At 72.0% G+C, this 115343-nt stretch carries 91 protein-coding genes, 1 tRNA gene and 4 pseudogenes (1 of these 96 running past the window's edge); 55 read left to right on the top strand and 41 right to left on the bottom strand.

Translation table 11 applies throughout. The features are described from left to right. Positions 1 to 433: the 3' end of a ferrochelatase gene (locus ACGF4F_RS30930; protein WP_357441972.1), read on the top strand. Its footprint begins 599 nt before the window's first position; 433 of the gene's 1032 nt are visible here — the last part of the coding sequence; its start codon lies beyond the left edge, outside the window; the stop codon is at positions 431 to 433. Positions 434 to 467: 34 nt separating this feature from the next. Further along, complete coding sequence (locus tag ACGF4F_RS30925) at positions 468 to 1247, top strand: HAD-IIA family hydrolase (protein WP_357441971.1); 780 nt, start codon at positions 468 to 470, stop codon at positions 1245 to 1247. Positions 1248 to 1280: 33 nt separating this feature from the next. Here the strand turns inward: ACGF4F_RS30925 and ACGF4F_RS30920 are convergent, their stop codons facing one another. Next, the gene (locus tag ACGF4F_RS30920; RefSeq protein ID WP_393082820.1) at positions 1281 to 2075 is read right to left on the bottom strand and encodes a hypothetical protein; all 795 of its coding nucleotides are present in this window, start codon (positions 2073 to 2075) and stop codon (positions 1281 to 1283) included. A gap of 171 nt (positions 2076 to 2246) precedes the next feature. Between ACGF4F_RS30920 and ACGF4F_RS30915 the strand changes: the two genes are divergently transcribed. After that, positions 2247 to 3059 (top strand): DUF3097 domain-containing protein, encoded by an 813-nt coding sequence (locus tag ACGF4F_RS30915; protein WP_393082817.1) that lies wholly within the window; start codon positions 2247 to 2249, stop codon positions 3057 to 3059. A 305-nt stretch (positions 3060 to 3364) separates the two neighbouring features. Here the strand turns inward: ACGF4F_RS30915 and ACGF4F_RS30910 are convergent, their stop codons facing one another. Next, positions 3365 to 4678: a serine hydrolase domain-containing protein gene (locus ACGF4F_RS30910; protein ID WP_393082814.1), complete on the bottom strand. Its 1314-nt coding sequence runs from the start codon at positions 4676 to 4678 to the stop codon at positions 3365 to 3367. A gap of 91 nt (positions 4679 to 4769) precedes the next feature. On the opposite strand from ACGF4F_RS30910, the gene ACGF4F_RS30905 reads away from it, so the two are divergent. From ACGF4F_RS30905 to ACGF4F_RS30890, 4 genes are all read left to right on the top strand, one after another. Further along, positions 4770 to 5243, top strand: a complete 474-nt coding sequence (locus ACGF4F_RS30905) for an NfeD family protein (protein ID WP_073838265.1) — start codon at positions 4770 to 4772, stop codon at positions 5241 to 5243. 5 nt (positions 5244 to 5248) lie between these two features. Continuing rightward, positions 5249 to 6355 (top strand): SPFH domain-containing protein, encoded by a 1107-nt coding sequence (locus ACGF4F_RS30900; protein ID WP_357441965.1) that lies wholly within the window; start codon positions 5249 to 5251, stop codon positions 6353 to 6355. Between the two features lie 151 nt (positions 6356 to 6506). Further along, complete coding sequence (locus tag ACGF4F_RS30895; protein ID WP_357441964.1) at positions 6507 to 7346, top strand: hypothetical protein; 840 nt, start codon at positions 6507 to 6509, stop codon at positions 7344 to 7346. 172 nt (positions 7347 to 7518) lie between these two features. Continuing rightward, complete coding sequence (locus tag ACGF4F_RS30890; protein WP_357441963.1) at positions 7519 to 9717, top strand: transglycosylase domain-containing protein; 2199 nt, start codon at positions 7519 to 7521, stop codon at positions 9715 to 9717. 56 nt (positions 9718 to 9773) lie between these two features. On the opposite strand, the gene ACGF4F_RS30885 is transcribed toward ACGF4F_RS30890, so the two are convergent. Both ACGF4F_RS30885 and ACGF4F_RS30880 read right to left on the bottom strand, forming a co-directional pair. Then, positions 9774 to 10199 (bottom strand): GNAT family N-acetyltransferase, encoded by a 426-nt coding sequence (locus ACGF4F_RS30885; RefSeq protein ID WP_357441962.1) that lies wholly within the window; start codon positions 10197 to 10199, stop codon positions 9774 to 9776. 18 nt (positions 10200 to 10217) lie between these two features. Then, positions 10218 to 10820 carry a dTMP kinase gene (locus ACGF4F_RS30880; RefSeq protein ID WP_393082808.1) on the bottom strand — a complete coding sequence of 201 codons (603 nt, stop codon included), beginning with the start codon at positions 10818 to 10820 and terminating at the stop codon, positions 10218 to 10220. Positions 10821 to 10950: 130 nt separating this feature from the next. On the opposite strand from ACGF4F_RS30880, the gene ACGF4F_RS30875 reads away from it, so the two are divergent. From ACGF4F_RS30875 to ACGF4F_RS30860, 4 genes and pseudogenes are all read left to right on the top strand, one after another. Beyond that, positions 10951 to 11508: a dihydrofolate reductase family protein gene (locus ACGF4F_RS30875; protein WP_393082805.1), complete on the top strand. Its 558-nt coding sequence runs from the start codon at positions 10951 to 10953 to the stop codon at positions 11506 to 11508. A gap of 97 nt (positions 11509 to 11605) precedes the next feature. Next, on the top strand, positions 11606 to 12415 hold the full coding sequence (locus ACGF4F_RS30870; protein WP_357441959.1) for an RNA methyltransferase: 810 nt from the start codon (positions 11606 to 11608) through the stop codon (positions 12413 to 12415). A gap of 130 nt (positions 12416 to 12545) precedes the next feature. Beyond that, positions 12546 to 13364 (top strand): annotated as a pseudogene (locus ACGF4F_RS30865) (PucR family transcriptional regulator ligand-binding domain-containing protein); the annotation flags it as partial. A 129-nt stretch (positions 13365 to 13493) separates the two neighbouring features. Further along, positions 13494 to 14540, top strand: a pseudogene (locus ACGF4F_RS30860) (PucR family transcriptional regulator); the annotation flags it as partial. Positions 14541 to 14665: 125 nt separating this feature from the next. On the opposite strand, the gene ACGF4F_RS30855 reads toward ACGF4F_RS30860, so the two are convergent. Together ACGF4F_RS30855 and ACGF4F_RS30850 are read right to left on the bottom strand one after the other, a co-directional pair. Beyond that, a complete protein-coding gene (locus ACGF4F_RS30855) occupies positions 14666 to 16015 on the bottom strand; it encodes a hypothetical protein (protein ID WP_393082867.1) in 1350 nt (449 codons plus the stop codon). A 36-nt stretch (positions 16016 to 16051) separates the two neighbouring features. Continuing rightward, positions 16052 to 16975, bottom strand: a complete 924-nt coding sequence (locus ACGF4F_RS30850; RefSeq protein WP_393082864.1) for an RNA-guided endonuclease InsQ/TnpB family protein — start codon at positions 16973 to 16975, stop codon at positions 16052 to 16054. Between the two features lie 36 nt (positions 16976 to 17011). Between ACGF4F_RS30850 and murD the strand changes: the two genes are divergently transcribed. Continuing rightward, a complete protein-coding gene (gene murD / locus ACGF4F_RS30845) occupies positions 17012 to 18358 on the top strand; it encodes a UDP-N-acetylmuramoyl-L-alanine--D-glutamate ligase (RefSeq protein ID WP_357441958.1) in 1347 nt (448 codons plus the stop codon). Between the two features lie 7 nt (positions 18359 to 18365). Here murD and ACGF4F_RS30840 read toward each other — a convergent pair whose 3' ends face one another. From ACGF4F_RS30840 to ACGF4F_RS30830, 3 genes are read right to left on the bottom strand one after another with little or no spacing between them, the layout of a single operon-like run. Further along, entirely contained in the window at positions 18366 to 18851 is a 486-nt protein-coding gene (locus ACGF4F_RS30840; protein WP_357441957.1) for a hypothetical protein, read from the bottom strand. Further along, a complete protein-coding gene (locus ACGF4F_RS30835) occupies positions 18848 to 19327 on the bottom strand; it encodes a hypothetical protein (protein WP_357441956.1) in 480 nt (159 codons plus the stop codon). Before ACGF4F_RS30835 ends, ACGF4F_RS30840 begins: the two co-directional genes overlap by 4 nt. A gap of 44 nt (positions 19328 to 19371) precedes the next feature. After that, the gene (locus ACGF4F_RS30830) at positions 19372 to 20352 is read right to left on the bottom strand and encodes a hypothetical protein (RefSeq protein ID WP_357441955.1); all 981 of its coding nucleotides are present in this window, start codon (positions 20350 to 20352) and stop codon (positions 19372 to 19374) included. Positions 20353 to 20563: 211 nt separating this feature from the next. Between ACGF4F_RS30830 and ACGF4F_RS30825 the strand changes: the two genes are divergently transcribed. Continuing rightward, complete coding sequence (locus ACGF4F_RS30825; protein ID WP_357441953.1) at positions 20564 to 21871, top strand: aspartate aminotransferase family protein; 1308 nt, start codon at positions 20564 to 20566, stop codon at positions 21869 to 21871. Further along, positions 21868 to 23364: a CoA-acylating methylmalonate-semialdehyde dehydrogenase gene (locus ACGF4F_RS30820; protein ID WP_393082799.1), complete on the top strand. Its 1497-nt coding sequence runs from the start codon at positions 21868 to 21870 to the stop codon at positions 23362 to 23364. Before ACGF4F_RS30825 ends, ACGF4F_RS30820 begins: the two co-directional genes overlap by 4 nt. Here the strand turns inward: ACGF4F_RS30820 and ACGF4F_RS30815 are convergent. Continuing rightward, the gene (locus tag ACGF4F_RS30815; RefSeq protein ID WP_357441950.1) at positions 23336 to 24712 is read right to left on the bottom strand and encodes an acyltransferase; all 1377 of its coding nucleotides are present in this window, start codon (positions 24710 to 24712) and stop codon (positions 23336 to 23338) included. The two genes, ACGF4F_RS30820 and ACGF4F_RS30815, sit on opposite strands and share 29 nt — an antisense overlap. 208 nt (positions 24713 to 24920) lie before the next feature. On the opposite strand from ACGF4F_RS30815, the gene ngcE (ACGF4F_RS30810) reads away from it, so the two are divergent. The 6 genes from ngcE (ACGF4F_RS30810) to ACGF4F_RS30785 all read left to right on the top strand — a co-directional run bounded on the left by ngcE (ACGF4F_RS30810) (position 24921) and on the right by ACGF4F_RS30785 (position 29382). Next, positions 24921 to 26336 carry an N-acetylglucosamine/diacetylchitobiose ABC transporter substrate-binding protein gene (gene ngcE / locus ACGF4F_RS30810; protein ID WP_393082796.1) on the top strand — a complete coding sequence of 472 codons (1416 nt, stop codon included), beginning with the start codon at positions 24921 to 24923 and terminating at the stop codon, positions 26334 to 26336. A 66-nt stretch (positions 26337 to 26402) separates the two neighbouring features. Continuing rightward, a complete protein-coding gene (locus tag ACGF4F_RS30805; RefSeq protein ID WP_357441946.1) occupies positions 26403 to 27308 on the top strand; it encodes a sugar ABC transporter permease in 906 nt (301 codons plus the stop codon). Next, positions 27305 to 28210, top strand: coding sequence for a carbohydrate ABC transporter permease (locus tag ACGF4F_RS30800; protein WP_357441944.1), 906 nt, complete (start codon positions 27305 to 27307; stop codon positions 28208 to 28210). Before ACGF4F_RS30805 ends, ACGF4F_RS30800 begins: the two co-directional genes overlap by 4 nt. Before the next feature lie 60 nt (positions 28211 to 28270). Continuing rightward, on the top strand, positions 28271 to 28645 hold the full coding sequence (locus ACGF4F_RS30795; protein ID WP_357441943.1) for a glyoxalase superfamily protein: 375 nt from the start codon (positions 28271 to 28273) through the stop codon (positions 28643 to 28645). Next, the gene (locus tag ACGF4F_RS30790; protein ID WP_357441941.1) at positions 28638 to 28958 is read left to right on the top strand and encodes a metalloregulator ArsR/SmtB family transcription factor; all 321 of its coding nucleotides are present in this window, start codon (positions 28638 to 28640) and stop codon (positions 28956 to 28958) included. Before ACGF4F_RS30795 ends, ACGF4F_RS30790 begins: the two co-directional genes overlap by 8 nt. Next, positions 28951 to 29382 carry an SRPBCC domain-containing protein gene (locus ACGF4F_RS30785; protein ID WP_393082791.1) on the top strand — a complete coding sequence of 144 codons (432 nt, stop codon included), beginning with the start codon at positions 28951 to 28953 and terminating at the stop codon, positions 29380 to 29382. Before ACGF4F_RS30790 ends, ACGF4F_RS30785 begins: the two co-directional genes overlap by 8 nt. Positions 29383 to 29796: 414 nt before the next feature. Here the strand turns inward: ACGF4F_RS30785 and ACGF4F_RS30780 are convergent, their stop codons facing one another. Together ACGF4F_RS30780 and ACGF4F_RS30775 are read right to left on the bottom strand one after the other, a co-directional pair. Then, positions 29797 to 30774 carry an N-acetylglucosamine kinase gene (locus ACGF4F_RS30780; protein ID WP_393082788.1) on the bottom strand — a complete coding sequence of 326 codons (978 nt, stop codon included), beginning with the start codon at positions 30772 to 30774 and terminating at the stop codon, positions 29797 to 29799. A gap of 165 nt (positions 30775 to 30939) precedes the next feature. Continuing rightward, entirely contained in the window at positions 30940 to 32196 is a 1257-nt protein-coding gene (locus tag ACGF4F_RS30775) for an RNA-guided endonuclease InsQ/TnpB family protein (RefSeq protein ID WP_393082785.1), read from the bottom strand. Between the two features lie 302 nt (positions 32197 to 32498). On the opposite strand from ACGF4F_RS30775, the gene ACGF4F_RS30770 reads away from it, so the two are divergent. The 12 genes from ACGF4F_RS30770 to ACGF4F_RS30715 all read left to right on the top strand — a co-directional run bounded on the left by ACGF4F_RS30770 (position 32499) and on the right by ACGF4F_RS30715 (position 57851). After that, positions 32499 to 33461: a MurR/RpiR family transcriptional regulator gene (locus ACGF4F_RS30770; RefSeq protein ID WP_357441935.1), complete on the top strand. Its 963-nt coding sequence runs from the start codon at positions 32499 to 32501 to the stop codon at positions 33459 to 33461. After that, positions 33458 to 34207 carry an SIS domain-containing protein gene (locus ACGF4F_RS30765; protein WP_357441933.1) on the top strand — a complete coding sequence of 250 codons (750 nt, stop codon included), beginning with the start codon at positions 33458 to 33460 and terminating at the stop codon, positions 34205 to 34207. Before ACGF4F_RS30770 ends, ACGF4F_RS30765 begins: the two co-directional genes overlap by 4 nt. Positions 34208 to 34232: 25 nt before the next feature. Continuing rightward, positions 34233 to 35645: an N-acetylglucosamine/diacetylchitobiose ABC transporter substrate-binding protein gene (ngcE, locus tag ACGF4F_RS30760; protein WP_357441931.1), complete on the top strand. Its 1413-nt coding sequence runs from the start codon at positions 34233 to 34235 to the stop codon at positions 35643 to 35645. A 22-nt stretch (positions 35646 to 35667) separates the two neighbouring features. Beyond that, positions 35668 to 36609 carry a carbohydrate ABC transporter permease gene (locus tag ACGF4F_RS30755; RefSeq protein WP_393082781.1) on the top strand — a complete coding sequence of 314 codons (942 nt, stop codon included), beginning with the start codon at positions 35668 to 35670 and terminating at the stop codon, positions 36607 to 36609. Positions 36610 to 36622: 13 nt separating this feature from the next. After that, a complete protein-coding gene (locus ACGF4F_RS30750) occupies positions 36623 to 37576 on the top strand; it encodes a carbohydrate ABC transporter permease (RefSeq protein WP_073836722.1) in 954 nt (317 codons plus the stop codon). Positions 37577 to 37613: 37 nt separating this feature from the next. Further along, positions 37614 to 39317, top strand: coding sequence for a bifunctional 3'-5' exonuclease/DNA polymerase (locus tag ACGF4F_RS30745; protein WP_393082777.1), 1704 nt, complete (start codon positions 37614 to 37616; stop codon positions 39315 to 39317). 143 nt (positions 39318 to 39460) lie between these two features. Further along, positions 39461 to 40054 (top strand): NTP transferase domain-containing protein, encoded by a 594-nt coding sequence (locus ACGF4F_RS30740; RefSeq protein WP_073836720.1) that lies wholly within the window; start codon positions 39461 to 39463, stop codon positions 40052 to 40054. A 67-nt stretch (positions 40055 to 40121) separates the two neighbouring features. Next, positions 40122 to 40784, top strand: a complete 663-nt coding sequence (locus ACGF4F_RS30735; RefSeq protein WP_393082774.1) for a C39 family peptidase — start codon at positions 40122 to 40124, stop codon at positions 40782 to 40784. Between the two features lie 144 nt (positions 40785 to 40928). Continuing rightward, a complete protein-coding gene (locus tag ACGF4F_RS30730) occupies positions 40929 to 41906 on the top strand; it encodes a BTAD domain-containing putative transcriptional regulator (protein WP_393082771.1) in 978 nt (325 codons plus the stop codon). A gap of 148 nt (positions 41907 to 42054) precedes the next feature. Further along, on the top strand, positions 42055 to 47805 hold the full coding sequence (locus ACGF4F_RS30725) for an RHS repeat-associated core domain-containing protein (protein ID WP_393082768.1): 5751 nt from the start codon (positions 42055 to 42057) through the stop codon (positions 47803 to 47805). A 146-nt stretch (positions 47806 to 47951) separates the two neighbouring features. Next, positions 47952 to 53543: an RHS repeat-associated core domain-containing protein gene (locus tag ACGF4F_RS30720; RefSeq protein WP_393082765.1), complete on the top strand. Its 5592-nt coding sequence runs from the start codon at positions 47952 to 47954 to the stop codon at positions 53541 to 53543. 192 nt (positions 53544 to 53735) lie between these two features. Next, entirely contained in the window at positions 53736 to 57851 is a 4116-nt protein-coding gene (locus tag ACGF4F_RS30715; protein ID WP_393082762.1) for a LamG-like jellyroll fold domain-containing protein, read from the top strand. A 35-nt stretch (positions 57852 to 57886) separates the two neighbouring features. On the opposite strand, the gene ACGF4F_RS30710 is transcribed toward ACGF4F_RS30715, so the two are convergent. From ACGF4F_RS30710 to ACGF4F_RS30690, 5 genes are all read right to left on the bottom strand, one after another. Next, positions 57887 to 58894 carry a hypothetical protein gene (locus ACGF4F_RS30710; protein WP_393082758.1) on the bottom strand — a complete coding sequence of 336 codons (1008 nt, stop codon included), beginning with the start codon at positions 58892 to 58894 and terminating at the stop codon, positions 57887 to 57889. A 306-nt stretch (positions 58895 to 59200) separates the two neighbouring features. Beyond that, the gene (locus ACGF4F_RS30705) at positions 59201 to 60064 is read right to left on the bottom strand and encodes an amidohydrolase family protein (protein WP_393082861.1); all 864 of its coding nucleotides are present in this window, start codon (positions 60062 to 60064) and stop codon (positions 59201 to 59203) included. 86 nt (positions 60065 to 60150) lie between these two features. Continuing rightward, entirely contained in the window at positions 60151 to 60960 is an 810-nt protein-coding gene (locus ACGF4F_RS30700) for a metal-dependent hydrolase (protein ID WP_073836718.1), read from the bottom strand. Positions 60961 to 61147: 187 nt separating this feature from the next. Then, positions 61148 to 62473, bottom strand: coding sequence for a glycosyltransferase family 4 protein (locus tag ACGF4F_RS30695; protein ID WP_357441913.1), 1326 nt, complete (start codon positions 62471 to 62473; stop codon positions 61148 to 61150). Between the two features lie 146 nt (positions 62474 to 62619). Further along, complete coding sequence (locus tag ACGF4F_RS30690) at positions 62620 to 64557, bottom strand: amylo-alpha-1,6-glucosidase (RefSeq protein WP_393082755.1); 1938 nt, start codon at positions 64555 to 64557, stop codon at positions 62620 to 62622. An 87-nt stretch (positions 64558 to 64644) separates the two neighbouring features. On the opposite strand from ACGF4F_RS30690, the gene ACGF4F_RS30685 reads away from it, so the two are divergent. The 6 genes from ACGF4F_RS30685 to ACGF4F_RS30660 all read left to right on the top strand — a co-directional run bounded on the left by ACGF4F_RS30685 (position 64645) and on the right by ACGF4F_RS30660 (position 71924). After that, positions 64645 to 67332: a glucosidase gene (locus tag ACGF4F_RS30685; RefSeq protein ID WP_393082752.1), complete on the top strand. Its 2688-nt coding sequence runs from the start codon at positions 64645 to 64647 to the stop codon at positions 67330 to 67332. Positions 67333 to 67417: 85 nt separating this feature from the next. Then, positions 67418 to 68116 (top strand): HAD family hydrolase, encoded by a 699-nt coding sequence (locus tag ACGF4F_RS30680; protein WP_393082749.1) that lies wholly within the window; start codon positions 67418 to 67420, stop codon positions 68114 to 68116. A 21-nt stretch (positions 68117 to 68137) separates the two neighbouring features. Continuing rightward, the gene (locus ACGF4F_RS30675) at positions 68138 to 68929 is read left to right on the top strand and encodes a DUF4184 family protein (RefSeq protein ID WP_393082747.1); all 792 of its coding nucleotides are present in this window, start codon (positions 68138 to 68140) and stop codon (positions 68927 to 68929) included. A gap of 420 nt (positions 68930 to 69349) precedes the next feature. Continuing rightward, the gene (locus tag ACGF4F_RS30670) at positions 69350 to 70138 is read left to right on the top strand and encodes a L,D-transpeptidase (protein ID WP_393082744.1); all 789 of its coding nucleotides are present in this window, start codon (positions 69350 to 69352) and stop codon (positions 70136 to 70138) included. 110 nt (positions 70139 to 70248) lie between these two features. Next, positions 70249 to 71181 carry a rhomboid family intramembrane serine protease gene (locus tag ACGF4F_RS30665; RefSeq protein ID WP_393082741.1) on the top strand — a complete coding sequence of 311 codons (933 nt, stop codon included), beginning with the start codon at positions 70249 to 70251 and terminating at the stop codon, positions 71179 to 71181. Positions 71182 to 71249: 68 nt separating this feature from the next. Next, positions 71250 to 71924, top strand: coding sequence for a hypothetical protein (locus tag ACGF4F_RS30660; RefSeq protein ID WP_393082738.1), 675 nt, complete (start codon positions 71250 to 71252; stop codon positions 71922 to 71924). Between the two features lie 60 nt (positions 71925 to 71984). Here ACGF4F_RS30660 and ACGF4F_RS30655 read toward each other — a convergent pair whose 3' ends face one another. The 3 genes from ACGF4F_RS30655 to ACGF4F_RS30645 all read right to left on the bottom strand — a co-directional run bounded on the left by ACGF4F_RS30655 (position 71985) and on the right by ACGF4F_RS30645 (position 73628). After that, positions 71985 to 72257, bottom strand: coding sequence for a hypothetical protein (locus ACGF4F_RS30655; protein WP_393082736.1), 273 nt, complete (start codon positions 72255 to 72257; stop codon positions 71985 to 71987). A gap of 46 nt (positions 72258 to 72303) precedes the next feature. After that, positions 72304 to 72738 carry a hypothetical protein gene (locus tag ACGF4F_RS30650; RefSeq protein WP_357441900.1) on the bottom strand — a complete coding sequence of 145 codons (435 nt, stop codon included), beginning with the start codon at positions 72736 to 72738 and terminating at the stop codon, positions 72304 to 72306. A gap of 185 nt (positions 72739 to 72923) precedes the next feature. Beyond that, the gene (locus ACGF4F_RS30645; RefSeq protein ID WP_357441899.1) at positions 72924 to 73628 is read right to left on the bottom strand and encodes a VOC family protein; all 705 of its coding nucleotides are present in this window, start codon (positions 73626 to 73628) and stop codon (positions 72924 to 72926) included. Between the two features lie 338 nt (positions 73629 to 73966). Between ACGF4F_RS30645 and ACGF4F_RS30640 the strand changes: the two genes are divergently transcribed. From ACGF4F_RS30640 to ACGF4F_RS30625, 4 genes are read left to right on the top strand one after another with little or no spacing between them, the layout of a single operon-like run. Then, positions 73967 to 75256, top strand: a complete 1290-nt coding sequence (locus ACGF4F_RS30640; protein WP_393082732.1) for an ABC transporter substrate-binding protein — start codon at positions 73967 to 73969, stop codon at positions 75254 to 75256. Positions 75257 to 75299: 43 nt separating this feature from the next. Then, entirely contained in the window at positions 75300 to 76295 is a 996-nt protein-coding gene (locus tag ACGF4F_RS30635; RefSeq protein WP_393082729.1) for a carbohydrate ABC transporter permease, read from the top strand. A gap of 1 nt (position 76296) precedes the next feature. Beyond that, the gene (locus ACGF4F_RS30630) at positions 76297 to 77133 is read left to right on the top strand and encodes a carbohydrate ABC transporter permease (RefSeq protein WP_357441894.1); all 837 of its coding nucleotides are present in this window, start codon (positions 76297 to 76299) and stop codon (positions 77131 to 77133) included. Positions 77134 to 77144: 11 nt separating this feature from the next. Next, entirely contained in the window at positions 77145 to 78353 is a 1209-nt protein-coding gene (locus tag ACGF4F_RS30625) for a sn-glycerol-3-phosphate ABC transporter ATP-binding protein UgpC (protein ID WP_357441892.1), read from the top strand. A 40-nt stretch (positions 78354 to 78393) separates the two neighbouring features. Here ACGF4F_RS30625 and ACGF4F_RS30620 read toward each other — a convergent pair whose 3' ends face one another. From ACGF4F_RS30620 to ACGF4F_RS30610, 3 genes are read right to left on the bottom strand one after another with little or no spacing between them, the layout of a single operon-like run. Further along, positions 78394 to 80493: a xanthine dehydrogenase family protein molybdopterin-binding subunit gene (locus ACGF4F_RS30620; RefSeq protein WP_393082725.1), complete on the bottom strand. Its 2100-nt coding sequence runs from the start codon at positions 80491 to 80493 to the stop codon at positions 78394 to 78396. Next, positions 80490 to 81482: an FAD binding domain-containing protein gene (locus ACGF4F_RS30615; protein WP_393082722.1), complete on the bottom strand. Its 993-nt coding sequence runs from the start codon at positions 81480 to 81482 to the stop codon at positions 80490 to 80492. Before ACGF4F_RS30615 ends, ACGF4F_RS30620 begins: the two co-directional genes overlap by 4 nt. Continuing rightward, positions 81479 to 82030 (bottom strand): 2Fe-2S iron-sulfur cluster-binding protein, encoded by a 552-nt coding sequence (locus ACGF4F_RS30610; protein WP_393082719.1) that lies wholly within the window; start codon positions 82028 to 82030, stop codon positions 81479 to 81481. The genes ACGF4F_RS30615 and ACGF4F_RS30610 overlap by 4 nt, the downstream gene beginning before the upstream one ends. A 78-nt stretch (positions 82031 to 82108) precedes the next feature. Here ACGF4F_RS30610 and ACGF4F_RS30605 point away from each other — a divergent pair, with 78 nt between their 5' ends. After that, positions 82109 to 83212, top strand: coding sequence for an XdhC family protein (locus ACGF4F_RS30605; RefSeq protein ID WP_393082716.1), 1104 nt, complete (start codon positions 82109 to 82111; stop codon positions 83210 to 83212). Then, a complete protein-coding gene (locus ACGF4F_RS30600; protein WP_357441884.1) occupies positions 83209 to 83790 on the top strand; it encodes an NTP transferase domain-containing protein in 582 nt (193 codons plus the stop codon). The genes ACGF4F_RS30605 and ACGF4F_RS30600 overlap by 4 nt, the downstream gene beginning before the upstream one ends. Before the next feature lie 57 nt (positions 83791 to 83847). Here ACGF4F_RS30600 and ACGF4F_RS30595 read toward each other — a convergent pair whose 3' ends face one another. Together ACGF4F_RS30595 and ACGF4F_RS30590 are read right to left on the bottom strand one after the other, a co-directional pair. Beyond that, on the bottom strand, positions 83848 to 84945 hold the full coding sequence (locus ACGF4F_RS30595) for a winged helix DNA-binding domain-containing protein (RefSeq protein WP_393082714.1): 1098 nt from the start codon (positions 84943 to 84945) through the stop codon (positions 83848 to 83850). 109 nt (positions 84946 to 85054) lie between these two features. Then, the gene (locus tag ACGF4F_RS30590) at positions 85055 to 85780 is read right to left on the bottom strand and encodes a YsnF/AvaK domain-containing protein (RefSeq protein WP_393082711.1); all 726 of its coding nucleotides are present in this window, start codon (positions 85778 to 85780) and stop codon (positions 85055 to 85057) included. Positions 85781 to 86151: 371 nt separating this feature from the next. Between ACGF4F_RS30590 and wrbA the strand changes: the two genes are divergently transcribed. Beyond that, on the top strand, positions 86152 to 86769 hold the full coding sequence (gene wrbA, locus ACGF4F_RS30585) for an NAD(P)H:quinone oxidoreductase (RefSeq protein ID WP_357441879.1): 618 nt from the start codon (positions 86152 to 86154) through the stop codon (positions 86767 to 86769). 61 nt (positions 86770 to 86830) lie between these two features. On the opposite strand, the gene ACGF4F_RS30580 is transcribed toward wrbA, so the two are convergent. After that, the gene (locus ACGF4F_RS30580) at positions 86831 to 88768 is read right to left on the bottom strand and encodes a chorismate-binding protein (RefSeq protein WP_393082708.1); all 1938 of its coding nucleotides are present in this window, start codon (positions 88766 to 88768) and stop codon (positions 86831 to 86833) included. A gap of 263 nt (positions 88769 to 89031) precedes the next feature. Between ACGF4F_RS30580 and ACGF4F_RS30575 the strand changes: the two genes are divergently transcribed. From ACGF4F_RS30575 to ACGF4F_RS30565, 3 genes are all read left to right on the top strand, one after another. Then, the gene (locus ACGF4F_RS30575; RefSeq protein ID WP_393082705.1) at positions 89032 to 90435 is read left to right on the top strand and encodes an FGGY family carbohydrate kinase; all 1404 of its coding nucleotides are present in this window, start codon (positions 89032 to 89034) and stop codon (positions 90433 to 90435) included. A 105-nt stretch (positions 90436 to 90540) separates the two neighbouring features. Continuing rightward, entirely contained in the window at positions 90541 to 93171 is a 2631-nt protein-coding gene (locus ACGF4F_RS30570; protein WP_393082702.1) for a nitrate- and nitrite sensing domain-containing protein, read from the top strand. Positions 93172 to 93176: 5 nt separating this feature from the next. Next, positions 93177 to 93590: a roadblock/LC7 domain-containing protein gene (locus ACGF4F_RS30565; protein WP_218012428.1), complete on the top strand. Its 414-nt coding sequence runs from the start codon at positions 93177 to 93179 to the stop codon at positions 93588 to 93590. 47 nt (positions 93591 to 93637) lie between these two features. Here ACGF4F_RS30565 and ACGF4F_RS30560 read toward each other — a convergent pair whose 3' ends face one another. Then, positions 93638 to 95131, bottom strand: coding sequence for a GH1 family beta-glucosidase (locus tag ACGF4F_RS30560; protein ID WP_393082700.1), 1494 nt, complete (start codon positions 95129 to 95131; stop codon positions 93638 to 93640). 843 nt (positions 95132 to 95974) lie between these two features. On the opposite strand from ACGF4F_RS30560, the gene ACGF4F_RS30555 reads away from it, so the two are divergent. Beyond that, a complete protein-coding gene (locus ACGF4F_RS30555) occupies positions 95975 to 98872 on the top strand; it encodes a glycoside hydrolase family 48 protein (protein WP_393082857.1) in 2898 nt (965 codons plus the stop codon). Positions 98873 to 99158: 286 nt separating this feature from the next. Here the strand turns inward: ACGF4F_RS30555 and ACGF4F_RS30550 are convergent, their stop codons facing one another. Beyond that, a complete protein-coding gene (locus ACGF4F_RS30550; protein WP_393082697.1) occupies positions 99159 to 99842 on the bottom strand; it encodes a DUF3159 domain-containing protein in 684 nt (227 codons plus the stop codon). 85 nt (positions 99843 to 99927) lie between these two features. On the opposite strand from ACGF4F_RS30550, the gene ACGF4F_RS30545 reads away from it, so the two are divergent. After that, the gene (locus ACGF4F_RS30545; protein WP_393082694.1) at positions 99928 to 100815 is read left to right on the top strand and encodes a phosphatase PAP2 family protein; all 888 of its coding nucleotides are present in this window, start codon (positions 99928 to 99930) and stop codon (positions 100813 to 100815) included. Here the strand turns inward: ACGF4F_RS30545 and ACGF4F_RS30540 are convergent, their stop codons facing one another. Then, positions 100816 to 101268, bottom strand: a complete 453-nt coding sequence (locus ACGF4F_RS30540; RefSeq protein ID WP_393082691.1) for a YbhB/YbcL family Raf kinase inhibitor-like protein — start codon at positions 101266 to 101268, stop codon at positions 100816 to 100818. A gap of 110 nt (positions 101269 to 101378) precedes the next feature. Between ACGF4F_RS30540 and ACGF4F_RS30535 the strand changes: the two genes are divergently transcribed. Further along, positions 101379 to 102050 carry a maleylpyruvate isomerase N-terminal domain-containing protein gene (locus ACGF4F_RS30535; RefSeq protein ID WP_393082688.1) on the top strand — a complete coding sequence of 224 codons (672 nt, stop codon included), beginning with the start codon at positions 101379 to 101381 and terminating at the stop codon, positions 102048 to 102050. 74 nt (positions 102051 to 102124) lie between these two features. Here ACGF4F_RS30535 and ACGF4F_RS30530 read toward each other — a convergent pair whose 3' ends face one another. The 3 genes from ACGF4F_RS30530 to ACGF4F_RS30520 form a co-directional block, all read right to left on the bottom strand. Beyond that, on the bottom strand, positions 102125 to 102970 hold the full coding sequence (locus ACGF4F_RS30530) for a DUF1028 domain-containing protein (RefSeq protein WP_393082685.1): 846 nt from the start codon (positions 102968 to 102970) through the stop codon (positions 102125 to 102127). A 61-nt stretch (positions 102971 to 103031) separates the two neighbouring features. After that, a complete protein-coding gene (locus tag ACGF4F_RS30525) occupies positions 103032 to 104267 on the bottom strand; it encodes a low temperature requirement protein A (protein WP_393082682.1) in 1236 nt (411 codons plus the stop codon). Between the two features lie 169 nt (positions 104268 to 104436). Then, positions 104437 to 105651 (bottom strand): low temperature requirement protein A, encoded by a 1215-nt coding sequence (locus tag ACGF4F_RS30520; RefSeq protein WP_393082679.1) that lies wholly within the window; start codon positions 105649 to 105651, stop codon positions 104437 to 104439. A gap of 159 nt (positions 105652 to 105810) precedes the next feature. On the opposite strand from ACGF4F_RS30520, the gene ACGF4F_RS30515 reads away from it, so the two are divergent. Both ACGF4F_RS30515 and ACGF4F_RS30510 read left to right on the top strand, forming a co-directional pair. Further along, the gene (locus ACGF4F_RS30515; protein WP_073833784.1) at positions 105811 to 106782 is read left to right on the top strand and encodes an LLM class F420-dependent oxidoreductase; all 972 of its coding nucleotides are present in this window, start codon (positions 105811 to 105813) and stop codon (positions 106780 to 106782) included. A gap of 1 nt (position 106783) precedes the next feature. After that, a complete protein-coding gene (locus ACGF4F_RS30510; protein ID WP_393082676.1) occupies positions 106784 to 107575 on the top strand; it encodes an SDR family oxidoreductase in 792 nt (263 codons plus the stop codon). A gap of 119 nt (positions 107576 to 107694) precedes the next feature. Here the strand turns inward: ACGF4F_RS30510 and ACGF4F_RS30505 are convergent, their stop codons facing one another. From ACGF4F_RS30505 to ACGF4F_RS30490, 4 genes and pseudogenes are all read right to left on the bottom strand, one after another. Beyond that, entirely contained in the window at positions 107695 to 107967 is a 273-nt protein-coding gene (locus ACGF4F_RS30505) for a hypothetical protein (RefSeq protein WP_393082673.1), read from the bottom strand. Positions 107968 to 107996: 29 nt separating this feature from the next. Next, a pseudogene (locus ACGF4F_RS30500) lies at positions 107997 to 108513 on the bottom strand (hypothetical protein); the annotation flags it as partial. A 157-nt stretch (positions 108514 to 108670) separates the two neighbouring features. After that, positions 108671 to 108979: a hypothetical protein gene (locus ACGF4F_RS30495; protein ID WP_393082670.1), complete on the bottom strand. Its 309-nt coding sequence runs from the start codon at positions 108977 to 108979 to the stop codon at positions 108671 to 108673. Further along, positions 108976 to 109305 (bottom strand): annotated as a pseudogene (locus tag ACGF4F_RS30490) (hypothetical protein); the annotation flags it as partial. The pseudogene ACGF4F_RS30490 and the gene ACGF4F_RS30495, both read right to left, overlap by 4 nt. 535 nt (positions 109306 to 109840) lie before the next feature. On the opposite strand from ACGF4F_RS30490, the gene ACGF4F_RS30485 reads away from it, so the two are divergent. Next, a complete protein-coding gene (locus ACGF4F_RS30485; protein WP_393082854.1) occupies positions 109841 to 111262 on the top strand; it encodes a helix-turn-helix domain-containing protein in 1422 nt (473 codons plus the stop codon). On the opposite strand, the gene ACGF4F_RS30480 is transcribed toward ACGF4F_RS30485, so the two are convergent. Further along, positions 111263 to 111829, bottom strand: a complete 567-nt coding sequence (locus tag ACGF4F_RS30480) for an NUDIX hydrolase (RefSeq protein ID WP_393082667.1) — start codon at positions 111827 to 111829, stop codon at positions 111263 to 111265. Positions 111830 to 112042: 213 nt separating this feature from the next. Continuing rightward, complete coding sequence (locus ACGF4F_RS30475; protein WP_393082664.1) at positions 112043 to 112174, bottom strand: hypothetical protein; 132 nt, start codon at positions 112172 to 112174, stop codon at positions 112043 to 112045. A gap of 24 nt (positions 112175 to 112198) precedes the next feature. On the opposite strand from ACGF4F_RS30475, the gene ACGF4F_RS30470 reads away from it, so the two are divergent. Then, positions 112199 to 112786, top strand: coding sequence for a hypothetical protein (locus tag ACGF4F_RS30470; RefSeq protein ID WP_393082661.1), 588 nt, complete (start codon positions 112199 to 112201; stop codon positions 112784 to 112786). A gap of 211 nt (positions 112787 to 112997) precedes the next feature. On the opposite strand, the gene ACGF4F_RS30465 is transcribed toward ACGF4F_RS30470, so the two are convergent. The 3 genes from ACGF4F_RS30465 to ACGF4F_RS30455 all read right to left on the bottom strand — a co-directional run bounded on the left by ACGF4F_RS30465 (position 112998) and on the right by ACGF4F_RS30455 (position 115230). Then, positions 112998 to 113879 carry a hypothetical protein gene (locus ACGF4F_RS30465; protein WP_393082658.1) on the bottom strand — a complete coding sequence of 294 codons (882 nt, stop codon included), beginning with the start codon at positions 113877 to 113879 and terminating at the stop codon, positions 112998 to 113000. Positions 113880 to 114061: 182 nt separating this feature from the next. Further along, positions 114062 to 114403 carry a hypothetical protein gene (locus ACGF4F_RS30460; RefSeq protein WP_393082655.1) on the bottom strand — a complete coding sequence of 114 codons (342 nt, stop codon included), beginning with the start codon at positions 114401 to 114403 and terminating at the stop codon, positions 114062 to 114064. A 699-nt stretch (positions 114404 to 115102) separates the two neighbouring features. Beyond that, positions 115103 to 115230 (bottom strand) — tRNA-OTHER (locus ACGF4F_RS30455). Positions 115231 to 115343: the final 113 nt, after the last annotated feature.

Below are 115343 nucleotides of genomic sequence, written 5' to 3'. Positions count from 1 at the left end.
CCAGCTCGCGGAGACCGCCCGGCTGGTGCACGCCGCCGCGGCGCCGGACCTGCCGTACGACCTGGTCTGGCAGAGCCGCTCCGGGCCGCCGCAGGTGCCGTGGCTGGAGCCGGACGTCAACGACCACCTGGCCGCCCTCGCCGAGCAGGGCGTGACCGGCGTGGTGGTCAGCCCGATCGGGTTCGTCTCCGACCACCTGGAGGTGGTCTGGGACCTGGACACCGAGGCGCTGGAGACGGCCAAGCAGCTCGGCCTGGACTTCGTCCGGGCCGGCACCCCGGGCACCGACCCGCGCTTCGTGGCGATGGTCCGCGAGCTGGTGCTGGAACGCACCGCCCCGGCCGGCGAACGGCTCGTCCGCCGCCTCGGCGAGCTGCCCATGTGGGACACCTGCCCGGCGTTGTGCTGCGTGCCCCCGGCCCGCCGCCCCTGAGCCCGACCAACCTCCGACACCCCTGGGACGACACATGCATGACCGCAAGCCGGTGCAGAGCTGGCTCACCGACATGGACGGCGTGCTGGTGCACGAGGGCCAGCCGGTGCCCGGTGCGCCCGAGTTCATCAAGAAGCTGCGTGCCTCCGGCAAGCCGTTCCTGGTGCTGACCAACAACTCGATCTACACGCCGCGGGACCTGCAGGCCCGGCTGGCCCGGATGGGGCTCGACGTGCCGGAGGAGGCGATCTGGTCGTCCGCCCTGGCCACCGCCCAGTTCCTGGCCGACCAGCGCCCGGGCGGCACCGCGTACGTGATCGGCGAGGCCGGGCTGACCACGGCCCTGCACGCGGTGGGGTACGTGCTCAGCGACTTCGCCCCGGACTACGTGGTGCTCGGGGAGACCCGCACCTACAGCTTCGAGGCGATCACCAAGGCGATCCGACTGATCAACGACGGGGCCCGGTTCATCTGCACCAACCCGGACGCGACCGGCCCGTCGGTCGAGGGCGCGCTGCCGGCCGCCGGCTCGGTGGCCGCGATGATCTCCAAGGCGACCGGGGTGGAGCCGTACTTCGTCGGCAAGCCCAACCCGATGATGATGCGCTCGGCGTTGAACACCATCGACGCGCACTCGGAGAGCACCGCGATGATCGGCGACCGGATGGACACCGACGTCCTCTGCGGCCTGGAGGCCGGGCTGGAGACGATCCTGGTGCTCACCGGGATCAGCTCGCGGGCGGAGGCGGAACGCTACCCGTACCGGCCGTCCCGGATCGTCGACTCGATCGCCGACCTGATCGACGAGGTCTAGACGGCGGAGGGCCGCCGGACACACGGCCCGCGGTCAGGGACGCAGCGGGGCGTTGCAGGCGGCCACCAGCGCCTGCCGGCAGGCGGTGGTCAGCGGGCGCAGCGCGGCGTCCCGCTGCTGCGCCTCGTAGGTGTTGACCGCTCCGCCCGGGGCGCTCTCCCCGGCCAGGGCCAGCACCCGGTCCAGCACCGCGGCGCGGGCGAACAGCCGGCGGGCCCGCGGGTCGAACCCGGGGGGCAGGTCGGTCGTACCGTCGGGGCGGCGCAGCGCCGCGAGGGCGCCGGCCAGCTCGGGCCGCCACTGGGCCACATCCAGCCGGGTGAGCGCGGCGGTCGTCTCGGCGAGCGCGACCGCCAGTTCGGCCTCGGCCTCGGCCGCGCCGGGCACCGCGAGGGACGCCTTCGGCGCGTCCGCCGGCAGCGGGTACACCCGCCACAGCACCGTCTCCCAGGTCATCCCGGAACCGGAGGTGTGGCTGCGCACCTCCGGGACCAGCCCGAGCCCGCTGGCCACCACCGCCTCGCCGGCGAGCAGCGCCGCGCCGGCGAAGTCGCCCGGGCCGGGCAGCCCGCGCGGGTCGCCCGGGGCGGGCAGCACCAGGCGGATCTCGTCCGGGGAGAGCTTCGCCAGGCTGGGCAGTGCCTCCCGCAGGGACACGTCGGTCCAGGTGCCGGGGGCGTCGGCGACCAGGTGCTCCTCGTCTCCGGCGATCGCCTCGGCGACCTCGTCGAACGGCACCAGGCCGGCCCGCCAGGCGCGTACCCAGGCAACGAACCGGCTCGACCGGCGCAGAGCCAGGGTGGCCGCGCCCGTTGCGGGGGAGGACATGCCGAAAGGGTACGTGTTCTCCGCCGTCCCTGTCTCGGCTGCCGCTCCGGCGGCGCGACCTGCCCCCAACTGCCCGCTTCGCCCGGTTCTTGGCCGGCGCCGGCCGTCGACCACGGGCCGCGGCGGCGCGTCGGCGGGCGACACGCCGGGCTGCCGATTAGCGTGATCGACATGGCGGGGCGATACGGCGAGGACGTGCTGGCGGGGGACTGGCGGCGGCGGAAGGTCACCCCGGAGGTGGACGCCGAACCGGACCTGGTCGTCGAGGACGCCGACTCGGGGTTCTGCGGCGCGGTCGTCGGCTTCGAGTCCGGCGCGGTGGTGTTGGAGGACCGGCACGGCCGGCGGCGCAACTTCCCACTGCTCCCGGCCGCGTTCCTGCTCGACGGCCAACCCGTCACCCTGCGCCGCCCGGTACGCGCCCCGGTGCCCGCCGCCCGGCGGCTGACCGCCTCCGGCTCGATCGCGGTCGACAACGTGCGGGCCCAGGTCGCCAAGGCCAGCCGGATCTGGGTCGAGGGCGTGCACGACGCGGCGCTGGTCGAGCGGATCTGGGGCGACGACCTGCGGATCGAGGGCGTCGTGGTGGAGCCCCTGGACGGCATCGACGCCCTGGCCGCCGAGGTACGCGCCTTCGACCCCGGTCCGGGCCGCCGGCTCGGCGTGCTCGTCGACCACCTCGTGCCGGGCTCCAAGGAGAGCCGGATCGTGGCGGCGGTGACCTCGCCGCACGTGCTGGTCACCGGCCACCCGTACGTGGACGTGTGGCAGGCGGTGAAGCCGACGGCGCTGGGCATCCCGGCCTGGCCGGTGGTGCCGCCGGGACGGCCCTGGAAGGAGGGGGTCTGCGCGGCCCTCGGGGTGGCCGAGCCGGCGGACATGTGGCGGCACATCCTGTCCCGGGTGGACAGCTTCGCGGACGTGGAGACGCCGTTGATCAACGCGATGGAGCGGTTGATCGATTTCGTCACCGAGCCTGTGTAGTGGTTGCGCTTGAGGGCCGGGGGCGACCGTGCCCGGCTCCGGGCGGTCAGGCTTGATCCCTCCGCCGGGCACGGTCGCCCCCGGCCCCGTCGTGCGTCGGCTGCGTGGCTCGGTGCCGGCGGTCGGGAGATGGTGACCTCAGTGGTGCTGCGAACTTGATGACGTGAACGGATCGGGGGTGAGTCGTTCACGTCATCAAGTTCGTAGCGGCTGGATCCCCTTCTGTCGGATCGGGTCGGCCTGCCCTCGGACCGGTCGGCCTGCGGCGACCGGCGGGCTGGCGGCAACGCGGGGCGGTCCGTGGGTCAGGGGACCTGGTCGGGGGTGCGGGTGAAGACGAAGGTGGCGAGGTCGAGGGCGACCGGGCGGCCGGCCTCGTCGCGGATCACGGTGAGGATCTCGCCGTCCTGGGAGCCGGATCGGCCCCGCCAGCGGTCCGGGCCCTCGGCGGTGAACCGGAGGATCGGCCGGCCGACCGGGCCGGCCAGCAGGTCGCCGGCCGGGTCGGAGCGCAGCTCGTACTCGAGGCCCATCCACCACCAGCGGCCGGTCAGCTCGGCCAGGCCCGCCGCAGGCGCCGTGGCCGGCCGCCACGGGGCGGGCGGGGTCGGCTCGGCGTCCAGCACCAGGGTGAGCACCTCGCGGGCCAGGCCGACGACGTGGTGCCCGCGGCTGAGGCCGTACGCGTTGGCGAAGTCGACGACGGCGGTCCGGCCGGGCCGGTGCACGGCGAGGCCGGCGACGTACCCGGGCATCGAGCCGCCGTGCCCCACGTACACCCGGTCGCCGACGCGGTAGAGCTCCAGGCCGAGACCGTGGCCGCCGGTCCACGAGTCCAGGTCGCTGATCACCACGGGCGCGCACATCTCGGTGAGCGTGGCCGGCGCGAGCACGTCCGGGGCCGGGTCGGCCAGGAACGCCGCCCACCGGCCCAGGTCCGCCACCGTCGACCAGAGCTGGCCGGCCGGCGCCATCGCGCCGGTGTCGGTGCGGGGCTCCTCGCGCAGCGTGTCGTGCCAGGGGTGGACCACGTAGCCCCGGGCGTACGGCTCGGTCGGGTGGTACGCGGTGCGCCGCATCCCCAGCGGTTCGAGGATCCGCTCGCGGAGCAACTCGACCCAGGGGGTCCCGGTGATCCGTTCCAGCACCCCGCCGAGCAGCCCGTACGCCAGGTTGGAGTAGTGGTAGACGCGGTGCGGCGGATGGGCGATCTTCTCCGGGGTCAGCCCGGCGAGCAGGGTGGCCAGGTCGACGCCCGCGGTCCGCTCCCACCACTGCCCGTCCGGCTCGCGCTGCAGGCCACTGGCGTGCCCGAGCAGCTGGCGCAGGGTGAGCGCGCCCACCGGGGTGCCGGGCAGGTGCCGCTCCAGCGGGTCGTCCAGGGCCAGCCGGCCGGCGTCGCGCTGCTGCATGACCAGCACGGCCGTCATGGTCTTGCTGATCGAGCCGATTCGGTACTGCAGGTCCTCGTCCGGTCGGGGGTGCTCGCCGGCGACCGCGAGGTGGGCGAGCGCGCCGTCCCGGATCACCCCGAGGGCGAGCGACGGTCCGCGCCCCTCCGCCTGGGCCCGCGCGACCAGCGCGTCCACCTGTCGGGCGGTCTCGGGCAGCAGAGCCATGGTGGTCCTCCTTGTCGCGGTCGGCGCGGTCCCGAGCTTAGGAGATCATCTCGGTTCGTTATCGCGTGCGTGGGCGTGTCACGATCGTGGGGTGGACGCCGTGTTGTGGATCGTGTTGGGTGTGGTGCTGGCGGTCGCCGAGATTTTCACGACGACGCTGTTCCTGATCATGTTCGCGGCCGGGGCGTTCGCCGCCGCCGGGGCGGCCGCGCTCGGTGCCCCGGTCGCGGTCCAGGCGCTGGTCTTCGCCGTGGTCTCCGCGCTCTGCGTGGCGGTGGTCCGGCCGGTGATCCGGCGGCACGCCCGCCCCTCGCTGGAGAGCGGCGGGCAGTCGTTCGGCATCGAGGCGCTCGAGGGGGCCACGGCGCTGGTGCTGGAGCCGGTGGACGCCGAGCGGGGTCTCGTCAAGATCGACGGTGAGCTGTGGAGCGCCCGGGCGTACGACGCGACGCGTAGCTACGCCGCTGGTGAGCGGGTGCAGGTGATAAAGGTCCGGGGCGCCATCGCCCTGGTCTGGCAGGACGACATTTCCACCCCGGGCGGGCTGCCCGAAGCGAAAAGGTGAGCGGTATGGAGTTTGCAGCGATCGTGTTGATCGCGGTTGCCGTGATCGTCGTGGTCACGTTGGTCAAGGCGGTGCGGATCGTGCCGCAGCAGCGCCAGGACGTGGTGGAACGCCTGGGCCGGTACAAGCGGACCTTGAACCCGGGTTTGAACCTGCTGGTGCCGTACATCGATGCAGTGCGTACCAAGGTCGACATGCGGGAGCAGGTGGTCAGCTTCCCGCCGCAGCCGGTGATCACCTCGGACAACCTCGTCGTCTCGATCGACACCGTGCTCTACTTCAAGGTGGTCGACTCGGTCCGCGCCACCTACGAGATCTCGAACTTCCTCCAGGCCATCGAGCAGCTCACCGTCACCACGCTGCGCAACGTGATCGGTTCGCTGGACCTGGAGCGGGCGCTGACCAGCCGGGAGGAGATCAACCGGCACCTGTCCGGCGTGCTCGACGAGACCACCGGCCGGTGGGGCATCAAGGTCACCCGGGTCGAGATCAAGGCGATCGAGCCGCCGCCGAGCATCCGTGACTCGATGGAGAAGCAGATGCGCGCCGAGCGGGACCGCCGCGCCGCGATCCTCAACGCCGAGGGTCTCAAGCAGTCGCAGATCCTCACCGCCGAGGGTGAGAAGCAGGCCGCGGTGCTGCGCGCCGACGGTGACCGGCAGGCCCGGATCCTCCAGGCGGAGGGGCAGGCCAAGGCGATCCGTACCGTCTTCGACGCGATCCACCAGGCCAACCCGAGCCAGAAGGTGCTCGCCTACCAGTACCTGCAGGCGCTGCCGCAGATCGCCAACGGTTCGGCCAACAAGGTCTGGATCGTTCCGGCCGAGCTGACCAAGGCGCTGGAGGGGATGGGCGGCGCGCTGGGCGGCCTGGCCAACATGGTCGGCGACGTGCCGTCGCCGGAGGCCAGCCGGGGTGCCGGCGAGGTGGAGCGGGAGGCCGCCGAGGCCGCGCAGGCCGCGGCCACCGCCGCGCAGGAGATCCACGACGAGGTACGCGTCGCCGAGGCGCAGGCCACCGGTGGCAAGGGCCCGCAGGGGCTGCCGGCCCCCGAGCCGGTCTCCCCGGAGAGCCTGCTCAACGACCCCGCGGATCAGCGCGAACGGGGCTGAGCCGGACCGCCGTCCGAGCCCGGACGGCAAAAGCGAGAAAGCCTCATACGGCGCCCCGGTGCCTGCCACGATCGGTCTGAGGACGGGTGGTGACCAGGAACCGGGGCGCCGTACGCGTTCCGCGCCGCCCGCGGGCGGAACGAGGTGAGGCATGAAGGATCCGGCGAACAGGCTGTTCTCCAAGGACCTCTTCTCCAAGGAACTGTTCTCCAAGGACCAGTTCCCCGGCGCGCACGATCCCGCCGGACCGCTCGGCAGCCGGCGTACCGGGGGCGGGTTCGGGGTGCTGCCGTTCGTCTCCGAGCCGGGCCCGGCCGCCCCCGCCACCAACGCCAGCTGGGCCTGGTCGGTACGCCGGTTCGCCCGCGCGGCGGTCTGGCTGCTGCCCGCGTACGCGATCCTCTACGGCCTGGTGGCGATGGCCAGCGACGGCGGGGTGGGCAACGACCCGTACCCGGCCGACGGCAATCCGCTCTACCTGGTCGGCTGGGTGGCCGCGGTCTGGCTCGGGCTGCTCGCGCTGCTGGCGCTCACCGGCCTGCTCGCCGCCACCCGGTGCCGGCGGATCGCCGCGGCCGGGCTGCTGGTGAGCATCGCCGGCACGGTGCTGATGCTGCCCTTCGCCGGGATGGCCCAGGAGGCGCCCGTCTTCGGCACCACCGCACGCACCCTTGTCCTGTTCGGCGCCACCTGCTACAGCCTGGGTTGGTTCCTGACCGGATGGTCGGTCGCCCGGTCCGGGATGTTCTCCTACGGCGACGGGATCATGCTGATGATCGCCGCCCCGCTGCTCGGCCTGGCCGGCTCGTTGATCGGCTCGTTGCAGACCTTCGGTGCGATCTTCGTGCTGGTCTCCGGGATCGGTATCGGCTACCGGTCCGGGCGCCTGGTGCCCGCCGCCATCGCCCGTGACGCCATCGCCGCCAGTGTCGTGGCTGCCCCCACCAATCCCACCACCCCCACCACCCCCGAAGGCCCCCTCCCCACCTGACCGCCCCGGCCCAGCCGCCGCCGATCATGAGGTTGGCGGCGGCCGGGAGATCGACATCGCCGGCAACCTCATGATCAACGCGACCGGGGGTGGCTGGGAGGTCGCCGTGAGGTAACTGACAGTTGCCTGGCGGGGTGGTCGGATAGCGGTGTTTGCGGCAATCCTGGTGGCCATGCCGTCTCCCCGGTCGCCGCTGTCGCGCCTGTTCACCGTGCTCCTCGCCGGCGTCCTCGCCGGGCTCGTCCTCGCGGTCGCCGCCCTGCCCGGCAATCTGATCGGCGGGTTGGTCACCAAGTCGGTGCTGGGCGCGTACGCGCAGCTGCCCGACGCGCTGCGTACCCCCGCGCAGCCGCAGCGCTCCTACCTCTATGCCAACGACGGCAAGACGCTGATCACCACGTTCTACGACGTCAACCGGACGGACGTGCCGCTGGCGGAGATCGCTCCGGTGATGCGCCAGGCGATCGTGGCCGCCGAGGACCGCCGCTTCTACTCTCACGGCGGCGCCGACCTGCGCGGCATGGTCCGCGCCCTGGTCGCCAACGTGAAGGGCGGCGGCACCGAGCAGGGCGGCTCCACGCTGACCATGCAGTACGTCCGCAACGTGCTCAAGACCGACCCCACCCGCACAGCCGAGGAGCGGCAGGCGGCCACCGAGCAGACCGTCGGGCGCAAGATCCAGGAGATCCGGTACGCCTCGGCGCTGGAGAAGACCCTCAGCAAGGACGAGATCCTCAACCGCTACCTCAACATCGCCTACTTCGGCTCCGGCGCGTACGGCGTCGCCGCGGCCAGCCAGCGCTACTTCGGCAAGGCGCCCGCCGACCTGACCTTGGGCGAGGCGGCCCTGCTCGCCGGCCTGGTCCAGTCGCCCGACGAGTACAGCCCGATCGACGGGAACAAGGAGAAGGCGCTCCAGCGCCGGGCGTACGTGCTCGACTCGATGGTGGCGACCCACGCGATCACCGCGCAGCAGGCCGCCGCGGCCAAGGCGGAGCCGCTCGCCCTGCACCCGACCGCCCAGCCCAACGGCTGCACCGCGGTCGCCCAGGGCCACGACGACTGGGGCTTCTTCTGCGACTACCTGCGCCAGTGGTGGCTGACCCAGCCGGCCTTCGGCAACACCGTCAAGGAGCGCGAGCAGGCGCTGCGCCGTGGCGGCTACACGGTCATCACCACGCTCGACCCGAAGATCCAGGCGACCGCGCAGCAGCGGGCCACCGCCGTCTACGGGTACGACAACAAGCGCGCCCTGCCGATCGCGGCGGTCGAGCCCGGCACCGGCCGGGTGCTCGCCATGGCGGTCAACCGGCACTACAGCCTGGCCGACAACCCGGCCGGGCAGGCCAACCACCCGAACACCGTCAACCCGCTGATCTCCGGCGGCGCCAGCGTCGACGGCTACCAGGCCGGGTCGACGTTCAAGCTGTTCACCATGCTCGCCGCGCTGGAGGCCGGCAAGCCGCTCGCCACCGGCTTCGACGCGCCGGCCAAGCTGCCCACCCGCTACGCCTCGGACGCGGAGGGCAACTGCGACGGCAAGTGGTGCCCGGCCAACGCCAACCCGCAGTGGATGGACGGCTACCGGATGATGTGGGACGGCTTCGGCCGCTCCGTGAACACCTACTTCGTCTGGCTGGCCGAGCAGGTCGGCGAGGACAAGGTGGTGGAGATGGCGCAGCGGCTCGGCATCACCTTCCGGGCCGCGTCCGACGCCGCCTTCGCCAGGGACAACGCGGCCAACTGGGGTGCGTTCACCCTGGGCGTCGCCGCCACCACCCCGCTCGACCTGGCCAACGCGTACGCCACCGTGGCCGCCGAGGGGACGTACTGCTCCCCGCTGCCGGTCGTCTCGGTGACCGCGGCCAACGGCGAGAAGGCCGACGTCGGCCAGCCGTCCTGCCGGAAGGTCCTGGACACCGACATCGCCCGGGCCGCCACCGACGCGGCCCGCTGCCCGGTCGGCCAGCAGTCCGCGTACGGGCAGTGCAACGGCGGCACCGCCACCTCGGTGGACGGGATCGTCGGCCGGCCGGTCGCCGGCAAGACCGGTAGCTCCGAGCAGAACGCCACCGAGACTTTCGTCGGGTTCACCCCGCAGGTGGCCGTAGCGGGCATCGCGGCCAACCCCGACGACTCGACCGACCTGGTCGGCTCGGCGGTCCAGGCGAAGGTGATCGACGCGGTCGCCCGGGTGATCCGGACCGCGGTGAACGGCAAGCCGGTGCAGGACTTCACCGCGCCGAGCCAGGAACTGGCCGGCGACCCGCAGCGCCCCCGGCCGCAGCCGAGCCCGCAGCAGCGACAGCAGCAGGACCAGGGCATCCCGCAGGACCTCCTACGCTGGCTCCAGGGCCGCGGCCGCGGCTGAGTGGTCAGGACGATGCCCCGGCTCTCCACCAGAGGCGCTGGCCGGGAGCCCCTCCTTTACCGCTCAGCCCGCAAGGCGGGGCCGACGCGGAACATGCCGGTCATCTCGTCGTGGACGGCGTAGCCGAAGCGGCGGTAGAGGCTGACCGACTCCCCGGCGGCGAACAGGCCGACGAAGGTGCGGGACGAGGCCCGGCCGGCGATCCACTCCTCCAACCGGTCGAGGATCGCCGCGCCCACCCCGCGCCGCTGCCGTTCCGGCACCACCGCGAGGTCCTGCAGGTAGTAGTAGATCGCACCGTCGCCGATCAGCCGGCCGATCCCGATCACCCGGTCGCCCTCGACCGCCACCACCCCGTGCAGCGAGGCGGCCAGTGAGGCCGGGATGGCCGCCGGGTCGTAGGCCTCGGTCCAGCCGACGGCGGTGGTGACGGCGACGAACTCCTCGACCGTGGGCAGCCGGTCGACCAGGAGATACTCCACCTTCGGAATCTAGCCCGGTCAGCGCTGGAGCATGGGCGACACCATCCGGTCCAACGCCGCCGCGACCTCGTCCGGGTCGCCGTCGCCGTCGACCACCACGAACGACCCGAACTCGGGCAGTGCCCGGTAGGCGGCGTCCAGCGCGCGCAGGTGAGCCAGCTCCTCGGTGTCGATGCCACGGGCCAGGACCCGCCGCCGGGCGACCTCCGGCGTGGTCGCCAGGAAGCAGACCACCGTCGGTCGCGGAAAGATCCGGTACACCGCCCGGACCGCCCGCCGCCCCCGGTCGCCGCGAGCCGCCATGATCACGTACTGGCACCAGGTCCACCGGTCCAGCACCGCCGTCCGCCCGGTCAGCCGGCTGACCAGCACCGTGCGGGCCATCGCGACCGCGCGGACCGTCGCCTCCAGCGCCGGATAGAGGGTACGGCCGAACAGCGCCACCCCGTCCGGGCGGCCCAGCGCCCGGGCGAGCCGGTTCCACAGCGGCCGCCCGCCCGCGTTCTCGAAGTAGGCCGCCGGCACGCCTCGGGCCGTCAGCCGGCGGGCGAGCGCTCGGGCCTGGGTGCTCTTGCCGGAGCCGTCGACCCCGACCAGGGCGATCATCACGGAACGGGCCACGGGTCGGCACGGTAGCCGCCGGACGCAACTGCGGTCGGAAAAAAATTCCGCGCGGGGTGTCGGATCCCGTCCGGCGGCTCCGACCCACCGGTGACCGCGCCCGCCGGGCGCCACCGAGCAGGAGGACACCATGCGCAAGCTCGTCTACTGGGTGCACCAGTCCATCGACGGCTTCATCGAGGGACCGAACGGCGAGTTCGACTGGCCGGCCATGGGGCCGGAGCTCTCGGCCTACTCAATCGAGCTGTGCGACCAGGCCGACGCCTTCCTCTACGGCCGCAAGGTGTGGGGGTTGATGTCCTGGTACTGGCCGCGCGCGGAGCAGATTTCCCAGGATCCGCACAACCTGCGGTTCGCCCCGATCTGGCGGCGTACCCCGAAGATCGTCATCTCGCGGAGCCTGGAGAGCGCCGAGTACGACGCCCGGGTGATCGGCCGCGACCTCGCCACCGAGATCGCCGAGCTGAAGGCCCAGCCCGGGACAGAGCTGCTGCTCACCGGAGGCTCCGGTGCCGCGGCAGCGCTGACCGGCCTGGGCCTCATCGACGAGTACCAGGTGGTCGTGCACCCGGTGGTGCTCGGCGGCGGCACCCCGGTCTTCCCCGACAAGGACCGGCTCGACCTGCGGCTGATGGAGACCCGGGGCTTCGACGGCCGGTCGGTGCTGCTGCGCTACGTACGGGCGTGAGGTGGGTGGGGCGGCCCGGGCCGCCCACCACCCGAGGACGGCCGGCGGCACCTGCCCGGCACCCGGGGCCCGCGGGCCGGCCAGGCACAATCGTCCGGTGCCCGTCCACGAGATCACCGACCCCGACGACGACCGGATCGCCGACTACCGCGCGCTGACCGACGTGGAGCTGCGGACCCGCTGGGAGCCCCCGCACGGCCTGTTCATCGCCGAGGGGGAACTGGTGCTGCGGCGGGCGCTGCGGGCCGGCTACCCGGCCCGGTCGTACCTGGTCGACGCCAAGCGGGTCGACCAGCTCGCCGACCTCGACACCGGCGACACCCCCGTCTACGCGGCCACCCCGGAAGTGCTGCAGCGCGCCACCGGCTTCCACGTGCACCGGGGGGTGCTCGCCTCGTTCCACCGCAAGCCGCTGCCCGCCGCCGCCGAGGTGCTGGCCGCCGCCCGCCGGGTGGTGATCCTGGAGGACGTCAACAACCACACCAACCTCGGGGCGATCTTCCGGGCCGTGGCCGCGCTCGGCGTGGACGCCGTGCTGCTCTCCCCGACCTGCGCCGACCCGCTCTACCGGCGCAGCGTCCGGGTCAGCATGGGTGAGGTCTTCGCCATCCCGTACGCGAAGCTGGAGCCCTGGCCGGACGGCCTCGCCCAGGTCCGGTCGGCGGGTTTCACGGTGCTGGCGATGACGCCCGCGCCGGACGCGGTGCCGATCCAGCGGCTGGACGCCGGCCAGCGGGCCCGGGCGGCGTTGCTGATGGGCGCCGAGGGCGCCGGGCTGACCCGGGCCGCCATGGCCGCCAGCGACGTGCGGGTGGTGATCCCGATGCGGCGCGGGGTGGACTCGCTCAACGTCGCCGCAGCCACCGCGGTGGCCTGCTGGGAACTGGGCCGTGATGACCCGCTGTGACCCGGGGCCGACGGGTGCCGCCCCCGGGCGACCTGCCCTTTCGGCTGGTCATGGTCGCCCTGGGCCCCGCGACACGGCCGGCGGCCGGGCAGACAACTGGTAGTCGAGATCGGCGGTGACGCAGGGTAGCGTGTCGCCCGTGTTCCCTACCGTCCGTGAAGTCCTCGCGCTGGTGCCGGTACGCCACGGCGCCCCGCGCCTGGTCGCAGGCGACGCGGGCCTGGACCGGCCGGTCCGCTGGGTGCACGTGGCCGAGGTGCCGGACATCGCCACCCTGCTCGGTGGTGGGGAACTCGTGCTCACCACCGGCATCGGGCTGCCCGCGGACGACGCGGGACTGCGCGCGTTCATCGGTGATCTGGCCGACGTCGGGGTCTCCGGGCTGGTGGTCGAGCTCGGTCGCCGCTACATCAGCGGGGTGCCCCGGGTGATGGTGGCCGCCGCCGAGCGGCGCGGGCTGCCCCTGGTCGAGCTGCGCCGGGCCACCCCGTTCGTCCGGATCACCGAGGCGGTGCACGCGCTGATCGTGGACGCCCAGCTCACCGAGCTGCGGGCCACCGAGGAGATCCATCAACGGTTCACCGAACTCTCGGTGGAAGGCGCCGGCCCGGAAGAGGTGGTGCGGCAGGCCGCCGAGCTGTCCGGATGCCCGGTGGTGCTGGAGAACCTCTCCCGGCGGGTGCTCGCGTACGACCCGGCGGGGGAGAGCGCCGAGCTGCTGCTCGACGGCTGGGAGCAGCACTCGCGGCGGATCCGTCCCGCCGGGCGGACCGCGTACGACCCGGACAGCGGGTGGCTGGTCACCACCGTGGGGGCCCGGGGCGAGGACTGGGGGCGGCTGCTGCTGCGCTGGCCGGCCGGCGGCGAGCTGACCACCAGCGGCCCCGACCGGCTGGTGGCGACCGACGACGCGCCGCCGGTCGACGGGACCGACGCCGGGCGGCCGGACGGCCCGCAGCGCGAGGACACACCCGGGACGGACCCGGCGCCCGCCGACGTGATCCCCGGGTCCGGTGCCGCACCGGTGGCGGGGTGGCCCGCACCGCCGGGCCGGGACGTCGCCCCGGTCGGGCCGGGGACCCCGCCCACCCGGCTCACCATCCTCGTCGAGCGGGCCGCCTCCACGCTCGCCCTCGGCCGGCTGATCCGGCGTGACGCCGAGGGGCTGGAACGGCAGATCCACCGGACCCTGCTCACCGCGCTGATCGACCACTCCCGGCCGGTCGACGAGGTCGCGCTGCGGGCCAAGGCGCTCGGCGTGACGCTGGACCGCCGCCACCTGGTCGGCGTCGTGGTGCGGTACCGGGCCGACGACGCGGCGGAGGTCGGGGAGCCGGGCCCGGACGCCGGCCTGGCCCGGCTGCGCGACCTCGCCGAGTCGGTCGGCCAGGCCCTCCGGGAGGCCAAGCTCACCGCCCTGACCAGCGCCGTCGACGACCAGGCGGTGGGTGTGCTGCTCGCCCTCGCCGACCCGGCCGCCGAGGAGAAGGCGCTCGCCGCGTTCGCCGCCGCGCTCCGCCGGGTACGCCTCGACGCCACCCCGGCCCGCCCGCCGGGCCCCCGGCCCGCCCCGCGCCCGGTGGACGCGGCTGCCCGTCCCGTCGCCGTCGGCGCGCCCCGCGGTAGCGACGGCTCGCCCCGTTCGACCCCGGTCCCGCCGCGGGTGGCCGGTCCGGCACCCGTGATCATCGCCGCCGGGTCGGGCGTGGCCAGCCTGCGGGAGGCGGGACGCTCGCTGGTCGAGGGGCGGCAGATCGCCGACGCGGCCCGACGCGACCGGCGGGACCTGCCGATCTTCCGGCTGCCGCACGTCGGCCTGGCCGGCCTGCTGCACCTGCTGCGGGACGAGCCGCGCCTGCAGACCTTCGTGGAACGGGAACTCGGCGCGCTGCTGGCGTACGACGCCCGGCATCCCCGGGAGCAGTTGCTCGGCACCCTGCGGGCGTACCTGGAACAGGGCCGGAACAAGTCGGCGGCGGCCGCCGCGGCGCACCTGTCCCGGCCGGCGTTCTACGAGCGGCTGGCCCGGATCGGCCGGATCCTCGACGTCGACCTCGACTCGGTCGAGGCGTGCCTCTCCCTCCACGTCGCCCTGCTGGCCCTAGACGCCGTCCGCACCCCCTAACCCCTGCCCCCTCGGGGGCGCTGATCATGAGGTTGGCGGCGGCGGATCGGACAAATCGTCCAGCCAACCTCATGGTCAACGCCGACGGGCGGCGCGCGGATGAGGTCGGGGCCAGGCGGGTGGGGTCAGGTGAGGGTGGTCAGGGCCTTGGCGTAGGCGGGGGGGACGAAGGTATGGCCGGCCGGGGTGAAGACGTCCGAGGTGGCCGCGGCCGACCAGGCGGTGTCGGGCACCGCCGCCACCAGGGCCCGCACCACCGGGGCGTCGCGCCACTGGTCCTGCTCGGCGAGCAGGCTGAGCGCCACCACCGACTCCTCGACCTCGCCGACGCACTCGAACGGCTTGTGCCCGTCCACGCCGAGCAGCTCGCGGTAGCCGGGGATCTGCGCCTCGTCTGCGAGCAGGTCGCCGCCGAAGATCTTCGTGAGCCGCTCCCGGGGCATGAACGGAGCCATGGCCAGGAAGACGAACCGGCACTTCGGGCAGTTCCGGCACCAGCGTTCGCTCGCGTCGCGCAGCTTGAACGCGGCGTTGCAACTGGTCACCACGGCGTCGTACCGGTCGATCTCGGCGAAGAGCCGGGCGATGTGCAGCTCCGACAGCGACCGCAGCAGCGAGAAGTACGGCTCGGAGAGCCCGGCGTACTCGGCGAGGGCCGCCCGCAGCAACCCCTCCGCCTCGACGCCCTTGGACCACTGGTGGTTGATCTCGTGCCCCTGCCAGACCAGGTTCGGGTCGGACGCCGAGCGCTCGTTGGACATCACCACCGGGCCGAGGCCGTGCAGCACGGCGGTGGCGACCGCGATCAGCGAGTTGATCGCGGTGACCGGAATATGCCCGTTGCGCGCGCCGGCCGCGTTGAGGTCGAACAGCACCGGGTCGATCCGCCGCCGGGCGGCCAGCGGCACCAGGTCGGACGCCTCGTTGACCGAGACGATGACGTGGTTGGGGTTGACCGAGAAGGGCACCGGGTCGAAGCCGGCCCGGCGCAGCGCCTCCAGGCTGACGATGGAGTCCTTGCCGCCGCCGACCGCGCACAGCGGGCGCCGATCCGAGTCGTCGTACACCCGAGGTGGGGTGACCTCGCCGGCCGGCACCTCCGGGCGCAGCTCCAGCACGTGCGGGAGCTGGTTGCGGTACGCGTACTCGGCGAGGCCCTTGGTGTAGACGGCGGTGACCAGCTCGACGGCGGCCGCACCCAGCGGCGCCGGCAGCACCAGCCGGTGCGGTGCGGCGGCCTTGTAGTAGCTGACCCCGGCGACGATGTGCAGCAGGTCCAGGACCCGGTTGACGGTGGCCGCGGTCTCGTCCGACACCGGCTCGGCCGGCAGCGGGAAGGTGATCACCTCGGTGAACCGCTGCTCGCCCTCCGGGCCGGTGAGAGCGTAGTCGAACAACGCCTCGCCGGTGGCGAAGTCGATCGAGTAGGACGGGAAGGTGAAGGCGTCCATCCGCCGGAGCTGCTCGTTGGGCACACGCAATACTACAGCGTGTCTCAATAGTCCGTTGGGTCATGAGACACCGCCCTTCTCGGGCGTCCCTGCCGTCACGGATGTTCGTGGCGGCGGGGTTCCTCCGTCGTCGGGGCTGGTTTCACCGGCGCGCGGGCGCCGGCCAGAGCCGTCCCCTCGGGAGGCGTTGATGACCGGGCCTCGTGCTTCGGGGTCCCGGGTCTGGGCGTGGTGTTGTTCGGCCCAGACGGCGAGGTTGACCGCCGCGTTGACGTCTCGGTCCGCCGTGTGCCCGCATTCGTCGCAGCGGAAGATGCGTGTGGACAGGGGTAGGGCGGGGCCGATGGTGCGGCAGGCGCTGCACATTCTGGTGGACGGGTACCAGCGGGGTGCCATGGTGGCCTGCCCGCCTCGCCAGCGTTGTTTGTAGCCGATGATGCGGGCCAGGTCAGCCCAACCCGCATCGGAGATGGCGGCGGCCAGACGCCGGTTGTGCAGCAGACCGGCGGTGTACAGGTCTTCCAGAGCCAGCCGGTCGTGGGTCTTGACCAGCCGGTTGGCGACCTTGTGCAGAAAGTGGCGACGCACATTCGCGACATGATGGTGGGCACGAGCCAGCCGGGCGACAGCCTCGGCCCGGTTGCGCGAGCCTCGCTGTTTGCGGGCGACCTGGCGGGCTAGACGCCGTAGCCTCGGCAGGGCGGCCCGCAGCGGGCGCGGCGGATCAGTGACGCGCAGCCACTGTCGGCCGGTGGTGTCGGCAGCCACGACGAGAGCGGCAAGGCCGCGGTCGACGCCCACCCAACCACCGCCGTCAGGGTCGGGGCGGGACGGGTGCTGGCGGGCGGGATGCAGGTCCGTCGCGGCAGGACAGGGCGGAATCCCCTGCCCCCGGCGAACAGCCGGTGCCGGAGGGGCGACAGCGGCCACCAGCCGTTCGAACGCCCGTGGAACTCGGCCTGTATAGGCTGGATTCCCCCTCATTCCGTAAGAGGGGGAGGAAGTCAACGAGGAGAGCCTGTGCGCCTGTCTGATCTGCGCGGACGTCATGTCGCCGTCTGGGGAGCCGGCCGGGAGGGCCGGGCCGCGGTGACCGCTATCGCCGCGCACGGCCCGGCCGAGCTGGTCGTGGTCGACGACAGTGCGAATTTCCTCACGCTGCCCTGGGAGGGGGCGCTGGCGGAGGCCGCGCCGCTGGTCACCGGGGAGGCGGGCTTCGAGCGGCTGGTCGCGGCCGACGTGGTGGTCCGCTCGCCCGGCGTGCCGAACACCCACCCGTGGTTGGTCGAGCTGCGGCATCGGGACGTCCCGATCACCCAGGGCAGCGCGCTCTGGATGGCCGACCACGCCGACCGGACGGTGGGGGTCACCGGGAGCAAGGGCAAGAGCACCACGTCCAGCCTGATCAGCCACCTGCTGACCGCGGCGGGCCGGCCCAACGTCTTCGGCGGCAACATCGGCGTGCCGCTGCTCGACCTGCCCGAGGCCGAGCTGTACGTGCTGGAGCTGTCCAGCTACCAGTGCGCCGACCTGACCGACTCTCCCCGGGTGGCCGTGGTCACCGCGCTGTTCCCCGAGCACCTCGACGCGCACGGCGGCGAGCGGGAGTACTACCGGGACAAGCTGAACCTGCTCGCGCACGGCCCGCACACCGTGGTGGTCAACGGCGCGGACCCGCGGCTCGCGCTGGAGCTGGGGGACCGGGCCGCGGTGCGGGCCGGGCTGCCCGACGCCGCCCACGTCGCCGCCGGTCCGGACGGCGTCCCCTGGTTCCACCTGCGGGACCAGCCGCTCTTCCCGCGCGCGGTGCTGCCGCTGGTCGGCCGGCACAACGAGGGCAACCTCTGCGTCGCCCTCGCCGTGCTGGACGCGCTCGGCGTGGACGTGGTGGCCGCCAAGGACACCCTCGCGGTGGCGGTCGCCGAGTTCCAGGGCCTGGCCCACCGGCTCACCGAGATCCCCGACCCGTCCGGTCTCACCTTCGTCGACGACACCCTGGCCACCAGCCCGTACGCGGCCATGCACGCGATCGACGCGTACGAAGGGCGGCCGCTGACCGTGATCGTCGGCGGGACGGACCGGGGCCTGGACTACACCCCGCTGCGCGACCACCTGGCTGAGCGGGAGATCACCGTCATCGGCATCCCGGACAGCGGGCCGCGGATCGTCGAGGCGCTCGCCGGGCTGCCGGCGGTGCGGACCGAGCTCGCCGAGGACCTGGTCGCCGCGGTGGGGCTGTCCCGCAAGCTCACCCCGGCCGGCGGGGTGGTGCTGCTCTCCCCGGCCGCGCCGAGCTACGGGCAGTTCCGCAACTTCGAGCACCGCTCCGAGGTCTTCGCGCAGGCGGTCGCCGACACCGCCCGCTGACGCCGGATCAGCGACGGGTCCAGCGCACCGACGCCAGCGGGTCCTCGATGGCGTAGAGCCGGTCGACGAAGGCCGCCAAGCTGGTCAGCGCCTCGGGCACGTCCGCGCAGTGGCGTCGTTCCCCGTGCAGCAGGTGCAGGCCTGCCGGCCAGCCGGTGGTCGACTGCTCGCCGGCCCCGAGCAGCAGCTCCACCGAGACCTCGAAGCCGGTCGGGTACGGCCGCACGACGGCCTCGACGTTGACCTCCGAGGTGTCCCCGTCCGGATCGGACACGGTGATCCCGACGTCGCTGCGGAGCAGCGTGTGGCGTTCGACGGGGGCACGGCGGTGGTACCCGTCCGTGGTCCGGTAGTTGGTCAGGTAAACGTGTCCTCCCGGGTCCCATTCGCTTTCCCGAACGGCGAGGTGTGTCCTGGCGTACGCGAGGAGGCGTCGGTGGGCGTGCAGGAACGCCGCGAGCAGTCGGGCCAGGTCCGCGTCGGCGCCGGTCACCGCTGCACCACCAGCCCCAGCCGCTGGAGGAACGTCACGGGGGAGGCCAGGTCGTCCACCAGGGCGGTGAGGGCGTCGATCGCCGCCCCGCCGTCCGCGCAGACCCGCCTGGCCTCGTGCAGCACATGGTGCCCGAGGGGGTACGGGGACAGCGCCGGGTCCCGCATCGTCGCGGTGACCGTTACCGACGCCTCGCAGTGGGCCGACCCGATCAGCACCGCCGCCGACACCGTCATCTCGGACACGTCGTCCCGCGCGTCGAAGTCCCACTGGTCGCCGAGGGAGGCGACGCTGCGGAGGACGTACCGGCTGCCGACGTGTACGCCGGCGTCCGTGTCCTCGATGTCGAAGCAGGGGCTCATCTCGCCGCCTTCCCCAGTGGTTCGCACCTGGTGGACGTCTTCCATCGCGGCGCCGAGCCGGTCGTGGATGCGGTGCAGCGCGGTCAGGAAGCGGGTGATCTCCGCGGCGGACACGGGCGGACTGTAGCCGGGAACGTCGGTCGGGTGCCGCCTCGCTGTCAGGGGCGGGCCGGCAGGGCGGCGTGCAGGGCGCGCATGGACCGGATCGCGGACCGGATCTCCTGCAGGTACCGGCCGGGGGTCAGCGTGGGTTCCGGCAGCCCGGCCACTGCCGCCAGCGTCGGGTCCACCCCGACCGTGTCGATCCCGCACCGGTACGGGACGGTGAGGGTGCGCAGCGCGTCGCAGTGCTGGAACGGCACGTAGATCGGGGCGGTCACCATGAGCACCGGGTCGCCGGCCCGTAGCCGGACGTGTTCCGCCCAGAACCGCTGGGTGTCGGCGGTGTGCGCCCGGCGCCGGTCCGGCTCGCTCGACGGGGCGGCGAGCACCCGCACCGGGGGCAGCCCGGCCGGGCGGTAGGTGCGCGAGGACCAGGCCCGGTGCGGGTGGTCCGCCCCCTCGCCGGTCTCCTCGCTCGGCGTCGTCACTCCAAACGCGGCGCGTACGCCCGCGTCGAGGGCGTCCACCTCGGTGACGCAGCCGGTGATCCCGGCATGGGCGAGCGTTCGCGACTCGGCCGGGGAGAGCGCCCGGCAACTGCCCAGCGCCGCCACCTCGCCGGAGATCCCGGCGACCGTGCGCGCCAGGTGCGCGGCGTACGCGGTGCGTCGCAGGCAGGCGTGCGCCAGCCCGCCGAGCACCAGCAGGTGGGCGTAGCGGGGCAGGGCCGGCGGGACGGGCCGGACCAGGCCCAGCGCCGCCGCGGCGTCGAGCACCAGCCGGGTGGTGGCCGGGTCGAAGGCGGGCTCCCGGGCTTCGGGCCGTTCCCGGCCCTGCCGGAAGTCCCAGTGTCGGGCGGAGAAGTCGTCCAGCCCGGCCAGCACCGCCGGCAGGTCCCCGGCCGGCCAGTCACCGCCGAAGTGCCCTACCAGGGCGCGCAGCGGCGGCGAGTCCACCCAGGCCTGTACCCCTGCCGCGAGTTCCCCGTCGGTCGTTCCCGCCGCGCCGGCCGGCAGCGCCACCTCCGTCGTCCGCACCCGGCGGATGCTACCGCCCGTCCGTACGCGGACACCGGCCGTTGTGGATCGTGACTACCCGGAGAATTGCCCGGGTTCGACTGCGGAAACCGCAGCGGGACGGTTGACGCGGTGTTAGGCGGGCGGGCTCGCTGCGCTACACAGTGACAGTTGTTCCCCTCATCGGGTGGTGAGAGCGTGCGAGGACCAACCGCCGCTGAAGGGTGCGACGATGACCTCCGACGATCTGCTGGCCCGGCACCGGGCCGTGCTCCCGTCCTGGATGCCGCTCTACTACGCCGAACCGATCGAGCTGGTCGGCGGCTCGGGCCGCCGGGTGACCGACGCCCAGGGCCGCAGCTACCTGGACTTCTTCGGCGGCGTGCTGACCAACATGATCGGTTACGACATCCCGGAGATCCGGGACGCGGTGGAGCGGCAGTTGCGCACCGGCATCGTGCACAGCTCGACCCTCTACCTGATCCGGCAGCAGGTGGAGCTGGCCGAGAAGATCGCCCGGGTCTCCGGCATCCCCGACGCGCGGGTCTTCTTCACCAACTCCGGTACGGAGGCGAACGAGGCGGCGCTGCTGGTGGCCACCAACTACCGCCGCTCGCACCAGATTCTCGCGGTGCGCAACAGCTACCACGGCCGGTCGTACGCGGCGATGGGCGTGACCGGCAACCGCAGCTGGTCGGCGAGCGCGCTCAACCCGCTCCAGGTGGCCTGGCTGCACTCCGGCGAGCGGCTGCGCGGTCTGCTGGCCCGGCTCGACGAGGCGGACCGGATCGACGCGGCGGTGGAGGACCTGCGCGAGGTGCTCGTCACCCAGACCGCCGGCGACGTGGCCTGCCTGATCGCCGAGCCGATCCAGGGCGTCGGCGGGTTCGTGCACGGCCCGGACGGGCTCTTCGCGGGCTGGAAGAAGGTGCTCGACGAGCATGGCATTCTGCTGATCAGCGACGAGGTGCAGACCGGCTGGGGGCGGACCGGCGAGCACTTCTGGGGCTACCAGGCGCACGGCGTCACCCCGGACCTGCTCACCTTCGCCAAGGGCATCGGCAACGGCTTCGCCCTGGCCGGCGTGGTCGGCCGGGCCGACGTGCTGGAGGCGGTGCCGGCGATCAGCTTCTCCACCTTCGGCGGCAACCCGATCTCTACGGCGGCCGGCAACGCGGTCCTCGACTACCTGCTCGAGCACGACCTGCAGGCGAACGCCGAGCGGGTGGGCGCGATCCTCGGTGACGGCCTGCGGGCCGCGCTGGCCGACCTCGACTGCGTCGCCGAGGTCCGCGGCAAGGGCCTGATGCTCGGCGTCGAGTTCGTCCGGCCGGGCACCGGCGAGCCCGACCCGGCGCTCACCGCCCGGGTCTTCGAGGCGTGCCGGGCCGGCGGTCTGCTGGTCGGCAAGGGCGGCCTCTACGGCAACGTGGTGCGGATGGGCCCGCCGCTGACGCTGACCGAGGACGAGGCGCGGGAGGGCCTGGCCATCCTGGTCGACGCGATCCGTAGTTGCGCGGCGGCGGAGGTGGCGGCGTGAGCACGACGGTCATCGGGCACTTCGTCGACGGCAAGCGGGTGGTCGGCGACTCGGAGCGGCGCGGGGACGTCTTTGACCCGGCCACCGGCCGGCGTACCGGGCTGGTGGCGCTGGCTTCCGCCGCCGACGTGGCGGGCGCGGTGGAGGCCGCCGAGCGGGCCGGGCGGGCCTGGCGGGACGCGTCGCTGGCCAAGCGGACGGCGGTGCTGTTCGCCTTCCGCGAGCTGGTCCACGCCCGGCGTGACCGGCTCGCCGAGGCGATTACCGCCGAGCACGGCAAGGTGCTCGCGGACGCCGCCGGCGAGGTGCAGCGGGGCCTGGAGGTGATCGAGTACGCCTGCGGCATCCCGTCCGCCCTGCGCGGCGGCTTCAGCGAGAACGTCTCCACCGAGGTCGACTCGTACAGCCTGCGCCAGCCGGTGGGGGTGGTGGCGGTGATCTCGCCGTTCAACTTCCCGGCGATGGTTCCGCTCTGGTTCGTGCCGGTCGCCGTCGCCTGTGGCAACGCGGTGGTGCTCAAGCCCAGCGAGAAGGACCCGAGCGCGGCGCTGCTGCTGGCCGAGTGGTTCAGCGAGGCGGGCCTGCCGGACGGTGTGCTCAACGTGGTCAACGGCGACAAGGAGGCGGTCGACGCCCTGCTCGATCACCCCGGGGTCAAGGCGGTGTCGTTCGTCGGGTCCACCCCGGTGGCCCGGTACGTGCACCAGCGCGCCGCGTTGGCCGGCAAGCGGGTGCAGGCGCTGGGCGGGGCGAAGAACCACATGGTGGTGCTTCCCGACGCCGACCTCGACCTGGCCGCCGATGCGGCGGTCAACGCCGGCTTCGGCTCGGCGGGGGAGCGGTGCATGGCGATCTCCGCGCTGGTCGCGGTGGAGCCCGTCGCCGACGCCCTGGTCGCGAAGATCGCCGAGCGGATGGCCCGGCTGCGTACCGGGGACGGCAGGCGGGGCTGCGACATGGGTCCGCTGGTCACCGCCGCGCACGCCGAGCGGGTCCGCGGCTACGTGGAGTCCGGGATCGCGGCCGGCGCGGTGCCGGTGGTGGACGGGCGGGACGTCACCCCGGAGGGGGACGGCGGGGGGTTCTGGCTCGGCCCGACTCTCTTCGACCACGTCACCCCGGAGATGTCGATCTACACCGACGAGATCTTCGGTCCGGTGCTCAGCGTCGTGCGGGTCGGCTCGTACGACGAGGCGGTCGACCTCGTGAACGCCAACCCGTACGGCAACGGCACGGCGATCTTCACCAACGACGGCGGGGCCGCCCGGCGGTACCAGCACGAGGTGGAGGTCGGCATGGTCGGCATCAACGTGCCGATCCCGGTGCCGATGGCGTACTACTCGTTCGGTGGCTGGAAGGCGTCGCTCTTCGGTGACCTGCACGCGCACGGCGCTGAGGGGGTGGCCTTCTTCACCCGCGGCAAGGTGGTCACCAGTCGCTGGCTCGACCCCCGGCACGGCGGGGTCAACCTCGGTTTCCCCACCCAGACCTGAGCAGTCGCAGCACCGCCGCCCCGGCCAGGTACGCCACCAGCGCCGGGGCGGGCAGCCCCAGTGGCTCCGGCGCGGTCTTGCCGGTGAGGCTGTTCATCAGCAGCCCGGCGACCGGGCCCGCGTAGCCGATCGCGACCAGTGCGGTCCGGATCGGGCCGGCGGTGCTCGCCGGGGCGTGCCGCCGGGTGCGGGCTTCGATCGGACCGAACACGGCGACCAGCGCGGCCAGCACCACGGCGAGGGCGAGCAGCCAGGGCACCCGCCAGGCCCACCAGGCCGCCGTGGCGCCCTGCGGGGTGGGCAGCACCCCCAGGGTGTCCAGCAGGCCGACCAGCAGGACGGCGGCGGTCAGGTGCCAGAGGAAGACGGTCAGCACGACCGCGTTCACCGCGATCACCGCCTGCCAGGGGCCGCGGCGGCGCAGCCACCGTCGCGCCGGATTCTGCAGCAGCAGGATGAGCCCGAGCTGCGCGGTGGCCGCCGCGAGCAGCGCCAGGCTGGGCGGGGCGGTGTTGTCCAGGCGCTCGCCCGGCACGTTCAGCATCGCCACCGGGTACGGCCCGACGCGGGTCAACAGCACCAGCGCGACCAGCCCCACGAGCAGCAGCACCGCCCCGGCGTGCCGCGAGGTGGGCAGCCGTCGCCGGCGCAGTCCGGGCCGGTCGCCGTCACCCCCGCCCGATGCCTGGCTCGCGCGCCGGGCGTCGTACCAGGCGAAGCCGAGCTGGTGGACGGCCAGCCAGCCGAAGAGGTAGTTCCCGGTGGCCAGCCTGTCCGGACCGAGGATCCGGCCCAGGTCGCCGAGCGCGACCAGCCCGACCAGCACCAGCGGTACGACCAGGCCGGCGCGGCGGTGCAGCGCGTACATGACGGGGGTCAGCGGGACCACCACCAGGTAGGCGACGAGGAACCAGAGCGGGATGGTGGCGAACCAGACCACCGTGCGGATCTCGACGGCGTCGGCGCCGCGCAGCCGGGCCACCGCCGCGCCGGCCGCCAGCACCACCAGCAGCGCGGTGGTGGGACGGATCAATCGGCTGCTGCGGTCGATCAGCCAGCCGGTGGCGTCCCCACCTCGGGATCGCCAGGATGTCAGCGCGGCGGCGTTGGCGTAACCCCCGACCAGGAAGAAGACCGGCATCACCTGGACGCCCCAGGTCAGCGGCCAGGCCCAGGGGAGGTCGCCCAGCGCGGAGTGCCCGGTGGGGTGTCCGGCCTGGTCACGCCCGATCACGCTGATGATCCAGTGGCCGAGGACGACCAGGGTGATGGCGAGTGCCCGGAGCAGGTCGGCGTAGCGCTCCCGGCTGGGCGGTGTGCGCTCGGCGAGCTGCCGCAGGCGGCGCATGGCGCCAGGTTATGCCAGCTGAAGTTTGTCCGTGGTGATAACGGTTCGGTCGTCGGGTCTTGTGGTCCGCGCCCTCCTGTCGTAGAAATTCTTCAGTAATACGGAATGAAGTGAAGACAAGCAACGCGTAACCCCACCGTGCCTCGACGTCGCGGCCGCCGTACCCCCACCCTCGGCGGGCCGCCCGTACCCGAACCGAGGAGATGCGATGAACAGGCGTGAGATCCTGCGGCGCACCGTCGCCGCCAGCCTGCTGGCCACCCCCGCCGTCGGCCTGCTCGCCGGCTGCGCCACCTCCGGCGGCGACGACAAGAAGGACACCGACACCTACAAGGGCACCAAGAGCGAGCAGAACCCGCTCGGCGTCAAGGAGGACGCCCCGCTCGATGTGGTGATCTTCAACGGCGGCTTCGGCGAGGAGTACGCCAAGGCCCACGAGGCCATGTACAAGGAGAAGTACCCGAAGGCGGAGATCAAGCACTCGGCGACCCAGGAGATCGGCAAGGCCCTGCAGCCGCGCTTCGTGGACGGCAGCCCGCCGGACGTGGTGAACAACTCCGGCAAGGACCAGATCGACTTCAACGGCCTGGTCAGCCAGAACGCCATCGCCGACCTGGGCGAGCTGCTCGACGCCCCAAGCCTCGACATCCCAGGCAAGAAGGTGCGCGACACGCTGCTGCCCGGCACTGTCGAGGTCGGCTCGTACGACGGGAAGTTCCTTGTCGTCAACTACACGTACACGGCGTACGGCATCTGGTACTCCACCAAGCTCTTCACTGATCGGGGTTGGCAGTACGGCAAGACCTGGGACGACCACATCGCGCTCTGCAAGCAGATCAAGGCCGCCGGCATCGCCCCCTGGACCTACCCCGGCGTGCACCCCCGCTACATGAGCTGGCCGGTGATCTCCACCGCGATCAAGTTCGGCGGTCCGTCGGTCGGCGTGGCGATCGACAACCTGGAGCCGAACGCCTGGAAGTCCGACGCGATGAAGGCGGCCGCCGACGCGTGGTACCAGATCGTCAAGGACAAGTACATCCTGGACGGCTCGGCGGGCCTGGACCATATCCAGTCGCAGACGGCCTGGAGCCAGGGCAAGGCCGCCTTCGTCTCCTGCGGCTCCTGGCTGGAGAACGAGCAGGCGAAGGTCACCCCGGCCGGCTTCAACATGACCGTCGTGCCCACGCCCAGCCTGGGGGCCGGCGACAAGCTGCCGTTCGAGGCGATCCGGGGCACCGCGGGCGAGCCGTTCATCGTCCCGGCCAAGGCCAAGAACCTCGCCGGCGGCCTGGAGTACCTGCGGGTGATGCTCTCCAAGAAGGGCGCCCAGGACTTCACCAAGAAGGTCTCCAGCCTGCCCGTGGTCGCCGGCGCCACCGAGGGCGTCGAGCTGCCGTTCGGCCTGGCCACCGTGTCGAAGGCGCTGGACGCGTCCGGCTCCAACGGCTTCAACTGGGTCTACAACAGCTACTACCGAAAGTTGGAGCGGGAGCTCGTCGACGCCGCGTGCGGCGAGTTCTTCAGCGGGCGGATCAGCCCGGCCGAGTTCCTCGACCAGTGCCAGAAGGGCGCCGACTCGATCGCCCAGGACAGCTCGATCAAGAAGTACAAGCGGGCCGCGTAGCCAGCTGGTGGGGGCGGGCGTCGGCCCGCCCCCACCTTCCTGGCCCGTTGGAGGAGGATCCCCCTCGTGCGACATGGCAAGTACCCGCTGATCATCGCGTTCCTGGTGCCGCCGCTGGCGCTCTACGTCCTGTTCGTGATCTCGCCGTACCTGCAGGCGTTCCAGATCTCGACGACGAGTTGGCTGGGTTACTCGGCCAAGGCCGACCCGGTCGGTCTGGCCAACTTCCGCACCATGCTGCACGACGACCGGGTGTGGAACGCGATCGGCAACAACGCCGTCCTGCTCGCCGTGGTGCCGGTGCTGACCATCGGTCTCGGCCTGTTCTTCGCCACCATGCTCTCGATGGGCGGTCGGAGCGACCGGGCTGGAGTGTCCGGGGTCCGCGGCAGCGCCTTCTACCGGCTGGTCTACTTCTTCCCGCAGGTGCTCTCGGTGGTGATCATCGCGCTGCTCTGGAAGGAGATCTACCACCCGAACAACGGCCTGCTCAACGGCGCGCTGCGCGCTCTCGGCCTGCCCGCGCCGACCTGGCTCGGCGATCCGCGCACCGCCTTCTGGTGCGTGCTGGCGGTGATGGTGTGGAGCAACGTCGGCTTCTACGTGGTGCTCTTCGGCGCGGCGATGTCCGCCATCCCGCGGGACATCTACGAGGCGGTGCTTCTCGACGGCGCGTCCCGTTGGGTCACGCTGCGCCGGATCACGGTGCCGCTGCTCTGGGACACCGTGCAGGTCGCCTGGATCTACCTGGCCATCGCGGCGCTGGACGGCTTCATCCTCGTCCAGCAGATGACGAACGGTGGACCGAACTTCTCCTCGGACGTGGTCGGGCTGCGGATGTACGAGACCGCCTTCAGCGATAACAAGTTCGGGTACGCCACGGCGATCGGCGTGGTGATGTTCTTCCTGACCCTCACGGTGGCGGTGCTGGCGCTGCGGGCCGCACGACGCGAGAGGATCGAGCACTCATGACCACCCTGGACAAGCCCGCCGCGACGGGCGCGGAGCCGGGCCCGGCCCGTCGCGCCCCGGGCCCGGCCCGCCCCGAGTTGGGCGTGGTGAACGTGGCGTCGCACGCCTTCCTGCTGGTCTGGGCCGCGCTGACCGTGCTGCCGCTGCTCTGGATGTTCCTCAGCTCGTTCAAGAGCGACGGCGAGATCCTCGCCGACCCGTGGGGGCTGCCCGGCGCGCTGCGCCTGGAGAACTGGGCCCGGGCCTGGACCGAGGCGCACATCGGTCGGTACTTCCTCAACAGCGCGATCGTGGTGGCCGGCTCGCTCACACTGACGATGCTGCTCGGCGCGACCGCGGCGTACGTCTTCGCGCGCTACGAGTTCCGGGGCCGGCAGATCGTCTACTACCTGTTCGTCGGCGGCATGATGTTCCCGGTCTTCCTCGCCCTCGTGCCGCTCTTCTTCGTCGTCCGCAGCGCCGGCCTGCTCGGCACCTGGCCCGGCCTCATTCTGGTGTACGCGGCGTACTCGCTGCCGTTCACGGTGTTCTTCCTGACCGCGTTCTTCCGCACCCTGCCGACCGCGGTCGCCGAGGCGGCCCTGATCGACGGGTGTGGTCACTTCCGGCTCTTCTTCCGGGTGATGCTGCCGATGGCCCGTCCGGGACTGATCAGTGTAGCGATCTTCAACTTCCTGAGCCACTGGAACCAGTTCCTCCTGCCGGCGGTGCTCCTCGAGGGTGACCCCTCGAAGTACGTCCTGGCCCAGGGACTCTCCGCGCTCGCGGTCAGCCAGGGCTATCAGGGGGACTTCAGCGGCCTGTTCGCCGGCCTGACCATCGCCACGCTGCCGGTGCTGGTGGTCTACGCGGTGTTCCAGCGGCAGATCCAGGCCGGACTCACCGCCGGCCAGCTCAAATGAGGTGGCGGCTACCCGCCCTTTGACTTGACCGGTAGGAAATCTCCTACCTATTGTGGTGGCATGACCGTGACCCACGTGCAGCTCCTCTCCGTGCCTGTCAGCGACCAGGACCGGGCCCGCGACTTCTACCTCGACGTCCTCGGCTTCGACCTCGTCTGGGACAACCCGATGGGGCCCGGCGGTCGCTGGGTCCAGGTCGCCCCGAAGGGCGCCGCGACGGCGCTGACCCTGGTCACCTGGTTCCCCACCATGCCACCCGGCTCGCTCAAGGGCCTGGTGCTGGAGACCGACGACCTCGACGCCGACGTGGCCCGGCTGCGCGAGCGGGGCGTCGTCTTCGCCGACGACGGCATCCAGACCGCCCCCTGGGGTCGGTACGTCACCTTCGACGACCCGGACGGCAACGGCATCGTGCTCCAGGCCACCCGTGTCTGAGGGGGACGTCTTCGCGGCGCTGGCCAACCCCACCCGGCGGGAGGTGCTCCGGCTGCTGCTCGAACGGGGTGAACAGCCGGTGCAGCGGCTCGCCGACCACTTCGAGATGCGCCGGCCCAGCCTCTCCGAGCACCTGCGGGTGCTCAAGGACGCCGGCCTGGTGACCGAACAGCCGGTCGGCCGGCAGCGGTTCTACGCACTGCGGCCCGAGCCGTTGCGCCAGGTGGCCGACTGGCTCGGCCCGTACGAGCAGTTCTGGCGGGCCCGCCTGGCCGACCTGCGCGAGGTGCTGGACGGGCTGCCCGATGACTGAGTCGACGGCGATCGCCCTCGACCAGTTCCTGCCCCACCCGCCGGCCAAGGTCTGGCGAGCGCTGACCGATTCTGATCTGCTGGCCCGCTGGCTCATGCCGAACGACTTCCGGCCCGTGCCAGGACACCGGTTCAGCTTCCGCACCACCCCGCGCCCCGGTCAGGGCTTCGACGGCCTGGTCCACTGCGAGGTGCTGGAGTTGGACGAGCCGCGCCGGTTGCGCTGGGCCTGGCGGGGCGGCCGCCTGGACACCGTGGTCAGCTGGACGCTAGTGCCCGAGGGGCGGGGCACCCGGCTGTTCCTGGAACACTCCGGCTTCGACCCGGACGACCCGGTGCAGCGGCGCACGTTCACGCTCCTTGACGGCGGCTGGCGCAGTCACGTCTGGCGCCGCCTCGAGCAGACCCTCACCGCCCTGCCCTGACCCCGCGCCTTCCCGCCCTCCGAGCCTTCCCGCACTCCAAGGCTTCCCGCCCTCCAGGCCTCCGCGGCGCCGAGGGCGGGTGCCGCTTCGCATGCTACGAACTTGATGACGTGAACGATTCAGGCCCCGGGTCGGCGGTGCCGCGCGGGGCAGACTCCACGCTGAGTCGGCTGCGTCATCAAGTTCGCAGGTGGGGCCACACCATCTCGCCGTTCCTGGCGGTGATGGTTCCTCGAGGCGCTTTGGAGCTGACGGCTCCAACGACTCAGGGGACCGACCGCGGGATGCGGGATCGGCCTCCGTCGTGAGTCGGTGGTGATGTCAGGTCCAAAGGCGGAGTGGGGTTGTGGTCCGCCGTCGCCCGTCGCCCGCAGGGGCAGCGCGGGGCCGAGGGGCACGGGGGTCAGGTGGTCGTCAAACCAGGAGGGCGTGCAGGGCTGCCGGGTCGGTGACCTCGGGCAGGTCGCGGGCGGCGAGCCAGGCGGCCGCTGCGGCCCCGTCGCCGGCCGTGTGCAGCGGCGCGTCCGGCCACCGGCGGGCGAGCTCGGCACGGACCGCGGCGCCGAGCGGAGTGTCCCCGGTGAGCAGCCCGCCGCCGAGCACCACCGGGTCGGCCGCGCCGGGCGGCCGGATCCGGGCCGCGTTCTCCGCGAGCAGCACGGCGGCCTCGCCGATCAGCGCCCGGGCGGTCGGCTCGCCCGCCCCGGCCGCGGTCACCACCAGCGGCGCGAGCCGGGCCAGCTCCACCGGCGGTCGCCGGGTCACCGCCTGCACGACCGCCTCGGCGGTCGCCCGCGGCCGGGCCGCCACCTCGGCCGAGCCGGTCAGCTCGGCGAGCACCAGACGGGCCAGCTCGCCGGGCGGGTCGGCGCGGTCCAGGTCGGACAGCAGCCGGCGGACCGCCTCCCGGCCGACCCAGAAGCCCGAGCCGGCGTCGCCGAGCAGCCAGCCGTGCCCGTCCGCGGTGCGGTCCAGGCGCAGGTCGCGCACCTGGGCGGCGATCGCGCCGGTGCCCGCGATGAGCACGGTGCCGTCCGGGGCCGCGGTGCCCGAGGCGTACGCCACCAGCGCGTCGCCGTGCACCGCGTACGGGCAGCACAGACCCGCGTCGCACCAGGCCTGGTCGAAGGCGGCCCGCCCCTGCGGGTCGGCGAGGAGCCGGCCGGCCCCGGCCAGCCCGATCACGCCGGCGCGTACCCGGGTCGGGTCGACGTCGGCGAGCGCGGCGCGCAGCGCGGCGAGCAGTTCGGCGGCGGCCCGCTCGGCACCGTGGCTGGTCGGGTTGCCGCCGCCGGCCCGGCCCGTGCCGAGCCGTACGCCGTCGAGGCTGACGGCGGCGGCGCGGGTGGACGTACCCCCGACGTCGAGGCCGACCACGACGGTGTCGGACATCGGCTGGCCTCCCTGTGCTCGGGCGTTGTGCCCCTTCATGCTGGTCCGCCCGGGTCGCTTAGGCAAGATCCACCGCCCCCTCGGGCTGTGCGCCAGGTAACAGTGTCAGCTTCTCGGCCTTGAAGGGCTGAGCTTGCGGATCGTGGTCGGTGCTGGCTGCATCGGTCACGCCGCGTTTGGCAGGCTGACGGCTGCCCAGTCCGTGGCACCGCGGGTGGCGATGTTGCGGGCTGCGTTCACGTCGGCGTGCTCAGCGAAGCCGCACGACGTGCATCGGAAGGTGGTCTGGTTGGGCCGGTTGGCCTTGGCGATGTGCCCGCAGGCGGAGCAGCCCTGCGAGGTGTACGCCGGGTCCACGTGGACGAGGGCCAGCCCGGCCCGGGCGGCTTTGTAGGCGATGTACTGGCCGAGTTGGTGGAATGCCCACGTGTGCAGGGTGACCCGCTGGGGCCGTCGGAGCCGTACCCGGTCGCGGATGCCCGTGAGGTTTTCCAGGGCGATGCCGCGGCCGGTGCGTTCGGCCTCGGTCACGATCTGCTTGGCGATGCGATGGTTGGTGTCGGCCGCGAACCGGGCTTCCTTACGGCGGCGGGCCTTCAACAGCCGCTTGGCCGATTTGGTGCCGATACGCTGGAGCTTGGTCCGCAGCCGCTGGTTACGGTGCCGCACCCGGTTCAAACCCTTGCCGCTGTGTCGGGTGCCGTCGTTGGTGGTGGCGATGTTCGCGAGGCCCAGGTCCACACCGAGGAACCCGTCAGGCTCTTTCACCTCGACATCGGGAATGTCGCAGGTGGCGTACAGGTACCACTTGCCGTCACGGCACACCAGGTCAGACTCGCCCTTTCGGTAGGCGGACAGCACCGCGTACTGCCCGTCAGAGCAGCCGAACCGGATACGGGCCTGCCGGCCCGCTGTCGTCCAGATGGACACCGTGCGGGACCGCATCTGCCAGGACAGGCAGCGGTCGTCGAACGGCTGCGCGGCGTCCCGGCGGAATCCGACCGGCTTCCCCTCAGCGTTGCGGCGGCGTTTCGACCCGGGCTTGCCGAGGTTGCCGGCGCGGATGTTGGCGTTCAGGGTGGCGTACGCGCCGGCGACCTTGCGGGCGACGTGGATCGCCGGCTGAGCCGACAACCCCATCGCCTTCAACCGGCCGTAGGTGAGCCGCTGCAACGCCTGCTTGCCGAACACCCGCCCCTGATACGCCTCGACCGAGACGACATTAGCGGCCTCGTTGCACAGGGCCAGCGTGTCCCGCAACGCCGCCTCCTGGCCAGCGTCAGGGAACAACCGCACCTGAACAACGATCCACACCGTCCACAGTATACCGATCGGCCCATCATCATGATGAAACGTCGGACCCGCATGTCCGGCGAGGCCGCGGCGGGTTTCCAACCTGCACGTGCATCTGGTTTTCGTCACCAAAGATCGCCGCGGTGTACTCGATGAGGCGATGCTCGCCCCTCGTCAGCAGGTGATGGCCGACGTGCGCGCGACTTGGGAGCCGAGCTGGCCGAGTTCACTGGCGAGAACGACCGGGTCGCAGGCAAGGAGTACATCGCCAACCAGAGGCACCCGGGCCCCCTGGGCGCTTCCTCCCGGCCTGACGACCGCGATTCTTCACTAGATCTCGTTGAAAAATTTCGCCCACGGTCTTGACAGGGAGGGGTGCTTAGTAAGAACTTTTACCACTAACAGTAAACACTCTTTCCGAAAGGCGTCCCATGGTTGATCACGAGGTGGACACCCCCGCGGGGACCGCGGTGGTCGACGCCGACGCGGTCGACCGGCGGGGTGCGGTGGCGGTCTCCTCCGACGGGGTGCTGGCCAGGGTCCGGGCCGGGGCCGGGGAGCTGACGGGCGCGTTGCGCCGGGTCGCCGAGCACGTGCTCAGCGACCCGGAGGCGGCGGCCCGGGCCACCATCGTGGAACTGGCGGAGCGCAGCGGCACCTCACCGGCAACCATCACCCGGTTCTGCCGGGCGATGGGCTTCGAGGGCTACGCCGACCTGCGGCTCGGCATCGCCGCGGAGACAGGCCGGGCGCGCTCGGCGGGCTGGACCGTCGACATCGGCCGGGAGATCCAGCCCAGTGACCCACTGTCCCGGGTCCTCGACCAGATCATGGCCGCCGACACCCGCGCCATGCACGACACCGCCGCGCTGCTCGACCTCGCCGAGGTGGAGAAGGCGGCGGTGGCCATCGCCGGCGCGAGCCGGGTGAACATCTTCGGCGCCAGCGGCAGCGCGCTGGTGGGCGAGGAGATGCAGTTCAGCCTGCACCGCATCGGGGTGGCCGCCTGGGCCTGGAGCGACGTGCACGAGGGGCTGGCCAGCGCCGCCCTGCTCGGTGTCGGCGACGTGGCGCTGGGCATCTCGCACACCGGGCAGACCCGGGAGACCATCGAGTTGCTCGCGGAGGCGGGCAGCCGGGGCGCCACCACGGTCGCGCTGACCGGCTTCCCCCGCTCGCCGCTGGCCGAGCTTGCCGACATCGTGCTGGTCACCGCCAGCCAGGCCACCACCTTCCGGCCCGACGCGCTCTCCGCCCGGCACCCTCAGCTCGTCGTGCTCGACCTGCTCTACATCGCCGTGGCGCAGCGCACCCACGACCGCGCCCACGCGGCCTTCCGGCGTACCGCCCAGGCCGTCGATGGACACAAGGCCGCGAAGGGGGGCACTTCATGATCAGCGCCCAGCGCTACGCGGACGCCGTCCGGCCGGTGCTCGACCGGCTGGTCGACACGCAGGCGGCGGCGGTGGACCGGGCCGCCGACCTGATCGCCGCCGGGCTGCGCGCCGGCGGGGTGCTCCAGGCCTTCGGCGCCGGCCACTCCGAGGCGTTCGCCGCCGAGCTGGTGGCCCGGGCCGGCGGGCTGGTGCCCACCAACCGACTCTCCCTGCACGACCTCGTGCTGCACGGTGACGCGCCCCGCGACGTGCTCGCCGACCCCAAGCTGGAACGCGACCCGGCCGTGGCGCACCAGCTCTACGCCCTCGCGGCGCCGCAGCCCGAGGACGTGTTCGTGGTCGCCTCCCAGTCCGGCATCAACGGCTCGGTGGTCGAGCTGGCGGCGCTGGTCCGGGCGCACGGCCATCCGTTGATCGCGGTCACCTCGGTCGAGCACACGGCACGGGTCGCCCCGCGGCACCCGTCCGGGCACCGGCTCGCCGACCTCGCCGACGTCGTGCTGGACAACGGCGCGCCGTACGGCGACGCACTGCTGCCGCTCGAGGGCGGCGGCGCGGTCTGTGCGGTCTCGTCGGTCACCGCGGCGCTGCTGGCGCAGCTGCTGACCGCCGAGGTCGTACGACGGTTCCACCAGGCCGGAGAGGTACCCCCTATCTACCTCTCCGCCAACGTCCCCGGTGGGGACGAGCACAACCTCGCCCTCGAGTCGCGGTACGCCGGGCGCCTCCGGCGCACCGCCTGACCCGACACCACAAGGAGAGACGAAGATGTCGGTTACTCCCGAGAACCTCGGCGACCTCAGCCGGCGGACGCTGCTGCGGCGGGCCGCCGCGGCCGGCCTGCTCGCCACCCCGGCGATGGGCCTGCTCAGCGCCTGCGCCGGCAGCGAGCCGAAAAAGTCCGACGACACCGGCGGCGCGAAGAGCAAGGACAACCCGTTCGGCGTCAAGGACGGCAGCGCGGTCAAGGTGGTCATCTTCAACGGTGGCCTCGGTGACCAGTGGGCGAAGGAAGACAAGGTCATCTTCAACGCCAAGCACGCCAACGTCACGGTCAACATGAGCTCGACTCAGAAGATCAAGACCGAAGAGCAGCCGAAGATGGCGACGCAGCCGAGTGACCTGGTGATGAACTCGGGTGCGGACATGATGGACCGCAGCACGCTGATCAACGAGGGTGCCATCGAGCCGCTCGACGACCTGCTCACCGCCCCGGCGTGGGACGGCGAGGGCACCGTCGCCGACACCCTGTTGCCCGGCACGGTGTCCGACGGCACGCAGAACGGCAAGTTCTACGTCGTCAACGTGGCGTTCACGGTCTGGGGCAACTGGTACAACGCCGCCCTGTTCAAGAAGGAGGGTTGGCAGCCGCCCACGACCTGGGACGAGTTCTTCGCGCTCGCTCCGAAGATCAAGGCCAAGGGCATGGCGCCCTACGTCCACGACGCGGTCCACGGTTACTACCCCCGGTGGGCGCTGATGGCGAGCATCTGGAAGTCTGCGGGCAAGCAGGTGGTCGTCGACATCGACAACCTCAAGGACAACGCGTGGAAGGCCGACGGCGTCCTCAAGGCGCTGGAGCCGTGGGAGAAGCTCGTCAAGGACAAGCTGCTGCTGCCGGGCAAGCTCGACCACACCCAGTCGCAGCAGGCCTGGCTCGACGGCAAGGCGGCGTTCATCCAGGTCGGCACCTGGCTGAAGAACGAGATGTCGGCGACCATCCCGCCGGGCTTCGAGCTCACGATCTCCGACTACTGGTCCAACCCGGGCGACAAGGCGCCGAAGGACGTGTTCGCCGCCTCCGGCGAGGGCTTCGTCGTGCCGAGCAAGGCCCCCAACAAGGCCGCCGCCAAGGAGTTCCTGCGGGCGATCCTGTCGAAGGAGGGCTCGGCCAAGTTCGCCGAGCTGACCAAGTCGCTGGCCTCCACCAAGGGCTCCGGCGACAACGTGCAGGACTCGGCGCTGTCCAGCGCGAACGCCCTGATGAAGAACGGCGGCAGCGAGCTCATCTCGGTCAAGTTCCAGGACTTCTACGCCGACCTGGACAAGGAGAGCCAGAACCTCTCCGAGGAGCTGATGGCCGGCCGGCTCACCGCGCAGCAGTTCATCGACAAGATGCAGACGGCCGCCGACAAGGTCGCCAAGGACTCGTCGATCAAGAAGCAGACCCGCACCGCCTGATCCGTTCGAGAGAGGCAGTCCAATGCGGCACGGAGTCGCGCGTTTCGTCACGGGCTTCCTGGCCCTGCCTGTCGCGCTGTACCTGTTCTACGTGGTGTGGCCGTTCGTGCAGGCGGCGGGATACTCGCTGACCGACTGGGGTGGGTTCTCGGGCTCCCAGAACTTCGTCGGGCTGGACAACTATGTCCGGCTGCTCTCCGACGAGCTGATCCGGAAGGCTTTCTGGCACAACGTCTTCTTCCTGGTCACCGTGCCGCTGTTCACCATCGCGCTGGCCCTGTTCCTCGCGTTCCTGCTCAATGTGGGCGGACGCGAGGACAGGGCCGGCATCCGCGGGGTGGTCGGCTCCGGCCTCTACAAAATCATCTTCTTCTTCCCGCAGGTGCTGTCGCTGGTGGTCATCGCCGTCATGTGGCAGCAGATCTACCGGACCGACGGTCAGGGCCTGATCAACGGGATGCTCATCAAGATCGGACTGGTCGACGCGGACAACCCGATCGCGTTCACCGCCGATCCGGAGCCCTTCCTCGGCGTACCGGCGGTGCTGTGGTGGCTGCTGCTCATCGCGGTGTGGAGCGGGGCCGGTTTCTACATGGTGCTCTTCTCCGCGGCGATGCAGTCGATCCCGAAGGACATCTTTGAGGCGGCGATCCTGGACGGCGCGAACCGGTTCCACACCTTCTTCCGGGTCACCCTGCCGCTGCTGCGGGACACCATCTCGGTCGCCTGGGTCTACCTGGGCTTCATCGCGCTGGACATGTACGCCCTGGTCTTCGTCATGACCCCGAGCCAGGGCGGCCCGAACCATGCCAGCGAGATCTTCGCGTCGGTGCTCAACTTCACCGCGTTCCAGAAGGGCCAGTACGGCTACGCCTGCGCGATGGGTGTCGCGCTGGCCATCTTCACGATCCTGCTCGCCGCGCTGCAGTTGAGGATCACCCGTCGTGACCGCATCGAGTACTGAAGGAGGCGTGACGATGAGCACGGCGACGCATGGTCTCGGCCGGGCCGACCAGGCCAGCCCGTCCCGCCCGGCGCCCGTACGGCGGGCCGACGCCCGCCGGGCCGGAGTGGGTGCCCGGATCTTCAACGGCTTCTCCCACCTGTTCCTGGTGGTCTGGGCCCTGATGGTGGTCTACCCGCTGGTGTGGGTGGTGATGTCGGCACTCAAGAACGACTCGGAGGTCATCCGCGAGCCGCTCTCCCTGATCCCGAGCAAGCTGCACTGGGACAACTTCGCCCGGGCCTGGACCGAGGGACACCTCGGGTCGTTCTTCCTCAACACGGTGCTGGTGCTGGCCGGCAGCGTCACGCTGACCATGCTGCTCGGCTCGATGGCCGCGTACGCCCTGGCGCGCTACGAGTTCCGCGGCAACCGGCTGATCTACTACATGTTCCTCTCCGGCCTGACCCTGCCGATCTACCTGGCAGCGGTGCCGCTGTTCAAGGGCGTCTACAACATGGGAATCACCTTCCCGCTGCTCGGCCCGAACAAGCACCTCATGCTGATCGTGGTCTACGTCGCCTGGTCGCTGTCGTTCACGATCTTCTTCATGCACTCGTTCTTCCGGACGCTGCCCGACTCGATCGCCGAGGCGGCCATGGTCGACGGGGCCTCGCACACCCGGACCTTCTTCAGCGTGATGCTGCCGATGGCCAAGCCGGGCCTGATCAGCATCGGCATCTTCAACGTGCTCGGCCAGTGGAACCAGTGGTACCTGCCGACCCTGCTCATGCAGTCGGTGGCCGGCGAACCGAAGCATCAGGTGCTCTCCCAGGGACTGATCGAACTCTCCGTCAACCAGGGCTACAAGTCCGACTGGTCCGGCCTCTTCGCCGGCGTCACCATGGCCATGCTGCCGGTCCTGATCGTGTACATCGTGTTCCAGCGCCAGGTCCAGTCCGGCCTCACCGCCGGCGTCGGCAAGTAAGCCCCCGCCCCTCGCCTGGTCGAACGGGGCGCGGCGAGTGTCGGAGGGGCGAGGCAGAATCGCGTCCGTGCTGGTGGCGGTGGTGTCGGACGAGCGGGGCGGGGGAGTGCTGCAACCCCTCGACCCTGCCGGCCGACCCGCCGGCCCGGCCGAGCCGGTCGCCGACCTCGCCGCCGCGGTGGCCGCCCGGGAGGCCGCCGGCCGTCCCCGCTGGGTCTGGGCCACCGGCGCCCCGCTCTACCCGGCGCTGCTGCGCGCCGGCGTACGGCTGGACCGCTGCCACGACGTCGAGCTCACCGAGGCGCTGCTGCTCGGGTACGCGGGCCGCTGGGGCGAGCCCCGGTCGCTCGCCGCCGCCTGGGCCCGGCTCACCGGCGCGCCGGTGCCGCCCGACCCGGCGCCCCGCCCGGCGGAACCCCCCGGTCACGGCCAGGGCGCGCTCTTCGACCCGCCGTCCGGCCCGCCCGGCCCGGGCATCGAGGCGTTGACCCGGGTGTACGCGGACCAGCTCGACCGGATCGCTGCGACCGCGCAGCCCGGCCGGTTCCGGCTGCTGGTCGCCGCCGAGTCGGCCGGTGCGCTGATCGCCGCCGAGATGGGGGCGGCCGGCCTGCCGTGGCGCGCCGACGTGCACGACGCGATCCTCGCCGACCTGCTCGGCGAGGCGTCGCCGGTCGGCGGGCCGCCCCGCCGGCTGGCCGAGCTGGCCGCCCGGATCGCCGACGCGTTCGGCGTCCGCCAGTTGCACGCCGACTCCCCGGCCGAGCTGCTGAAGGCGTTCGCCCGGGCCGGCGTGGAGCTGCCGAACACCCGGGCCTGGGTGCTGCGCGGGGTGGAGCACCCGGCGGTGCCGCTGGTGCTCGAATACAAGGAGCTCTACCGGATCTGGACGGCGCACGGCTGGGCGTGGCGGGACGCCTGGGTCTCCGGCGGCCGGTTCCATCCCGAGTACGTGCCCGGCGGGGTGGTCTCCGGCCGCTGGGCCACCCGGGGCGGCGGCGCGTTGCAGATCCCGAAGGTGATCCGGCGTGCGGTGGTGGCCGACCCGGGCTGGGCGTTCGTGGTGGCCGACGCGGGGCAGCTCGAACCCCGGGTGCTCGCCGCGGTCTCCGGGGACGACCGGCTTGCCGCCGCCGGTGGCGCCGGGGACCTCTACGCCGCCCTGGCCCGGGACGCCTTCGCCGGTGACCGGGCCCGCGCCAAGGTGGCCCTGCTCGGCGCCATGTACGGGCAGACCGGTGGCGCGGCGGTGCCCGCCCTCGCGGTGCTCAAGCGCAACTACCCGACGGCGTTCGGATACGTCGAGGCGGCCGCCCGCACCGGTGAGGCGGGCGGGCTGGTGCGGTCGTGGTTGGGGCGTACCTGCCCGCCCGGGTCGGTGGGCTTCGGTGACGGGGAGGAGGCGGACCCGGACGCCGGGGCGGACCCGCAGGGCCCCCGGGCCCGGGCGGCCCGGTCCCGGGGCCGGTTCACCCGCAACTTCGTCATCCAGGCCACCGCCGCCGAGTGGGCGGCCACGTTGCTGGCCACCCTGCGCACCGCGCTGGCCGGCACCGGGGCCGAGCTGGTGTTCTTCCAGCACGACGAGGTGATGGTGCACTGCCCGGCCGAGCAGGCCGAGACGGTGGCGGCGGCGGTCACCGCCGCGGGCGCCCGGGCCGCCGGGCTGCTCTTCGGGGACACTCCGGTCCGGTTTCCGCTCGACCTGTCCATCGTCGACTGCTACGCCGACGCGGCATAGTCACCACAAATTTCCGTTTTGCCCCGCTACCCGCTCCCGGTGGCGCTCGTTGGTCCGGTGTGCGTACGACGGGACGGACCGGGCGCGGCTGCCCCCGGTCCGTCCCCCTGGTCGAGGGGGCACCGCTGAACCGGATCGCAGGAATGATCATCGCCGCTGGTGGGGGCCGTCGAATCGGCGGACCCGAGGCGTTGCTGCACCAGGGGGAGAAGCCCCTGCTGAGCCAGCTGGTCGACACGATGCGCGAGGCGGGCTGCGAGCAGGTCGTGGTCGTGCTGGGCGCGGCGGCCGACCAGGTCCGCGAGACGGCGGACTTGACCGCGGCCACCGTGGTGGTCAACCGGGCCTGGGGGACCGGGGTGGGCTCCTCGATCCGGGCCGGGCTGGCCGCGCTGACCGACGAGGGGATCGAGGCGGTCGTGGTGGTGCCGGTGGACATGCCCGGGCTCACCACCGGCGCGGTCCGCCGGGTGGCCGCCCTGCCGTACCCGGACGTGCTGGTCTGCGCCACCTACGACGGACTGCGCGGCTACCCGATGGTGTTCGGTCGCCGGCACTGGTCCGGGATCGCGACCCTGGCCAGCGCCGACGTCGGGGCCCGGCCGTACCTGCTAGCGCACAAGGATCAGATCGTCGACATCTCCTGCGACTCAGTGGCCGACGGCAGCCGGATCGACAGCCCGGAGCTGATGGCGCTCTACGGCCTCTCCATCCCCGAGCAGCGCGTCGGCGTCTGAGTACCTCGGTCGAAATGCGGCGCTCTCCATCCAGGTCTGCGCCCGGCCGTTTATCAACTACGGGTTGATGGCTCTGGATGTCGCGCAGATCCTCATTGGTGAGGACGTCGGCGGCGCGGACGCCGACGCGACCGTCACCTCCGGCGGCAGTGAGTGTCCGGAGCTGCACACCGGCGTGCTGAAGCTGCGCGGCTGGGCGCAGGAGAAGGGCAACTACTGCGGCCCGGGGACCCTGCAGGCCGCCGCGGCGAGCATGGGCATCTCGACGGTGCCCAGCCAGAACGAGCTGGCCAGCCAGTCTCACACCAGCTCCACCGCCACGCTGCCGTCGGACATGGCGGCCACCCTGTCGGGTCACACCCCGATCGGCATGGGCTACGACCTGTACGGGTGGTACTCGTTCGGCGACAGCAACCTGCCGCTGGAGTACGGCATCGACCGGGTCCGCCGCGGCATCAAGCAGGGCCAGCCGTCGATCCTGCTGGTTAAGCCGCAGCTGCTGCCCTGGGGCACGTCCGGCGGCAGCGGCCTGCTCCGCCACTACGTGATGATCTATGGGTATGGATCGGTCGACAGCAGCGCCGGTGCGACGGGTGAGTACACCAGCACCTTCAAGGTCTGGGACCCGTGTGACGCGACCACCCACGACATGACGCTCGATGAGCTGATCACCGCGGCGAACGCCGCCGAGGTGCCCGGCGACATTACGACCATCTCACCGAAGATCTGACGCATCGGGCCGTCGTGCGCCGCGTGGCTTTCGACGCGGCACACGACGGCCCGGTAGTCCGGAGCCCGCCCTGGCTGTTCGGGCTTGTTCGGGCACGTTCGGGACCGTGGACATCCGGCGCCCGACGAATTGACGATCTTTCCCATGGAGCAGTTGGCGGTGAACTTGCTGGGCCCACTGGAGGTGCGGCAGCGAGGTCGCCTGGTACCCATTCCGACCGGGAAAGCGCGCACCCTACTGGCGATGCTGCTGCTTGATCGGGAGCGCACGCTACGTCGGGCGACGGCCTATACCGAATTATGGGGTGACTCCGTGCCTGCCTCGGCCGCTTCGAACTTCCGCAGCTATCTTGCCGAGTTGCGGCTGTGGGTGATGGACCTGGGCGGTCAACTGTTCCAGGGCCGTTACGGCTGGTCGTTGACCATCCCGGGCAGTGTCGATGCTCTGCGGTTCCAGGCCATGATCGACGAAGGTCGTGCTGCGCGGCGCGCCGGGGATGGGGCCTCGGCTATCAGGTTTTTTGCTGATGCGGTTTCACTGTACCGCGACTCCCCGATGCTCGACGTGCCGCAGGGTCCGGCCCTGTTCGGATACGCGCAGGCCCTGCTCGTCCTGTGGCAGTCCGCCATGGAGGAGTACGCCGAACTGCTGATCGAGGCGGGCGAGCCTGATCGTGCACGCCTGCTGTTGCATTCCTTTCTCGGCCGCCAGCCATATCGCGAGCGGGCCTGGGGTCACCTCATGGTGGCCTGTAGCAGCAGCGGCGATGTCGCGGCCGCCGTTGACGCGTACCGGCGCGCCTGTGGCTATCTGGCCAACGATCTCAAAGCGCGGCCGAGCCCGCTGTTGACGTCGCTGTACGGGGCCATCCTGCGCGGAGATCCGCGGGTACGGCTCGGGTCTGGTCCGGCGCCGCACTACCAAGGCGGTTGGCGGCGGGACACCGGCGCGGTGTGCGCTCCGAAATGCGCACAGGCGTGCGGCACCGACCAACCCTACCCGCATGAGAAAACGAGTAACGAGATGGCGTGCGGTTGTGGCGTCGGCGACCGGGGCGGTATTGGCAGCGACGCTGCTGGCCGTGCCGGCGCAGGCCAAACCGGATCGCCCGCTCCGTCCTGACCTGCCCAAGCCGGCGTCGACGCCGGGCACCAGTGCCGCTCAAACCGCCGGACACAGGCCGGGTCGCGAGGAGGCCAGGTTCCTTCGTACCTCGCCGGGCGCGACCTGGCAGGCCACGGTCGCTGCGCCCACAGGGGTACGAGCGGAGGTGCTCGACCGCGCCACCGCCTCCCGTGCCGGCGTCAAGGGCCTGCTCCTGCGAGTCTCCAGCGACAATGCCAAGACCGCGTCTGTCGAGGTCGACTACCGCGGGCTGAGGCACGCTTACGGCGGTGACTGGGCCTCGCGCCTGCAGTTCGTGCGGGTCCACGACGGCAAGGTGTTCCCGGGCCGTAACGATCTGAGAAACGGAAAGCTGCGGGCCGAGCTGCCGCTGCCGGCCAAGTATCGCCTGCCGAGCGGGCAGCGTGCGGATGACGATCCGACTTTCGCCCAAGCGAGTCTGTTCGCGGTGACCGCCGCATCTAGCGGTCCCAACGGCAGCTTCCAGGCCACGACCCTGTCGCCGTCGCTGAGTTGGCAGGTCGGGCTGAACTCCGGTGACTTCGGCTGGTCGTACCCGATGGGGGTGCCCGACCTTCCCGGATTGACCCCCGACCTGGGCCTCAACTACTCCTCCGGCAGTGTCGACGGGCGGATGGCGGCGACGAACAACCAACCGTCGATCATCGGTGAGGGCTTCGACTCGCAGGCCGGTTTCATCGAGCGCTCCTACCAGTCGTGCAAGGAGGACGGGCAGGCCACCTCGCAGGAGTTGTGCTTCGCCTCCCAGAACGCGACGGTCGCGCTGCCCGGCATCAGCGGCGAGCTGGTACGCGACGACGCGACCGGCGTCTGGAAGTCCGAGGAGGACAGCGGATGGCGCGTGGAGCTGCTCACCGGCGCAGCCAACGGCGACAATAACGGTGAGTACTGGCGGCTGACCTCACGGGATGGCACCCAGTACTTCTTTGGCCGGTCGGCGGCGGCAAAGTCGGCATGGACGGTGCCGGTCTTCGGCGACGACGCGGGGGAGCCGTGCCACCAGGCCGTGTTCGCCAGCGCGTGGTGCACCCAGGCGTACCGGTGGAACCTCGACTACGTCGTCGACACCCACGGCGACGCGATGGCGTACTACTACGACACCGAAACCAACTACTACAGCCGGGCCCAGTACGTGCGCGCAGGGCAGTTGAACCGGATCGAGTACGGCTTCCGAGACGGCTCGGCCGCCCCGGCGCCGGGGCGGGTCTCGTTCACCACCGCGCCGCGCTGCATCCCCGGGACTGTCTGCGACCCGGCGACCAACCCGGAGAACTTCCCCGACGTGCCGTTCGACCAGCAGTGCACGAGCACGACATGCGCCGTCACGACCCCGACCTTCTGGACGACGAAGCGGCTGGCGAAGATAACCACCCAGATCTATCACGACTCCGGGTACCGCGATGTCGCGTCGTGGACGCTCAACCACGAGTTTCCCTCGAACGGCGACGGTACCGACCCCGGGCTGTGGCTGGAGTCGATCGTTCACACCGGGCACGTCGGCGGGACGGTGGCGATGCCGCCGCTGCAGTTCGACGGGGAGCTGCGCGACAACCGGGTCGATGGGCTCGACATGGCACGCCCGTTCGCCAAGTGGCGGCTGAAGACCATCACCAATGAGACCGGTGGCCGGATCGAGGTCACGTACGCGGAGCCGGAGTGTCATCGGTCGAGCCTGCCCGTGCCCGACAGCAACGCGATGGCCTGCTATCCCGGGTACTGGCTGATGGGTGGCTCCACAGAGCCGACGCTGGACTGGTTCCACAAGAGCGTGGTCAGCCGGGTCGTCGAGCGGGACATGACCGGCAGCGGCAATGCGGCGGAGGTCACCGAGTACGAATACCTCGGCGGTATCGGGTGGACCCACGACATGGGTGAGCTGACGCCGGCCCGCTTCAAGTCGTGGGGACAGTTCCGTGGCTACCAGCGCACCCGGGTCAAGCACGGCGATCCGCTGGCCGGGACGCAGCGCGTCGAAGAGCACCTGTTCCTGCGGGGCATGGACAACGACCTGCTCGCCAACGGCACGCGCCGTGACGTGTGGGTCAGCGACTCGCAGGGCGGCACCATCGAGGACAAGCCCGTGCGGCGCGGATTCACCCGCGAGATGACCGTCTTCAACGGCAACGACTGGCTCAGCAAGACCATCTCGGAACCGTTGGAGATCCGCAAGACGGCCACCCGCAACCGGCCGGCCGGGCCGCTGGAGGCGTACCTGACCGAGGAGCGGTCCGAGCGCGAGTACACCAAGCACCCGGGCGGGGTGTGGGTCACCGAAACCCTCTACTCGTACGACGACTACGGCCGTGTGATCCAGACCCATGATCGCGGAGACGTATCGACCCCGGATGACGACACGTGCGCCCGGACGTCGTACACGCAGAACCTCACATCGTGGATCATCGACACGTTGGCCAGGATGGAAACGGTCAGCGTGGGCTGCGACGTCACGGCGACAGACGCCGACCTCATCGGCGACCAGCGCCAGTACTACGACGGCGCGACCAGCATCTCCACACCCCCTGTCAAGGGCGATCTGACGAAGTCGGAGGAGGTGTCCGAGCCGGGCGCCTACGTGTTGGTGGGTTCCGCGCGGTACGACGTGCACGGCCGCCCGATCGAGTCGACGGATCCGTCCGGTGACAAGGGCACGGTGACCTACAGCCCGGAGACCGGTGGGCCGGTGACGTCAATCGTGCAAACCAACGCCCTCGGGCACACCAGCACCACCTCCCTCGACCCGTTGCTGGGCACCGTCCTGTCCACGGTCGACGCCAACGGTGTCCGTACCGACATGACCTACGACCCGCTGGGCCGGCTCACCGCGGGCTGGGCTCCCGGGCGTAGCAAGGCGGCCGAGCAGTCACCTTCGGCGACCTTCTCCTACCTGGTGCGGGGCAACGCGCCCTCGGTCGTCACCAGCAGTACGTTGCTGTCCAACGGCTCCTACCTGGTCAGCCGGAACCTCTTCGACGGGTTCCTGCGGCTGCGCCAGACGCAGAGCCCGTCGCCGGCCGGCGGACGGGTCATCACCGACACTCTCTACGACAGCCAGGGTCGGGTCTTCAAGACCAACGACGACTACTGGAACGCCGATGCCGCCCCGGCGACCTCGTTGTTCCTGGTGTCAGACGCCAGGGTGATGGCCCAGACGCGTTACCTCTTCGACGCCGCGGGGCGCGAGACCGACGAGCTCCTGCTGTCGGAGGGGGTCGAGAAGTGGCGTACCAGGACGTCGTACGGCCCGAACTGGACGGCAACCGACCCGCCCGCGGGCGGCACGCCGACCATGGAGGTCTTCGACCTCGAAGGCCGCACCGTCGAGCTGCGGCAGTTCCACGGCGACTCGTCGACCGGCGCCTACGACGCGACGAAATACACGTACAACAAGGCCGGGCAGAAGGCGAGCGTGACCGACGCGGCCGGAAACGTCTGGCGCTCCTCGTACGACCTGCGTGGCCGGATGATCCGCGACGAGGACCCAGACTCCGGGGTCACGGTCAGCACCTACGACGACGAGGACCAGCTGATCTCCAGCACCGATTCCCGCGGCAGCACGGTGACCAGCACCTATGACGCTCTGGGGCGCAAGACCGGCCAGTTCAAGGGGCAGACGAAGCTGGCCGCGTGGACGTACGACACGCTCCCCAACGGCAAGGGGCTGCCGGTGGCCTCAATCCGGTACGTCGACGGAAACGCCTACTCCAGCGAGGTCACGGGCTACCAGCAGGGGACCGGCCGAGCTCTGGGATCGAAGGTCACCATCCCCGAGTCGGAGGAAGGCCTGGGTGGTACGTATACCACCAGCCTGACCTACGACGGGTTCGGGCGGCTCACAAAGACCGAGCTCCCATCCGCGCCGGGGCTGCCCGCCGAGGCCCTCACCCACAGGTACAACGAGTTTGACCTGCCGCAGCAGCTGTCGGGGCTGGACAGCTACGTCAACGACACCTCGTACGACGAGTTCGGCCGCGTCACCAGCACCGCACACGGCACGTCAGGGCACCAGGTCTGGTCCGGGTTCGGTTTCGACCCGGTGACCGGGCGGCTGGAGTTCGCCTCGATGGACCGCGAGGACGAGAACGACCCGAGCGTGTCAGCGGTGACCTACACCTACGACCCGGTCGGCAACGTGCTGTCCAGCGCGGACGCCGTCTCCGGCGACCAGCAGTGCTTCGGCTACGACTACCTGACCCGGCTGACCGAGGCATGGACCCCGTCGTCCGGCGACTGCGGCGACGCCCGATCCGCGACCGCGCTGGGCGGGCCCGCAGCCTACTGGCACTCGTTCACCTACGACAAGACCGGGAACCGGCTGTCGGAGGTCCGCCACGCGGCGGGTGGGGACACCACCCGGGCGTACACCTATCCCACGGCGGGCTCGGCGCAACCCCACACCCTCAAGTCGGTGACCACCACCGGCCCCGGAGGGTCGAAGACCGACACCTACACCTACGACAGCACCGGCAACATGCTGACCCGGCAGGGCCAGAACCTTACCTGGGATGCGGAGGGGCAACTTGAGAAGATCGGAGACACCTCGTTCCTCTACGACGCCGACGGTAACCGGCTGATCCGTCGTGACGCCTCCGGCACCACGCTCTACCTCGGCGAGTTGGAGATCCATCGCGGTACCACTGGGGGCCTTTCCTCGACCCGCTACTACGGCAACGTCGCCGTACGCACCTCGGCCGGGTTGAGCTGGCTGGTCTCCGACCACCAGGGCACCGCCAACGTCACGATCAGCGCGTCGGACCTGTCGGTGACCAGGCGGTACCAGACTCCGTTCGGGCAGACACGCGGCACCGCCGTGAGCTGGCCGTCAGAGCGCGCTTTTGTCGGCGGAACGAAGGACCCGTCGACCGGGCTCGTCCATCTCGGCGCGCGGGAGTACGACCCGGAGATCGGTCGCTTCATCTCGATCGACCCGATCGTCGACGAAGGCGATCCGCAGCAGATGAACGGGTACGCGTACGCGAACAACTCACCGGTCACGTTCTCAGACCCGGACGGGTTGAAGTACAGGTGCTCCAACCCGCGGCAGTGCGATGGCAGCGACGCAAAGCAGAAGGCGGACGCAGCCAAGCGGGCGGCTGCCGCGCGAAAGGCCGCCGCCGAGCGGGCCCGCCAGGAGCAGATCCGGGCCCGCAACCGGGCGGCAATCGGCCGAGCGCAGGCCAAGGCGGCGCGGGACAAGGCGGCGGCGGAACGCAGGAAGGAGCGCATCCGCGCCAAGAACCAGGCGGCGGCGGCCAAGGCGGCGGCGAAGGCGGCCCGGGACCAGGCCAAGAAGGAACGGGCGGCGCAGAAAAAGCGGGACGACGCACTGGCGAAATGCGGCGGAAGCATTCGTGCCTGCCAGAAGAAGGACGAAGAGCGCTACACGAAGAAGGTCTGCTACAACAAGGCCTCTTGCGAGCACTACGAGCGCCGCTTCGTCAAGCCGAAGCAGCCCGCTGCGAAGAAGTGCGGTGGACGTTACGGCTGTACGTCCATGGGACCTGCCAAAGGACCGCTCAAGCAGACGGCAGGATCGTCCTGCCATGGGTTCGCTCTGGACTGCTGGAAGGCGGATAACGACACGGTCATCCGAAACGTCTCCAAGGGTGCGGTGATAGTCGGAGGCGCCGCGGCCGGAGCGGTCGCCTGCGGGACGGTTGTCCTGTGCGCTGCGGGCATCGGCGCGGCCGCCGGCGCCCTCGGTTACGCGGTTACCGCCGATGAGGAGGAGTGGGACAACGGCGACTTCATAACCGAAGTCCTCGGCGGCGCCTTCGCCGGAATAGCCGGTAATCGCTTGGCTCCGAAGCCCCCGGCGAAGCCGCGCATCCGTGGCAGGTGGGAAAACGGCGAGTTGAAGGGGTACCTGGTCGACTAGCCATCCTCACGCGCGGCGTGCTCCACGCCGCTTGGATCAGGTCGATGTGCGGTTCGATATGCGCCTCGCGGTAACGCTGTAGCCGGCTCCGCTTGTCAGCGGGGCCGGCTACTCGTTGCTGGAGGCTGTTTATGCGACGTTTCGGCTTGACACTGCTGTGCGCCCTGTCGCTCACGGCGCTACCCCTTCCCGCGCAGGCCGCACCGGAGGGCACGGCCGGGCGTCCGGCGTTGACCAGCAAACCCGGGCCGGGCGTCTCTGCCCGGGCACCCATGGACGACCCGGCCAGCAGGAACGCGTGGCGCAAGGCGCCCGCGGTCGCCTGGCCGGCGTCCGGCGTGGCGGAGGTCAAGGTGCCGGCGTACGACGTCGAGAAGGTCGACGCGGAGGCGCCGAAGCTGGCTCGCGCCGGGACGCTGCCGATCTGGCTCGGGCGATCGGCGACGGTGCGGCTGATGCGCTCCGGCAAGGATTCCGGCGTCGTCTTCAGCGTCGCCGGCATGCGCGGGCGAGCGCCGATCGAGGTGGACTACACCGGGTTCCGGCACGCCTTCGGCGGCGACTACGCGGCCCGCCTCAAGCTGGTGCGCCTCGACGGCCAGCCCGTCACCAGCCGTAACGACCCGACCCGGGGCCGGGTCGCGACGAGCGGTGCCGACGGCGTCTACGCGCTGGTTTCCACGTCCGACAGCAGCGCGGGCAGCTACCGGGCGACGAGCCTGGCGCCTTCGGCGACCTGGCAGGTGGGCCTGGGCTCGGGTGACTTCACCTGGTCGTACCCGATCACGGTGCCCCAGCTGCCCGGCCCGGTCCCGGACCTGAACCTCTCCTACAATTCGGGCACGGTCGACGGGCGCATCGGGTCGACCAACAACCAGCCATCGGTGGTCGGCGAGGGGTTCGAGCTGCGGACCGGCTACATCGAGCGCTCCTACCACGGCTGCGACCAGGACGGCCAGGCCGGTGTCGCCGACCTGTGCTACCTGTCGCACAACGCCGTCGCGGTGCTGCCCGATCTGACCACTGAGCTGGTGCGCGATGAGACGACCGGCAAGTGGGCGACGCAGCGCGAGAGCGGCTGGCGGATCGAGCAGCTGTTCGGCGCGTCCAACGGGGACGGCGACGGCGAGTACTGGCGGTTGACCTCGCCCGGTGGCGTGCAGTACTTCTTCGGCAGCAGCGCCGCCGCCAGCTCGGCCTGGACGGTGCCGGTCTACGGCGATGACGGCGGCGAACCCTGCCACCAGTCGACGTTCGCCGGTTCCTGGTGCCAGCAGGGCTACCGGTGGATGTTGGACAAGGTCGTCGACCCGCACGGTGACGTGATCACCTACACCTACGAGAAGGAGACCAACAACTACCGCCGGGGCGGAGTGATCACCCCGTACGTGCGCAGCGGCCACCTGGTCGGTGTCGAGTACGGCGGCGGCGCGGCCCGGGTGGTGTTCACCCCGGCCGGTCGATGCCTGCCCGGGTCGACCTGTTCCAGCAGCGAGCCGACCAACTTCCCCGACGTCCCCTACGACCAGGAATGCGGCACCAGCAGTTGTGCCTACACCGCGCCGACGTTCTGGTCCACGAAGCGCCTGGCGAAGATCACCACGCAGGTCAACGACGGCAGCGGCTTCCGCGACGTCGACTCGTGGACCTTGACCCACTCGTTCCCGGACACCGGCGGCGGTGGCGCCGACGCGGCCCCCGCGCTGTGGCTGGAGTCGATCGTGCGTGCGGGGCACGTCGGCGGCAGCACCGTCACGCTCCCGCCGGTCAGGTTCGCCGGGCTCATGCAGCCCAACCGCCTCGAGGCGATCGACGGCACGGTCCCGCTGAACAAGTACCGGGTCCAGGGCATCATCAACGAGACCGGTGGGCAGATCAAAGTCAACTACTCGCTGGCCGACTGCGCGGCGGGGAGCACGCCGAGTCCTGACGCCAACGTGCGCAAGTGTTTCCCCGCCTTCTGGAGCCCGGGCGGCACCGGACCAGAGCTGGACTGGTTCCACAAATACGTCGTCAACGAGGTGGTCGAGGAGGACCTGGTCGCCGGGCGCGCGGCGAAGGTCACCCGGTACGAGTACCTCGACCCCGGCGCGGCGCTGTGGAGCCACGACGACTCCGAGATACTGCCCGCCACGCAGCAGTCCTGGGGGCAGTGGCGCGGGTACCAGCGGGTGCGGGTGCGCACCGGCGGCCAGTCGGCGACCGAGTACCTGTTCCTGCGCGGGCTCTACGACGACAAGAAGGCAGACGGCGGCAAGCGGCTGGTCACCGTCGACGGCGTCGACGACCGGGCGGCGTTCAGCGGGATGGCCCGGCAGACCACCGTGTTCGACGGGGCCAACGTGGTCAGCCGCACCACGTCCCAGCCGCTGCTCATGGCCACCACCGCGACCCGGGCGCGCGCCTCCGGCACGCTCGAGGCGACCCTGGCCGACGAGGTGTCGGTGCGGAAAGCCGTCACGCTCACGGGCGGAGGAACGCGCACCGTGGAAAAGCGCTTCGGCTACGACAGCCGGGGCCGGCTGGTGCACACCAGCGACCTCGGCGACACCTCGACCACGGCCGATGACAGCTGCGTACGCAACACCTACACGGAGAACACGACGACCTGGATCATCAACACCCTCGGCCGGGTGGAGACCGTGGACGCGGGGTGCGACGCGACCGGGACGACGCTGACTGATGTCAAGAACACCTACAGTGACGCCGGTGACCTCACCAAGGTCGAGGAGTGGAACGGCACCGGCTTCGTCACCGTCTCCCGCACCGTGCCCGACCGCTACGGCCGTCCGCTGGAGCAGTACGACGCGCTGGGACACGTCACGCGGACCGCGTACACCCCCGCCAGCGGTGGCCCGGTGACCCGTACCGCGGTGACCAACCCGGCGGGCCACACCGTGACTACCGACTACGAGCCGCTGCGCGGGACCGCCTCGGCCACCGCGGACGCCAACGGCAACGTCACCCACACCGCGTACGACGCGCTCGGCCGGGTCACCGCCGTCTGGCGGCCGGGCCGGGCCACCACCGCGACCCCCAACATGCGCTACGAGTACCTGGTCCGCGCGAACGGACCGTCGGTGGTCACCACCCGCCCGTTGATCGGCCCGGTCAACCACGAGCTGTACGACGGGCTGCTGCGCCCGGCACAGACGCAGACAAGCTCCCCGAGCGGCGGCCGCATCGTCAGCGACACCGTCTACGACAGCGCCGGCCAGGTCTCCCGGGACATCGACGACCATTGGGACGCCGGAGCGCCAGGGACGAGCCTGCTGGCCGTGCCCACCACCCCGGATCGCGAAACGCGGTACACCTACGACGGGGCGGGCCGGGTCACCGTCGAAGCCCTCTACTCGAGTGGGGCGCAGCAGTGGCGCACCACGACCGCCTACGGCGGCGACCGGGTGGACGTCGACCCGCCGCAGGGCGGGACGGCGACGACCTCACTGCTGGACGGACATGGCCGCACCGTCGAGCTGCGGCAGTACGCCGGCGGCGCACCGACCGGCGCGTACGACGCCACCCGGTACACGTACACGAAGCTGGGCCAGCTCGAGACGATCACCGATCCGGCCGGCAACGTACGGCGCAACACCTACGACAGCCGTGGGCGCCAGATCAAGGCCGAAGCGCCGGACACCGGCGCGGTCGTCCTGGGCTACGACGACGCCGACCGGCTCGTCTCCCGCACGGACGCACGCGCCCGGACGGTGACCTACGCCTACGACGACCTGGACCGCCGCACCGCTGTCCGCGAGGGCAGCACCACGCTGGCCGAGTGGGTCTACGACACCGCACCGGGCGGCAAGGGGCTGCTCGCGTCGTCGACGCGGCACTCCGACGGCGCGGCGTACGTCTCGGCGGTCACCGGCTACGACGAGCGGGGGCGGCGCAAGGGCGCGGCGGTGACCATTCCGGCCGTCGAGAACGGGCTGGGCGGCACCTACACCACCACGTTCACCTACCGTGAGGACGACCAGCCCGCCACCACGACGCTACCGGCGGTCGGCGGCCTGGCGCAGGAGACCCTGACCCACGGCTACGACACGCTGGGCAACCCGGAGACGCTGACCGGGCTCGCACCCTACGTCGCCGGCACGGCCTATGACGAACTCGGTGAGCTGTACTCGCGCTCGTCCGGTCCCACCGGGCGGCAGGTCTACCGCTACTACGGCTGGAATCCAGCCACCCGACGACTGGCGTACGCGTCGGCGTACCGCGACGTGGAGGCGCAGCCGACGCTGGCCGACCGGGCTTACACCTACGACGCCACGGGCAACGTCACCTCCATCACGGACAGCCTGGACGACACCACCGACCGCCAGTGCTTCCGATACGACCAGCTCCAACGGCTCGTTCAAGCCTGGACGCCGACCGGTGACTGCACCGCGTCGCCGACGACCGTCGGCCTCGGCGGCCCCGCGCCGTACTGGCACGACTACAGCTACGACCGGATCGGCAACCGGCTCGGCGACGTGCGGCACGCGGCGGCCGGCGACACCACCCGGACCTACACCTACCAGGCAGCCCAGCCACACCTGGTGCGGTCGGTGACCACCGGGTCCGCGACCGCGAGCTACGGCTACGACGCGTCCGGCAACACCACCTCGCGGTCCGGGCAGACCTTCAGCTGGGACGCCGAAGGACGCCTGGCCGCGGCCGGTGCGGAGTCCACCGTGTACGACGCCGACGGCAACCGGCTCGTCCGGCGTGACGCGACCGGCACCACCGTCTATCTCACCGACACGGAGGTGCGCCGGGCAGCCTCCGGGTCGGTCACCGCGACGCGCTACTACCGGCAGGCCGACAGCGTTGTCGCGGTACGCACACCGTCGCGGCTGAGCTGGCTGGTCGACGACCACCAGGGCACGGCCACGGTCGCGGTCGCCGACCAGGCCGGGCAGCCCACCGTCCGCCGTCACCAGCTTCCGTTCGGCGCCACCCGCGGCGCCGCACCCGCCTGGTGGGACGGCGAACGGGGATTCGTTGGCGGCACCGCCGGACCGGCCGGGCTGGTTCACCTGGGCGCGCGCGAGTACGATCCGGAGATCGGCCGGTTCCTCTCCGCCGACCCGGTCGTCGACACCGCCGATCCGCAGCAGATGCACGGCTACTCGTACGCCAACGGCAGCCCGGTGACGATGTCGGACCCGGACGGGCTCAAGGCCAAGAAGTCGACGTCGTTCCCCGGCAAAAAGGTCGTCGACAAGCTGCGCGACGTGGTGATCGACAGGATTCTGAGCCAGCCGTACGACGACTACTTCGTGTGCGAGGGCTGCGGCTGGGAGTACTACGGCGAGACCATCTGGGACTCTGGTGGGTACTACGACGACACCTACGACGACACCTACGACGAGCCGCAGGTCCGGTACACCTATCAGCAGACCGAGTGCGGGGGATGGGGCGGCCAGTGCGTGTCGCCGCGCCCGTACGGGTGGGTGGCCGACTACGGCGACGCCACTGAGTTCCCGCTGTCCTCGGGGACGCGTATCGTGACCGGCTCGCCGTCGTCGGGGACGAGCATCGGGACCTCGGTGATCGGCTACTCGTCCTCGTTCTCGTTCTCGTCGTGGTCCCCGTCCGTGTCCGCGTCCTCCTCGGGAGCGAGCTGGGGCAGATTCCGCCCCGCCAGCTCGCCCCCGTTGGGGTCATCGATGATCTGGGACCCGCCGCGGCGGTCCGGTCCATGGACGGGATGGCTGCCCGGCCTCGGGTCGTCGTTGTTCGGTCACCGGTAGGGGTGCGTCGTGAACCGTGGTGTGGTGGCGGCGCTGTCGGGTCTCGCTGTCGTAGGCATCCTTGCCGTCCCTGGATCCGGCGGCACCGCGCCTGCCGGATCCCCTCCGGCCCGTGAGTCGGTCGCGGGCCAGGAACCGGGCCCGGTCGGGGAGGCCGTCGGTCTGGCGGCCGCCCGCCGCACCGGCCGCCCGGTGGAAGTGACCGCGCTGACCACCCCGGCCAGGCAGGTCTTCGCCCGCCCCGACGGCACCATGTACGCCGAGGTGAAGACGAGCCCCGTGCGGGTCAGGCGGGGCAACGGTTGGGTGCCCATCGACACCACCCTGGCGCGGCAGGCGGGCGGGTTCATCGCCCCGAAGGCGTCCCCTGCGGACGTACGCTTCTCCACCGGCGGTGACGGCCCGTTCGCCCGCCTCACCGACGGCGCCCGGCGGGTCGAGCTGAGCTGGCCTGGCCGCCTCCCTGAGCCGCGCCTGGCCGGGGACTCCGCGACTTACCCGGCCGTGCTGCCCGGTGTCGACCTCGTCGTCACCGCCACGCCCACCGGGTTCACGGAGAAGTTGGTGGTGCACACGCCCGAAGCCGCACGGCACCCGGCCGTGTCGCGGATCCGGTTCGGCCTGCGCACCGAGAACTGGACGCTGACCGGCGACCGGCTGCCCGCCTTCATGTGGGACTCGTCGCAGCGGGCCCGCAAGCACCCGATGAAGGTCGAGGTCGGTCGGGACAGCCTGACGATCGTCCCGGATCCAGCGGTGCTGTCCGACCCGGACCTGATCTACCCGCTGTACCTCGACCCCGAGGTGCAGACGCCGCGCCCGCACTGGGCGATGGTGTGGTCGGCGCTGCCCGGCCAGAGCTACTACGACACGTCATGGCACGCGCAGGTCGGTGCCGACCCGGCCGATCCGGCCGGCGGCCGATGGCGTTCCTACTTCGAGCTCGACACCTCGTTCGCCGCCGGCAAGCACATCATCAGCGCGACTTTCCGGGCCACGCTGCTGTACTCCTATAGCTGCAACGCCGAACCGGTCTACCTGTGGCACACCGGCACGATCAACTCCGGCACCACGTGGAGCAACGCGCCGAGCAAGATCTCACAGGTGGGTGCGCCGGTCACCACCATCAAGGCCGGCCACGAGGCCTGCCCGGGGACGCCGGTGGCCGAGTTCGACGCCACCTCACTGGTCACCACGGCCGCCGCGCAGTCGTGGCAGCACGTCACCCTGGCACTCGCGGCCGACGAGGCCGGCGTGGGCGGCAAGGTCTTCGAAAACGATGCCCGCTACGCCTACAAGGTGCCGGGCATCGGCGTCGTGTACAACTCGGTCCCGGACGCACCCGTCGTACAGCCGACCACGACCATGCCCGGATGCGCCGGCGCACCGACGATGTGGGTCACCACGCTGACCCCCCAGTTGGCGGTCACCCCCGGGGACGCCGACAGCGGCGACCGCCACGGCATCGACTTCGAGATCCGGATGGCCGGCGCGGCGCAGCCGTTCCACACCCCACCCCGCACCGTGCCCGGCACGTCCGTGTACGTGCCCGACGGGGTGCTGGTCGATGGTGGCCGGTACGAGTGGCGGGCGCGGGCCAGCGACAGCGTCGACACCGGCCCGTACAGCCCGTGGTGCCCGTTCACCGTGGATGTCACCGGGCCGGCCAGGGCGCCGACCGTCACGTCCCAGCACTTCATCCAGGTCAAACCCGGACAGGCCCAGTACGGTATCCGGGTCGACCAGGTCGGCCAGTTCACCTTCGGCGCAGGCGGTGATCCGGACGTGGCCGGGTACGACTACGAGATCCGGGTGCCCAAGCAGACCCCGGTACAGGGGCGGGTCATGGCCCCGTCACCGGGTGCCGCCGCTTCGCTGTCCTACCGGCCGCTGGTTGGCGGACTGTCGACGATGTACGAGATATGGGTGTGGTGCGTGGACGCCGCGGGCAACCGGGGCCCGAGAAACCCGCGATACCAGTTTCGGGTCAAGGATCTGCCGGCAGTCGTCGACCTGCACTTCGCCGATGACCCATCAGGAGACACGGCGTCGGACTCCTCCTCGACCGGCGCCGACGGCACGCTGACGCTCACCCCAGGGGTGTCCTGGGCGGACGGGCACGACACGCAGGGCATACACCTGGACGGGCCCGGCGTTGGTGGTGTGGCCGCGCAGAGCGCCGTCGACACGGCGCAGAGCTTCACGGTCATGGCATGGGTACGGCTGCTCTCCGACGACACCGACAACGGTGCGGCCCTCAACCTTGTGGGCCACTCCAGCACCGGCTTCGCCATGCGATACCAGAAGATCGGCAAGCACTGGCAGTTCACCATGCGAACGGGGCCGGCGGCCGATGCGCCGGAGGTGGTCGCGACATCCGACACCATCGCGCAGGTTGGCGTGTGGGCTCACCTGGCCGGCGTGCACGACCCGGCCTCCGGCCAGATCCGCTTGTACGTCAACGGCAGGCTCAGCGGCACTGCGCCATTCACCACCCCCTGGACGGCCAGTGGGCCCTTCCGGATCGGGCCGTTGCAGGACAGCCCGGCGTGGGTCGGCGACCTCGACGAGGTGACTGTCTTCGACACGGCGGTGTCCGAGGCGATGATCCGCAACGACATGGGCTGGCTGGAGCGGCCCGGCAACGAAGGGCACTGGCGACTCGACGAGAACAGCGGCATCGCCGCGGCCGACAGCTCCGGAAACCGCCACACCGCGGTGCTGTACTCCCAGGCCTCGTGGACGAGCGGTCGGCACGGCGGCGGGGCCCGGTTCGGCGGCGGCTGGGCGCACACGGACGGTCCGGTGGTCGAGCCCAACGCCAGCTACACGGTCTCCGCCTGGTTGAAGCTCGACCGGCTGCCAGGACAGGACCAGTACATCGCGGTCAGCCAGGACGGCCGCTGGGACAGCCGGTTCAAGCTCGGCGTCTCCCGCGGCTGGGGCATGCCCAACGGGTGGGTGTTCGCGGTGAACGCCGCCGACACCCCCGACGACAGCGTCGCCGGCAGCCAGGCCACTTGGGTCCAGAGCGACATCGCGGAGCAGGTCGGCGTCTGGACCCACCTGGCCGGCGTGTACGACCAGACCGCGGGACAGATCCGGCTCTACGTCAACGGCCGGCTCAGCGGGACCGCGCCGTTTGCCAACTCCCAACCCGCCGTCAGCTCGCTGGTGTTCGGGCGCTGGCAGAACGAGGGTTTCCGGGTCGGCACCTGGCCCGGAACGATTGACGACGTCCACGTGACGCAACAAGCCCTGTCGGCCTCGGAGATCAAGACGTGGATGGACTGGCCGAAGTGGGGTCCCAACGCGCGGTGGACCTTCGACGAGGCCAGCGGCATGGTGGCGACCGACGTGAGCGACAACGACCACACGCTGGCCCTGGTCGACCGCGCAAGCCGGGTCGACGTCCCGTCCGGCAAGGCACTGCGCCTGGAGGGGCAGACGTGGCCGGACTGGGCATACGACGGTGCGCTGGGCCGAACCGGCGGACCGGTGGTGCCTGCGGGAGGCAGCTTCACCGTCGCGGGCTGGGGGCGCCTGGACAACCTGAACGCCTCCGCCGCACTGCTGAGCCAGGACGGGATCCACGACAGCGGGTTCAGCCTGCGCTATGACAAGAGCGCGAACGCGTGGTCGTTCCGCATGGCCAAACAGGACAGCCTGACGAGCGACGAGTACGCCGCTGCCGGTGGCGGCACCCCCCAGGCGGGCGTGTGGAGCCACCTGGCGGGGGTGTATGACCATTCAGCCGGAACACTGAAGCTCTACGTCAACGGTTCGCTGGTGGCATCGACCGGCTACCGGGCGACCTGGTTCGCGGACCGGGCATTCGTCGTGGGCCGCGAGTTCGGCAGCGGCTACGGAGCGCCGATGTCCTGGTGGAAGGGCGAAGTCGACGAGGTGCACGTCCTGGATCACGCCGCCACCACGACCGAGATCGGGCAGATCAAGGGCAGTCCGCCGGTGCCGCCGCCGGCACCCGTGGTGAGCGCCTCCGGCTTCTGCGAGGCAACCGGCTATCCAGGCGGTTGGGGGGTCCATCTCAGCGGCAGCATCGCGGACACGACGCTGAACATCAGCAGCGCGTACGTGTCGTACTCCGCGAGCGGTGTCGACCCGAGCTATGGATCGCCATCGGGCACCGTTTCGCTGAGCACAAGCGGGCGCTCCTTCACCGGCAACTTCCCTAGCAGGTCCGGCTGGGAGTTCGTCGGTGGTAGCGGGGCCAGTTGGACTGTGACGGTCACGTTGAGCGATGGCACGTCCTACAGCAGATCCGGCTACACCAGCAGGTGCGGTTGATCGCGAGACCGGGCCCGGGCAGTGCCGGCCCGGGCTCAGGCCGGCGGCAACAGGTCGATCAGGAACTCCTGCTCAGGGCCTTCCGTGCAGTCTTCCTGCACCGCTGTCCTGCCCGCTGCGGCGGTGCCGTCGAGCAGACCGATGCACCGCCCGCTGTACGCGGACCGTAGCCGGTAATGGTCGACCGGACCCCGATCGAGCCGCTCGAACCGGAACAGCTGTTGGAGACGGGCCTCGCTGCAGTCGTTCCACGGCTCGAGCATGTCCTCGGCGACGCCGTCGCTGAGCAGCGTGAGGCAGCCGATCCCCTCCGTGGGACTGTGCCACTTGATGAACACCAGTTCGGCACCGACCGGTTCCAGGAAGGTGCGCGGGGGCGCGGCCGGGCAGGGCCGGAGGGCGGCGACCGCGGTCGGGTAGCGGCCCCGCTCGTCGCGCCCCTCGCTGAGGCACAGCTCAGGGGATCGCGCCGCACGGATCTGGACGAAACTGCCAGCATCGCCGATGGGCGGGCCCATCCCAGCCGCCGAGACGCCGGCAGCCGGAGTCCGCGCGGTCGCCGGCCGGTCGTCATCGGTGGCCGACGCGTACCCGCCGATGCCCAGTCCGACCAGGAACAGGGCCCCGACAAGCGTCAAGAGCACCGGCTTACGTGATCGGCGGACGCGCGACGTACCAGATTCGGAAGGCGTCGACGAGAGAGCAGGCCACGGCTCGGTCGGCTTCATCGCCACGGTCTGGGCGTCCGCCTGTGGGGAGCCCTCGTCCAGCATCGCGATGCGCTTGCGTGCGGCGAGCCACCGGTCCACCTCGGCCTTGCCGAGACCGCAGGCCCTGACCAGCATCTCGACAAGCTGTTCGCGGGGCAGGGTGGGGCGGCCCAGGGCGGTGGCGATCGTGCTGCTCGGAAGCACCGCGCCAGCCGCAGCAGCCTTAGCCTCCAGCTGGCGGTACGTCAGCCCGGACCACAACCGCAATCGGCGTAGCGCCGCCACCAGCTCCGCGGCGTCCCGTGCCTCCTCCGGCTGAGGAGGCCCTGCCATGGGATCGACTCGTTCCACAGGGGCGCCTGCATCCACGAAGCCAGCATGCCTCATCCGGGGCGGCTATGGAGTCCCGTCACATTCCGTCGCGCTTCACCCGTTCCCGGCTGGGTGCGTAAGCGAGTACCTCGATGGGGGTGCTCGCGAGATCGACGCTGAAGTCGTGGCCTGCGTGAGGTAGCTCCCCGTCGAAAAGTTGAGCCTGGTGGATGGTGGTGGCGATGGCGGTGTCCGCGGTGACGATCCCGGCCTCGGTGAGGAGCCGTCGGCGCGGGGAGCGTGACCGCCCGCCTCGATCGACGCTTCTCAGGACAGGTTGAAGAGCGCGGCCGCGTTGCCCCAGCAGACCGCGCGCAGCCAGTCGTTGCCGAGGTCGAGCCGGGCCAGCCCGGCGAGCTGCTCGGCGTACGGGTACGGAATGTTTGGGTAGTCGCTGCCCAGCAGCACCTTCCCAGCCAGCCCCAGCTCACGCAGCCGGGGCAGGTCCGCCGCCGGGAACGGCTCGAAGCGGTCGAAGAACGAGGTGAACGCCATGGTGGTGTCCAGGCACACCCGCTCATACTGCTCCGCGAGATCGAGGAAGGCGTCGTAGTCCGGCGCACCCAGGTGCGCCACGATCGCGGCCAGCCGGGGATGCCGGGCGAGCAACGCGGCGAACGGTTCCGGTCCGGTATGGACGGTGCCCACGGGCGCGTGCCCGGCGTGCACCACCACCGGCACCCCGGCCTCGGCCAGCAACCCCCATACGGGATCGAGCGCCGGGTCGGTCGGCCGGAACGCGCCTACCTGGATGTGCACCTTGAACACCCGGGCGCCGGCGTGCAGCGCCTCCGCGACGTAGCGGACCGCGTCGGGTTCCGGGAAGACGGTGGCCGAGGGGAGGCAGCCGGGGGTGCGGGCGGCGAAGTCCAGCGTCCACCGGTTCAGCGACTCCGCCATCCCGGGCCGGTGCGGGTACGCCAGCGCGGTGAACGCCCGGACGCCGAGCCGGCGCAGGTGGGCCACTCGCTCGGCGTCGCTCCACCGGTACCGGATCGGCCACTCGGTGCCGACCAGCGGGCCGGCCGCGTCGAAGTACGCCCACACCTTGCGCAGCAGCCGGGGCGGCAGGAAGTGGGTGTGCACGTCGGCGAGCCCGGGCAGGCCCAGCCGCCGCCAGAACGCCGGCACCGCGGCGTCCTCGGCCGGCGGACGGGTGTGGTCCGCCGGCCCGGCCGTCGCCGGCGGCGCGGCGGCGGCCGGCCCGTCGAATGAGGTCACACCTGGATGTTGAACCGTTGCAGCACCGACGGGGCGACCAGCCCCACCGCGGCGAGCACCGCGAGGATGGTCATCGCCGCCCGCAGCACGATGGTCTCGGCCTTGCTCCCGGTCCGCAGCGCGATGCTGTTGGGCAGGCCGATCATCGTCCACATCCGCCGCTTGATCGGGATCGGCCAGAGGATCGGCACCCCGGCCCGGGTGATCATGTCGCCGAGGATGTGCACGAAGCAGCCCACGCCGACCGCCGTGCCGATGAGCGGATAGCCCCGGTCGCCGGGGAGGTTGGCGAAGGTGAACCAGGCGGCCCCGGCCGACACGAGGGTGACGATCACCCAGCCGGCCCGCTCGGCCCACCCGTCGAAGAGGCCGCGCAGCGCCAGCCCGATCATGAAGAAGAGGATGCTGACCACCGCCCACTTGCCGTAGTGGGCGCAGAGCGCGGTGGTGCCCCAGCCGACCAGCACGGTGAACGGGATGGTGTGGGTCAACGTCCGGTGCCCGTTGTTGCGCTTCGGATCCTTGCTGAGCTTCGTGGCGTAGTAGACGCCCAGCGAGAGTTTCTCCACCACCTCGGCGATGAACAGGCTGACCACGCCGAAGGTGCGGGCCACGGTGGCGCCGCCCTGGTTGCGGGTCACCTTGCCGGAGAGGTCGAGGTCGGGGAAGAGCGCCCCGCCCGCGCAGACCGCCGTGCCCACCGCGAGCGCCAGCGGTGTCTGGTGGTAGTCGGCGAACTGGTCCAGCGCCCAGGAGCCGGTCAGCCACACCGCCGCGCCGGACAGCGCGTGGGACGGTCCCATCATCTCGGTTCGCCCTTCCCTGGAGGTCTTGATCGACAAAACTACGTCACTGTAGTTAAGGCGTCGGGTGGAGGGGCATCAGCCGGACGGTCCACAGAGGAGAGGGGCGGGACCGGTCCCGCGGACCAGCCGGATCACCAGGCAGTATGCCGCCACGGGCGGGGCGGATCTGTCGGCGATGCGACGCGCGTCAGCTCGCGGCCTCGGCCAGCAGATTTCCGTCCGGGATGGTGATGGCGGCTCGGCCGCCGGTCAGCAGGGTGGCCGTCCGGCCGGTCTGGAACGTGTCGTGCTCGCGGCGGGCGGCGGCGTAGCTGCCGGCGGTCCGGGCGGCGACGGTGGCCCAGCCGTACCGCTCGGCGACCATGGTGCGGGCGCGGCGGGCCACCCGGCGGGCGAAGACCTCGTCGCCGAGGAGTCGGTCGACCGCGCCGGCCAGGGCGTCCGGGTCGCTGTGCGGGAAGGTGAGCCCGGTGATGCCGGGCTCGACGATCTCGGCGAGCCCGCCGGTGCGCGCCACCGCGAGCGGCGCTCCAGCGGCGGCCGCCTCCAGGGCGACCATGCCGAACGGCTCGTAGAGGCTCGGGACGACGGTGGCGTCGGTGGCGGCGAGCACCGCGGGCAGTTGGGTGGTGTCCATGAAGCCGGCGAACCGGACGGTCTCCCCGAGGTGCAGCCGCCGCGCCTGGTCCACCAACTCCTCCCGGTACGGTCCGTCGCCGGCGATCACCACGCGCAGCCCCGGGTGTCGGTCCCGCAGGTACGGCACCGCGTGCACCAGGTGCTGCACGCCCTTCTCGTAGACCAGCCGGCCCGCGTACCCGACCAGGGGACCGGTGCCGGCGAAGCGGGCGCGGGCGGAGGCGACGGCCCGGGGGCGGGCCCGCCAGGCCTGGTCGTCGACCCCGTTGGGCACCACGTCGATCGACCCGATCGGCACGTCGAACAGCCGCGTCACCTGCTCGCGCATGTAGCCGGAGCAGGCGATCACCCGGGCCGAGGCGTTGCTCAGCCAGTGCTCGACGCCGTGGATGGTGCGGTTCATCTCCTCGGGCAGCCAGCCCTGGTGCCGGCCGGCCTCGGTGGCGTGGATCGTGGTGACCAGGGGTAGATCGAGGTGCTCGGCCAGGGTGACCGCGGTGTGCGCGACCAGCCAGTCGTGGGCGTGGATGACGTCGTACCGGCCGGTCGTGGCGGCGCGCAGCGCGGCCCGGGTGAGGGTGTGGTTGAACGCCATGGTCCAGGCCAGCAGCGAGTCGGTGGCGAGCGGGAACCGGACCGGGTCCTCGGCCGCCCGCAGGATCCGCACGCCGTCGGCGTACTCCTCCAGGGGTGCGCCCTCGGCGTGGCGGGTGACGACGGTGACCTCGTGGCCGGCGGCGGCCAGCGCGACGGAGAGGGCGTGTACGTGGCGGCCGAGTCCACCGACCAGCACGGGCGGATATTCCCAGGAGAGCATCAGTACCCGCAGGCGCCGGGCGGGCTGGAGGTCGATCACTTCGGCGTCAGCGGACATGCGGCCCCCTTGAGTTGTGTCTCCCGCAGCACGCCACGGCCGCCCACCGCACCGGGGGCCGCCGTCCGTGCCCGGGGTCGCAGCCCATCCTGCCGAGCGGTCGATAACCGGCGGAGACGCGCTGGTTGCCGGGATGTAACGCGTGGTCAGCGCTGGCGGACGCGGAGCAACTCGGCGACCGACCAGGCCTGGAACGGGCAGCCGGTGGCGGTGTGCGGCGGGTCGCCGTCGGCGGTCTCGCTCACCGAGCCCAGGCCGAACTCCGTCAGATGCCCGTCGAGACCCACGAACAGGTCGTCGGTCGGCAGCCCCGCCCGGCGGTACGCGTCGGCGAACGGCCCGATCAGCCACGGCCAGACGGTCCCCTGGTGATAGGCGGCGTCCCGCTCCGCCGGTCCGCCCCGGTGCCGGCCTACGTAGCCGGGGGAGTCGGGGGCGAGGCTGCGCGGGCCGAGCGGGGTGAGCAGCGCCTCGGTGATGCGGCGCAGCGCCGCCGGGTCCGGTTCGAGGGGGGCGTACGGCAGCGACCAGGCGAGCAGTTGGTTGGGGCGGAGCAGGTCGTCGTCGTGGTGCGCCGCCCCACCGAGGGGGTACGCCGGGGCGGGCGCGTCCACCGCGTCGTGCAGCCAGCCCACCGGAGCGGGGAACCGCGCCCGGAACGCGGCCGACGCCCGGGTGTGCAGCCCCCACAGCGCGGTGGCGTCCCGCCCGACCAGCTCGGTCAGCTCGGCGACCCCGGCCAGTCCGTTGACCCAGAGCGCGTTGACCTCCACCGGCTTGCCGGTACGCGGCGTCACCGGCACTCCGTGTACCCGGGCATCCATCCAGGTCAGGGCGGTGCCGGGGGTGCCGCCCTGGGTGATCAGCCCGTCCGTCGGGTCGGCCCGGATGCCGTAGCGGGTGCCGGCCAGGTGCGCCTGCACCACCGCGTGCAGCGCGGGCAGCAGTTCGTCGCCGAGGTCGGTGTCGCCGGTGACGGTGACGTGCCGGGTCACCGCGTGCAGGAACCACAGCGTGGCGTCGACCGTGTTGTACTCCACCCGCCCCGTGTCGGCGGTGTTGGATAGCATCCCCTCCGACAGGGTCGCCGCGTAGGCGCGCAGCAGCGCCCGCCCCTCGTCCGCCCGGTTGGTTGCCAGGAACAGGCCCTCGTAGGAGGTCATGGTGTCCCGTGACCAGGCGCCGAACCACGGGTAGCCGGCCACCACGTCGGGTCCGGTGCCGGTGCTGACCACGAACGCGTCCGCGGCCAGGGCCAGGGTCGCCGCGACCGGGTCGTCCGGTTTCGCCGCGGCCACCACCGCCCGGTTGCGCCGTCGCGCCGCCTCGACCAGCGTGGTCGCCGGCGGCGGCTCCTTGGCCAGGTCATCCGCCCAGGCCAGCACCGGGACCGTGTCGCCGGGGGAGTCCAGGGTGCCGGAGAAGCGGCCCGCGTACCAGAGGTCCTCGTCCGGGTTGAGGCCGCGGGCCGCCTCCTCCCGGTGGCGTACGCCGAGCCACCACTGCCCCTCGGGCGCCCAGTCCGGCCCGGCCAGCCGGAAGGCGCCCTCGACCAGCGCCCCGCCGGCCGTCGGCTCCAGGCTCGGGGCCGGCCCGTCCGCCCGGCGCTCGCCGTGCGCGTCCCGCCAGGTGCAGGCCGCCGCCAGGTCCAGCCGCACCGGGCCGCCGGAGACCAGCCGGTGCACCACCGCCACGCAGGGCCGGCCGTAGGCCATGGCGATCTCCCGCTCGATCACCACGTCGCCGATCCGCCACCGCCAGCGCGGCACCCCGTCGACCAGGTCGAATCGCTCGAGCAGTTCGTAGCCGCGCGGGTCGATCACCCCGGAGGACCACTCGTGGGCGCCCAGCCGGACCCGCTGCCCGGAGGGCAGGGTCACCGTCGGGTCCAGGCTGACCAGGCCCACCTTCCGGGAGGCGGGGGTTTCCCCGGCCACCACCAGCAGGCCGTGGTAGCGGCGGGTGCGCAGGCCGCTGACCGTGCCCATGGCGTAGCCGCCCCGGCCGTCGGTGACCAGCCACTCCCGGGCCGACCCGGCGGCGAGGTCCCCGCAGACCTGCGGGCCGAAGCGAATCTCGATCAACTTTCCTCCACCGGCGGCGAGGTGCTCCACGCCACGACGACAATGGCCGCTGTGGTGAAGTACCCAGGCGGCGTCGAAGATGTGCAAATGCTCACCGACCGCCCGACCTCCGCGACCCCCGACCCCGAGCGGCACCGGCTCGCCCAGGCCGACGCCGGGGCGCAGGACTGGCGCGCATGGGGTCCCTATCTGTCCGAGCGGGCGTGGGGGACGGTTCGGGAGGACTACAGCGAACACGGCACGGCGTGGGACTACTTCCCCCACGATCATGCGCGCTCCCGAGCCTACCGGTGGAACGAGGACGGGATGGCGGGCGTGTGCGACGACCGGCAGACCTTCTGTTTCGCGCTGGCGCTGTGGAACGGCCGGGACCCGATCCTCAAGGAGCGGATGTTCGGCCTGGGTGGCGACGGTGGCAACCACGGGGAGGACGTCAAGGAGTACTGGTGGTACGAGGACTCCACCCCCACCCACTCCTGGATGCGCTGGCGTTACCACTACCCGCAGGCCGCCTTTCCGTACGACGAGCTGGTCGCGGTGAACGCGCTGCGCGGCCGGGACGACACCGAGTACGAGCTGGTCGACACGGGGATCTTCGACGACGACCGGTACTGGGCGGTGACCGTCGACTACGCCAAGGCGTCCCCCACGGACATGTGCATCCTGGTGACGGTCGCCAACCGGGGGGACCGGGATGACACCCTGCACGTGCTGCCCACCCTGTGGTTCCGCAACACCTGGGGGTGGGGACTTCCCGGTGGCGACCGGGTGCCGCGGATGGTCGGCTTCGAAGCCGGTGCGGGGGCGGGCCCGGTGGCCGGGGCGCGGCTGGTCGGTGAGCACTGGGTGCTCGGGCAGATCCTGCTGGAGGGCGACGGCGCGCCCGTCCCGCTGCTGTGCGACAACGACACCAACGCCGAGCGGCTCTGGGGGCTGCCCGGGCGGTCGCCGTACCCGAAGGACGGGATCAACGACCACGTGGTGGCCGGCGCGGCGACCGTCAATCCGGACCGGGAGGGCACCAAGGGCGCCCTGCACTACGTGCTCGACGTGCCGGCCGGTGGGCAGCGGCAGATCCGGTTGCGGCTGACTCGGACCGCCCCGCCGCCGGCGAGCCCGCCGCCGCCCCCGGCGGATCTCGGGGACGACTTCGACAGTGTGGTGTGGGCGCGGCGCGCCGAGGCCAACCGTTTCTTCGCCGGGGTCATCCCCGCCGCGGCGACCGCCGACGAGGCGCTCGTGGCGCGGCAGGCGATCGCCGGGCTGATGTGGGGCAAGCAGTTCTACCATTTCGACGTGAAGCGGTGGCTGGAGGGCGATCCGGGCTCCGCGCCACCTCCGGCCGGGCGTCGGCACGGGCGCAACAGCGCCTGGTGGCACATGAACAGCTTCGACGTGATCTCCATGCCCGATCCGTGGGAGTACCCGTGGTACGCGGCCTGGGATCTGGCCTTCCACTGCGTCACCATCGCCCGGGTCGACCCCGGCTTCGCCAAGGAGCAGGTGCTGCTCCTGCTCCGCGAGTGGTACCTGCACCCCAATGGGCAGATCCCGGCGTACGAGTGGGCGTTCGGGGACGTGAACCCGCCGGTGCACGCCTGGGCGGCGCTGAAGGTCTTCGAGATCGACGGTTCCCGGGACCACGAGTTCCTCGCCCGGGTGATGCACAAGCTGCTGCTCAACTTCACCTGGTGGGTCAACCGCAAGGACACCGGCGGCAACAACGTGTTCGAGGGCGGCTTCCTCGGGCTGGACAACGTCGGCCCGTTCGACCGGTCGGCCGCGCTGCCGGTGGCCGGAGTGCTGGAGCAGTCCGATGGCACCGGCTGGATGGGCATGTACGCGCTCAACCTGCTCGACATGGCCATCGTGCTGGCCGAGCACGACCGGGCGTACGTGGACACCGCGACCAAGTTCTTCGAGCACTTCGCGTACATCGCGGCGGCGGCGTACCAGCAGGGGCTCTGGGACGACGAGGACGCCTTCTTCTACGACGTGCTGCGGCTGGCCGATGGCAGTCAGGTGCCGCTGAAGGTCCGCTCGGTGGTGGGGTTGCTGCCGCTCGCGGCGGTCACCCGGCTCACCGCGCGTACCCTGCGCCGGCTGCCCGAGCTGGGTGCCCGGCTGCGCTGGTTCCTCACCAACCGTCCCGAGTTCGCCGATGTGGTCGGCGCCCGCCGGCTCGGCCCCGACGGGCGGCAGCAGCGGCTGCTGTCCATGGTCGGTCCCGAGCAGATGGTCCGGCTGCTCGCCCGGATGCTGGACACCGACGAGTTCCTCTCCGAGTACGGCTTGCGGACGCTGTCCCGCGCCCACCTGGACAAGCCGTTCACCGTCACCCTCGGCGGGCAGGAGTTCAGCGTCGGTTACGAGCCGGCCGAGTCGACCAGCGGCTTGTTCGGCGGCAACTCCAACTGGCGCGGCCCGATCTGGATGCCGACCAACTTCCTGCTGATCAGCGCGCTGCGCGACTACGCCGCCTTTTTCGGCGACGACCTGCAGGTGGAGTATCCGACCCGGTCCGGGCAGAAGCGGACTCTGGACGAGATCGCCGATGATCTCTCCGCTCGGCTGATCGCGTTGTTCACCCGGGACGGCTGGGGTCGGCGGCCGATCTACGGCGCCTGCCAGCTCTTCCAGACCCACCCCGACTGGCGGGACCTGATCGCCTTCCCGGAGTACTTCCACGGCGACAACGGCGCCGGGCTCGGGGCGTGGCACCAGACCGGGTGGACCGCGCTGGTCGCCGACCTGATCCTCACCCTGCGCCGCTGACGGGCCGGCGCGGTCGGAAACCCGGATGTCGCGGCTGCCCCGGCGCAGTAGCGTGTCCCGGTCCGTTGAGGGGAAGGGGTACGCGATGCGACAGCGCCGGGAAGCCAAGGTGCTCGTCTTCGACGCTGACGACACGCTCTGGGAGAACAACGTCCTCTTCGAGCGGGTGATCGACGACTTCCTCGCCTGGCTGGACCACCCGACGCTGGACCGGGCGGAGATTCGGGCCGTCCTCGACGATATCGAGCGGGCCAACGCCGTCGCGCACGGCTACGGCAGCAAGGTCTTCCTGCGCAGTCTGGGCGAGTGCCTGGAGAAGCTGCGGGAGCGCCCGGCGACGGAGCGGGAGCGCGTCGAGATCGAGAGCCTCGCGGCGGCGCTGGTGGGTCACCAGGTGGAGCTGATGCCCGGTGTGGCGGAGACCCTGGACGACCTGGCCACCCGGTACGAGCTGCTGCTGCTCACCAAGGGGGAGCGGGAGGAGCAGCAGCGCAAGCTCGACGCCTCCGGGCTGCTGCACCACTTCCGGGCCGCGCACATCGTGCGGGAGAAGGACGCGGACACCTATCGCTGGTTGGCCTGCGAGCACGGCTTCGACCCGGCCGGGGCGTGGATGATCGGCAACTCCCCGCGCTCGGACATCCTGCCCGCCCGGGCCGCCGGCATGAACGCGGTCTTCATCCCGAACGAGAACACCTGGGTGCTGGAGCACGACGAGCTCGACCCGGGCGACCATGGGGTGATCCGGTTGGCCGCTTTCCCCGACCTGCGCCAGCACTTCTGATCGGCGGGTAACGTCCCGCCTGTGCCGTTGACCTTTCCCTCGCACCTGGCGCCCGTGCTGCCGCTGAAGCTGTGGCGACCGCGCTGGTTCGACGGGGTCGCCCTGGCCACCGGCGCCGTCGCGCCGGACGTCGGCTACCTGTTCACCGGCACCCGGTTCGAGCTCGGTCAGCGTACGCACACTCTCGGCGGGCTGCTGTGGTGGTGCCTGCCGGTCGCGCTTGCGTACGCCTGGATCGTCCGCCGGGTGATCGCCGGCATCGCGGTGCACCTGCCCGGCGAGCGTCTCTTCGCCTGGCGGGATTACGCCGCGCTGGGCGGGGTCCGGCATCCCTGGCAGGTCACCGTCTGCTCGGCGCTGATCGGTGCGTTCAGTCACGTCGGCTGGGACCGGATGACCCACAGTGACCGCTGGCCGCGGCTGCTGGGCATCGCGGACTTCCACGCGCTGACCGGGCTCTACTGGTGGCAGTTCTCCGATGTGCTCGGCACGGTGGCGGGCGCCGTTGTCGTGGTCGCCCTGGCGGTGCGGGCCGCCCGCCGGCAGGAGATCTTCGACGGCGTACGACCACCCGCGCCGCCGGCTCGGCCCGGCCGGTTCTGGGCGGTCGCGCTGCCGGTGGCCGCGCTCGGGGCGCTGCTGCTGCCCGGCCTGCCCGCAGCCGCCGTACCGGGGCCGGCCGGGGTGCGGCTGCTGCACCTGGGGGCGCTCGCGTTGATCGTCGGAGCCGCCGCGGCCGGCGGCCTACGTCCGGTCCCGCCGCCCGCGACGCGCGACGGGCACCTCGCGGGCAAACAGCGCCAGCCCAGCTGACCCTGTTACACGAACATGCCGTATTTCGACATTGGCATCAATCACATTCTCCCGGCGCTGGGGAAGCTTGTTCGCCCTGCGAGAAGGTGCCTAACCTGAGCCCGCGTTCACGACTCTTCGGGGTGAGTCGGGGACGCACCGAAGTCCGGTAGTTGGGCACCGTGGAGCTGAGTGCAGGCGGGCCGGCTCGCCGTGTTGAGCCCGGCGTGGGCGTCGTGCCACGCCCGCCGCGCTCGCAACGGCGAATTCCGCTACCACGCCGGACGGCTGGGGGTCAGGACCGGGGAGTTGCGGACCCGGTCCTGACCCACCCCGGCCTCTCCCCGCGTCTCCCGGCTCCGGCGCCCCGCTAGCAGATTGTGCGAAAAGTCGCGCTTCGCGGGACTGTGCGGATAAGCACGAAGTGCGATGATCCCCCGAATGAAGCGGAGATCTCTGTTCATCGGTGCGGCGGCCGGCGTGACGGCACCCGTGCTCGCCGCCGGCGCGACCCCCGCGGCCGCCCGCCCCCGGGGTGCCACGGCCACCAGCGGCACCGCCGTGCCCGGTCCGAAGCGCCAGTGGCCGGTCGCCCCGGACAACAAGGCCGCCCGCCTGACCACCCTGCCGTCCACCACGCAGCAGGTCATCATCGTCACGGGGAACAGCTACACCACCACCTATGCCACGTTGGAGACGTTCCAGCGGATCCGCGGCGTCTGGACCCCGATCTCCGCGCCGCTGGCCGCCCGGATCGGCAGCAACGGCTTCAGCGACAACCACCTCGAGGGCGTGCCCAACACGCCGACCGGCGTCTACTCCATCGGCCCGACCATGTACGGCATCGCGGCCAACCCGGGCGTCAGCTACCCCTACCACCGGCTGGTCACCAACGACTGGTGGAACGAGAACCCGGATTCGCCGGCCTACAACACTTTCCAGCACACCGCCACCAACCCCGGCGGCTACAGCGAGGCCCTCTGGCGGGAGACGCCGGCCTACACGCACTTCGCCGTCATCACCTACAACATGGCCCCGAACGTCGCCACGCCCGTGCCCGGCGCCGGCAGCGGGATCTTCCTGCACGAGTTCAGCAAGACACCGTCCGGCCCCACCGCCGGCTGCGTCAGCCTCTCGCACGGCGACCTGGTGAGCGTGCTCACCTGGCTGAAGCCCGAACTCATGCCCCGCATCGTGCTCTGCCCCGCGCAGAACCTCAGCCAATACTGAACCGCCCCGCGGACGGCTACGCTGACCGTCCACCCAGAGCCTCCGGCCGCACCCGGCCGGAGGCTCTGCGGCACGCCGGCCCACGAACCACCCGAGGGACCACCCAGCTCATGGACACGATCAACACCGGCCAGCCCTCCGGCGGCGAGGCGACCACCACCTGCTACCGGCACCCCAAGCGGGAGACGCTGCTGAGCTGCACCCGCTGCGACCGCCCCATCTGCCCCGACTGCCTGCGCGAGGCGCCGGTGGGGCACCGCTGCCCGGAGTGCGTACGCGACGAGAACCGCACCGTCCGCCAGGCCCGCACGGTCTTCGGCGGCCGGGTGGCCGCCCGACCCGTGGTGACGTACGTGCTCATCGGGCTCAACGTGCTGGCCTACCTGGCCGAGCTGGCCCGCCCGGCGATCCTCGACCAGTTTGACAGCCTGGGCACCGGGCTGGTCGACGACGCCGGCCAGCGGTACGTCAACGACGGCGGCGCCTACGACGGATACCAGCTGATCGGTATCGCACACGGCGAGTGGTACCGCCTGATCACCTCCGCCTTCCTGCACCAGCTGCCCACCCAGGGCATCCTCGGCATCCTGCACATCGTGTTCAACATGTACTGGCTCTGGGTGCTCGGCCGGGTCATCGAGGAGCGGCTGGGCGTCATGCGCTTCCTCGCCGTCTACCTGCTCGCCGCGCTCGGCGGATCGGTCCTGGGCTTCCTGGTCTCCCCGCACCAGGCCGCCGTCGGCGCCTCCGGCGCGGTGTACGGGCTGGCCGGCTGCTACGTCGTCCTGACCCGGCGGCTGCACCACCACCCGATCGACCCGAACCGGGTGATCATCCCGTTCCTGATCTGGATGGTGGTCTCCGCCGGCTGGACCTCCTGGGAGGGGCACCTTGGTGGCCTCCTGGCCGGCGGGGTCGCCGCCGTCGGGCTGGCGTACGCGCCGGCGAAGCGGCGAACCGTCGTGCAGGTGTCGGTGACCGTCGGGCTCGCCGTGCTGCTCGTCGCGCTGGTCGTCATGAAGTCGCTCGCCCTCACCACCTGACGGCAGCTCGGGCCGAAGTCAGGGCGATCGGCTCTGGTGGGACAGACCGGCCGGAGTGAAACTGAGCCATGAGACTTCAGCGCGTACCCCTGCTTGCCAGCGTGGTCGTGCTGCTCGCGGCGGCCTGCTCGACGACCGACCACGACGGCGCGGCCCCGCCGACCTCGACGGCCCCCATGACCGCCGTCACCACGCCGGCCACGACGGCCCCCGCCACCGCCGCGCCATCCGCAGCCGGAGGTTGGCGGGTGACGTACGGGTGGGCGGTGCCCTCCGCGCCGGCCCGGGTGGCACACACCGTCAAGGTGCCGGTCACCCCCGCGCCGGGGGAGCCGCTGCCCGTGCTGGTGCAGATCCAGGTTGGTGACCACCCGGCCGAGGGGTTCAGCCGGATCAGCTTCGCCTTCCGCGGCCCCACGCCGTCCTACCAGGTCGGATACGTCGCACAGGTGGAGTCCGACGGCACCGGCACACCGGTGAGCCTGCCCGGCGACACCTTCCTCTCCGTGCGCTTCGACCCGGCCCAGGCACATGACCGCAGTGGCCGGAGCACGGTGCACGCGCCGCCACCGGCCATCGGCTACCCGACGCTGCGCGGCTGGGCGGCCGCCGGAGACTTCGAGGGGCACCTGAGCTTCGGCCTCGGGGTGCGGACCTCGGGCGAGCCGCTGCCGGTGCGACTGGGCGAGTCGACCCGGCCCGACGGCACCCACGTCGTCTCGGTGGACGTGCGGCGCGGTTGACCGCGGTGGGCGGCACCGCCCGCGCGGGCCGGAGGGCGACCCGGTCGGATGACGGGTGCCTCAGGCCGCGCCACGGATGATTGTCACGGCCACCCGGCAGAACTCGTCCATGTCGGGCTGGAAGCCGGCCGCGATGTCCGGGTGCAGGCCGGCGCGGGTCTCGTCGAGCAGCCGGCGGCACACCTCCTCGACGGGTTCGCCCGCGTAGCCGGCGCGGACCCGCTCGGTGGCCGCCTGCAGGGCCGAGGTCAGCTGATCCTCCAGCGGGCCACGCAGCTTTTGCTGCACCGGGTCGAGCCCGCTCGGGTCGAGCGTGACGTGTGGCTCCGACATGCTGCTCCTTTCGTCGGCGTCCGCGGTACCCCGCCGCGGTCGTCGGTCAAACCACCGCCGGTACGGCGGCCACCCGGACCTGGTAGGAGAAGTCCTCGGCCGGCTCCTCCGCGTACGACAGCCGGCGGATCTGCCGGTCGTCGGCGTAGAGGGCGACGTCGACCAGCACCCCGAGGTGGGCCAGGCCGATGTTCGCCACCCGCTTCTTGTCCTGCAGCACCGCGCAGACCCCGCCCAACAGTGTGCTGGCGTCGGAGGTGCGGTGCCCGGGCGGGCAGCGCAGGGTCAGGTCCACCTCGACCGGGCCGGCGAGCGGGGTCCAACCGGTGTGCTGGGCCGCCTCGCAGGCGGCCTGGAGCAGGGCGCGGACTCTCGCCGCCTGCCGGTGCCCGGCGGCGAAGATGGACAGGGCCTCGGTCTTGACCGGGGGCAGGCCGCTCACCTCGAACGTCAGGGCGAGAGCGCGGGTGGTGTCCTGCACGACGGACCTCCTCGGTTGGGACGATCCTGCCCAACCGGTGGTGCCGCAGAGGCGAGTTCGCGCGAGAACCAACCGAAAGGGCGGGCTGGGGTCGGCCGGAGGCGTATCGACGTCGACGGCGAACGCGCTGGCTGCGGAGCTATGAGAACGCTAGTCGACCGGGCGAACGCTGGGTAGCTCGCCGCTCACTGGTTGGGACGCGGGGCGAAGGCACAGAACTCGTTCCCCTCCGGGTCCGCCAGGACCCACCACCGGGTGGTGTCGGTGGGCTCGCGCAGCAGGGTGGCGCCGGCCGCGATCAGCGCGGTGGGGTCCGGGCCGGTCAGGTCGACGTCCCAGTGCACCCGGTTCTTCACCCGCTTGCGCTCGGGCACCGGGTCGAAGACCCAGTGGTCCCAGGGGAAGCCGGCCGCCCCCACCACCGAGGTGGCGCCCTCCTCGGTGGTGGCCACCCGGCCGCCGACCACGCCGGCCCACCAGCCGGCCTGGGCCGCCGGGTCGGCGCTGTCGACCACCAGCTCGAAGACGCCGGGCCGGGCGCCCTCGCGGGGCCGGAAGGCGCAGAACTGGTTGCCTTCCGGGTCGGCCAGCACCCACCAGCTGATCTCGGCGTCCGGCTCACGGACCAGCCGTGCGCCGGCGGCCAGCAGCGCGGTCGGCTCCGGCTCGGCGAGGCGCAGGTCCAGGTGGACCCGGGTCTTGCCGGTACGCGGCTCGGGCACGGTGTTGACCCAGATCGACTCGGCCTTCGAGGCGGCTGCCCGGGGGTCGATCCGGGTGTCGCCGTCGCCGGTGTCGATCAGGTCCGCGTCGAGGACGCCGGCCCAGAAGGCACCGAGCCGGTGGGCGTCCGCGGCGTCCATGCAGAGGTCCTTGAAGCGCGCGATCATGCCCCCCACTATGCCGCCCGGCTCCGACACCCGGCTGCTCGCGCGTGCTCCGGCGGTCCGCCCAGATTGCCGGGAAGTGCGTGTCGGATGGCCCGGGCTGCCGGAATCTGCGTCCACCGAGGGGGCACGGCCCGGTGACGTGACCTGGCCCACAGCCCGGCCATGTGGTGGGCGTCGCGTGACGGTCAGGTTTCGCGCCGTGGCAGGTCGGGCACTGTCAGGCGCACGAAACGCCTGGGGCCGGGGCGGATCCGCCGTCGACCGCGCCCCCGACCGTCTCGCCGTGCGCCGGGGCACGGGCGACTTCCCCGGCCTTCGCCGACGAAAGGGGGAGGGCGATGACGACACACCCCGGCGACGCCGCGGACCGGCGGCGGCCACGCAGGCGTGCGGCGGCGGCAGCCGCCGCGCTGGCGTTGGTGGCGCCGTTGGCCGCCTGCGGTTCCGGTGGTGACGGCGGTACGCCGACGATCAACCTGTACTACCCGCCGGAGCAGAACCTGCAGAAGGTGGTCGACGACTGCAACGCCCAGGCGCAGGGGCGTTACCGGATCGTCTACCGGGTGCTGCCGCGGCAGGCCGACGACCAGCGGGTGCAGATGGTGCGTCGGCTGGCCGCGCAGGACAGCGGGATGGACGTGCTCGGCCTCGACGTCACCTGGACCCAGGAGTTCGCCAGCGCGCACTGGATCCGGGAGTGGACCGGCCAGGACAAGGCAGAGGCGGAGCAGGGCACCCTGGCCGGCCCGCTGGACACCGCCCGCTACGAGGGCAAGCTCTACGCCGCGCCGAAGAACACCAACGTGCAGCTGCTGTGGTATCGCACCGATCTGGTGCCGGAGCCGCCGAAGACGTGGGACGAGATGATCTCCGCCGCGCAGCGGCTGAAGGAGCAGGGCAAGCCGTACCAGGTGCTCACCATGGGCGCCCAGTACGAGGGTCTGGTCGTCCTCTACAACACCCTCGCGGAGAGCGCCGGCGGGAAGATTCTCAGCGACGACGGCAAGCGGGCGGTGATGGACGAGGGCACCGTCAAGGCCCTCGACCAGCTGCGGAAGCTGGCCACGTCGGGGGTGACGTCGCCGTCGTTCACCAACGCCACCGAGGACCCGGTACGGCTGGAGTTCCAGTCCGGCGGCGGGGCCTTCGAGGTCAACTGGCCCTTCGTCTATCCGGCGATGCAGGAGGCGGCGCCGGACATGGCGAAGAAGGTGAAGTGGGCGCGGGTGCCGGGCATCGAGGCGAACACCCCGAGCAAGGTCACCATCGGCGGCGTCAACATGGCGGTCAGCACCTACTCGAAGCACCCGAAGGAGTCCTTCGAGGCCGCCAGGTGCATCCGCAATCCGGAGCACCAGAAGTTCTCCGCGGTCAACGACGGCGTGCCGCCGACCATCGAGAAGGTCTACGAGGACCCGGAGATGGACAAGGCGTACCCGATGAAGGAGACCATCCTGGAGGAGCTGAAGGAGCCGGCGGTCCGGCCGCTGACCCCGGCGTACCAGAGCATCTCCACGGTGATGTCGGCGATGCTGTCGCCGCCGTCGGGGATCCGGCCCGAGCAGACCGCCGACGAGTTGCGCAAGGCCATCGCCGACGCCCTCGAGTCGAAGGGGGTACTGCCGTGAGCGAGATCCACCCGCAGCGGGCCGACCGTCCGGAGGTGACGGCATGAGTGTGAACGCCACTCCCACCGGCGCGGACGTCGCCGCCGAGGCCGAACGCGGCCCCGGGCGGCACGCCGCGGTGCCGGCGCAGCGGACCCGGCGCGGGACGAAGGCCCCGCTGAGCGAGAACAAGCGGGCCGAGCGGCGCCTTGGCTGGCTGCTCTGCGCGCCGGCCGCGCTGGTCATGCTGCTGGTCACCGCCTACCCGATCCTCTACTCGGTCTGGTTGTCCCTGCAGCGCTTCGACCTGCGCTTCCCCGACCAGCGCGAGTTCGTCGGGCTGGACAACTACGTGACCGTGCTGGGCAACCAGTTCTGGTGGACCGCGTTCGGGGTGACCGCCCTGATCACCGTGGTGACCGTCGCGGTGGAACTGGTGCTCGGCATGGGCCTCGCGTTGATCATGCACCGGACGCTGGTCGGCCGGGGCATCGTCCGCACCGCGGCGCTGATCCCGTACGGGATCGTCACGGTGGTCGCGGCGTTCTCCTGGCGGTACGCCTGGACGCCGGGCACCGGCTACCTGGCGAACCTGTTCGACGGCAGCGCGCCGCTGACCGAGCGGGCCAGCTCGCTGGCGATCATCATGCTGGCGGAGATCTGGAAGACCACGCCGTTCATGGCGCTGCTGCTGATGGCCGGCCTGGCGCTGGTGCCGGAGGACCTGCTCAAGGCCGCGTCCACCGACGGTGCGACGGCCTGGCAGCGGTTCACCAAGGTGATGCTGCCGGTGATGAAGCCGGCGATCCTGGTCGCCCTGCTGTTCCGCACCCTGGACGCGTTCCGGGTCTTCGACAACATCTTCATCCTGACCGCGGGCGGTAACGAGACGTCGTCGGTGTCGATGCTCGCCTACAACAACCTGATCCGGGGGTTGAACCTGGGCATCGGCTCGACGATGTCGGTGCTGATCTTCATCACCGTGGCGATCCTCGCGTTCGTCTTCGTGAAGTTGTTCGGCACCGCTGCCCCGGGCAGCGACGACGGGGAGAGGCGCTGACATGGCCACCGAAACCACCATGCGGGCGAGGCTGCGCTGGGGTCTGCTGGACGTCCTCGTCGTCGTCTTCGCGTTGATCCCGGTGCTCTGGATCGCCTCGCTGTCGTTCAAGACCCCGGCGACGCTCACCGACGGGAAGTTCATCCCGCGGGAGTGGACGCTGGACAACTACCGGACGATCTTCGCCACCGACCAGTTCGTCCGGGCTCTGGTCAACTCGATCGGCATCGCGCTGATCGCCACCCTGATCGCGGTGGTGCTGGGGGCGATGGCCGCGTACGCGGTCTCCCGGCTGGACTTCCCCGGCAAGCGGTTGCTGATCGGGGTGTCCCTGCTGATCGCGATGTTCCCGCAGGTGTCGCTGGTCTCGCCGCTGTTCGAGATCGAGCGGCAGCTCGGCCTCTTCGACACCTGGCCGGGGCTGATCCTGCCGTACATCACCTTCGCGCTGCCGTTGGCGATCTACACGCTGTCGGCGTTCTTCAAGCAGATCCCCTGGGATCTGGAGAAGGCGGCGAAGATGGACGGCGCCACCCAGGGCCAGGCGTTCCGGCGGGTGATCGCGCCGCTGGCCGCGCCGGGGCTGTTCACCACGGCCATCCTGGTTTTCATCTTCTGCTGGAACGACTTCCTGTTCGCCATCTCGCTGACCTCCACCGAGCGGTCCCGCACGGTGCCGGCCGCGTTGTCGTTCTTCACCGGCGCGTCGCAGTTCGAGGATCCCACCGGGGCGATCTGCGCCGCCGCCGTGGTGATCACCGTTCCGATCATCCTGTTCGTGCTCTTCTTCCAGCGCCGCATCGTCTCCGGCCTGACCTCCGGCGCAGTCAAGGGATAGGTGGTGTTGTCATGGCTGACATCGTGCTGGACAAGGTGAGCAAGCGGTTCCCGGACGGGACCGTGGCGGTGCGGGACGTCGACCTGGAGATTGCCGACGGCGAGTTCGTGATCCTGGTCGGCCCCTCCGGCTGCGGGAAGTCGACCACGCTCAACATGATCGCCGGGTTGGAGGACATCAGCTCCGGTGAGCTGCGTATCGCGGGGGAGCGGGTCAACGACCGGGCTCCGCGGGACCGGGACATCGCCATGGTGTTCCAGTCGTACGCGCTGTACCCGAACATGACGGTCCGGGAGAACATGGCCTTCCCGCTGCGGCTGGCGAAGCTGGACCGGGAGAGCATCAACACCAAGGTTGAGGAGGCGGCGAAGGTCCTGGAGCTGACCCCGCTGCTGGACCGCAAGCCGGCCAACCTCTCCGGCGGCCAGCGGCAGCGGGTGGCGATGGGCCGGGCGATCGTCCGGCAGCCCAAGGCGTTCCTGATGGACGAGCCGTTGTCCAACCTGGACGCCAAGCTGCGGGTGCAGATGCGCACGGTGGTGTCCCGGCTGCAGAAGCAGCTCGGCACCACCACCGTCTACGTGACCCACGACCAGACCGAGGCGATGACCCTCGGCGACCGCGTGGTGATCATGCGGGGTGGCGCGGTGCAGCAGGTCGGCCCGCCCCAGGAGCTCTACGACCACCCGCGCAACCTCTTCGTCGCCGGGTTCATCGGCTCGCCGTCGATGAACTTCCTGCCCGCCGCCGTCGAGGAGGGCCACCTGCGGACGGCGTTGGGTGATGTGCCGATCGGCAACCGGGTCCGCCATCAGTTGGCGGGCGGTGACGCGCCGCGGGAGCTGATCCTCGGTATCCGGCCCGAGCATTTCGAGGACGCCGAGTTGCTCGACGAGGAGACGCGCCGCCGGGGTCTGGAGTTCGAGGCGCCGGTGGAGATCGTCGAGTCGATGGGCTCCGACAAGTACGTGTACCTGACCGTTGAGGGGGAGCGGGCCAACTCCGCTGAGCTGGAGGAGTTGGCCGCCGACGCGGGCACCGGCGACTTCACCGGCACCGGTTCCAGCCTGGTCACCCGGCTGTCCGCCGAGTCGCCGGCCCGGGAGGGGGAGCACCGGCGGGTCTGGTTCAACCTGGAGAAGATTCACCTGTTCGACCCGTCCACCGGGCGGAACCTGACCCTGCACGAGGGCCGGGCGGCCGGCGCGCTCGCCGACTGAGGGACGCGGACTGAAGGGCCGGTGCCACGCCGCCGGCCCTTCAGTCTGCCGGCAGCCGGTCCAGCAGCTTGTCCAGCCGGAGGGGCAGGTCCCGGACCCGTACGCCGGTGGCGTGGTGCACCGCGTTGGCGACGGCGGCGGCGCTGCCCACGATGCCGATCTCGCCGATCCCCTTCACCCCGGCCGGGTTCAGGTCAGGGTCTTCCTCCGGCAGCCAGTACGCCTCGATCCGCTCGACGTCCGCGCAGCCGCTGATGTGGTAGGTGGCGAGGTCGTGGTTGACCCAGTCGCCGTACCGCTCGTCGAGCAGGCCCTCCTCGTGCAGCGCCATCGACAGGCCCATGGTCATGCCGCCGATGAGCTGGCTGCGGGCGGTGGTCGGGTTCACCACCCGGCCGACGGCGAACATGCCGAGCATCCGGTCCACCCGGACCTCGCCCGTGTCCGCGTCCACCCGCACTTGCACGAAGTGGGCCCCGTAGGCGTACCGGGCCAGCGGACGTTGGGCGCGGACCTCGTCGGCGGTGCTCACCTCGACGGTCAGCCCCTCGGCGGGTACCGCGGTGTCGCGGAGCCGCTGCCGCAGCTGCTCGCAGGTCCGGATCACCGCCCAGCCCCACGAGGCGGTGCCCATCGAACCGCCGGCCACCGGGGCCGGCGGCAGGTCGCTGTCGCCCACCCGGATGGCGACCCGGTCGGCGGGTACCGCCAGGGCGTCGGCGGCCAGCTGCCACAGCGCCGTCCGGGCGCCGGTGCCGATGTCGGTCGCGTTGATCCGTACCTCGAAGGTGCCGTCGGGTGCGGCGGTGGCCGTCGCGGCGGCGGCCCGGGAGCGGGCCGGGTAGCTGGAGCCGGCCACCCCGGTGCCGATCAGCCATCGCCCGAGTCGCCGGACCCCTGGCGTCGGGTCGCGGTCGGCCCAGTCGAACCGGCGGGCCCCCTCGCGGAGGCAGGCGACCAGGTTGCGGCTGCTGAACGGCTGCCCGCTGTCCGGGTCGACGGTCGCGTCGTTGCGGACCCGCAGCTCGACCGGGTCGACGCCGCACGCGGTGGCCAGCTCGTCCAGCGCCGACTCCAGCGCGTACGCGCCCGGGCACTCGCCGGGGGCGCGCATCCAGAACGGGGTCGGCACGTCCAGTCGGACCAGCCGGTGCGTGGTGCGCCGGTGGCGGCCGGCGTACATGCTGCGGGTGTAGACGGCGGTCTGCTCGGCGAATTCGTGCACCTTCGAGGTCTGGCTGATCGCGTCGTGGCAGACCGCGGCGATCCGCCCGTCGGCGTCCGCGCCGAGCCGGATCCGTTGGATGGTGGGGGTGCGGTATCCGATCGGGCCGAAGAGCTGCTGCCGGGTCAGCGCCAGCCGCACGGGCCGGTCCACCTGCCGGGCGGCGAGGGCGGCGAGCACCACCGGCGCCTTCGGGGCCCCCTTGCTGCCGAAGCCGCCGCCGACGTGCTCGGCGATCACCCGGACCGCCTCCGGGGGCAGCCCGAACAGCTGTGCCAGGGTGGCCTGCACCGGGGTCGAGCCCTGGGTGGAGTCGTGCACCAGCAGCCGCCCGTCCCGCCAGCGGGCGGTGGTGGCGTGCGGCTCCATCGGGTTGTTGTGGTAGGCCGGGGTGCGGTAGGTGGCGTCCAGCTGGACCTCCGCGGCCGCGAAGGCGGCGTCGAAGTCCCCCTCCGCGGTGTCCGCGGGGTAGCCCGGGTTGACCTTGTCCGGGCGGTACAGGCCCGGGTGGTGTGCGGAGAGGACGGTGCTGTGCGCCTCGGTGTCGTAGTCGATCCGGACCAGCCGGGCGCCCTCCCGCGCCGCCTCGAGGGTCTCCGCCACCACCACGGCGACGAACTCCCCCCGGTAGTGCACGGTCGGCTCCTGCAGCAGGAACAGCGTGTCGTCCACGCCGGGCGCCAGCCGGGACGCGTTGCCGTGGTGCAGCACGTCCAGCACGCCCGGCACGGCCAGCGCCGGGGCCGCGTCGATCCGGCTGATCCGCCCGCGGGTGGCCGCCGCCGGCACCGCCCAGCCGTACGTGACGTCGTCCACCGGGTACTCCACCGCGTACCGGGCCGTCCCGGTGACCTTGTCCCGGCCTTCGAGGCGGGGGTGTTCCCGGCCCACCGCGCCGACGGGTGGCGCGTTCATCGGGGTGCCGCCCCGGCCAGCGCGGTCAACGCCCGGACGGTGAGGTTGCGGATCAGCGGCACCTTGAACCCGTTGTGCGGCAGGGGACGGGCGGCGGCGAGTTCGGCGTCCGCGGCCCGGGCGGCCAGCTCGGCGGTGAACGGGCGGCCGCGCAGCGCCTCCTCCGCCCGGTAGGCCCGCCACGGGCGGTGCGCGACCGCCCCGTAGGCCAGCCGGACGTCGCGGACCGTGTCCCCGGCCAGGTCCAGCGCCGCGGCCACCGAGCCGACCGCGAACGCGAAGCTGGCCCGGTCGCGCACCTTGAGGTAGGTGCAGTGCCGGGCGAAGGGCAGCGGCGGGATCCTTACCCCGGTGATCAGCGCGCCGCGGGGGAGGCTGGTCTCCCGCTCGGGATGCTCGCCGGGCGTCCGGTGCAGTTCGACCAGGGGGATCTCCCGCGCGCCGCCCGGGTCGTACACCTCCACCACCGCGTCGAGGGCGACCAGGGCGACCGCCAGGTCCGACGGGTGGGTGGCCACGCACAGTTCGGACCAGCCGAGGATGGCCAGGTCCCGGTTCTGCCCGTGGCGCGCCGCGCAGCCGGTGCCGGGCTCCCGCTTGTTGCACGCCTTCCCGGTGTCCTGGAAGTAGACACAGCGGGTGCGTTGCAGCAGGTTCCCGGCGGTGGTGGCCATGTTGCGCAGCTGCCCGGAGGCGCCGGCGAGCAGCGCCCGGGAGAGCAACGGGTGGTCCCGCCGGACCCTCGGGTCCGCGGCGAGGTCGCTGTTGCGCACGGTCGCGCCGATCCGCAGCCCGCCGTCCGGTAGGGCCTCCACCGTGTCCAGCGGCAGGCCGGTGACGTCGACCAGCAGGTCGGGGCGTTGCACCCCGAGTTTCATCAGGTCCACCAGGTTGGTCCCGCCGCCGAGGTACGCCGCCTCCGGCTCGCCGTCGAGCAGCGCGACCGCCTCGGTGACGTCGGCGGGCCGGTGGTAGCGGAAGGGCTTCACAGCGCCGCCGCCACGTCCCGGATCGCGGCCACGATGTGCGGGTACGCGGCGCAGCGGCACAGGTTGCCGCTCATCCGTTCCCGTACCTCCGCGTCGGTCAGCTCCACCGGTGCGGTGAGGTCCTCGGTCACCGCGCTGGGCCAGTCCTGGGCCACCTCGTCGAGCATCCCGCGGGCGGAGCAGAGCTGCCCGGGTGTGCAGTAGCCACACTGGAAGGCGTCGTGCGCGACGAATGCGGCCTGGAGCGGGGACAGGTCCGCCGGGCCGGCGAGTCCCTCCACGGTGACCACCGTCCGGCGGTCCAGGGTGACCGCCAGGATCAGGCAGCTCTTCACCCGCCGGCCGTCGAGCAGGACGGTGCACGAGCCGCACTGCCCGTGGTCGCAGCCCTTCTTGCTGCCGATCAGGGCGAGCCGCTCGCGCAGGGCGTCCAGCAGGGTGGTCCGGTTGTCCAGCGTCAGGTCGTGGTCGACGCCGTTGACGGTGAGCGTGATGCGGGACGACCGGTCGTCGTCCGCCGGTTTCCCGCTCTCCCGCCCGCTGCGCACCGCGCCAGACTACCGTTGACTACGACATCCAATGACAAATACGGGCAGAAGCCCGGAATTGGCGATCGGTGGGGCGGCATGCGCGAGGTCCTGGCCGCGGCCCACGACTGGCGGCGGCGACGGATCCCCTTCGGCCTGGCGACCGTGGTGGCCAGCAGCGCGGGCACCGTCACCGGCCCGGGCGACCTGCTCGCCGTCGACCCCACCGGCGACGTGCGCGGCGGCATCCCGGCCGGCTGCGTCGAGTCGGCGGTGCTCGACGCGACGGCGGAGGCCCTGCGCACCGGCCGGACCCGGCTCGCCCGCTACCGGGTGGGCGGGGACGGCCCATGGCCGGCCCGGCCCGGCTGCGCCGGGACCGTCGAGGTGCTGCTGCGCCGGGTGACCGCGGACTGCCCCACGGCCCGCTCCCTCGCCGCGCTCGCCGGGCCCGACCCGGTCGCCGTGGCAACCGTGGTGGGCGGCCGGGCACCCTTCGCCGCCGAGCTGGTGATCCGGCCGGACCGGACCGAGGGCACGCTCGGCACCGCGGACCTGGACGACTGGGCCGTCGACCGGGCCGCCGGGCTCCCGGCCGGCGCCGTGGTGCTGGGCTACGGCGAGCGCCCCGGCGTGCGGGTGCTGTTCCAGGCGATGCCGGCCGCACCGCGGATGCTGCTGTTCGGCGCCACCGCCGTCGCCGCGGCGCTCGCCCGGATCGGCGCGGACCTCGGCTACCGGGTCGTCGCCTGCGACCCGCGACCCGCGTTCGCCACCGTCGCCCGGGTGCCCGACGCACACGAGGTGCACCGGGCCTGGCCACACCGCCTGCTGGCCGCCACCCCGGTCACCCTGGACACGGTGCTCTGCCTGCTCGGTCACGACCCTCGCTACGAGCTCCCGCTGCTGCGCGCGGCGCTGTCCACCCCGGCCGGCTACCTCGGCGTGCTCGGCAGCCGCGCGGCGCACGAGGCCCGCCTCACCCGCCTGCGCGCCGACGGGGTACCCGAGACCCAGCTGGCCCGGCTGCGCGCACCGGCCGGGCTGGACCTCGGCGGGCGCAGCCCGGCCGAGACGGCGCTGGCGATCGCCGCGGAGGTGGTGGCCTGGCGCCACGGCGGCAGTAGCCGGCCGCTGTCCGGCCTGACCGGCCCGATCCACGCCGCCCACCCGGCCGGCCTGACCGAGGCGGCGGCGCGGTGACCGTGGCCGGGCTGGTGCTCGCCGCCGGGGCCGGACGCCGGCTCGGCCAGCCGAAGGCACTCCTCGACTGGCACGGTGAGCCGCTGCTCCGGCGCGCGGTCCGGCTGCTGCACCTCGGCGGTTGCGACCCGGTGCACGCGGTGGTCGGCGCGGGCGCCGGCCGGCTTCCCGCACTGCCCGGCGCGGTCCCGGTGGCCAACCCGCAGTGGCGCGACGGCCTCGGCGGCTCGCTGCTGCGCGGTCTGGACTCACTGCCGGACGTCGCCGACGCGGTCGTGGTGGTGCTCGTCGACCAGCCCTGGCTGACCCCGGCCGCGGTCCGCCGGGTACGCGCGGCGTACGCGGCCGGCGCTGTCGTCGCCGTGGCCGGCTACGCCGGCCGGCCCGGCCATCCGGTCCTGCTCAGCCGGGCCACCTGGCCGCTGGTCGTGCCGTACGCGACGGGGGACCGGGGTGCCCGTGACTTCCTGCGGGCCCGGGCCGACCTGGTGACCGTGGTGCCGTGCGACGGGTCACCGGCCGACGTGGACACCCCGGCGGACCTGGCCCGAGTGCATCCGCGGCCGTCCCTGCCCTGATCGCCGGGCGATGGTCTCCAGCAACTCCGCAAACCTCTGCCGATCCACGCTCGCTCCTCAGGTACGCAGGGGCAGGCCGAGGTAGCGGGCGTAGTCGGCCAGGCCGGACTCGACGCGGGAGCGCAGCGCGGCGTCGAACGGCGCCAGCGGCTGCACGGTCACCGAGACCGAGGCCTTCCCGACCGTCCGCTTCCACGTGCCGACCACCCGGCCGTCGCGGACCACCGTCGGCAGGAACACCCCGTTGTTGCCGGGGACCACGGCGGCGGCGTGCGCCGGGTCGAGCATCAGCGTGCGGTCCTTGAAGCCGAGTAGGTATTCGTCGAAGCCGAGCAGCGTGTGCACGTCGTCGACCGGCTCGCGGGGCGCGTCGAGGAGGGAGGCGTCGACCATCGCCTCGACACCGTCCACCGCTACCGGGGCCAGGGCGTCGCCGGCCACCGCGAAGCCCCGCCGTGCGTCGGTGACCGTCAGGCCGGTCCACCGGGCCAGCTCGTGCGGGGTGACCGGGCCGTGGCTGCGCACGTACCGCAGGGCGAGGATGCCGAGCGCCTCGTCGCGCTCCGGCCGGTGCGGGTCGGGCACCCACTCGTCGAGCAGGGCGAACGTCTGCTCGGTGCCGACGTGCGGGGCGATGCAGGTGACGCCGCGCTGGGCGGCGTACCAGAGCAGGTGGTAGCCCCGCTGCCCGGTGGTGTCGATGCCGGCGGCGCCGAGGGCGGCCAGGCACTGCGCACGGGTGAGGCGGCGGCCGCCGGCCAGGGCCGTGCCCAGCACGTCCACGGCCCGGTCCGCCTCGGCCTCGGTGAGCCCGAGCTGTGCCCGGCGGGTGGCGGCGCCGGCCAGCGTGCGGACGCCGGTCACCGCCAGCATCCAGTGGGCGTCGCGGGACGGCACCAGGTGGACCGTGCCGCGCATCGGCCAGGTCCGCAGCGCCTCCCGCCGCTCCAGCGCCGCCCGCACGTCGGCCAGCGTGCGCCCGGGCAGGCGTACGCCGAGCGACCACAGGCCGCTCGCGTTGTCCTGGGCCTGCATCGCGCCGAACCACTCGACCACGCCGGCGACCCCGTCGGGGCGCGCCACCGGGTGCGGGCGCAGCAGCAGGCTGGTCATCCGCAGCGCCAGCGCCTCGGCGCCGGTGAGCCGTACGGGCACGCAGGCCTCCCGTCAGTGGTGGACGGCCAGCATAGGCGGCGGGTCCGACGTTTCCGCGGGACGCGACCGGGCGGGTGGGAGACGCCCACCCGCCCGGGTCGCTCTCGTCTCACTCCTGCGGCCGGGCCTCCTCGGGCACGTCCGCCTCGACCACTTCCCGGCGGACCTGGGCGTGGGCGGGCCGCTGCTCGACGACCTGGTGGCTGGCCAGCCGGACGCGTTCGACCGGGACCCGTTCCTTGACCACCACCGGGCGTTCGGCGTGCAGCACCATCTCGCGCTGCTCCGTGTCGGTGCCCGCGGGCACGGTACCCCGGTCCGCCTCCGCGATCGGTTCCCGGACGAGGGTCGCCTCCTCGTGGGCGACCGGCACGGTGGTGTGCACGTTCTCGGTCACCACGCGCTTGCGGAGCCGCGCCGTGCCGGCCGGCACGGTCTCGGTGTCGAACCGGGCTTGTTCCTCGAACCGGGTCAGCTCCGGTGGCCCGGGCCGCTCCGGCCGTCCGGCCGCGCCCTCGGGCGGCAGCTGGTAGTGCCGGTGGAGCAGGGTCAGCTGGTCCGCGCCGAGCGGCTGGTCGGTGCCGGGCTCCACGGCGGGGGCGGTGCGGACGGTGGTCCGGTCGTACGGCACCCGCAGCCGGTCCGCCTGCCACTGGGCCGCCTGCAGCGGAGCCATCGACTCGCGGTGACCCGTGCCGGCGGTGCGTACGCTGACCCAAGTGGGCTCGCCTGCGGGGTTTGCCCAGACCTGGCCCACGGTGCCGATCGTCGCGCCCGAGCGGTCCTGGACGTCCTGCCCGTACAGCGAGCGGATCTGCGGTTCGGTGAGCCGCATGGTTCGTCCTCCCTCTCGTGGGTCACCGAGAGGATCCCCGTCGGCGGGGACGGCATGCCGGGGAATCGGGACGAATAGGAGGAGCAGGAGGAGAACACCTGATCGCGCTGCGCCAGCCGGCATGCCGGCGGAGCGCGATCCCCCGTTCAGGTGCCTTCGGGCGGTGGGACGCGGATCGGCACCGGTGCGAACAGGATCCCCGGAGTCCGGATTCCGGGCAGCCGTTCCGGTCCGAACTTGCGCAAATATTGAGGTTTGCTGACCGATCGACAGGAGTGAATCAAGCCGCGGAGGGTGCCACGGCAGTCGTTTGACGCCGCAACCAACGGGTAGTCCTCCGAGTTCGCCCGGAACCGAGGAGGAAACGTCTGATGGACGGCCACGTCAACGTCGCGGTGATCTATTACAGCGCGACCGGCATCACCTACCAGATGGCGCAGTCAGCGGTCGAGGCCGCGGGCGAGGCCGGTGCCGAGGTCCGCCTGCGCAAGGTGCGGGAGCTGGCGCCCGACGAGGCGATCCGCTCCAACTCGGGGTGGCAGGCGCACCACCTGGAGACGCAGGACGTGATGGAGGCGCAGCTCGACGACCTCTCCTGGGCCGATGTGGTGATCTTCGGCTCGCCCACCCGCTACGGGATGGTGGCCGCCCAGCTCAAGCAGTTCATCGACACCACCGGCCCGCTCTGGGCCCAGGGCATCCTGGCCAACAAGGTCTACTCGGCGTTCTGCTCCACGGCCACCTCGCACGGCGGTCAGGAGTCCACGCTGCTGGCGCTCTTCAACGTGTTCTACCACTGGGGTGGGGTGGTGGTGACCCCCGGCTACACCGACCCCAGCCAGTTCGTCGCGGGCAACCCGTACGGCGCCTCGCACACCAGCAACAACGGCGAGATCGCACCGGACCACCTCGCGCTGGCGGCCACCGCGCTGACCGCCAAGCGGGCGATCCAGATCAGCGCCGCGCTGAAGCGGGGGATGGCCGGCTGAGCACCGGCGACCGGTGGCCGGGCAGGGGTTCGGACCCGTCCGGCCACCGGCCGCCGCAGTCCTACCCCCGGTCAGCCGGCGCATGCCCGGCGAGCGCGCGATGGTCGAGCAGGTGCGCGAGCAACTCGGCGAGGATGACCATGCCGTCGCGGCTGAGCACCGACTCCGGGTGGAACTGCACGCCGGCGAAGCCGGGCCCGCGCAGCGCGTGCACCGCTCCGTCGGCCGGGTCCCGGGACAGCTCCACCGGGCCGTACGGGGTGGCGACCCGGTCCGCGCCGGCCCGGGCGGTGAAGCTGGAGTAGAAGCCGACCCGGCGGGTGGCGCCGAACACCGGCACGTCCCGCGGCACCCCCTGGTACGGCGCGTCCCGCCGATGCAGCGGCAGCCCGAGCAGCCCGGCCAGCAGCTGGTGCCCGAGACAGACGGCGAGGGTCGGCCGGCCGGCCGCCAGCAGCTGTGCCAGCAGCGCCCGCATCGTCGCCATCTTCGGCTCGGCGAGGTCGGTCGGGTCGCCCGGGCCGGGGCCCATCACCACCAGGTCGTACTCCCCGACCAAGCCGGGTTGCTGCCAGCCGCGGCGCGCCACCGCCAGGCCGAGGGCGCCGAGCTGGTGGACGAGCATGCCGGTGAAGGTGTCCTCGCCGTCCACGATCAGCGCCCGCCGGCCGGCCAGCCCGGGCAGGACCGTTGCCCCCGGGGTCCGCTGGTCCAGCCAGAACCGGGCCAGCGGCGCGTTGCGGGCGGCGAGGGCGGCGCGTACCTCGGGGTAGTCGGCGAGCGCGCGGCCCGGCGCGTCCGGGCCGGACTGAGCCGGGCGGGCCGCCGGCGCGTCGGGGCCGAGGCCGAGCGCGGCGAGCACCCCGGCTGCCTTGGCGTGGGTCTCGGCCACCTCACCGGCCGCGGTGGAGTGCCGCACCAGCGTCGCCCCGACCGGCACCCGCAGCTCGCCGGTGGGGGAGAGCTCCGCGGTGCGGATCAGGATGGGCGCGTCGAGGGTCTGCCGGCCCGCGGCGTCCCGGCCGAGCAGGGCGAGCACCCCGGCGTAGTAGCGGCGGCCGGTCCGCTCGTGCCGGGCGATCACCCGGCATGCGTTCTCCATCGGGCTGCCGGTGACCGTGGGCGCGAACATGGTCTCCCGCAGCACCTCCCGGACGTCGCGGGAACCCCGTCCGGCCAGCAGGTACTCGGTGTGTGCCAGGTGCGCCATCTCCTTGAGGTACGGCCCGACCACCTGCCCGCCGTGCTCGGCGACGGTGGCCATCATCTTCAGCTCCTCGTCGAGCACCATGTACAGCTCCTCGACCTCCTTCGGGTCGTGGAGGAAACGCAGCAGGGCGTCCCGGTCCGCCGCCGCGCCGGTGTGCCGGAACGTGCCGCTGATCGGGTTCATCATGACCAGACCGTCGTCCACGCTGACGTGCCGTTCCGGGCTCGCCCCGACCAGGGTCCGGGTGCCGGTGTGCACGACGAACGTCCAGTACGCGCCGCGTTCGCGCAGCAGCAGCCGGCGCAGCGCGGCCAGGGCCGCCGCCCGGGGGTCGCCCTGCACGGTGGCCCGCAGGGTGCGGTGGATGACGAAGTTCGCGCCCTCACCGCGGCCGATCTCCTCGGCGAGCACCCGGCCGACCGTGGCCGCGTACTCGGCGTCGGAGCTGTCGAAGCCGGCGTCGGTGGTGACCACCGGGACGTCCGGCAGCGCGGCCAGCGCGTCGGCCAGGGGGATCTGCCGGTGCTCCCCGATGACCAGGCACTCCAGCGGCATCCCGTCGTCGACGCAGGCGAACCCCCGCTCGGTGATCTGCCGGTAGGGGACCAGGGCCAGCGTGCGCGGCCCTGGACCGCCGTCGGGCAGCGGGACGTCGGCGAGCCGCTCGGCGGTGCGTACCGTGCCGGTGAACAGGTCGAGATGGTCGGCGCCCGCGCGGCGGACGAGCGCGAACGGGCCGGGGTCGAGGCCGGCGGCGACGGCGGCGAGCGGGTCGTGCGGGCGGGTCATCGGGTCTCCTCGTGAGCCGGTGGCCGCCTGCGAGGCGACCCGGGATGCCGGGGAGAGACCGGCGGCCGCCTCGTCGGGCGGCCGCGTGGGAAAGCTACGCGCGGGGGTGGGCCGCCGGGTCGGCGGGCCACCAGCAGGACAGGAGCGCGGGCATGGCGATCACTCTACGCGCCCGGGCGGCCCCCCGGAAGCCGATCGCCGCTGCGGACCTGCCGCGCGGATCTTGGCTTCGCGGCCGTCCCCGGCGGGTAGGTTGTCCCGCGATGACCATTCTCGCTCTCGACCTGGGCACCTCCTCCGTACGCGGGCTGGTGCTGGACGCCGACGCCGTCCCGCGCCCCGGCGCGCTGGCCCGGCGGCGGGTGCGGCTGACCACCGGCGAGGACGGCACCGGCACGCTGGACGGTGCCGGCTACCTCGCCCGCCTGGTCGAGTGCCTGGACGAACTGGCCGAGGGCGGCCACCTGCGGGACGTCGAGCTGGTCGCCGCCTCGGCGCAGTGGCACTCGGTGCTGCCGCTGGGCGCCGACGGGGAGCCGCTCGGCCCGGTGCTGACCTGGCTGGACACCCGGCCGGAGCCGGTCGCCGGCAGCGCCGGACCGACCGACCCCGCGGCCTTCCACCAGCGCACCGGCGGATGGTGGCACCGCTGCTACTGGACGGTGCGGCTGCCCTGGCTGCGGGCGCGGGCCGGCAGCCGGGTGGCCCGGTTCGTCGGGCTGGTCGAGTACGTCCTCGACGCGTTGCTGACCGAGGCGCCGATGTCGGTGTCGATGGCTTCCGGCACCGGGATGCTCGACCTGGGCCGGATGGCGTGGGACGCCGAGGCGTGCGCGCTGGCCGGCGTACGCCCCGCGGAGCTGCCGGCGCTGGCCCCACAGCGGTGGCGCGGGCGGCTCCGCCCCGAGTGCGCCCGCCGCTGGCCGGACCTGGCCGAGGCCCGGTGGACCGCCCCGGTCGGCGACGGTGCGGCGTCCAACGTCGGGTCCGGCTGCGTCGACGAGTCCCGGGCGGCGGTGACCGTCGGCACCTCCGCCGCGGTACGCGTCGTCCGGGCCGTCCCCGCCGACGCGGCACTGCCGCCGCTGCCCGACCAGCTATGGCGCTACCGGGTGGACCACGAGCACGTGGTGACCGGCGCCGCCTACTCCAGCGGCGGGAACCTGTACGCGTGGGCCAACCGGGAGCTGCGGCTACCCGAGGGCGCCGAACTGGAGGCGGCGCTGGCCCGCTCCACCCGGGACCTGCGGGTGCGGGCCAATCCCCGCTTCGGTGGGGACCGCCCGCCCGGCCTCGCCGCAGCCGGCTCCGGCGAGCTGCACGGGCTCAGCTTCGGCACCACCGCCGTCGATGTCCTCGCCGGGCTGATGACCGGCCTGTGCCGGCTGGTCGCCGACGACCTCGCCGTGCTCGAGTCCGATGTAGATCATCCGGTCGAGGTGGTGCTGGGCGGTGGTGCGATGGCCGCGTCCGCCTGGTGGCGCGGGGCGTTCGCCGACGCCCTGGCCCCACGCACGGTGCGCTTCCAACACAATCCGGAGGTCGGAGCGACCGGCGCCGCACTGGTGGCGCTCGGCCGGGTTACGGAGGCGGCGCGCGTCGGCGGTATCGGCCGGACGGACGAGGGGGCCCCGCCGAACACCGTAGGTGGTGCCCGGCCGCACTGACCATCCTGGTCGTGCGGCCGATCATCCCGTTGACAGAGCCCGCCGGCCTGGTTGGATGGACTCCGCTCCCCCTGCGACGGGAGTCGAGGGACCGAGGAGGCAAGCGTGGGCGCAGGTCCCGACCCGGCTCGCGGAACGGCCGCCCGCCCGGGCCGGAGCCGACGCGACCGCGTGGTGCCCCACCGGCCGCGCTCGGCGTTCCGGTTGCAGGACTGGCGGATCGGCACCAAGCTCGCGACGGTGCTGGTCATCCCCTCGCTGGCGTTCCTGGTGCTGGCTAGCGTGCAGACCCAGGGGCTGGCCGGGCAGACCAGCGCGCTGACCACCTTCGCCGAGCAGGTCGGCATCGGCCGGCAGATCACCGCCGTGGTGGACCGGCTCCAGCAGGAACGGGACCGCGCGGCCGGGGAACTGGCCGCGCTGCGCCGCGCCGGCACCGGCGCTGACCGGGACGCCGCCATCGCCGCGCTGAAGCCGTTGCAAGACGCCACCAACCAGGCGCTGTCCGAGCTGCGCCGGGCGGCTGAGCCGCTCGCCGGCGCCGACGCCGCCTGGCGGGTCGCGTACTCGGAGGTCCTGGAGGCGTACGACCAGGTGGTCTACATCCGGGCCGCGATCCCGCCCGCGGTGCTCAGCACCGACACCATCCTGAGCAACTACCACCGGGCCATCGGCGCCCTGCTCAACCTGCTGGCCGAACCGTCGCCCGGGGAGGGCCAGCAGGCGCTCACCGACGCGGTGCTGCGGTACGTGCAGCTGTCCCGGGTCAAGGAGTTCACCTCCCGGATCCGGGCCGAGCTCTACGCGGCCGCCCGGGCCGGCCGGTACGACGTCGACGACCAGGTCACCCTGACCGACCTGCGGGCCCAGCAGCTCACCGCCCTGGGCGCGTTCCGCCTGGCGGCGAGCACCGAGCAGGTCCGCCGCTATGACCTCGTGTCGGTGAATCCGGCGTTCGTGGCGGCCGCCCGGCTGGAGGAGCAGACCCTGCCCACCGGCACCGCCGAGCCGGCGGTGCTCTCCGCACCCGAGTGGTGGGCGGCCAGCGAACGCCGGCTGGAACTGCTCCGCCAACTCGAGGGTGAGGTCCTCGACGACGCGGTACGCCACGCCGACGGCGCACGCGCGCAGCAGCTGCGGGACACCCTACTGGTGGCGGGCAGCATCGTCGCGGTGCTGCTGGTCGCCGTGCTGATCTCCCTGCTGATCGGACGGTCCATCGCCCGGTCGATGCGCCTGCTACGCCGCGAGGCGCTGCGGATCGCGCAGGTGGAGCTGCCACACACCCTGCACCGGCTGCGCGCGGTCGACCGTCCAGTGGCGACGATCGAGGTGCCACCCACGGCGGTCCACTCCCGGGACGAGATCGGCGAGCTGGCGGAGGCGTTCGTGGCGGTGCACCGCAGCGCCGTCGACGTCGCGCTCGAGCAGGCGACGATGCGGCGCAACGTCAACGCCATGTTCGTCAACCTGGCCCGGCGCAGCCAGGTGCTGGTGGAGCGGCAACTGGAACTCCTCGACGAGCTGGAACGCGAGGAGAGCGACCCGGAGCAGCTGGAGAACCTGTTCAAGCTCGACCACCTCGCCGCCCGCATGCGGCGTAACGACGAGAGCCTGCTGGTGCTCGCCGGCATGGAGTCCAGCCGCAGGTGGAACCGGCCGGTCGGCCTGGGCGCGGTGCTGCTCGCGGCGAGCGCCGAGATCGAGCAGTACCAGCGGGTCCGCCACCGGTCCAGCGCCGCCCTGCACCTCGTCGGCCACGCGGTCGGGGACCTGGTGCACCTCTTCGCCGAGCTGCTGGAGAACGCCACCGCCTTCTCCCGGCCGGACACCGTCGTCCACGTCGTCGCCTGGAGCGACGGCACCGGCGCGGTGGTGCAGATCGTCGACCAGGGGCTCGGGATGAGCCCGACCGCGTTGGCCGAGGCGAACGCGCTGCTGGCCGAACCACCGGCCGCGGACGTGGCGGCCTCCGAGCGGATGGGCCTGTTCGTGGTCAGCCACCTCAGCGCCCGGCACGGCGTCGAGGTGAAGTTGCGCAGCGACCACGAGGGACTGGTGGCCCGGGTCCGGATCCCCGCCGACCTGCTGGCCCCGGCACCCGAGCCCGAGCTGGACCAGCCCGCCGCGCCGCGGATGCTGACCCACCGCCTCGCCGCCCGGTCCCGGCTGTACGCCGCCGCCCCGCCGGCCGACCTGCCGCTGGCGGGACGCCGGCCGGAAATGCCCGCGCCCGAGCTGCCGGTGGCGGGCCGGTTCCCCGACTTCGCGGCCGAGCTGCCGGTGGCCGGCCGCCCGGCGATGCCGCCGGCGGGGATCCGCCCCGATCCACCGGCCCCGGCCGCGCCGGCGATGCCGCGGCAGGCCCGCCCCGTGCCGGTCCGGGCCGAGGACGTGCTGACCCCGGCCGCCGGCTCGCCCGGCGGCGGCTGGTTCACCCGCCAGGGTCCGGCGTCCTCGGTGCTCGGCGTGACATCGCCGCCGGCCGCGACCCCGGTCACGGCCGGGATCAACGCGCGGGGCCTCCCGGTACGCGTGCCGATGGCCCAGCTCGGCGCGGTCAGCCAGCCCGCCCGCCCGCAGCAACCGGTGCCCCGCCACGAGCCCGACCCGGACGCGGTCGGCGGCATGCTGTCCCGCTTCTACGGCGGGCTGCGGCGGGCGGAGGCCGAGGAAACCATCCAGATGTACATGCCGCCCGCCGGCGTACGCAGCGAAGGAGGACAACGACCGTGACGACGTTGAGCCAGGAGGCACGCGACCTGAGCTGGTTGGTGAACGCGTTCGCCGAGCGGGTCCCGGGGGTGGCGCACGCCGTGGTGGTCTCCTCCGACGGACTGCTGGTGGCGATCTCCGCCCACCTGCCCCGCGACCACGCGGACAAGCTCGCCGCGGTCACCTCCGGGCTGATGAGCATCACCGCCGGCGCGGCCCAGATGTTCGACGGGGACATCGTCAAGCAGACCGTGGTCGAGATGGGACGGGGCTACTTCCTGGTCATGCAGATCCGGGACGGCTCCATCCTGGCCACCCTGGCCGGCGCCGACGCCGACATCGGTGTGGTCGGCTACGAGATGGCGCGGCTGGCCAAGCAGGCCGGTGAGATGCTCACCCCGGCGCTGCGGGCGGAGCTGCAGCAGGCACTGCCCCGCTGAGCGGGGCGGGCCCGGCCGGCGGAGCGTCCGGCCGAGCCGCGAACCGGTTAGAGGCCGTTGTTGCGGATCACCGTGCGATACCAGTGGGCGCTGCGCTTGAGCACCCGGCGCTGCGTCGGATAGTCCACGTAGACCAGTCCCCAGCGCTGGTCGTATCCCTCGGCCCACTCGAAGTTGTCCAGCAGCGACCAGACGTGGTAGCTCTCCAGCGGCACGCCGTCGCGGATGGCCCGGTGGGCGGCGGCGAAGTGGTCGCGAAGGAAGTCGATCCGGGCGGTGTCGTCGACCGTGCCGTCCGGGGCGAGCGTGTCCGGGCAGGGCAGCCCGTTCTCGGTGATGGTGAGCGGGATCGGACCGTAGTCGCGGGTGACCCGGGTGAGGATGTCGTACATCCCCTCCGGGTAGATCTGCTGCCACTCCGCCTCGGAGGTCGGCCACTTCCGCACCGTCTTGCCCTGGCCGGTGACGTAGATGGGCGTGTAGTACTGCACGGCGAGCAGGTCCACCGGGCTGGCGATCACCGCGAGGTCGCCGTCGCGGATCCCGCGCACCATCCGGCTGTCCGCACCGAGGTCGGCCAGCACGTCCTGCGGGTAGGCGCCCGTGAACACCGAGTCCAGGTAGAGCCGGTTCTCGTAGCCGTCGTAGAGCCGGGTTGCGGCCGCCGCCTCGGCGGTGTCGTCGGCCGGGTAGCAGGGGTGCAGGTTGAGCGCCGGGCCGATCCGCCCCTCGACGCCGGCGGCGCGCAGCGCGCGTACGGCGAGGCCGTGGGCGAGCTGGAGGTGGTGGGCGACCAGATAGGCCGCCGCCGGGTCCTGCCGGCCGGGCGCGTGGTGCCCCGACAGGTAGCCGTTCTGCACCACGGTCTTCGGCTCGTTGATCGTCAGCCAGGCCGGTACCCGGTCGCCGAGGGCGCGGAAGACGATGTCCGCGTACGCGCCGAAGCGTTCGGCGGTGTCCCGGTTCTCCCAGCCGCCGGCGTCCTGCAGGGCCTGCGGCAGGTCCCAGTGGAACAGGGTGGCCATCGGGGCGATGCCGCGCTCGTGCAGCCCGTCCACCAGCCGCCGGTAGAAGTCGAGGCCGCGCTGGTTGGGTCGGCCGGAACCGTCGGCCTGGATGCGTGACCAGGAGATGGAGAACCGGTAGCTGCGCAGCCCGAGGTCGCGCATGAGGTCCAGGTCCTCGGCGTAGCGGTGGTAGTGGTCGGCGGCGACGTCACCGGTGTCGCCGTTGCGGGTCCGTCCCGGGGTGCGGCTGAAGGTGTCCCAGACCGACTCACCCCGGCCGTCCTCCTTGGCCGCCCCCTCGATCTGGTAGGCCGAGGTGGCCGCGCCCCAGCCGAAGCCGGGCGGGAAGCGCAGCGCCCCGGACGAGGCGTCCCCCTCCGGGGCGGGGTCGGGTGTGTCGTCGCAGCCGGCGACGGCGGCGGATGCGACGGCCCCAGCCACGGCGGCGCCGGCCAGCCCGGTGCGGACCGCGCCGGTGGCGGCCGCGGAGAGGGCGGCGCGCCGGAGCAGGCGCCGTCGGGTGAGTAGCGACATGGGCGTTCTCCTCGGGGATCACTGGCCGCCCTACGGGCCGGGAGCGCTCCCAGCATAGGTCAGGCGCGACCGGCCACGTGCCGAGGGCGGACCGCGCGGGTGTGGGCCCCCGGTCGGGCGGCCGGGAGTTCGGTGGGCGGGATGTCGCTCGGGGCGGCGAGCCGCGAGGGTGGGGTGGAGAGCGAGGGAGGCCGGCCGGGCAGCGCCTCGCGCCTGTCCCGTCGGCCTCTTTTCCCGTCGACAACGAAGGTTTAGTGTGGGGACGGGGGAGGGCAACCCCCGTCCCCACCTGTGATGCACACACGCACGAGTGGAATTGGCGTCCGGTCGTGCGTGTCGCGCGGGAGCCGGGCCACGCGAGTGGCTCTGGTTCCACCTCCCTCCGATGTGTCGGCGGGCGATGGCTGACGGCGGCGTCCGGGCTGGCCCGTCGTCAGCCTCCTGGGTCGAGGCGCCGGGCAGGAACGGTCCCGGCCATCCAACACTTGGATCTCCGTCGATGGAAGCGCTCCCATCGACGATGCTTGCGACTGTAACGCCCGTCACGGGTTTGTGAAAGCCCCTGAACGAGATCGAAACATCGGGCTGGACAAATCTCGTCGGCATTGTGGTGGGAGCGCTTCCATGGCAGACTCTCAGTCGCGACGTGGAGCCAGCTCGCGCGAGCGTGGGCCGCCGAGGGCAGCCGGGGTACGCCCGGCACGGCGCCCCGATCCCGGCACCGCCGGGTCGACCACCTTCCCGGGCGCCTCCGTCCCCCGCGCACGTCCGCCGCGTGGAGGCGCCTCGCCGGAGCCGTACGGTTCCGGCCTGGTCCGAGGAGACACCGCGCACATGAGACTCATGGCCAGACGTCGCCGCACGGCGATGTTCGCCGCCACCGCCCTCGCCATCGGCGGGGTGGCCCTACCGGCCGGCACCGCCCAGGCCGCCCCCGCCTGCGACGTCGTCTACACCGTGAACGACTGGGGCGGCGGCTTCACCGCCAACCTCGACGTCAAGAACCTGGGCGACCCGATCAACGACTGGACGCTCAAGTTCACCTTCCCGAACAGCACCCAGCGGGTGACCCAGGGCTGGTCGGCCCGGTGGAGCCAGACCGGCAGCGAGGTCACCGCGACCAACGAGACGTGGAACGGCAGCCTCGGCACCGGCGCCACCGCCAACATCGGCTTCAACGGCTCCTACACCGGCGCCAACCCGAAGCCCACCGGGTTCACCCTCAACGGCGTGGCCTGCAACGGCACCCCCGCCAACCAGCCACCCACGGTCTCGCTCGACGTGCCGGCCGGGCCCTTCACGGCGCCGGCGACCGTGCCGCTGACCGCCACCGCCAGCGACCCGGACGGGACGATCAGCAAGGTCGAGTTCTACCGCAACGGCCTGCTGGTCAACACCGACACCACCGCCCCGTACGCGTACACGCTGGACAGCCTGCCGGCCGGCAGCTACACGGTGCAGGCCAAGGCGTACGACAACCTGGGCGCCAGCGCGGTGGCGGAGAAGTCCTTCACGGTCAACCCCGCCACGGGGCCGGCCCTGGTGGCCACCCCGGCCACGCTGAGCGTGAACGAGGGCGGCACCGCCACGGTCAACCTGAAGCTGAGCGCCGCACCGAGCGGCAACGTGCCGGTGACGCTGACCCGCGGCGGTGACCCCGACATCACCGTCTCGCCGAGCACGGTGACGCTGACGCCGGCCAACTGGAACACCGGCGTCACCGTCACGGTCGCGGCGGCGGAGGACGCCGACACCGTCAGCGGCACCGCGACCATCACCGCCTCGGCCACCGGCCACACCCCCGTGACGATCACCGTCACCGAGGTCGACAACGACGTGCCGGGCGGGGACAACGCCTACATCAAGAAGTTCCTCGACCAGTACGGAAAGATCAAGAACTCGGGCTACTTCAGCCCGGAGGGCGTGCCGTACCACTCGATCGAGACGCTGATCGTCGAGGCACCCGACCACGGCCACGAGACCACCTCGGAGGCGTTCAGCTTCTGGCTCTGGCTCGAGGCGCAGTACGGCCGGGTCACCCAGAACTGGACGCCGTTCAACAGCGCCTGGACCGTGATGGAAAAATACATAATTCCGAATCATTCAGATCAGCCGACGGCCGGCGCCCCGGGCACCCCGCAGTACGCGGCCGAGTACAACCAACCCAGCCAGTACCCGTCGCAGCTGCAGCCGAACGTGCCGGTCGGCCAGGACCCGCTCCGCTCCGAACTGCAGTCCACCTATGGCACCGGCGACATCTACGGCATGCACTGGCTGCTCGACGTCGACAACACCTACGGCTACGGCCGCTGCGGCGACGGCACCACCCGCCCGGCGTACATCAACACCTTCCAGCGCGGCCCGCAGGAGTCGGTGTGGGAGACCGTGCCGCAGCCGACCTGCGACACGTTCAAGCACGGCGGCCCGAACGGCTACCTGGACCTGTTCATCAAGGAAGCCAACGCCCCGGCCAAGCAGTGGAAGTACACCAACGCCCCGGACGCCGACGCCCGCGCCGTACAGGCCGCCTACTGGGCGCTGACCTGGGCCAAGGCGCAGGGCAAGCAGGCCGACGTCGCAGCGACCGTGGCCAAGGCCGCCAAGATGGGCGACTACCTGCGGTACTCCCTGTTCGACAAGTACTTCAAGAAGATCGGCAACTGCGTCGGCCCGACCACCTGCCCCGCCGGCACCGGCCGCGACTCGGCGCACTACCTGCTCTCCTGGTACTACGCCTGGGGCGGCGCGTACGACACCAGCCAGAACTGGTCCTGGCGCATCGGCTCCAGCCACAACCACTTCGGCTACCAGAACCCGCTCGCGGCCTGGGCCCTGACCAACGTGCCGGAGCTCAAGCCCCAGTCGCCGACTGCGGTCGCCGACTGGCAGAAGAGCTTCGACCGGCAGCTGGAGTTCTACACCTGGCTCCAGTCGGCCGAGGGCGGCATCGCCGGCGGCGCCACCAACAGCTGGGACGGCAGCTACTCCCAGCCGCCGGCCGGCACGCCCACCTTCTACGGCATGTTCTACGACGTCGCCCCGGTCTACCGGGACCCGCCGTCCAACCAGTGGTTCGGCATGCAGGCGTGGTCCATGCAGCGCATCGCCGAGCTGTACCTGCAGACCGGCAACACCAAGGCCAAGGCGCTGCTGGACAAGTGGGTCCCCTGGGCCATCGCCAACACCACCCTGGGCACCAACTGGTCGATCCCGTCCGACCTGCAGTGGACCGGCCAGCCCAACACCTGGAACCCGACCAACCCGCTGCCGAACACCAACCTGCACGTCACGGTGACCAAGGGCGGCCAGGACGTCGGCGTCGCCGCCGCCTACGCCCGGACCCTGATCGCCTACGCGGCCAAGTCCGGCAACACCGCCGCCAAGAACACCGCCAAGGGTCTGCTCGACGCACTGTCCGCCGCCGCCGACGCCAAGGGCGTCTCCCGCCCCGAGACGCGGGAGGACTACAACCGCTTCGACGACGTCTACAACGCCAGCAACGGCCAGGGCCTCTACATCCCGCCGGGCTGGACCGGCAAGATGCCCAACGGCGACGCCATCGCCGCGGGCAAGAGCTTCCTGGACATCCGCTCGTTCTACAAGAACGACCCGGACTGGCCGAAGGTCGACGCGTACCTCAAGGGCGGACCCGCGCCCACGTTCAACTACCACCGGTTCTGGGCCCAGGCGGACGTCGCCATGGCGTACGCCGACTACGGCACCTACTTCCCCGCGGGATGAGGTGACGGCGCCGCCACGGGTGGCCCGGCCCACCCGTGGCGGCGGTCGACCGGGCCCGGAAGGAATCACCTCGCCCGGCCGGCGGACGGCCTGACACCCCACGGTCAGGACAGGTGGGCCGGCCGTCCGGCCGACGCAGCGGACGGACCGGCCCACCACCACGCCCAAAGACGAACTTGCCGCGAAAACGCCCGAGAAAATCCAGCCGTCACGGGATCACACGACGGCCCCGGACGGAGTAACGTACATCACCAGAGAGGCCGCTCCCCCCGTGGCGGCCTCTCTCTTATTGCTCCCGCCCGCCGTCCCCATCGGACGGCATGACCGGGTGCCGCAGCCCCGGATGACCGGGCGGCAGCGAACGCCGGATCACCAGCCAGCTCACCGCCAACGCCGCCGCGACCAGCGGCCAGGTCAACGCCACCCGGGCCACCACCAGCGCGACCACCTGGCCGCCGAGCCACAACGGCACGAAGACCACCAGCCGCAGCAGATAGGTGGCCACCCACACCCAGCTAGCCCGGCCATACGCCCGCAGCAGCGCCGGATCGCGACGCCAGCGGACGCGCTGCCCGAGCGCCGCGCCCACCACCACCCCGAGCAGCGGCCAACGCACCACGACGCTGACCATCCAGGCCAGCGCGCTGGCCGCGTTGGACACCAACTGCACCAGGAAGAAGTCGCTGGCCCGCCCGGTGCGCAGGGCGATCAGCGCGGCCACGCAGACGGCGAGCAGCCCGATCAACACCGACCGCGGACGGTCCCCGCGCCGCAGCCGCCAGCCGGCCACCGCCGCCCCGCCCACCAGCGCCGCCAGCACACCGCCCCACAGCCCGGCGGCCAGCCAGCCCACCGCGAACGCCACCGGCGGCAGGGTCGCGTCGAGCGCTCCCCGCCGACCACCGAGCAGGTCCGCCAGGGACTCCGGCCGCTCGCGGGCCGGCCGCTCCCGCTCCGGCGTGCTGGTCACCCGCCACCTCCTCCGATCGATCCTCAACATAACCAGAGGCGCGACGGCCACCCAACGAGCGCCGGATGCGGCCGGCCGTTAAGTTGTGCGGGTGCGCACGACGGCGAGGGGCGGGACGGCGGTCTGGTTGGTCGTACTGGCCCTGGCACACGCCGCCGCGTTCCTGGTGGTGTGGCGCGTCGCCGTGCACACCTTGTCGGGCCAGTGGATCGACACGGTCGCGTTGACCGGCAACCAAATCGGCCAGAGCCGCATCGACGGCCCGGTGGACCGGATCCTCAACGCCATGTCGGTGGTGTCCCTGCTGGCCGCGACCGCGGTGATCGGCTTCATCGCGCTGATCCGCGGCCGCAAGGCCCTCGCCGTCACCGCCACCCTGCTGATCGCCGGCGCCAACCTCAGCACCCAACTGCTCAAGCACAGCCTGACCCGCCCCGACTTCGGCATCGACCCGGCGCGGGCAGCCGTCGGCAACAGCCTGCCCAGCGGCCACACCACGGTGGCCGCCTCGGTGGCCGTCGCGCTGATCCTGGTGCTGCCGCCGAAGGTGCGGGCGGTGGGCGCGTTCCTCGGCGCCGGCTACGCCGCCGCCGCCGGAGTGGCCACCCTCTCCGCCGGCTGGCACCGACCCAGCGACGCCGTCGCCGCATATCTCCTGGTCGGGATCTGGGCGGCGATCGCCGGCCTGCTGCTCCTCGTCTTCCAGCGGGAACGGGCGAAGATCTCCCCGGCCGACGCACACCCGAAGGCCGCCGCCGTGCTCGGCCTGGGCGGCGCGCTCGCGCTCGTTGCGTCCGCGCTGGCCCTGCTCTGGCTGGCCCGACTCTCCGACACCCCCGCCGACGAACTCGCCCGCCGGCCCCTCTTCATCGGGTACGCGGGCAGCGCGGCCGGCATCGCGGGGACGATCGCGGTGGTGGCCGCGCTGGTCCTCGCGCTGGTGCACCGTCTGGTGCCCCGCCACAAGGGTTGATCAGCGGTAGTAGGTGCCGACCATGGTGCCGCTGGCGATCTCCTTGTCGGTCAGCGCCCGCTGCACGTCGGTGACCTGGGGCGTCTCCGGCAGCTCCAGCGGCCGCTCGAGGGCGTAGAGCCGGAAGAAGTACCGGTGCGGGTCCTCGTGCGCCGGCGGGTGCGGGCCGCCCCACCCGGTGCTGCCGAAGTCGTTGGGCCACTCCTGGCCGCCCAGCGGCACGCCGCCCTCGGCGACCCCATCGGATCGGGGCGAGATCCCGGTCACCAGCCAGTGCAGGAAAGGAGTCTTCCCGGCGTCCGGGTCCTCGACGTACAGCACGAGCTCGCAGGCCGCGTCGGGGACCTGGGACCACTCCAGGGGTGGCGAGACGTTTCCGCCCTCGCGGGAGAAGCGTCCCGGTAGCAGGTCGTGGTCGTTGAAGGCGGTGCTCCGCAGCATGATGCCGGCCATCTTTCCGCGCCTCCTCCTCGTCGTCCCGCCGCGCGTACCCGGCGGGTGGGCGACGAAACGGCGGGTGGCAGGCTGACCGGGCAGGGCCAGGCAGCCGACGGGGAGGGCGCATGGAGACCGTACGAGTGGCGTTCCGGGACGAGTGCGGGCGGCTGGAGGGGGTGATGCGGGGCCTGACCGAGGCGGACCTGGAGCGGCCCACGCCGTGCCCGCCCTGGGCGGTCCGCGACCTGCTGGCACACGTGTCGACCGGTGCGGGACGCCTCGTTGACATGCTCGCCGCCCCGGCACCGGAGCGGGCGGAGGTGGACGCCGCCGGCTACTTCGGGGCCGCCAAGTTCACCCCGGAGGTGGACGGCGCCCGGATCGACAGTGCCCGACGGGAGGCGCGCCAGCTGGCCGGCGTACCCGAGGTGGCGGACGGCTTCGCGCGGGCCTGGCGGGCGGTCGACGCGGCGGTCGCCGCGCAGCCGCCGGGGCGGCTGGTCCGCACCCGGCACGGCGACGCGATGACGCTCACCGAGTTCCTGCGTACCCGGGTGGTGGAGGTCGGGGTGCACGGCCTGGACCTGGCCGACGCGCTGGACCGGCGGCCCTGGCTGACCGCGACGGCGGCGCAGGTGGTGGCGGACCTGCTGACCGGCGGCCGGCCGGTGCCGGACGGGCTCGGCTGGGACCCGCTGACCCTGGTCCGCAAGGCCACCGGCCGGGCACCGCTCACCGACCGGGAGCGGACCCTGGTCGACCGGTCCGGGTTCCGCTGGCTCTCCTTCGGCGGCTGACTTTCGGCAAGGCCGACGCCGGGCGCCGACAGGCGGCAGCGCTCGCCTGACGGCCGGCGGCGCTGGCCGGCGGGTCAGCGGGCGGCCGGGGTGATACGCCGCAGGTGGTCCAGGACGATCGGATCGATCCGGCCGGGAACGAGGCGCTCCTCAAGGTTCTCCACCCCAGCCCAGGAGGCGAGCGCGTCGTCCAGGCCGGCCGGGCCGACCGGGTGGCCGGCGGCAGCCAGGCGCGCGGCCACCTCGTCGGCGAGCGGGCCGGCGAGGTCCCGCAGAGTGGCCGGATCGGGCTTGCCGAAGAGCATCGTGTGCGTGTCGAGCAGGCGGCCCAGCTCGGTGACCGGGTCCGGGTGGTCGTCCACCCGCAGGTCGACCAGCTCGTCGCCGGTGCCGGCGTAGCCGCCACGGTGCTGCACCACCAGCAGGCCGGCGCTCTGCCGGCCGCGCCGGTCACCGCCCGCCCGGTCACCGGCGTGCAGCGCGGCCAGCAGCCGCCGGGGGAAGGGCAGCTCGGCCCCGCCCAGCCACGCGTCCCGGATCGCGTCGATGACCTGCGGCCCGGCCAGGATGTTTCCCTGTGCCGCCCAGCCGTCCCCGGCCTGGCCGCCGGACCACGGGTGGCACCGCGGCCCGGTCCAGGTGGCCCCGTCGCCGGTCGTCCCGACGACGCCGAGCTGCCGGTCGTCCCGGCCAGGATCGGCGGCGACCAGGCCGGCCACCACGTCCGCCGGGGCCACGCCGGTGCGCAGCAGCGCCAGCCCCTGCGACCGGTAGGCCAGGTTGACGTGCGCCTGGGTGGCCACGGCGCCCACCTCGGCCTCGGCGGCCGGGACCAGCGCACCAGCGGCGAGGAACTTGCTGGCCACGGCCACGCCGTGCAGGCGCCCGTCGGCGGAGCGCGCCACGATCGAGAAGGTCACGCGCGGATGGTAGCGCCGGCGGCCGGTTCGGACGATCCCGCGAGGGCCCCGGGGCGATCGTTCAGAACGGCGGCTTGGCCGCCTCCGGCGGTTTGCCCCGCGCCCGCAGGGCGTCGGCCACCGCGACCGCGATCAGCACGACGGCGGCCACGACCGAGGCGATCAGCGGCGGGTAGCGCAGGAGCAGCGGCACCGAGGCGAGCAGGACCAGCATCGCGATCCACCGGGACGGCGAGACGCGGCCGAAAACCTCGTACTCGAACCGGGCGCGACCGGCCAGAAAAACTGCCGGGCCGAGGATGATCAACACGACCCAGGCCGCCTCGGTCCGGTGAAGGGGATGCTCGATGGTCAGCTGGTAACCGATGGCGATGGCGGCGGTGCCGACCAGCATGACCCCGTGGGTGTCGGCCGCGGACCGGCCGATCGTCGCGGGATGCTTCGCCTTGAGGACCGCCTCGCCGAGGATCTGTCCGGCCCGCTGGAAGTAGATCCGCCAGAGCAGGATCGAGGTGAGCAGCGCGAGGGCGAAGGCGATAGTGGGGTTGGCGCTGAACGGACGCGCGCTGTAGGAGAAGCCGGCGACGAGGATCGTCTCACCGAGCGCGACCAGGAAGAACTGACGGTAGCGCTCGGCCAGGTGCTCCCCGGCGATGTCCCACCGGGAGACGGCGGACCGTCCCAGTCCGGGCACCGGCCAGCCCGTTCGGCCTGCCAGGTACTCGATGCCCAATGCCACCGCCCACAGCACCACCCGAGGGTTGGTCGGCACGAACGCCCCAACCAGCCAGAGCACGCCGGTCGTGCAGTACGTGATCAGCATCCGCACCTTGAGCCGCTGGTTCTGATGGTGACCGAGGGTGATCAGCAGGATCAGCGGTCGGGAGACCTGCGTGACCACGTACGCGACCGCGAACGCCAGGCCGGACACCTTGAAGGCGCGGGGGATGGCCACGCCCATGACCATGCTGCCCACCAGGGCGATGACCACGACGAGTTGCAACCCGGATCGGTACGGGTCGTACCGGCTGGTGGTCCAGGCGGTGCCCTGCCACACCGTGTACAGCGCCAACAGCAGCAGCAGGGTCTTGCCGCCGCCGGTGATCGGCGTGAACCCCGTGGTCCCGCCCAGCTCCAAGGCCAGATCCTCGAAGGAACGAGCGGTGATGCGGGTGAGCGCGAAGACGAACACCAGGTCGAAGAAGAGCTCCAGGAACGTGGCGCGGGTCGACACCGCCGCAGCGCCCGTGCGCTCTTCGCGTTCGACCTGCCCACCGGTCTCGTCACCGGTCGTCATGGTCGGCAGTTCCCGCCGTAGCTCCAGGCCACCTGGCAGTCGTAACACGCGCCTCCGGCGCTCCGGCCGGTATCGCCTGGATTGCCGCCACCGGGCGGTACCGGCTCGCCGGCACGCCGCGGTCCACTCGCCCGGGTGGCAGGGACGCCGGTCGGAGGCGGCATCCCCCTCAGAACGGTGGGGCGGCCTCCTCGGGTGGGCGCCCCCGAGCCCGGCGGGCGTCGGCCACCGCCACCCCGAACAGCACCACGGCGGCAGCCACCCCGGACGCCAGGGTCACCACGTGCAGCAGCAGCGGCGCCGACGCCAGGAGAACCAGAATGGCCACCCAGCGCGACGGCGACACACGGCCGAAGACCTCGTACTCGAAGCGGGCCCGACCGGCCAGGAAGAGCGCCGGGCCCCCGAGGGTCATCGCAACCCACACGCTGTGGCTGTGCCCCGCCGGATGGTCGGCGACCAGCTCGAAGCCGATCGCGGTGGCGACCACGCCGATCACCATCACCAGATGGGTGTCGGCCGCCGACCGGCCGATGGTGGCGGGATGCGCCGCCTTCGTCACCGCCTCGGCCAGGATCTGCCCGGCCCGCTGCACGTAGATCCGCCACAGCAGCACCGACGTGACGAGCGCTGTGGCGAAGGCGGCAGCCCGGTACAGGCCGGGGGGCCGCTCGCTGAATTCCAGGCCGGCGACGAGGATCGACTCGGCGAGCGCGACCAGGAACAACTGCTGGTACCGCTCGGCCAGGTGCTCCCCGGCGATGTCCCAGCGGGAGATGGCAGAGCGGCCCATCATGGGCACCGGCCAGCCGGTCCGCATCGCCAAACCCTCCAGGGCGAGGGCGGTCGCCCAGAGCGCCACCCGCGGCACGGTGGGCAGGAACGCCCCGGTCAACCAGAGCACGCCGGTCACCCCGAACGTGATCAGCATGCGTTGTTTCACCCGGCGGTACGGGTGCCCGCCCAGCGCCGCCAGCAGGATCACCGGCCGGCTCACCTGCGTCACCACGTACGCGACGGCGAAGGCGAGCCCGGCCTGGGTGAACGCCCGGGGGATCGCCACCCCCATCACCATGCTGCCCACCAGGGCGATGATCACGATCGCCTGGATCGAGGTGTGGTACGCGTCGTACTGGCTGGTCGTCCATGCGGTGCCCTGCCAGATCGCCCAGAGCGCGAGGCCCAGCAGCAGGGTCTTGCCGCTGTCGGTGACCGCCCGCCACACGATTCCGTGTCCCGGTGCCACCGCCAGGTCCTCGAAGGCGCGGGTCCCGATTCGGGCGAGCGCGAAGACGAACACCAGGTCGAAGAAGAGTTCGAGGAAGGTCGCCCGTTTCGCGGCGTCCTCGCTTTGCAGCCGACCCGGCGGTTCGGCGGCCGTCATGGTCGCCTCCCCCCGTCGGTCCAGCCCATCTGGCAGTCGTAACACTCTTTCCGGTTCTGTTGGCGTCTATCGTGCTTTTCGATCGGGTCGGGACCGGTCCGGATCTTGCTCAGGGGGACGGCGAGCGGGCACGATCGACCAGTGACGATCAGATGGGGCATGACGGTTCCGCTGAGCGGCATCCCGCTCGCCGACCACGCCCCGGTCTACGCGGCCCTCGACCGGGCCGGCTTCACCGACGTCTGGTCGTCGGAGGTGGCCGGGGCCGACGCGTTCACGCCGCTGGCGCTCGCCGCCGCGTGGCAACCCCGGCTGCGCCTCGGCACGGCGATCGCCCCGGTCTTCACCCGAGGGCCCGGGCTGCTCGCGATGAGCGCCGCCGCGCTCGCCGAGGCCGCCCCCGGCCGGTTCGCCCTCGGCATCGGCGCGTCCTCGCCGGTGCTCGTCCGTGACTGGAACGCCGGCCGGTTCGAGGAGCCGTACCAGCGGACCAGGGACATGCTGCGCTTCCTGCGCGCCGCGCTGCGGGGGGAGACGGTCGACGGGGCGTACGACACGTTCACCGTCCGCCGGTTCACCCTGGAACGCCCTCCGGCCGTGCCGCCGCCGGTGCTGGTGGCCGCGCTGCGTCCTGGCATGCTGCGGCTCGCCGCCGCCGAGGCCGATGGAGTGGTCCTCAACTGGCTGGCCGCCGCCGACGTGCCGACCGCCCTCGCCGAGCTGGGCGAGCGCCGGCCCGGCTTCGAGGTCGTCGCCCGGATCTTCGTCTGCCCGACCGAGGACGCGACGCACGCCCGGGCGCTGGGCCGCCGCCTGGTCGCCGGCTACCTCACCGTCCCCGCGTACGCGGCCTTCCACCGCTGGCTGGGCCGGGATCCGCTGCTCGGGCCGATGTGGGCGGCGTGGGCGGCCGGCGACCGGCGGGGCGCCGCCGCGGCCGTGCCGGACGAGGTGGTCGACGCGCTGGTGCTGCACGGCTCACCCGAGGACTGCGTCGCGCAGGTCCGCCGGTACGCCGAGCAGGGGGTGGACGTGCCGGTGCTGGCGCTGCTGCCCACCCCGGAGTTGGCCGCCGGTGGCGCGGCGGCGCTGGCTGCGCTGATCCCCCGGCTCGGCACGGAGGTGACCTGAGATGAACCTGACCGATCGGGTGGCCGTGATCACCGGTGGCGCGGGTGGCATCGGCGCGGCGCTCGGCCGCCGGTTCGCCGCCGAGGGCGCCGCCGTCGTTGTCCTCGCCGACCTGGACGCCGATGCGGCCCGCACGGTCGCCGAGGGGATCGGACCCGTCGCGCACGCCGTCGGGCTGGACGTCACCGACGAGGCGCAGGTCCACGCGCTGGTTGACGAGACCGAGCAGCGGTACGGGCGGATCGACGTGTTCTGTGCCAACGCCGGCGTGGCCACCGGCGGGGGAGTGGACGCACCCGACTCGGACTGGGAGCGGGCCTGGCAGGTCAACGTCATGGCCCACGTGCACACCGCCCGGGCGGTGCTGCCCGCGATGCTCCGCCGCGGTCAGGGGTACCTGTTGTTCACCTGCTCGGCGGCGGGGGTGCTGACCGCGGTCGGCGACGCCCCGTACACCGCGACGAAGCACGCGGCGGTCGGTTTCGCGGAGTGGCTGTCGGTCACCTACCGGGACGCCGGCATCCGGGTCAGCGCGCTCTGCCCGCAGGGTGTGGACACGCCGATGCTCGCCGACGGTTTGGCCGCCGGGCACCTGGGTGCCCGGGTGATCGCCGCTTCCGGGGCGGTGCTCAGCCCCGACGAGGTCGCCGAGGCCACCATCGCCGGGCTGGCCGAGGAGCGGTTTCTGATCCTCCCGCATCCGGAGGTCGCCACGTACGCCCGCCGGCGGGCCGAGGACCCGGACGGCTGGCAGGCCGGCCTGCGCAAACTGGTCCGCAAGCTGCGTGCCTGATCACCCTCGGCGTCCGCTGCCCGGGCCGGCGGGCGCGCCGGTCAGAGATGTTCGGGCGGGACGTGCCCCGGCGGAGCCGTGTCCGCCCAGGATCCACCGGGCCGCGGCGCGTGCGCGGGTCAGACCGATGCCGACCCGCCGGTGTCGCTCGGCGGGCCGCCGGAGTAATTGGCCCAGTTGAATCCCGGCCGGGCGCTCTCGGTGTCAGAGAGGCCGGGCCCGGCGCGACGCGCGCTGCGCCGAAGCCCATCCGCCGCCTTACGGGCGGCGGCGAGTTTCTCCTCCCGGGTCAGCTCGCGGCGGTTACGGGTACGCACGCGCCACCGCCAGCCGGCGGTGACCAGGAGAGCAGTGGCGAGGGTGGCGAGGATCGCCCAGACAGGTGCGGGCATGCCCTGACGGTAGGACGGCGGGCAAGGCGTCAGCGGCGCCAGCGCAGTGGGCCCGGATGCACCGTCCACAGCAGCGGCCGCCACCACGGGCGGGCCGCGCGCAGCGCCGAGACGTAGCCGCCGGCCAGCGTCGCCGCCCGGTCCGCCTGGGAGGGCGTCGCCGTGCTCGGGGCGAACGCCACCTGGTTGAGCAGTCCGGCCAGCTCGTCGGCCTCGCCGCCGGGCAGGTCGCTGCCCGGCTACCGGGTTCGTGTCCCGGCCGGCACGCTGCCGGGGCTGGAACTCGGGTGGCTACCGGCCGGACCTGACGCCACCGGCCCTGCGGCGGGGAATCCCGCATCCGACCGCCTCTGCTCGGCCGGTTCGCTCGCCCCGCTCTGCGCGGCCCGGGCCTCGGCCAGGGTGCGGCGGGCCTGCGCGGCCACCTCGGCCGCCGCCAGGTCGTCGCCGGCCGGGTGACCGGCCAGCCGCAGCGCGTCGGTCAGCTCGCGAGGGACGCGGCGGCGCATGCGCCACCGCCACCCAGCGATGGCCAGGAGGACGGCGGCGAGGGCGGTGGTGGCCGCCCAGACAGGCGGGTGCATGTCGTCAGTGTTGCTTGGCTGAGCAAGGTGATCGGCATTCCGCGTTCCGGTGGGTTGCGCCCGGTCCGCCTGGACGCCTGGATTGCCGGCGAGCCGGCCGGATCGGGTGCGGTACGAGGTCATCCGGCCTGCTGGCGGGCTTCTCGGTCCGGTTCGGCTGGCGCGGTTGCTGTACTCCACTGCTGTACTGCTGGCGTCGATCGCTCGCCCCGTCTGGTCCAGCCGAGGAAGCGGCAGTGCAACACGCCGGCCGGCGTCCAGGGCATGTCCTCGGCGGCCTGGACGAGATAGCTCCCGAGGTAGAGGGCCAACGACACCGGAGCATCGGCGTACTCCGCCCGCAGCTCCCGCTTCCGTGTTGGGCAGGGCCAGGGCAGGTCGCAGCCTCCGCAGCTCCAGATCGGCATGACCGGGCCGTGGGTGGTCACCGCACACCGCCCAGGAACCGGGCGGTGATGGTCCGAGCCTGCCGGTTGGTCGCCCAATCCACCTGCCAGCACGGGTACGGAGTCAGCCGTGACCACCAGGCGCGGCAGCCGACGCACATGCCGCCGAGCCCGCGAACGTGTACGGCCAGGATCATGTGCTCCTGGTCGTCTTTCACGACGTCTCCTCTCCTGGCCAGTGGCCACGATTGATCGGGATTCGGTGTCGGGCGCGGCAGGGCGGCTCGGCGCCGCAGCGGCAGATCCGCCGCCATTTTTGCCAGCACCAGACCGGCCGGTGTCGGCGGGCAAGGGTGAGGGCGGTCGCGAGCAGGTACTCCTCGTACGAGACGTGCCGTCTGCCCGGAGTCGTCCGGCCGAACTCGCCGGCCGCCATTCGGCTCACCGGTGCTCTGCCGGCAGGTCCTGCGCCGGCTCGCGGTTGCCCTGGGATCGCCGTAGCTGTGCTGCGTGGTCGAGTAACCGCTGTCGCGCCGCCGCGTGCTCGGCGTCCTGATGCCGCTGCCCTGTTCCCGGCGGTGGTGGTGGCTTGTGCTGCCGGAGCAGCCACCGCACCAACAGGTACAGGTGACATCGGATCGTCACGAGCCTGCCCCTTCATCGAGAGTCGGGAAGGCGAACCCGACCGGGGCGTCAGAGCCGTAGACGGCCTCCAGCCCCATCACGCCCTGCGGGTCATCGGAATCGAAGTCCATGCCCGAGACGGTCCGCCGATATGGGATGCGGCGGCCATGTCGACTGGTCATGTCACGGCGACATGAGGAGGCTCGACCTGCCAGTACACCGACCGTAGGCTCCAGGCTGAGCGCCATGGGTAGTCGCCTGACAACGCTGGGAGTCGTTGTGCTGCTCGATCCTCTTTGGATACCCGACGACCTCTGGTCGCGCGAGGACATGCACGAGGTTTTGGCCGCCCGCGATATCGGTGCACTGTTCCGGCTGCTCGCTCGGCATGCGGGCGCGAGCCAAACTCGCATCGGAGCGGCTGTCGGCCTGGAGCAGGGCTACGTCAGCCGGATCATCGCCGGCCGACGGGTGACCTCAATCGACGTGCTGGAGCGGATCGCCAACGGCTGCGGCATGCCTGACGAAGCCAGGATGACGCTGGGCCTGGCGCCTCGCCAGCGGGCATATCGCCCGGACATGGCGGATCACCCCCGCAGCCGGCACAGTGATGTGCCGGCCAACCGATCCTGGCGCGATGACGTCCGGGCCGCCGCGCAGCTATGGGAAGGCGACGTGAACCGTCGAGACATGCTTCGACAGACAGTGTTCAGCTCCACCGCATACACCCTGCCCGCCCTGCGCTGGTTCACCACCACCATGTCGCAACCCGTCGAGCAGGAGGGCCGCCGAACAGTCGGTCAACCCGACATCGACACCATCCGCCAAATGACCGCCACCTATCGGCGACTGGACAACCAATACGGCGGCGGACATGCCCGCAACAACGTCACCCGCTTTCTTCACCACGAGGTCGCGCCCTTGGTGACCGAGGGCCGCTACGACCCGGCGACTGGCCGCAAACTGCTCGCCGCCGTTGCCGAGCTGACCCAGCTCGCCGGGTGGCAGGCGTACGACATGGCCGAACACGGCCTCGCCCAGCGCTACCTCACCCACGCCCTCGACCTCGCTCGAACGGCCGACGACGCCGGCCTGGGTGCCGAGATCCTCGCCGCGATGAGCCACCAGGCCACCTACCTCGGGCACACCGCCACCGGCGTCGACCTCGCCCGCGCCGCCCGGCAGACGGCACACCGCGCCGGCCTCACCGTGCTGACTGCCGAAGCACTCGTGATGGAAGCTCACGCCCACGCTGTCGCCCTCCACGAACGCGACTGCGCCACCGCGCTGCACCAAGCAGAGCAAGCCCTCGATCGAGCCGACCGCAGCAGTGACCCCCAGTGGCTCGGCTACTTCGACGAGGCGTACCTGTCAGCCAAGTTCGGCCACTGTTTCAACGCACTCGGTCAACACCTCCGAGCCGAACGCTTCGCCGCTCGCTCCCTACAGATGGACGAACGCTACGTACGCGGCAAAGCCTTCAACCTCGCCCTCCTGGCCACCGTCCACGCCCGCCATGGCGAGCTGGACCGCGCCAGCGCCATCGGCGGGCAAGCCCTCACCCTGACCACGCAACTAAGGTCGGCTCGTGCCGTCCGCTACCTGCGCGATCTGCAAGCCCATCTGACGCCCCACCGCCGTCGGCCAGCAGTACGGCACTTCATCACCCGGGTTGACGCCGCGCTCAGCCAACGTCGCTGACTACAGCTCACCCCGTGCCCTGCGCGCCACCAGCTCCAACACCGCGATCACCGTACCGGCACCCACGATCTCACCCTGGGAGACGAGATGCCGCGCCTCCTCCAGCGGAATCCAGGCCACCCGCTCGGTCTCGTTGGCGTCCACCGGAACGCCGGTGTGCTCCGCGTTCCGGGCAAGGAACAGCAGGTTCTCCGCGTCCGCGGTCGCCACCCATGGCTGAAACGACAGCAACGGCTCGACCGCGCCCGGACGCCACCCGGTCTCCTCCTCGACCTCTCGGACCGCACACTTCGCCGGATCCTCGCCCTCATCGACGTAGCCGCCCGGCAGCTCCCACACCCATCGGTCGAACACGAACCGGTGCCTCCGCATCAGCAACAGACGCTCCTGGCCGTCGAGCACGGCGACCATCGCCGACCGGGGCGCACGGATCACGTATTGCTCGAAGCGGACCCCATCCGGCAACTCCACATCCGCGATGCTCAACCGCGACCGCCGGCTGCCGTCTACAACCCGCTCACCATGAATCGTCCACCGCGTCGACCCGCTAACCTGCTCCTCCGTCACCCGGCCAGTATCCGACCAGCGGCACAGAGCCGCTGCCGCCCGGCGTCCCGACGACTCGGCTCGATCCGGAACGAACCCCGTCGGGGGGATGCGGACTTAACCTGTCGCCTGCTGTCGGCCGGTGGCGATCCTCGTTCACGAGCAGGTGCCGGCCGTCGTCGCTTCGCGTTCGGGACTGGCCCGCATCGAGGCTCGCGCTGCCTTTCTGCTGCCTCACAGCGGTTGACAGTCCTTGTCGGCGTCGCTTGTGCCCGCGTTGTGCCTGGTGATCTTGTCGAGGTCCGCGGTGACGATCGCATTGAGCCGGTGGGCGGCCAGCTGGACAACGTCGCACCAGGGAGCCAAGCCATTCCGCGTACTGTCTGACAGGTGAACTGGCGCTCGCCGAGACCGGCCGTCATAGCGGCAGGGCTCGGTGCTGCCTTCGTCCTCTCTGCCACCGTCTCGCTCGCCGTGCCGATCCTGAACCGGAGCAGTGATGGTGGCAGCACCGCGGCAGAATCCGCCGCCGCCCCCCGGTTCATCACTTGTTTCCAGCCTCCGCAACCGACCGGAGTGGTGCCCGATCCATGCTGGGACCTCGCCGTCGCAGCTGGCCGGAGCACGCCGAGCCACACGGCGCGGGAGGCCGCCCGACTCGCCGCCGTTGAGCTCCGAACGGAGTTGTCGGCCGTGAAGGATCGACAGCCCCCGGTCTGCATGACGACTGCGGCCGGCGGTCCCGGGCCATGTAGGCGCGCCAACATCGACACCGGCGAGCTGCGGACTGCATTGAACCGCGTGGGTCTGGTCGACCACGTCGTACGGCCCGCGCGGTCGAACGAGATCACCGAGGGCAAGGGGCTCGTGTTCGCCGCGCGGGTTGAAGGTGCCTGCGTGCTCGGCTACGTGCTTCCTTCGGGCGAGGCGGCCGGCGTAGCTGGAACGCTGCCCGATGGCACCTGCTTGTCCGTCTGACCAGCCCGCAACCCGATGGGCCGCAAGCGCCAGGTAGCGGGTGCAGTTGGTGGGACCTGCCGCTGCCTCCACTGCCGCACACGGTTTAGGAAGGGAGTGGCGCTCGCCGGTCGACCTGGCCCCCTACCAGGACATACGACCAACCCTCTGCCCCTGACGGGCTTGATCATTCCGCGCATGTTCCGGATCTTGCTGATGTCCGGCCGTGTCGCTACTTGCTGTTCGTTTGGCCGAGTTTTCGCTGTGCGCGGTCGCGGATCGCTGCATCGTGCGATTCGAGCCCGACGGCGAGAAGCCTGGCGCGAATCTCCGGAGGCAGCTGGTCCAGCTCGCGCCTCCGCCGCTTTCGTGAGTGCCAGCTTGTGAGGTGAGATAGCGCCCCCACGAAGTGCCCGTCGGCGGCTGTCGGCGATGACAGCGCCTGCGCGATGGTGGCGAGGGGCAGCCTGGCAAGCATTTGATCTGGCACCTCCTCGTAGGAGGGGTAACCGGAGATCCGACCGGTGCCAGCACCGCGCCAGGCAAGCAGTACCAGAGTCCGTTCGAGGGCCTCGGGGTAGGCAGCCTGTAGCTGCTCGCAGAGAGAGCCAACTTGGTCATCGCTGGTGTGACTGCCGGAACGAGACGTCTCGACCAGCGCGTCAACCACCGAGGAAGGCAGCGGGGCAGCAGCCCGCCAGCTATCCTCGGCCCGCCTTGATCTGGCCTCGGCAGCCACGAGTTCGCTGTTCTGAGCACGGAACCGGTCAAGCGGAGATTGACAGCCCCGTCCGGCGAGCCAGTACAGGAGGGCGGTTCCATCGACGAGCTCGCCGTCGCCGGTGAACCCATCCCAGCGCAGCGTCACCGCGTGGTGATAACTGACCGCAGCCACGAGCTGACCCGTGTCGTCTAGGAAGTCAACGGCATACTCACCCAGGCACATGCAGAAGCCGTCCAAGACGCTCCCGACCCTCAGCGCGAAGCGCAACTGCGCCAGCGCCGCTGGATCGGACGTGGCGGCAAGAACGCCACCGAACCTCTCGCGTACGACCACCTCCGAGGCCGCGGCCATCAGCGCATCCAAGTCCCGCAGAGTCCTGCCCACCGTCACCCGTCCATCATTCCGGCAGCCGGCCGGTGTCCTCTCGCCGGACCCAGACATCTCGCTTACAAGTTCTGGGCGCTTCGTCCACGGGTGTTCGGGCACGTCCACGACCTCGGGCGACTGTCCGCCGGAGGCCAGCCCTGGTCGCCTTCGTCTTGGCCCGTTGCTGTCGCCGCTGCTGTCAGCTGCTACTCATGCCGGTTGCGCTGCACTGGTTTGATCACGTCTCGCCACAGTCCTCGCATCAGGGCTCGATGACGGTTGGTCCCGCCGCGCGGCATCAACCGATCGACCCGCAGCTTGATCATGCCCGCCCAGCAGAGACACACGCCGACGGTGACCGCCAGTGCCGCCATGGCGAACAATGTCATCGTCACCGGCAGGGAGCGAACGAGCGCCGACACGAGGACCAGCAGACCGAAGATCAACCCGACGGCAAGGGATCGGTATCCCCAGACCACGATGCGGTAGCCGCCGCTGCCTTGGATCCGCGCAACGGCCTCGTCGAGTCCCGTCGCCGCCACTGCCACCGTCCTCATCCTGGGGCGCTCAGTGTGCACCGGACCCAATATCCGGCGTACAGGTCGACTCGTCCGTCGCCCACCAGGTCAGCCGCTGTCACATGGCGGCTGGCCTGCTGTTTCTCCGGGTACTGCTGGTCGTCGTCGGTCGTAATTGGTCGGCCTTTGACGGCCCGGTTGCGGCCCAGACGGCCCAGCGACGGCCCCGAAGCGCCCCAGAGCCCATACTGTTCGAATGTCGTCGCTCATATGCCCCGAGTGCGGCAATCCGATCGATCCCGACGGACCCGCAGTAAGCCAGGACCGTAGACCCGGCAGCGGCTCCGAGTGGAGCCCGGCTCGGTGGGTGCCGTACGTATATGACCTTCGGACCAACCCACTCCGGCTCGTCCACGCAGAATGCTTCGGGCGTAGCGCCGGCATCAAAGCCCTGGTCGAGGTGATGCATCGCCAGGACGAGATCTACTACCGCGATCGCGCGAGGCTCTGGGAGCTAGAACGGCGGCAGCGGGACGAGACTTAAAGTCTCCCGATGCTCCTACGACCGTCAGCAGCACTTGACCCCCAGGCAACCAACACGGGACGTTGACCTGCGGCTACGAATCCGCTGAGCTGCCAGGACGATCCCCCAGTGTCCGTGGCAGTCCGCCGGTGTCCGTCCCGATCGTCACCCAAATAGTCACCCAACCGTGCTGGGGAGACTACGAGCGGACCGGAGGGGATTTGAACCCCCGGTGGGGCATGGCACGCCAGCGGCCCCACGCGCCTTCGAGCCGCCGCGCGTGCACGGCATCCGGCATCTCAGCGCTGCAATAACCTGCCTCTGCCACCGGTCCACCAACAGTCTGCCCTGACACTGTCAGACCCGAAAATCCAACGGTGAGTGGGCAGGCGGCAGCCCCCGGCGCAGCGCAGCGGAGCCGGGTTTGGGTGGGTGGGGTCAGGCGGC

This window comes from Micromonospora sp. NPDC047740 (assembly GCF_043204735.1).
Lineage (GTDB): Bacteria > Actinomycetota > Actinomycetes > Mycobacteriales > Micromonosporaceae > Micromonospora.
The sequence above is the reverse complement of the archived record's forward strand: the minus strand, read 5'-3'. Positions and strand labels throughout refer to the sequence as shown.

What these genes read in the sequence shown, in the direction of transcription:
- ACGF4F_RS30925 (WP_357441971.1), top strand. Translation starts at nt 468, where the DNA reads ATGCATGACCGCAAGCCGGTGCAGAGCTGGCTCACCGACATGGACGGC.
- ACGF4F_RS30920 (WP_393082820.1), bottom strand. Translation starts at nt 2,075, where the DNA reads ATGTCCTCCCCCGCAACGGGCGCGGCCACCCTGGCTCTGCGCCGGTCG.
- ACGF4F_RS30915 (WP_393082817.1), top strand. Translation starts at nt 2,247, where the DNA reads ATGGCGGGGCGATACGGCGAGGACGTGCTGGCGGGGGACTGGCGGCGG.
- ACGF4F_RS30910 (WP_393082814.1), bottom strand. Translation starts at nt 4,678, where the DNA reads ATGGCTCTGCTGCCCGAGACCGCCCGACAGGTGGACGCGCTGGTCGCG.
- ACGF4F_RS30900 (WP_357441965.1), top strand. Translation starts at nt 5,249, where the DNA reads ATGGAGTTTGCAGCGATCGTGTTGATCGCGGTTGCCGTGATCGTCGTG.
- ACGF4F_RS30895 (WP_357441964.1), top strand. Translation starts at nt 6,507, where the DNA reads ATGAAGGATCCGGCGAACAGGCTGTTCTCCAAGGACCTCTTCTCCAAG.
- ACGF4F_RS30890 (WP_357441963.1), top strand. Translation starts at nt 7,519, where the DNA reads ATGCCGTCTCCCCGGTCGCCGCTGTCGCGCCTGTTCACCGTGCTCCTC.
- ACGF4F_RS30875 (WP_393082805.1), top strand. Translation starts at nt 10,951, where the DNA reads ATGCGCAAGCTCGTCTACTGGGTGCACCAGTCCATCGACGGCTTCATC.
- ACGF4F_RS30850 (WP_393082864.1), bottom strand. Translation starts at nt 16,975, where the DNA reads ATGAGGGGGAATCCAGCCTATACAGGCCGAGTTCCACGGGCGTTCGAA.
- ACGF4F_RS30825 (WP_357441953.1), top strand. Translation starts at nt 20,564, where the DNA reads ATGACCTCCGACGATCTGCTGGCCCGGCACCGGGCCGTGCTCCCGTCC.
- ACGF4F_RS30815 (WP_357441950.1), bottom strand. Translation starts at nt 24,712, where the DNA reads ATGCGCCGCCTGCGGCAGCTCGCCGAGCGCACACCGCCCAGCCGGGAG.
- ngcE (WP_393082796.1), top strand. Translation starts at nt 24,921, where the DNA reads ATGAACAGGCGTGAGATCCTGCGGCGCACCGTCGCCGCCAGCCTGCTG.
- ACGF4F_RS30800 (WP_357441944.1), top strand. Translation starts at nt 27,305, where the DNA reads ATGACCACCCTGGACAAGCCCGCCGCGACGGGCGCGGAGCCGGGCCCG.
- ACGF4F_RS30795 (WP_357441943.1), top strand. Translation starts at nt 28,271, where the DNA reads ATGACCGTGACCCACGTGCAGCTCCTCTCCGTGCCTGTCAGCGACCAG.
- ACGF4F_RS30785 (WP_393082791.1), top strand. Translation starts at nt 28,951, where the DNA reads ATGACTGAGTCGACGGCGATCGCCCTCGACCAGTTCCTGCCCCACCCG.
- ACGF4F_RS30780 (WP_393082788.1), bottom strand. Translation starts at nt 30,774, where the DNA reads ATGTCCGACACCGTCGTGGTCGGCCTCGACGTCGGGGGTACGTCCACC.
- ACGF4F_RS30770 (WP_357441935.1), top strand. Translation starts at nt 32,499, where the DNA reads ATGGTTGATCACGAGGTGGACACCCCCGCGGGGACCGCGGTGGTCGAC.
- ACGF4F_RS30765 (WP_357441933.1), top strand. Translation starts at nt 33,458, where the DNA reads ATGATCAGCGCCCAGCGCTACGCGGACGCCGTCCGGCCGGTGCTCGAC.
- ngcE (WP_357441931.1), top strand. Translation starts at nt 34,233, where the DNA reads ATGTCGGTTACTCCCGAGAACCTCGGCGACCTCAGCCGGCGGACGCTG.
- ACGF4F_RS30755 (WP_393082781.1), top strand. Translation starts at nt 35,668, where the DNA reads ATGCGGCACGGAGTCGCGCGTTTCGTCACGGGCTTCCTGGCCCTGCCT.
- ACGF4F_RS30750 (WP_073836722.1), top strand. Translation starts at nt 36,623, where the DNA reads ATGAGCACGGCGACGCATGGTCTCGGCCGGGCCGACCAGGCCAGCCCG.
- ACGF4F_RS30740 (WP_073836720.1), top strand. Translation starts at nt 39,461, where the DNA reads ATGATCATCGCCGCTGGTGGGGGCCGTCGAATCGGCGGACCCGAGGCG.
- ACGF4F_RS30735 (WP_393082774.1), top strand. Translation starts at nt 40,122, where the DNA reads ATGGCTCTGGATGTCGCGCAGATCCTCATTGGTGAGGACGTCGGCGGC.
- ACGF4F_RS30730 (WP_393082771.1), top strand. Translation starts at nt 40,929, where the DNA reads ATGGAGCAGTTGGCGGTGAACTTGCTGGGCCCACTGGAGGTGCGGCAG.
- ACGF4F_RS30710 (WP_393082758.1), bottom strand. Translation starts at nt 58,894, where the DNA reads ATGGCAGGGCCTCCTCAGCCGGAGGAGGCACGGGACGCCGCGGAGCTG.
- ACGF4F_RS30700 (WP_073836718.1), bottom strand. Translation starts at nt 60,960, where the DNA reads ATGATGGGACCGTCCCACGCGCTGTCCGGCGCGGCGGTGTGGCTGACC.
- ACGF4F_RS30695 (WP_357441913.1), bottom strand. Translation starts at nt 62,473, where the DNA reads ATGTCCGCTGACGCCGAAGTGATCGACCTCCAGCCCGCCCGGCGCCTG.
- ACGF4F_RS30685 (WP_393082752.1), top strand. Translation starts at nt 64,645, where the DNA reads ATGCTCACCGACCGCCCGACCTCCGCGACCCCCGACCCCGAGCGGCAC.
- ACGF4F_RS30680 (WP_393082749.1), top strand. Translation starts at nt 67,418, where the DNA reads ATGCGACAGCGCCGGGAAGCCAAGGTGCTCGTCTTCGACGCTGACGAC.
- ACGF4F_RS30670 (WP_393082744.1), top strand. Translation starts at nt 69,350, where the DNA reads ATGAAGCGGAGATCTCTGTTCATCGGTGCGGCGGCCGGCGTGACGGCA.
- ACGF4F_RS30665 (WP_393082741.1), top strand. Translation starts at nt 70,249, where the DNA reads ATGGACACGATCAACACCGGCCAGCCCTCCGGCGGCGAGGCGACCACC.
- ACGF4F_RS30660 (WP_393082738.1), top strand. Translation starts at nt 71,250, where the DNA reads ATGAGACTTCAGCGCGTACCCCTGCTTGCCAGCGTGGTCGTGCTGCTC.
- ACGF4F_RS30655 (WP_393082736.1), bottom strand. Translation starts at nt 72,257, where the DNA reads ATGTCGGAGCCACACGTCACGCTCGACCCGAGCGGGCTCGACCCGGTG.
- ACGF4F_RS30645 (WP_357441899.1), bottom strand. Translation starts at nt 73,628, where the DNA reads ATGATCGCGCGCTTCAAGGACCTCTGCATGGACGCCGCGGACGCCCAC.
- ACGF4F_RS30640 (WP_393082732.1), top strand. Translation starts at nt 73,967, where the DNA reads ATGACGACACACCCCGGCGACGCCGCGGACCGGCGGCGGCCACGCAGG.
- ACGF4F_RS30635 (WP_393082729.1), top strand. Translation starts at nt 75,300, where the DNA reads ATGAGTGTGAACGCCACTCCCACCGGCGCGGACGTCGCCGCCGAGGCC.
- ACGF4F_RS30630 (WP_357441894.1), top strand. Translation starts at nt 76,297, where the DNA reads ATGGCCACCGAAACCACCATGCGGGCGAGGCTGCGCTGGGGTCTGCTG.
- ACGF4F_RS30625 (WP_357441892.1), top strand. Translation starts at nt 77,145, where the DNA reads ATGGCTGACATCGTGCTGGACAAGGTGAGCAAGCGGTTCCCGGACGGG.
- ACGF4F_RS30620 (WP_393082725.1), bottom strand. Translation starts at nt 80,493, where the DNA reads ATGAACGCGCCACCCGTCGGCGCGGTGGGCCGGGAACACCCCCGCCTC.
- ACGF4F_RS30605 (WP_393082716.1), top strand. Translation starts at nt 82,109, where the DNA reads ATGCGCGAGGTCCTGGCCGCGGCCCACGACTGGCGGCGGCGACGGATC.
- ACGF4F_RS30590 (WP_393082711.1), bottom strand. Translation starts at nt 85,780, where the DNA reads ATGCGGCTCACCGAACCGCAGATCCGCTCGCTGTACGGGCAGGACGTC.
- wrbA (WP_357441879.1), top strand. Translation starts at nt 86,152, where the DNA reads ATGGACGGCCACGTCAACGTCGCGGTGATCTATTACAGCGCGACCGGC.
- ACGF4F_RS30580 (WP_393082708.1), bottom strand. Translation starts at nt 88,768, where the DNA reads ATGACCCGCCCGCACGACCCGCTCGCCGCCGTCGCCGCCGGCCTCGAC.
- ACGF4F_RS30575 (WP_393082705.1), top strand. Translation starts at nt 89,032, where the DNA reads ATGACCATTCTCGCTCTCGACCTGGGCACCTCCTCCGTACGCGGGCTG.
- ACGF4F_RS30560 (WP_393082700.1), bottom strand. Translation starts at nt 95,131, where the DNA reads ATGTCGCTACTCACCCGACGGCGCCTGCTCCGGCGCGCCGCCCTCTCC.
- ACGF4F_RS30555 (WP_393082857.1), top strand. Translation starts at nt 95,975, where the DNA reads ATGGCCAGACGTCGCCGCACGGCGATGTTCGCCGCCACCGCCCTCGCC.
- ACGF4F_RS30540 (WP_393082691.1), bottom strand. Translation starts at nt 101,268, where the DNA reads ATGGCCGGCATCATGCTGCGGAGCACCGCCTTCAACGACCACGACCTG.
- ACGF4F_RS30535 (WP_393082688.1), top strand. Translation starts at nt 101,379, where the DNA reads ATGGAGACCGTACGAGTGGCGTTCCGGGACGAGTGCGGGCGGCTGGAG.
- ACGF4F_RS30525 (WP_393082682.1), bottom strand. Translation starts at nt 104,267, where the DNA reads ATGACGACCGGTGACGAGACCGGTGGGCAGGTCGAACGCGAAGAGCGC.
- ACGF4F_RS30520 (WP_393082679.1), bottom strand. Translation starts at nt 105,651, where the DNA reads ATGACGGCCGCCGAACCGCCGGGTCGGCTGCAAAGCGAGGACGCCGCG.
- ACGF4F_RS30515 (WP_073833784.1), top strand. Translation starts at nt 105,811, where the DNA reads ATGACGGTTCCGCTGAGCGGCATCCCGCTCGCCGACCACGCCCCGGTC.
- ACGF4F_RS30510 (WP_393082676.1), top strand. Translation starts at nt 106,784, where the DNA reads ATGAACCTGACCGATCGGGTGGCCGTGATCACCGGTGGCGCGGGTGGC.
- ACGF4F_RS30505 (WP_393082673.1), bottom strand. Translation starts at nt 107,967, where the DNA reads ATGCCCGCACCTGTCTGGGCGATCCTCGCCACCCTCGCCACTGCTCTC.